At 61.9% G+C, this 81,354-nt stretch carries 76 protein-coding genes and 1 tRNA gene (1 of these 77 cut by a window edge); 35 read left to right on the plus strand and 42 right to left on the minus strand.

The features are described 5' to 3' along the window. The 4 genes from JQ597_RS11995 to JQ597_RS12010 all read right to left on the minus strand — a co-directional run. Positions 1–25, minus strand: partial view of a DUF3455 domain-containing protein gene (locus JQ597_RS11995; protein WP_212264366.1) — the beginning only. It extends 479 nt beyond the left edge of the window; the window shows 25 of its 504 coding nt (coding positions 1–25); the start codon lies at positions 23–25; the stop codon falls past the left edge of the window. 82 nt (positions 26–107) lie between these two features. Further along, positions 108–1,325 carry an NADP-dependent isocitrate dehydrogenase gene (locus JQ597_RS12000; protein WP_212264367.1) on the minus strand — a complete coding sequence of 406 codons (1,218 nt, stop codon included), beginning with the start codon at positions 1,323–1,325 and terminating at the stop codon, positions 108–110. A 121-nt stretch (positions 1,326–1,446) separates the two neighbouring features. Then, positions 1,447–2,049, minus strand: a complete 603-nt coding sequence (locus tag JQ597_RS12005) for a hypothetical protein (protein ID WP_212264368.1) — start codon at positions 2,047–2,049, stop codon at positions 1,447–1,449. Between the two features lie 48 nt (positions 2,050–2,097). Beyond that, a complete protein-coding gene (locus JQ597_RS12010) occupies positions 2,098–3,825 on the minus strand; it encodes an alpha/beta hydrolase family protein (protein ID WP_212264369.1) in 1,728 nt (575 codons plus the stop codon). Between the two features lie 311 nt (positions 3,826–4,136). Here JQ597_RS12010 and JQ597_RS12015 point away from each other — a divergent pair, with 311 nt between their 5' ends. Next, entirely contained in the window at positions 4,137–5,342 is a 1,206-nt protein-coding gene (locus JQ597_RS12015; protein WP_212264439.1) for a TrmJ/YjtD family RNA methyltransferase, read from the plus strand. A gap of 119 nt (positions 5,343–5,461) precedes the next feature. Continuing rightward, positions 5,462–6,733, plus strand: a complete 1,272-nt coding sequence (locus JQ597_RS12020; protein ID WP_212264370.1) for a tetratricopeptide repeat protein — start codon at positions 5,462–5,464, stop codon at positions 6,731–6,733. A gap of 75 nt (positions 6,734–6,808) precedes the next feature. Here JQ597_RS12020 and JQ597_RS12025 read toward each other — a convergent pair whose 3' ends face one another. After that, a complete protein-coding gene (locus JQ597_RS12025) occupies positions 6,809–8,746 on the minus strand; it encodes a sigma 54-interacting transcriptional regulator (RefSeq protein ID WP_212264371.1) in 1,938 nt (645 codons plus the stop codon). Positions 8,747–8,912: 166 nt separating this feature from the next. Here JQ597_RS12025 and JQ597_RS12030 point away from each other — a divergent pair, with 166 nt between their 5' ends. The 4 genes from JQ597_RS12030 (at position 8,913) to cynS (ending at position 12,762) form a co-directional block, all read left to right on the plus strand. Beyond that, entirely contained in the window at positions 8,913–10,301 is a 1,389-nt protein-coding gene (locus JQ597_RS12030) for a CmpA/NrtA family ABC transporter substrate-binding protein (protein WP_212264372.1), read from the plus strand. A 196-nt stretch (positions 10,302–10,497) separates the two neighbouring features. After that, the gene (gene ntrB, locus JQ597_RS12035; protein WP_212264373.1) at positions 10,498–11,337 is read left to right on the plus strand and encodes a nitrate ABC transporter permease; all 840 of its coding nucleotides are present in this window, start codon (positions 10,498–10,500) and stop codon (positions 11,335–11,337) included. A 4-nt stretch (positions 11,338–11,341) separates the two neighbouring features. After that, positions 11,342–12,253, plus strand: coding sequence for an ABC transporter ATP-binding protein (locus tag JQ597_RS12040; RefSeq protein WP_212264374.1), 912 nt, complete (start codon positions 11,342–11,344; stop codon positions 12,251–12,253). A 20-nt stretch (positions 12,254–12,273) separates the two neighbouring features. Next, positions 12,274–12,762, plus strand: coding sequence for a cyanase (gene cynS / locus JQ597_RS12045; RefSeq protein ID WP_212204518.1), 489 nt, complete (start codon positions 12,274–12,276; stop codon positions 12,760–12,762). Positions 12,763–12,908: 146 nt separating this feature from the next. Here cynS and JQ597_RS12050 read toward each other — a convergent pair whose 3' ends face one another. Then, on the minus strand, positions 12,909–13,727 hold the full coding sequence (locus JQ597_RS12050) for an isocitrate lyase/PEP mutase family protein (RefSeq protein WP_212264375.1): 819 nt from the start codon (positions 13,725–13,727) through the stop codon (positions 12,909–12,911). Positions 13,728–13,837: 110 nt separating this feature from the next. On the opposite strand from JQ597_RS12050, the gene JQ597_RS12055 reads away from it, so the two are divergent. Continuing rightward, entirely contained in the window at positions 13,838–14,755 is a 918-nt protein-coding gene (locus JQ597_RS12055) for a LysR family transcriptional regulator (RefSeq protein WP_212264376.1), read from the plus strand. A gap of 120 nt (positions 14,756–14,875) precedes the next feature. Here JQ597_RS12055 and JQ597_RS12060 read toward each other — a convergent pair whose 3' ends face one another. Beyond that, on the minus strand, positions 14,876–15,199 hold the full coding sequence (locus JQ597_RS12060; protein WP_212264377.1) for a DUF1476 domain-containing protein: 324 nt from the start codon (positions 15,197–15,199) through the stop codon (positions 14,876–14,878). A gap of 320 nt (positions 15,200–15,519) precedes the next feature. Here JQ597_RS12060 and purC point away from each other — a divergent pair, with 320 nt between their 5' ends. The 4 genes from purC to JQ597_RS12080 all read left to right on the plus strand — a co-directional run bounded on the left by purC (position 15,520) and on the right by JQ597_RS12080 (position 18,268). Beyond that, positions 15,520–16,287, plus strand: coding sequence for a phosphoribosylaminoimidazolesuccinocarboxamide synthase (purC, locus tag JQ597_RS12065; protein ID WP_171708996.1), 768 nt, complete (start codon positions 15,520–15,522; stop codon positions 16,285–16,287). A 9-nt stretch (positions 16,288–16,296) separates the two neighbouring features. Then, positions 16,297–16,536 (plus strand): phosphoribosylformylglycinamidine synthase subunit PurS, encoded by a 240-nt coding sequence (purS, locus tag JQ597_RS12070; protein WP_028349990.1) that lies wholly within the window; start codon positions 16,297–16,299, stop codon positions 16,534–16,536. Between the two features lie 9 nt (positions 16,537–16,545). Beyond that, complete coding sequence (gene purQ / locus JQ597_RS12075) at positions 16,546–17,247, plus strand: phosphoribosylformylglycinamidine synthase subunit PurQ (RefSeq protein ID WP_212264378.1); 702 nt, start codon at positions 16,546–16,548, stop codon at positions 17,245–17,247. A gap of 64 nt (positions 17,248–17,311) precedes the next feature. Beyond that, positions 17,312–18,268 carry a tripartite tricarboxylate transporter substrate-binding protein gene (locus JQ597_RS12080; RefSeq protein ID WP_212264440.1) on the plus strand — a complete coding sequence of 319 codons (957 nt, stop codon included), beginning with the start codon at positions 17,312–17,314 and terminating at the stop codon, positions 18,266–18,268. A 7-nt stretch (positions 18,269–18,275) separates the two neighbouring features. Here the strand turns inward: JQ597_RS12080 and JQ597_RS12085 are convergent, their stop codons facing one another. Further along, on the minus strand, positions 18,276–18,809 hold the full coding sequence (locus JQ597_RS12085; protein WP_212264379.1) for a nitroreductase family protein: 534 nt from the start codon (positions 18,807–18,809) through the stop codon (positions 18,276–18,278). A gap of 178 nt (positions 18,810–18,987) precedes the next feature. Between JQ597_RS12085 and JQ597_RS12090 the strand changes: the two genes are divergently transcribed. Continuing rightward, on the plus strand, positions 18,988–20,589 hold the full coding sequence (locus JQ597_RS12090; protein WP_212264380.1) for an ABC transporter substrate-binding protein: 1,602 nt from the start codon (positions 18,988–18,990) through the stop codon (positions 20,587–20,589). A 48-nt stretch (positions 20,590–20,637) separates the two neighbouring features. On the opposite strand, the gene JQ597_RS12095 is transcribed toward JQ597_RS12090, so the two are convergent. Together JQ597_RS12095 and JQ597_RS12100 are read right to left on the minus strand one after the other, a co-directional pair. After that, positions 20,638–21,570: a DMT family transporter gene (locus JQ597_RS12095; RefSeq protein WP_212264381.1), complete on the minus strand. Its 933-nt coding sequence runs from the start codon at positions 21,568–21,570 to the stop codon at positions 20,638–20,640. Next, positions 21,560–22,048, minus strand: a complete 489-nt coding sequence (locus JQ597_RS12100; RefSeq protein ID WP_212264382.1) for a PaaI family thioesterase — start codon at positions 22,046–22,048, stop codon at positions 21,560–21,562. Before JQ597_RS12100 ends, JQ597_RS12095 begins: the two co-directional genes overlap by 11 nt. 159 nt (positions 22,049–22,207) lie before the next feature. Here JQ597_RS12100 and purL point away from each other — a divergent pair, with 159 nt between their 5' ends. Continuing rightward, positions 22,208–24,415, plus strand: a complete 2,208-nt coding sequence (gene purL / locus JQ597_RS12105) for a phosphoribosylformylglycinamidine synthase subunit PurL (protein WP_212264383.1) — start codon at positions 22,208–22,210, stop codon at positions 24,413–24,415. A 19-nt stretch (positions 24,416–24,434) separates the two neighbouring features. Here purL and JQ597_RS12110 read toward each other — a convergent pair whose 3' ends face one another. Continuing rightward, complete coding sequence (locus JQ597_RS12110; protein ID WP_212264441.1) at positions 24,435–25,616, minus strand: acyltransferase family protein; 1,182 nt, start codon at positions 25,614–25,616, stop codon at positions 24,435–24,437. Between the two features lie 225 nt (positions 25,617–25,841). Then, positions 25,842–26,201 carry a DUF427 domain-containing protein gene (locus JQ597_RS12115; protein ID WP_212264384.1) on the minus strand — a complete coding sequence of 120 codons (360 nt, stop codon included), beginning with the start codon at positions 26,199–26,201 and terminating at the stop codon, positions 25,842–25,844. A 184-nt stretch (positions 26,202–26,385) separates the two neighbouring features. Between JQ597_RS12115 and JQ597_RS12120 the strand changes: the two genes are divergently transcribed. Both JQ597_RS12120 and JQ597_RS12125 read left to right on the plus strand, forming a co-directional pair. Continuing rightward, positions 26,386–26,622 (plus strand): BolA family protein, encoded by a 237-nt coding sequence (locus JQ597_RS12120; protein WP_057838868.1) that lies wholly within the window; start codon positions 26,386–26,388, stop codon positions 26,620–26,622. A gap of 21 nt (positions 26,623–26,643) precedes the next feature. Beyond that, complete coding sequence (locus JQ597_RS12125; RefSeq protein WP_212264385.1) at positions 26,644–27,822, plus strand: low temperature requirement protein A; 1,179 nt, start codon at positions 26,644–26,646, stop codon at positions 27,820–27,822. A 48-nt stretch (positions 27,823–27,870) separates the two neighbouring features. Here the strand turns inward: JQ597_RS12125 and JQ597_RS12130 are convergent, their stop codons facing one another. After that, complete coding sequence (locus JQ597_RS12130) at positions 27,871–28,068, minus strand: hypothetical protein (protein ID WP_212264386.1); 198 nt, start codon at positions 28,066–28,068, stop codon at positions 27,871–27,873. Between the two features lie 281 nt (positions 28,069–28,349). Here JQ597_RS12130 and JQ597_RS12135 point away from each other — a divergent pair, with 281 nt between their 5' ends. Beyond that, entirely contained in the window at positions 28,350–28,649 is a 300-nt protein-coding gene (locus JQ597_RS12135; RefSeq protein WP_212264387.1) for a hypothetical protein, read from the plus strand. Positions 28,650–28,656: 7 nt separating this feature from the next. Here JQ597_RS12135 and egtD read toward each other — a convergent pair whose 3' ends face one another. Together egtD and egtB are read right to left on the minus strand one after the other, a co-directional pair. Further along, positions 28,657–29,628 carry an L-histidine N(alpha)-methyltransferase gene (gene egtD / locus JQ597_RS12140; protein ID WP_212264388.1) on the minus strand — a complete coding sequence of 324 codons (972 nt, stop codon included), beginning with the start codon at positions 29,626–29,628 and terminating at the stop codon, positions 28,657–28,659. A 102-nt stretch (positions 29,629–29,730) separates the two neighbouring features. Further along, positions 29,731–30,981: an ergothioneine biosynthesis protein EgtB gene (gene egtB, locus JQ597_RS12145; RefSeq protein WP_212264389.1), complete on the minus strand. Its 1,251-nt coding sequence runs from the start codon at positions 30,979–30,981 to the stop codon at positions 29,731–29,733. A gap of 302 nt (positions 30,982–31,283) precedes the next feature. Between egtB and grxD the strand changes: the two genes are divergently transcribed. Genes grxD through JQ597_RS12165 form a run of 4 tightly spaced genes read left to right on the plus strand, consistent with a single transcriptional unit; the run spans position 31,284 to position 34,778 of the window. Beyond that, positions 31,284–31,622, plus strand: coding sequence for a Grx4 family monothiol glutaredoxin (grxD, locus tag JQ597_RS12150; RefSeq protein WP_212264390.1), 339 nt, complete (start codon positions 31,284–31,286; stop codon positions 31,620–31,622). Then, positions 31,619–32,170: an O-acetyl-ADP-ribose deacetylase gene (locus JQ597_RS12155; RefSeq protein ID WP_212264442.1), complete on the plus strand. Its 552-nt coding sequence runs from the start codon at positions 31,619–31,621 to the stop codon at positions 32,168–32,170. Before grxD ends, JQ597_RS12155 begins: the two co-directional genes overlap by 4 nt. A gap of 48 nt (positions 32,171–32,218) precedes the next feature. After that, positions 32,219–33,502 carry a serine hydrolase domain-containing protein gene (locus JQ597_RS12160; RefSeq protein ID WP_212264391.1) on the plus strand — a complete coding sequence of 428 codons (1,284 nt, stop codon included), beginning with the start codon at positions 32,219–32,221 and terminating at the stop codon, positions 33,500–33,502. Then, positions 33,483–34,778, plus strand: a complete 1,296-nt coding sequence (locus JQ597_RS12165) for a serine hydrolase domain-containing protein (protein WP_212264392.1) — start codon at positions 33,483–33,485, stop codon at positions 34,776–34,778. Before JQ597_RS12160 ends, JQ597_RS12165 begins: the two co-directional genes overlap by 20 nt. 3 nt (positions 34,779–34,781) lie before the next feature. Here the strand turns inward: JQ597_RS12165 and JQ597_RS12170 are convergent, their stop codons facing one another. From JQ597_RS12170 to JQ597_RS12215, 10 genes are all read right to left on the minus strand, one after another. Beyond that, positions 34,782–35,852 (minus strand): threonine aldolase family protein, encoded by a 1,071-nt coding sequence (locus JQ597_RS12170; RefSeq protein ID WP_212264393.1) that lies wholly within the window; start codon positions 35,850–35,852, stop codon positions 34,782–34,784. A 44-nt stretch (positions 35,853–35,896) separates the two neighbouring features. Continuing rightward, positions 35,897–37,042: an alpha-hydroxy acid oxidase gene (locus JQ597_RS12175; protein WP_212264394.1), complete on the minus strand. Its 1,146-nt coding sequence runs from the start codon at positions 37,040–37,042 to the stop codon at positions 35,897–35,899. Positions 37,043–37,117: 75 nt separating this feature from the next. After that, a complete protein-coding gene (rpsD, locus tag JQ597_RS12180; protein WP_192734154.1) occupies positions 37,118–37,735 on the minus strand; it encodes a 30S ribosomal protein S4 in 618 nt (205 codons plus the stop codon). 297 nt (positions 37,736–38,032) lie between these two features. Continuing rightward, positions 38,033–38,812 (minus strand): acyltransferase, encoded by a 780-nt coding sequence (locus JQ597_RS12185; RefSeq protein ID WP_212264395.1) that lies wholly within the window; start codon positions 38,810–38,812, stop codon positions 38,033–38,035. A 229-nt stretch (positions 38,813–39,041) separates the two neighbouring features. Further along, positions 39,042–39,428, minus strand: a complete 387-nt coding sequence (locus tag JQ597_RS12190; RefSeq protein WP_192734152.1) for a cupin domain-containing protein — start codon at positions 39,426–39,428, stop codon at positions 39,042–39,044. Between the two features lie 129 nt (positions 39,429–39,557). Continuing rightward, entirely contained in the window at positions 39,558–40,337 is a 780-nt protein-coding gene (locus tag JQ597_RS12195; protein WP_212264396.1) for an HpcH/HpaI aldolase family protein, read from the minus strand. Between the two features lie 913 nt (positions 40,338–41,250). Beyond that, a complete protein-coding gene (locus JQ597_RS12200) occupies positions 41,251–41,604 on the minus strand; it encodes an NIPSNAP family protein (protein WP_212264397.1) in 354 nt (117 codons plus the stop codon). Positions 41,605–41,704: 100 nt separating this feature from the next. Next, complete coding sequence (locus JQ597_RS12205) at positions 41,705–42,616, minus strand: DMT family transporter (protein ID WP_212264398.1); 912 nt, start codon at positions 42,614–42,616, stop codon at positions 41,705–41,707. A 172-nt stretch (positions 42,617–42,788) separates the two neighbouring features. Then, positions 42,789–43,847 (minus strand): phosphotransferase family protein, encoded by a 1,059-nt coding sequence (locus JQ597_RS12210; RefSeq protein ID WP_212264399.1) that lies wholly within the window; start codon positions 43,845–43,847, stop codon positions 42,789–42,791. 161 nt (positions 43,848–44,008) lie between these two features. Continuing rightward, complete coding sequence (locus JQ597_RS12215; RefSeq protein ID WP_212264400.1) at positions 44,009–45,241, minus strand: acyl-CoA dehydrogenase family protein; 1,233 nt, start codon at positions 45,239–45,241, stop codon at positions 44,009–44,011. Positions 45,242–45,422: 181 nt separating this feature from the next. Here JQ597_RS12215 and JQ597_RS12220 point away from each other — a divergent pair, with 181 nt between their 5' ends. Continuing rightward, positions 45,423–46,115 (plus strand): TetR/AcrR family transcriptional regulator, encoded by a 693-nt coding sequence (locus tag JQ597_RS12220; protein WP_212264401.1) that lies wholly within the window; start codon positions 45,423–45,425, stop codon positions 46,113–46,115. 152 nt (positions 46,116–46,267) lie between these two features. Next, complete coding sequence (locus JQ597_RS12225; RefSeq protein WP_212264402.1) at positions 46,268–47,059, plus strand: hypothetical protein; 792 nt, start codon at positions 46,268–46,270, stop codon at positions 47,057–47,059. Between the two features lie 10 nt (positions 47,060–47,069). Here JQ597_RS12225 and JQ597_RS12230 read toward each other — a convergent pair whose 3' ends face one another. From JQ597_RS12230 to JQ597_RS12240, 3 genes are all read right to left on the minus strand, one after another. Then, entirely contained in the window at positions 47,070–47,465 is a 396-nt protein-coding gene (locus JQ597_RS12230) for a RidA family protein (protein ID WP_212264403.1), read from the minus strand. A gap of 92 nt (positions 47,466–47,557) precedes the next feature. Beyond that, positions 47,558–48,784, minus strand: coding sequence for a CaiB/BaiF CoA transferase family protein (locus JQ597_RS12235; RefSeq protein ID WP_212264404.1), 1,227 nt, complete (start codon positions 48,782–48,784; stop codon positions 47,558–47,560). A gap of 146 nt (positions 48,785–48,930) precedes the next feature. After that, on the minus strand, positions 48,931–49,662 hold the full coding sequence (locus tag JQ597_RS12240) for an NUDIX hydrolase (protein ID WP_212264405.1): 732 nt from the start codon (positions 49,660–49,662) through the stop codon (positions 48,931–48,933). 128 nt (positions 49,663–49,790) lie between these two features. On the opposite strand from JQ597_RS12240, the gene JQ597_RS12245 reads away from it, so the two are divergent. Both JQ597_RS12245 and JQ597_RS12250 read left to right on the plus strand, forming a co-directional pair. Next, a complete protein-coding gene (locus tag JQ597_RS12245) occupies positions 49,791–50,831 on the plus strand; it encodes an SPFH domain-containing protein (RefSeq protein WP_212264406.1) in 1,041 nt (346 codons plus the stop codon). After that, positions 50,815–51,750, plus strand: a complete 936-nt coding sequence (locus JQ597_RS12250; protein ID WP_212264407.1) for a diacylglycerol kinase catalytic domain-containing protein — start codon at positions 50,815–50,817, stop codon at positions 51,748–51,750. The genes JQ597_RS12245 and JQ597_RS12250 overlap by 17 nt, the downstream gene beginning before the upstream one ends. Before the next feature lie 41 nt (positions 51,751–51,791). On the opposite strand, the gene JQ597_RS12255 is transcribed toward JQ597_RS12250, so the two are convergent. The 4 genes from JQ597_RS12255 to JQ597_RS12270 all read right to left on the minus strand — a co-directional run bounded on the left by JQ597_RS12255 (position 51,792) and on the right by JQ597_RS12270 (position 57,036). Continuing rightward, positions 51,792–53,780 carry an aconitase family protein gene (locus JQ597_RS12255; protein ID WP_212264408.1) on the minus strand — a complete coding sequence of 663 codons (1,989 nt, stop codon included), beginning with the start codon at positions 53,778–53,780 and terminating at the stop codon, positions 51,792–51,794. Positions 53,781–53,790: 10 nt separating this feature from the next. Next, the gene (locus JQ597_RS12260) at positions 53,791–54,786 is read right to left on the minus strand and encodes a Bug family tripartite tricarboxylate transporter substrate binding protein (protein ID WP_212264409.1); all 996 of its coding nucleotides are present in this window, start codon (positions 54,784–54,786) and stop codon (positions 53,791–53,793) included. 79 nt (positions 54,787–54,865) lie between these two features. Further along, positions 54,866–56,083: a CaiB/BaiF CoA transferase family protein gene (locus JQ597_RS12265; protein WP_249147726.1), complete on the minus strand. Its 1,218-nt coding sequence runs from the start codon at positions 56,081–56,083 to the stop codon at positions 54,866–54,868. Beyond that, on the minus strand, positions 56,080–57,036 hold the full coding sequence (locus JQ597_RS12270; RefSeq protein ID WP_212264410.1) for a hydroxymethylglutaryl-CoA lyase: 957 nt from the start codon (positions 57,034–57,036) through the stop codon (positions 56,080–56,082). The genes JQ597_RS12265 and JQ597_RS12270 overlap by 4 nt, the downstream gene beginning before the upstream one ends. A 119-nt stretch (positions 57,037–57,155) precedes the next feature. Here JQ597_RS12270 and JQ597_RS12275 point away from each other — a divergent pair, with 119 nt between their 5' ends. The 4 genes from JQ597_RS12275 to JQ597_RS12290 all read left to right on the plus strand — a co-directional run bounded on the left by JQ597_RS12275 (position 57,156) and on the right by JQ597_RS12290 (position 62,809). Continuing rightward, the gene (locus tag JQ597_RS12275; protein ID WP_212264411.1) at positions 57,156–58,139 is read left to right on the plus strand and encodes a LysR family transcriptional regulator; all 984 of its coding nucleotides are present in this window, start codon (positions 57,156–57,158) and stop codon (positions 58,137–58,139) included. A 149-nt stretch (positions 58,140–58,288) separates the two neighbouring features. Beyond that, positions 58,289–58,510, plus strand: coding sequence for a hypothetical protein (locus tag JQ597_RS12280; RefSeq protein ID WP_212264412.1), 222 nt, complete (start codon positions 58,289–58,291; stop codon positions 58,508–58,510). 558 nt (positions 58,511–59,068) lie between these two features. Continuing rightward, positions 59,069–61,405, plus strand: a complete 2,337-nt coding sequence (locus tag JQ597_RS12285) for a TonB-dependent siderophore receptor (protein ID WP_349628812.1) — start codon at positions 59,069–59,071, stop codon at positions 61,403–61,405. A gap of 204 nt (positions 61,406–61,609) precedes the next feature. Beyond that, positions 61,610–62,809, plus strand: a complete 1,200-nt coding sequence (locus tag JQ597_RS12290; RefSeq protein WP_212264413.1) for a PepSY-associated TM helix domain-containing protein — start codon at positions 61,610–61,612, stop codon at positions 62,807–62,809. A gap of 50 nt (positions 62,810–62,859) precedes the next feature. Here JQ597_RS12290 and JQ597_RS12295 read toward each other — a convergent pair whose 3' ends face one another. From JQ597_RS12295 to JQ597_RS12330, 8 genes are all read right to left on the minus strand, one after another. Then, the gene (locus tag JQ597_RS12295) at positions 62,860–64,053 is read right to left on the minus strand and encodes a M20/M25/M40 family metallo-hydrolase (protein WP_212264414.1); all 1,194 of its coding nucleotides are present in this window, start codon (positions 64,051–64,053) and stop codon (positions 62,860–62,862) included. A 117-nt stretch (positions 64,054–64,170) separates the two neighbouring features. Then, a complete protein-coding gene (locus tag JQ597_RS12300; RefSeq protein WP_212264415.1) occupies positions 64,171–65,163 on the minus strand; it encodes a lysozyme family protein in 993 nt (330 codons plus the stop codon). Positions 65,164–65,178: 15 nt separating this feature from the next. Beyond that, positions 65,179–66,291, minus strand: coding sequence for a DUF2272 domain-containing protein (locus JQ597_RS12305; RefSeq protein WP_212264416.1), 1,113 nt, complete (start codon positions 66,289–66,291; stop codon positions 65,179–65,181). A gap of 122 nt (positions 66,292–66,413) precedes the next feature. Further along, positions 66,414–66,791 (minus strand): YbaN family protein, encoded by a 378-nt coding sequence (locus tag JQ597_RS12310; RefSeq protein ID WP_212264417.1) that lies wholly within the window; start codon positions 66,789–66,791, stop codon positions 66,414–66,416. Between the two features lie 115 nt (positions 66,792–66,906). Continuing rightward, positions 66,907–66,980, minus strand: a tRNA-Gly gene (locus JQ597_RS12315). A gap of 391 nt (positions 66,981–67,371) precedes the next feature. Further along, complete coding sequence (locus JQ597_RS12320; protein ID WP_212264418.1) at positions 67,372–67,737, minus strand: SH3 domain-containing protein; 366 nt, start codon at positions 67,735–67,737, stop codon at positions 67,372–67,374. Between the two features lie 136 nt (positions 67,738–67,873). Continuing rightward, complete coding sequence (locus JQ597_RS12325) at positions 67,874–68,095, minus strand: hypothetical protein (protein ID WP_212264419.1); 222 nt, start codon at positions 68,093–68,095, stop codon at positions 67,874–67,876. A 30-nt stretch (positions 68,096–68,125) separates the two neighbouring features. Continuing rightward, positions 68,126–68,326 (minus strand): hypothetical protein, encoded by a 201-nt coding sequence (locus JQ597_RS12330; RefSeq protein ID WP_249119398.1) that lies wholly within the window; start codon positions 68,324–68,326, stop codon positions 68,126–68,128. 234 nt (positions 68,327–68,560) lie between these two features. Here JQ597_RS12330 and JQ597_RS12335 point away from each other — a divergent pair, with 234 nt between their 5' ends. Beyond that, positions 68,561–68,956 carry a YciI family protein gene (locus JQ597_RS12335; RefSeq protein ID WP_212264420.1) on the plus strand — a complete coding sequence of 132 codons (396 nt, stop codon included), beginning with the start codon at positions 68,561–68,563 and terminating at the stop codon, positions 68,954–68,956. A 138-nt stretch (positions 68,957–69,094) separates the two neighbouring features. Here the strand turns inward: JQ597_RS12335 and JQ597_RS37610 are convergent, their stop codons facing one another. Next, on the minus strand, positions 69,095–69,367 hold the full coding sequence (locus JQ597_RS37610; protein WP_249147728.1) for a hypothetical protein: 273 nt from the start codon (positions 69,365–69,367) through the stop codon (positions 69,095–69,097). 116 nt (positions 69,368–69,483) lie between these two features. On the opposite strand from JQ597_RS37610, the gene JQ597_RS12345 reads away from it, so the two are divergent. From JQ597_RS12345 to JQ597_RS12370, 6 genes are all read left to right on the plus strand, one after another. Next, positions 69,484–69,741: a hypothetical protein gene (locus tag JQ597_RS12345; RefSeq protein WP_212264422.1), complete on the plus strand. Its 258-nt coding sequence runs from the start codon at positions 69,484–69,486 to the stop codon at positions 69,739–69,741. Beyond that, complete coding sequence (locus tag JQ597_RS12350) at positions 69,738–70,325, plus strand: glycosyltransferase (protein ID WP_212264423.1); 588 nt, start codon at positions 69,738–69,740, stop codon at positions 70,323–70,325. The genes JQ597_RS12345 and JQ597_RS12350 overlap by 4 nt, the downstream gene beginning before the upstream one ends. Positions 70,326–71,308: 983 nt before the next feature. Then, a complete protein-coding gene (locus JQ597_RS12355; protein WP_212264424.1) occupies positions 71,309–72,994 on the plus strand; it encodes a TolC family outer membrane protein in 1,686 nt (561 codons plus the stop codon). Positions 72,995–73,302: 308 nt separating this feature from the next. Next, entirely contained in the window at positions 73,303–75,459 is a 2,157-nt protein-coding gene (locus JQ597_RS12360; protein ID WP_249147765.1) for a type I secretion system permease/ATPase, read from the plus strand. Next, positions 75,446–76,696: an HlyD family type I secretion periplasmic adaptor subunit gene (locus tag JQ597_RS12365; protein WP_212264425.1), complete on the plus strand. Its 1,251-nt coding sequence runs from the start codon at positions 75,446–75,448 to the stop codon at positions 76,694–76,696. Before JQ597_RS12360 ends, JQ597_RS12365 begins: the two co-directional genes overlap by 14 nt. Before the next feature lie 325 nt (positions 76,697–77,021). Then, complete coding sequence (locus JQ597_RS12370) at positions 77,022–77,924, plus strand: transglutaminase-like cysteine peptidase (protein WP_349628814.1); 903 nt, start codon at positions 77,022–77,024, stop codon at positions 77,922–77,924. Positions 77,925–77,976: 52 nt separating this feature from the next. Here the strand turns inward: JQ597_RS12370 and JQ597_RS38265 are convergent, their stop codons facing one another. Further along, positions 77,977–81,333 carry a beta strand repeat-containing protein gene (locus tag JQ597_RS38265; protein ID WP_212264427.1) on the minus strand — a complete coding sequence of 1,119 codons (3,357 nt, stop codon included), beginning with the start codon at positions 81,331–81,333 and terminating at the stop codon, positions 77,977–77,979. Positions 81,334–81,354: the final 21 nt, after the last annotated feature.

The raw sequence follows: 81,354 nt of genomic DNA on the forward strand, positions 1-81,354 counted from the left end.
TCGCGGCAATCCGAAGAGGAGGCATGGCGATACTCCGAACTCGTCATGGCGAGAAGCGGAAGCTTCGCTCGCCATGACGTTAATAGTCTTGCCGATGACGAGGCGGCTTACTTCGCTGCCATCGCCTTGGTGAGGTTCTCCGCGACCTTGTCGAGGAAGCCTGTCGTGGAGAGCCAGCGCTGGTCGGCGCCGACCAGGAGCGCAAGGTCCTTGGTCATGTAGCCGGCCTCGACGGTATCGACGCAAACCTTCTCCAGCGTGTTGGCAAACTTCGCCAGTTCCTCGTTGTTGTCGAGCTTGGCGCGGTGCGACAGGCCGCGGGTCCAGGCGAAGATCGAGGCGATCGAGTTGGTCGAGGTTTCCTTGCCCTTCTGGTGCTCGCGGTAGTGCCGCGTCACCGTGCCATGCGCGGCCTCGGCTTCCACGGTGTCGCCGTCCGGCGTCATCAGCACCGAGGTCATCAGGCCGAGCGAGCCATAACCCTGCGCCACCGTGTCGGACTGCACGTCGCCGTCGTAGTTCTTGCAGGCCCAGACATAGCCGCCGGACCACTTCATCGCCGCCGCCACCATGTCGTCGATCAGGCGGTGTTCATAGGTGATCTTCTTCGCTTCGAACTTGGCCTTGAATTCCTTGTCGTAGATGTCCTGGAAGATGTCCTTGAACCGCCCGTCATAGGTTTTCAGGATGGTGTTCTTGGTCGAGAGATAGACCGAATAGCTCTTGGCGAGGCCCTGGTTGAACGAGGCGCGGGCGAAATCGGCGATCGAGTCGTCGAGATTGTACATCGCAAGCGCAATGCCGGCGCCCGGCGACTTGTAGACTTCGCGCTCGATCACCTGGCCGTCGTCGCCGACGAATTTCATCGTCAGCGTGCCCTTGCCGGGGAACTTGAAATCAGTGGCGCGGTACTGGTCGCCGAAGGCGTGACGGCCGATGATGATCGGCTTGGTCCAGCCGGGCACCAGGCGCGGCACGTTCTTGCAGATGATGGGTTCGCGGAACACCACGCCGCCGAGGATGTTGCGGATGGTGCCGTTGGGCGACTTCCACATTTCCTTGAGGCCGAATTCCTTCACCCGGGCCTCGTCCGGGGTGATGGTGGCGCATTTGACGCCGACGCCGACCTTCTTGATGGCGTTGGCGGCGTCGATCGTGACCTGGTCATTGGTCTTGTCGCGGTATTCCATCCCAAGGTCGAAATACATCAGGTTCACGTCAAGGAACGGGTTGATCAGCTTGTCCTTGATGTACTGCCAGATGATCCGGGTCATCTCGTCGCCATCGAGTTCGACGACGGGGTTGGTCACCTTGATTTTTGCCATGACGGAGGGGGCCTTTTTTGGAAAACCGCGCGTTTAGCGGCGGATGGGATGGTGGTGCCGTCGCTATAGCATCCGAAAACGCGGGCTGGAAGGCGATTGGCGGTGCGGATATGGCTGGTTTTCAGGCGAGCCCGAAACGCCGTTCCAGCCAGCTTCGCGCCTTGCCGGGTGGCATGGCGCGGATCACGGCGGCGGCGCCGCGGTTCTGCCGGTGATGGATCTCGGCGATGTGCAGATAGAGCCGGGCGGCACGCCAGCTGCGGTCCGGATGGCAAAGCTCCAGAATTCTGCGCCACACCGCATTGGCATGGCTGGGATGCTCCGCGAAGCAGGCGCCCCAGAGAATCTCAAGCGCGTACGCCTTCGATGCGTGGGGCTCAATTCGAGAGGCCAGATCAAGGCACTTTTTGAGTTCGCGCTCGGCAAAGACAAGCCGTCCCTGTTTGAACGGCCATGCCATCACGGCCACCGTGCCATAGGCGTCATGGCATGATTGCGCTTCACGCGCGGCTTCTTCCAGGATCGACAAGGCCGCGCCCGGGTCCGCATATTCCGCAACCGAGGCGAGAGCCTGAACGCGATACCACGCATCGGGGCAGCCGCGCGCCGCCTGCAGCGCCTTGGCGGTGTCGGTCGGCGCCAACTGTCCCGCCTGCTGACGTCCGATCAGGGACGCATGTGAAGGCCTGGGCGTATGCGGACGGCGCTGTTGCTGCGAAGACATGAAGCTTTGTCGCGGTGCGCGCGGACGCGGTTCGCAGCAAGATTTCCCTCAGAACGCTGCCTGCGTCGCTGTTCCCGCCACCACATACCAGGTCACGAACAGGCCGCAGATCAGGGCGCCGGGCAGGCTGGAGCCGGTCCGCCGCCAGGTGAAGGTCGCGACCACGGCGCAGATCGCCAGTAGCGGCACGAACTGGATGGCGACGATGGTCGACAGCGGCACGAAGCCGGGATCTGGCAGCGGGTTGAACAGCTTTCCGGTCAACCAAAGCGTGCCGTATTGTAATACCAGCAGCACGATGAAGCCCAGCGTCAGCGCCAGGATGTTGGTGAGGTAAAGCCCGGCACGCCCCGCCGCCATGGTCGAGAAATTCCGGTGCAGCACATGCAGCGCCACCACGAAGAAGGCCGTGAACGGCACCAGGTAGATCAGGAAAATCATCGCTTGCTTGGCGCTCATCAGCTTCAGCGCCACGATCCAGAACCGGAAGTCGATCTTGAAGGCGAGGTCGCCCAGCCACAGCGCTGCATAGCCGATCGCGACCGTGGCGACCGCGATCACCACGGACTGGCCGATAATACCGGCCCGGCTGGCCCGCTTGGGCGCGAACGGCATCAGGGCCAGCGTGATCAGGGCATTGATGACGGCCCAGACCATGATCTGGTTGGTAATCCCCTGCGGCAGCCAGGCCGACGGTTTTACAAAAGTGCCCGCCAGCGCAAAGGCCGGGTAGTAGGTCAGCGCCGGGATGAACGCCGACAGGATGAAGGCCGCGGTCCAGCGCCGGCCGACCGCAGCCGAATGCGCCGGCATAGTGCCATCGGCGATCTCGGGCAGCCGCAGGCGGGAATACATCCTGGCTTCCAGCAGGGCATCAAAGGCCCCGATCAGGAGGGCGACGAAGCCGAGCAGGGCGATCAGCGTGCCAAGCTCCTTGCGGAACCAGATCTGGTCATCGGCCGGCAGCGGCGTGCCGCCCTTCAGGGTTTTGGCGAACCAGTCGAGGCTGTAGCCGATGGCTTCATGGGAGATGTGCTCGGCCGGGTGGGTGATGGCGGGGGTGTAGAGCACCCGCGCGGTTCCCTGGGCGATGTCGCCATAAACCTTGCCGGGCTCGACCGGCCCTTGGGTACCGAACATGGCCCACAATTTGGGGCTCTGGGTGACGTCCCGGGCCAGATCGACGCCCCACATCAGGGTCGAAAATTCCTCGTATTGGGCGAACACCAAAGCGGTGTTGCGCGGCCAGGTCGGGGTGCCGTCGGCGGCGAACGGCTTGCCGGTCGACGACCCCTCCAGCACCATTGACTTGTAGTCGTTGGGCATGGCTGTCGCCGCCGCCAGCACGGTCCAGCCACCCATCGAATGACCCTCGAGGCCGATATTGGTCTTGTCGACGAACTCGAGGCCGCGCAGATAGGCCAGTCCGTCCGGACCACCAAAACCGTTGGCGAAGGCGGGCGGGTCGCTATAGCCGTGGCCGGTCTGGTCGAGGGCGAGGACGACATAGCCGCGGCGGGCGAACTCGATGGCAAAGCCGTCCTGGGTCTCGCGCGAATTGATGTAGCCGTGGACCGCCAGAATCCCCGGCGCCGGAATCTGCGGCGTGGCATTCGCGGGGATGTAGAGCAGGGCACTCATGGTGTTGCCCTTGGCGCCCTTGAACCTGACGTCCTGGATCCGGATGCCGCCGGACGTCTGGGTCAAATGGGCCAGCAGTCCGCCGGCCAGAATGAGGAGGAAACCGACAATCGCCAACGACCATCTGCCGCGCATGGACGTCTCCTCTTTTGGCCTCAGCCGTTGAACCGGCCGCCTGTTTGTTTGCAGCTTCGCTTTGAGTGTGATTGTTAGCCTATCCGAAAGCCGTGCGCGTACAAGCCGCGAGCGATCAAGCCCAATTCAGGCTTTGACCGAACTTTCGGAAACGCTACTAAGCCCGTTATCTGGCTTGAGAATTCTGGCCGCTGTTGTGGCCGGTCATCGAGACATGGAATGAGGTTTTGAATCAGGTGCTTCGCATCCTGATTCAAAACCTTCAGAAGTTGAATCAGCTTCCGAACTTGAATCAGAAAGCGACGCGAGAAATGTCCGGGTCTGGGACCGATAAAACCAAGTCTGGTTTGGACTTAGCTGGACCTGTTGTGATCCTTGTCGAACCACAGCTCGGCGAGAATATCGGCATGGCCGCGCGAGCGATGGGCAACTTCGCTCTTTCCCGTTTAAGAATCGTGAATCCGCGCGACGGCTGGCCGAACGTGGCGGCGCAACGCGCGGCGGCGGGTGCCGACCAGATTCTGGAGAGCGCCGAATTGTTCGACACGGTCGAGCAGGCGGTCGCGGATCTGACGCTGTTGTTTGCGACCACCGCCCGCGCGCACGACCAGGCCAAGCCGGTGGTGGCACCTGCCAATGCCGCGGCTGAGATCGTGGCCCATGTCGCCGACCGAGGCGGGGTCGGCATCATGTTCGGCCGGGAGCGCTACGGTCTCCAGAACGAGGAGGTCGCGCTCGCCAACCGGATCATCACCTTCCCGGTCAACCCTGGTTTCGCCTCCCTCAACCTGGCGCAGGCGGTGCTCTTGATCGGCTATGAGTGGTTCAAGCTTTCGACCGGCGGCGCGCTCCCGTTCGCGATGCCCGAAAGGTCCGAGCCGGCCTCCCAGCATCAGATGCAGGCCTTCTTCGACAACCTCGTCCGGGAGCTCGACAAGGTCGAGTTCTTGCGCCCGGCCGAGAAGCGGGACACCATGCTGGTCAACCTGCGCAACATCTTCACCCGGATGGACCCGACCAAGCAGGACATGCACACCCTCCACGGGGTTGTCATGGCGATCGCCGAGGGGCGCAAGGGTCCGGCCAAGGGCGGCGTGCTCGACGGCGAGCAGGCGACGAGGTTGCGCGCCCTGCTGGCTGAGCATGGCCAGGCGGCTTCGCCGTCGGAGAGCGGCGGAACCGTCCGTGGCCTGGCCCGATTGCTGCGCCGCAATCCGACCGACGCCGAGCGCATGCTGTGGCAGGCGCTGACCCGCGACCGCCGCTTCGCCGGCCAATTCAAACGCCAGACTCCGATCGGCCGCCACATCCCCGACTTCGTCACCTTCGTGCACCGGGTCGCGATCGAACTGGTCAACTCGTCCGAGTCGGAGGCGATCGTCGCCGACCGTGCCGCGCGGCGGAGCTGGCTGGAGGCGCGCGACTACCGGGTGGTCGAGATGCGGGTGGCGGACGTGGAGAGGGACCTTGACGCCGAGTTGGGGCGGCTGGAGGGCGCGATCTCCAGTTCGACTTGACCGTTGTCGTTGCCGGGACCGCGCGCATACACGCGAGCAGGGTACGAAACAACCGAAGGCTGTGACAACGATGCGCTCGATTGCTATTGTCCCCGGCGTGAATTCCGCCTGGGGGCATGATGCCGAAGAGTAAATACCGCGCGCTGGTCGGCGCGGCGACAATTTTGATGACGCTGATCGGTGCGTCGCATGTGTCAATTTCGAGTGTCCGCGCGGAATTGCCCCCGGCGGCGAAGTGCAACGGCGGTGCTGTCAGCCTGGACGATCGCATTGCGGCTTGCACGGCCGTGATCGAAGCGGCGACGGCCATGATGCCACACGTGATCGTTGCACACTTTCAGCGCGCCCGGCTTTATCTCGAGAAGGGAGAGGCGGACCGGGGGATCGCCGACTACAGTCGGATACTCGAACACGATCCGAACAATATGCGTGCCCGTCTTGGCAGAGCATCTGCCTACAGCGGGAAGCGCGACCTGGACGCAGCGTTCGCCGATTACGCGAAGGCCGTCGAACTCAATCCAAAAGATGTTTACGTCTATCTGGGACGGGCTAGCGCCTATCTGGCCAAGGGAGACATTGACGGCGCGATCGCCGACTATGGCCGCGTCCTTCAGCTTCATCCCGAAAATTTCACCGCATTTGTCAACCGTGCCTACGCCTACACTCTCAAGGACGAGCCGGACCGCGCCACGGCTGACTGCAATCGTGCGATCGCGATCAGCCCGGAGCACCACATCGGTCGATACTGCCGCGGCCAGGCTCACATGGCCAAGGGCAACATTGACCTTGCATTGGCCGAATTCAATCAGGCCATTCAGCTCAATCCAAGGGATACCCGGTCCTATGCTTTCCGTGCCAACGTCCTTGGTGCCCGAGGGGACCTCGAACAGGCGCTGAACAGTATCAAGCAGGCAATCGAACTTGCCCCGAACGATTTCCGTCCCCATCGCTGGAAAGGGTTCATCCACTTTCAGGCCGGGATGTTGTCGGAAGCCTTCGATGATCTCGGCCGAGCGTACGAGCTCAATCAGAAGGATCCCTATACGCAGCTGTGGCTCGATCTCGTGCGGCAGAAGAGTGGCCAACCGAGCCAGCTTAATGAGATCGCCAGGCAGCTTGACATGTCGCGATGGCCGGCTCCGATCGTCCGCCTATTTCTGGGCGAGATGGAGCCGGAGGCCGTGCTCGCGGCCGCGGACGATGCCAACGCTCGGAAAAAAAGAGAACAGGTCTGTGAAGTAAATTTCTACTCGGGCGAATTGGCACTGCTGCGAGGCGCAAGAGAAGAGGCCAAGCGGCTTTTCCAGTTCGCCGCCGCTGAATGCCCCAAAGACTTTATTGAGTGGCAAGCCGCCAACGCTGAGCTCAAAGCAATCGGGACGGCCCCGTGATTCCCGCGATCCAGATCGCCTCTAGCTGGCGCCGCCAAGCCGGAGGACTATCTCGCGAGCTTCAAGATCAGGAAGTCATCGTAAACGCCGTGGACTTGTAGCGCGCGGGGCCGAAATCCCGAGCGCCTTCATGCGCGACGCCAGCGTGGTCGGCTTGAGGTCGATCAGCTCGGCGGCGCCGCCGGCGCCGAACACCTTGCCGTTGCAGGCGGCAAGGGCGGCCAGGATGTTGGCGCGCTCGTGATCGCGCATCTCGGCTGACGTCATGACGGCCGGCCGCACGTCGCTCTTCTGGCGGCTGGCGCTGGCCGGCGAATGCGCGCCAACCGAATCCGGCAGGTCGATCCGCAGCCGTCCATTCTGCGACAAGATCGCCGCGCGCTCGATCACGTTCTGCAGTTCGCGGACATTGCCGGGCCAGTCGTAACGCTGCAGCCGCCGCGCATCACCTTCCGACAGCCGCAAATCGGACTTCAGCTCGTTGCTCTCGCTCATCAGGAAATGCTGGGCCAGCAGCGGAATGTCCTCGCGGCGGTCGCGCAGCGGCACGGACTCCACCGGAAACACGTTGAGCCGGAAATACAAATCCTCGCGAAAGCGGCCGCGCTGCACTTCCTGCTTCAGGTTCCGGTTGGTGGCGGCGATCACGCGCACATCGACGGTGCGGGTGCGCTCCTCGCCGACGCGCTCGAAATTTCCCTCCTGCAGCACGCGCAGCAGCTTGCCCTGCAGCTCCAGCGGGATTTCGCCGACCTCGTCAAGAAACAGCGTGCCGCCATCGGCGAGTTCGAACCTTCCGATGCGGTCGCGCACCGCGCCGGTGAAGGCGCCTTTGACGTGCCCGAAGAATTCACTCTCGAACAGTTCGCGCGGGATCGCCGCGCAATTGACGCGGATCAGCGGCCGGTCGCGGCGGTTGCTGGCTTCATGAATGGCGCGCGCGATCAATTCCTTGCCGGTGCCGGACTCGCCAGTGATCATCACGGCGGCCGTGGTCGGCGCGACCAGTTTGACCTGGCGCAGCGTCTTCTGGATCGCCTCGCTCTGGCCGATGATGCCGCGCGGATTGGTCTCGATCCGGATCTCTTCCTGCAGATAGGCGTTTTCCAGTTCCAGCCGCTCGCGCAAGCGGTCGACTTCGGCAAGCGCGGCGTGCAGTTTTTCGTCGGCCTCGCGGCGGTGGCTGACGTCGCGAAACACGATCACGGCGCCGACGACCGTGCCGCGGTCGCGGATCGGCGTCGAGGTGTACTCGACCCATACCGGAGAACCGTTCTTGCGCCAGAACACCTCGCCATCGACGTTGTGGATCGCGCCGTCGCGAAACGCCGCATAGATCGGACAATCCTCATCGGGGTAATGACTGCCGTCATGGTGGCTGTGGTGGACGATCGGATGAATCGCCTTGCCGACCAGTTCCTCGGCAGTCCACCCCAGCATCCTTTCTGCGGCCGGATTGACGAAGGTGGTCTTGCCTTCGGCGTTGACGCCGTAGATGCCTTCGCCGGCGGCGCGCAGGATCAACTGGTTCTCGCGCTCGATGTCCTGGAACACGCGCTCGACGCGCTGCCAGGCGGCGAGCCCGCCGCGCATATGGTCCTCGGCGGTGGCATCGACATAGCGGCGGCGGCGCTGTTCGAGATCGCTCATCGTGAGCAGGATCAGCGCGCGTCCATCATGCGGCAGCATCGATCCCGTATATTCCAGCCGCAGCTTCTGGCTGGTGGCGTGACGCGGCGTCAGTGTGTTGGTCCAGTAGGCACCCTTGTCGAGCACCGCCTGGCTGAACACGATCAGCGCAGGCACTTGCCCGGCATGCAGCGCGCTGAATTTGGTTTCCCGCAGCAGCGTGCGGTCGTAGCCGAGCAGGGTGCAGGCGGCGGGATTGGCATCGATGATTTCGTCGGTGTCGGGGTCGAGCAGCAACGTCGGCTCGACCAGATAGTCGAAGGTGAGGGTGCGCAGATCGATGTCGCGCGCCGTTGCGGCATGCAAATGCGGCGTCGAGTCCATTCCCAAAACTCCGAGAATTCGTAATTTAGCTACGAGTTTTCGTGTATCACGATTTTTCGTAATCGACAACAAACCAGCTAAATCACTGCATTAATTCGGCAAACGCGGTCGGATCGGGCTGGCACACTCCTTGCGTAATTGACCCCAGCGTCACGCAGGAGGTTTCATGTCCACGTTCGACAATCCGTTCGATCCCGCCCGCCGACTCCATGCCCAGGGTTGCTGCTGCGGCAGGCACGTTAGCGATGCCGAACATGATGCCGACGCGCAGCTCGCGCTGCAGCCGGCGGTGGCGGCTTCCGAAGAGGCCCGCTTTGAGAACGTGGTCGCATCCGCCGTGATGCGCGCGATGTTTCCGCAGGATGTGGCGCGCCGCGCTTTCCTGAAATCGGTGGGAGCGGCGACTGCGGCCGCCGCGCTGTCGCAATTCTTCCCGCTCAAAACCGCGACCGAGGCCTTCGCGCAAGGCGGACCGCTGGAAAAGAAGGACCTCAAGGTCGGCTTCATTCCGATCACCTGCGCGACGCCGATCATCATGGCGGCGCCGATGGGGTTTTACTCCAAGAACGGCCTCAACGTCGAAGTCATCAAGACCGCCGGCTGGGCCGTCATTCGCGACAAGACCATCAACAAGGAATACGACGCAGCCCACATGCTGTCGCCGATGCCGCTCGCGATCACGATGGGCGTCGGCTCCAATCCGTTGCCCTATACGATGCCGGCGGTCGAGAACATCAACGGCCAGGCCATCACGCTCGCGGTCAAGCACAAGGACAGACGCGATCCGAAGACCTGGAAGGGTTTTAAATTCGCCGTTCCGTTCGACTACTCCATGCACAACTATCTGCTGCGCTATTATCTCGCCGAGCACGGCATCGATCCGGATGCCGACGTGCAGATCCGCGCGGTGCCGCCGCCGGAAATGGTTGCCAACCTGCGCGCCGACAATATCGACGGCTTCCTCGGCCCCGATCCGATGAACCAGCGGGCGGTCTATGACGGCGTCGGCTTCATCCACATCCTGACCAAGGATATCTGGGAGGGGCATCCCTGCTGCGCCTTTGCCGCATCGAAGGAATTCATCACCTCGATGCCGAACACCTACAGCGCGCTGCTCAAATCGATCATCGAAGCCACTGCGTTTGCGCACAAGGCCGAGAACCGCAAGCAGATCGCGGAGGCCATCGCGCCCGCGAATTATTTGAACCAGCCGCAGATCGTGCTGGAGCAGATTCTCACCGGCACGTTTGCCGATGGCCTTGGCAATGTCGTGACCCAGCCGAACCGCGTCGATTTCGATCCGTTCCCCTGGCAGTCCTTTGCGATCTGGATCATGACGCAGATGAAGCGTTGGGGGCAGCTCAAGGGCGACGTCGACTATGCCGGCATCGCGGCGCAAGTCTATCTCGCCACCGACGCCACCAGGCTGATGAAAGAGGCAGGACTGACGCCGCCGACCACCACCACCAAGAGTTTTTCGGTGATGGGCAAGACCTTCGATCCGGCCAAGCCCGAGGATTACCTCGCCAGCTTCAAGATCAGGAAGGCTTCGTGATGATGGCGGGAGCGCAACTACGTTTGCCGCTGTCGTCCCGGCGAAGGCCGGGACCCCAGCGCGAGCGCAAATTGCGCTCGTCGCGGCGCCGTGTCGCCTCGATTGCGCATGATGTCAGCGACCTTCTTTCATTATCACCGCCGCGGAGTATGGGTCCCGGCCTTCGCCGGGACGACGTGTTGAGAGATTTCGCCCGATGACATCATCTCTTCGTTTCCGCGCGGCGATCGTGTCGATCGTGCTGTTCGCCGCGTTCCTCGGCATCTGGCACATTTCGACGCGCGGCACCGGCACCGTCGCCAACATGACGCCGGAATACGCCAAGCTGATGGGGCTGACCGCGACCGCCGGCAAGTCGGCGATGCCGGGACCGCTCGATGTCGGCGCGAAGCTGTGGGAACACCTGAAGAGCCCGTTCTACGATAACGGGCCGAACGACAAGGGGCTCGGAATCCAGCTCGGCTATTCCATCGCCCGCGTCGCCCTCGGCTATTTCCTGGCTGTGATCGTCGCGATACCGCTCGGCTTCCTGATCGGCATGTCGCCGCTGTTCAGCAAGGCGCTCGACCCGTTCATCCAGGTGCTGAAGCCGATCTCGCCGCTGGCCTGGATGCCGCTCGCGCTCTACACCATCAAGGATTCCAGCATTTCCGCGATCTTCGTGATCTTCATTTGCTCGGTATGGCCGATGCTGCTCAACACCAGCTTTGGCGTCGCCGCCGTGCGCAAGGAATGGATCAACGTCGCCCGCACGCTCGAAGTCGGCACCGTCAGGCGCGCCTTCACGGTGATCTTGCCGGCGGCGGCGCCGACCATTCTCACGGGCATGCGGATCTCGATCGGCATCGCCTGGCTCGTGATCGTCGCGGCCGAAATGTTGGTCGGCGGCACCGGCATCGGCTACTTCGTCTGGAACGAGTGGAACAACCTTTCGATCACCAATGTCATCATCGCGATCCTGCTGATCGGCATCGTCGGCATGCTGCTCGACCAGATCCTTGCGCGGTTCACGCGCATGGTCACGTTCCCGGAGTAGAGCGATGACCGACAAGTTCATCTCGATCGAGGGCATCGCGCGGCGTTATCCCGGCGCTGATGGCGGCCAGATCAGCGTGTTCGAGGATCTCTGGCTGTCGATGTCGCGCGGCGAATTCGGCTGCGTGATCGGCCATTCCGGTTGCGGCAAGACCACCGTGCTGAACATCCTCGCCGGCCTCGATGAGCCCAGCGAGGGCGCCGTCATTGTCGACGGGCAGGCGATCGAAGGCACCAGCCTCGACCGCGCCGTGATCTTCCAGAGCCACGCGCTGCTGCCGTGGCGCACGGTGCTCGGCAATGTCTCTTATGCCGTCACCTCGAAATGGCGCAACTGGGACCGCGCCAAGGTGAAGGCGCATGCGCAGAAGTTCATCGATCTGGTCGGGTTGACCGGCTCCGAGCACAAGCGCCCGTCGGAATTGTCTGGCGGCATGAAGCAGCGCGTCGGTATCGCACGCGCGCTTTCGATCACCCCGAAGATCATGCTGATGGACGAGCCGTTTTCGGCGCTCGATGCGCTGACGCGCGGCACGCTGCAGGACGAGGTGCGCCGCATCTGCCTTGAGACCGGGCAGACCGCGTTCATGATCACGCATGACGTGGATGAAGCGATCTATCTCGCCGATAAGATTTTCCTGATGACCAACGGCCCCGGCGCGGTGCTCGCCGAGATCGTGGAAAATCCGCTGCCAAAGGACCGCGGCCGCATCGATCTGCACCGCCATCCCTATTACTACGCGCTGCGCAATCACATCGTCGATTTCCTGGTCAGCCGCAGCAAGACCTTTGCGGCCACGGTAACCAACCACGATCCGCGCAACGTGCCGATCGTGCGGCCGGGCCTGAGCGAGCCGACCATCGTCGCGTCGCCGAAAATGATCGAGACCAGCCCGGCTCAGACGATCGCCCGTTAACATTCACCAGGAGACGAGACATGAAACGCGAAGACCTCACCGAAAAGCTGCTCGACATCAAGCGCGAGAAGGGTTGGAGCTGGAAGCACATCTGCGAACAGATCGGCGGCTATTCCGAAGTGCTGATCGTCGGCGCCATCCTCGGCCAGATGAAGCTGACAAAACCGCAGGCGGCGAACGCCGGCGAACTGTTCGGGCTGTCGAAGTCGGAAGTAGCGATGCTGAACGAAGTGCCGATGCGCGGCACCGGCACGCCGATGCCGCCGACCGATCCCCTGATCTATCGCTTCTACGAAATGGTGCTGGTCAACGGCCCGGCGTGGAAGGCGCTGATCGAGGAGGAGTTCGGTGACGGCATCATGTCGGCGATCGACTTCGACATGGCGATGGAGCGCGTCGCCAATCCGAAGGGCGACCGCGTCAAGATCACGATGTCCGGAAAATTCCTGCCCTACAAATATTATGGCGCCACGGGGAATGTGCCGGAGTATGGCTTCAAGGAAGGCTGAACCAGCCCTGACCGTCATTGCGAGCCAACGGGTCGCGCGAATGCGCGCCCGATGACAGGCTCCGCGAAGCAATCCATATCGCCACGCGAAGAGAGAATGGATTGCTTCGCCGCTTACGCTCCTCGCAATGACGGCGGAGTTCACCCTCACGCCGCAGCGAACGCAGCCCTGACTTCCTTCACTGGCGCCATCTCGCGCACATAGGTGAATGCGCCCTGGTCTTTCATTTCGCGGGCGCATTTGAGGAAGGCGGCGAGCGCAACGCGCGCCATCGCGCCGCCGACGCTGATGCGCTTGACGCCGGCGGCGGCAATCTGCGGCACGGTCAATGTCGGATCGGCAAAACCCATCACCAGGTTGAAGGGTTTTCCGACCGACGATACGACCGTGCGGATGGTGTCGATGTCGTGCACGCCAGGCGAATAGAGCACGTCAGCGCCGGCGGCTTCGAACGCCTGCAGCCGCTTGATGGTGTCGTCGAGATCATTATGGCCATACAGCAGGTTCTCGGCCCGCGCGGTCAGCGTGAACGGAAACGGTAGCGCGCGGGCCGCTTCGACCGCCGCATGCACCCGCTCGACCGCGAGCGCGAAATCGTAAATCGGCCGTCTGGGATCGCCGGTTGAATCCTCGATCGAGCCGCCGACCACGCCGGCTTCGGCCGCGCGCGCGATGGCTTTGGCGGCGGTCTTCGGGTCATCCGCGCCGCAATTCTCCAGATCGGCATTGACGGGCAGGTCGGTCGCGTCAGCAATGGCGCGGCAATTCTCGATAATGGCATCGAGGCTGACGGTGGCGCTGCCGAGCGTGTTGGCAAGCCCGAGGCTGGTGGTCGCGAGCGCCTCGAAACCCATCGCCGTAAGCAGCTTGGCAGTGCCGGCGTCCCATGGATTGGGGATGATGAAGGCGCCGGGCCGCGCGTGCAGGGCGCGGAACAGTTCGGCTTTTTCCATCTGGCTGCGCATCGGTCGTTTCCCTCAATTGGTTGCTTCGCGGTCAAACATAGGAGGCTTCCGTCCATCAGCCTAATTTGTTATTTATCTTCATATCATCAGCTTTTTGCATGGATTGGAAAATGGACAGCGACGCGCTCAGCACCTTCCTGACGGTTCACCGCCGCGGTGGAATCTCGAGCGCCGCCAAGGCGCTGCACCGTTCGCAGCCGGCGATATCCCGGCGCATCGCGCTCCTGGAGCAGGAACTCGGCATGCCCTTGTTCGAGCGGATCGCTGGACGGACGATGCTGAGCGATGCGGGGCGGGTGATGGTGCCGTACGCAGAGCGTGCGGTCGCCGCCGCGCAGGATGCGGAGAATGCGGTGCGCGCACTGGCGCGGCCGGATTCGGGACCGGTCGCACTCGCCGTGGTCGGCACGCTGGCGGGCGGCAGGCTATCGGCCATCTTGAAGCGTTTTGCGACCGAGCATCCCGGCGTTGATTTGTCCCTGCGAACCGCGACCAGTGCCGAGATCAGCGGCCTCATCCGCCGCGGCGAGGCGACGATCGGCTTGCGCTTTGATCGCGACGGTTCGCGCGATCTCGACTGCGAATTGCTGTTCGCCGAGCCGCTCCAGGTCGTTTGCGCGACCGATCACCCGCGTGCCGGCCGCCGCGTCGCAAGACTTGCCGACCTGCGCGGCGAACGATGGATCGCATTTCCCGAAGCGCCGGGACGCCGCGAGATCGCCGCGTCGCATATCCTCGCGCTATTCCAGACTCGCGGATTGGGCGACGTCGCCTGGACGCCGGTCGATAGCCTGACCGCCCAGAAGCGCCTGATCGAGGCCGGTTTCGGCATCGCGCTGCTATCGCAAATCAACGCCGCCGAGGAGCTCGAATCCTCGGCGCTTTCGACTATCCGTGTCGGTGACCTCGATGCCAGCCACGACATCGTGACAGTGACGCGCCGCGGCGGCTTTCTCAGCGCGGCCTCGCGGCGGCTCTTGGAGATTATTCGGGCGGCATACGGCGGGGTGAAAGCGTCGAAGCGATAATTCAAGCCGTCATTCCGGGATGGTCCGTTAGGACCAGACCCGAAATCTCGAGATTCCCCGATGCGCAATTGCGCATCTGAGGGGCGGTGCTTTCGCACCGCCCGGGGAATGACGCCAGCTTTACGTTCCCGCCTTCACCTGGGCGACGGCGGTCGCCATCAGCTCGTCCATCTTGGCGCGGAGTTCCTGCTCGGTGAGGGCAACGCCCTTGGCCTTGATATCGGCCATCACCTTGCGAAGCACGTCGGAATCGCCGGCTTCCTCGAAATCGGCGGCGACCACCTCCTTGGCGTAGGCAGTGGCGGCGTCGCCGGTAATTCCGAGCTTTTCTGCGACCCAGGTTCCAAGCAGCCGGTTGCGGCGCGCCTCGGCCTTGAACTTCTGATCCGCATCGAGAGCGAATTTCTTCTCGAAACCTTCTTCGCGCTTGTCGAAAGTGCTCATATTTGAGTTCCAATCCCTGCCAGATGCACGCGGGGGCCGCGTTGTGGCGGCCCCGTCGCCTACCTAGATAGAGGGGGCGAATCGGCAAAACAACGGGCCGTTAAGCCGCAGTCTACAGGTATAAGTTGGGCCCAATTGGGCCGTGTCGATTGTGCTGGATAGGCCAATCGGATAGGTTGCCAACAGGCTTGGTTCTTGTTCTGTTTCCAGATGGTTAAGATCAGGTTCCTGGCCTTCACGGCAGCTCCGTCGTGGTCGTAAACCCTTGTCATCCGGAGCACACCAAATTCATGGATTTCAACAAAACACGGTACATCCCTATGAGCCGTCGACGCCGCATTTATGAAGGCAAGGCCAAGGTCCTGTATGAAGGTCCGGAGCCGGGAACCCTGATCCAGCACTTCAAGGACGATGCGACCGCGTTCAATGCCAAGAAACACCAGGTGATCGAGGGCAAGGGTGTCCTCAACAACCGGATTTCGGAGTACCTGTTTCAGCACCTCAACGACATCGGGGTGCCGACCCATTTCATCCGCCGCCTCAACATGCGCGAGCAGCTGATTCGCGAGGTCGAGATCGTGCCGCTGGAGGTGGTGGTGCGGAACGTGGCGGCGGGATCGCTGTCGCAGCGCCTCGGCATCGAGGAAGGCACCCAGCTGCCGCGCTCGATCATCGAGTTTTATTACAAGAACGACCAGCTCAACGACCCGATGGTCTCCGAGGAGCACATCACCGCATTCGGCTGGGCGACGCCGCAGGAAATCGACGACATCATGGCGCTCGCCATCCGCGTCAACGACTTCCTGACCGGGCTGTTTCTGGGCATCGGCATCCGTCTGGTCGATTTCAAGATGGAATGCGGCCGCCTGTTCGAGAACGAAATGATGCGGATCATCGTGGCCGACGAGATCTCGCCCGACTCATGCCGGCTGTGGGACATCAAGTCGAACGAGAAGCTCGACAAGGATCGCTTCCGCAGGGATCTCGGTGGTCTCCTGGAGGCCTATACCGAGGTCGCGAAGCGTCTGGGCATCCTGATGGAGAACGAGCGTCCGGCCGGCACAGGCCCGGTGCTGGTGAAGAGCTGAGGCAATCCTGTGAAAGCACGTGTTACCGTTACCTTGAAGTCCGGCATTCTCGATCCGCAGGGCAAGGCCATCGAAGGCGCGCTGAAATCGCTCGGCGTCGACGGTGTCGCCAGCGTCCGTCAGGGCAAGGTGTTCGACATCGAACTGTCTGGCTCGGACAAGGCCAAGGCCGAGGCGGCGTTGAAAGACGCCGCCGACAAGCTGCTGGCGAACACCGTGATCGAGAATTATCGGGTCGAACTGCTCTAGGCGCCAGCAATGAAATCAGCCGTTCTTGTCTTCCCTGGCATCAATCGCGAGCGCGATATGGCGCGGGCGCTCAAACTCGCATCGGGCAATGAGGCCGCGATGGTCTGGCATGCCGAGACCGCGCTGCCCAAGGGCACCGATCTCGTGGTGGTGCCCGGCGGATTTTCCTATGGCGACTATCTGCGCTGCGGCGCCATTGCGGCGCGTGCACCTGTAATGGACGCGGTGCGGGATTTTGCGGCGGGTGGCGGCCTCGTGCTCGGCGTCTGCAACGGTTTTCAGATTCTCTGCGAAGCCGGCCTTCTGCCGGGCGTGCTGATGCGCAATTCGCGGCTGAAATTCATCTGCAAGGATGTGCACCTGCGCGTCGAACGCTCGGATACGCCATTCACGCGCGGCTACAATGCCGGCCAGGTCATCCGGGTGCCGGTGGCGCATGGCGAGGGCAATTACGAGGCCGATGAAGAGACGGTTAAACGCCTCGAAGGCGAGGGGCGGGTGCTGTACCGTTATTGCTCCGCAGATGGCGTGGTGGACGAAAGCTCCAACATCAACGGCGCCGCGCAGTCGATCGCCGGCATCGTCAGCGAGCGCGGCAATGTGCTCGGCATGATGCCGCATCCGGAAAACCACGTCGAAGACATCATGGGCTGCACCGACGGTCGCGGCCTATTCGCCGGCCTCGTGGCGCACCTGGAAAAAGCCGCGTGATTGCCGATAGCGTTTTCAAGCGAAGCGGGAACCGGTTCGCGTGAAGAAAACGCGTCACAATAAAATGACGAAGTGGCTGCTGGCGGTCATTGCGTCGCTGTCTTTCGTCACGAGCGCCCACGCGCAGGATTATCCAAAACGTCCCGTCACGATGATCGTGCCGTTCGCGGCCGGCGGCACTTCGGACGTGATCGCGCGCGTGGTTGCCGAAGAGATGGCCAAGCCACTCGGACAGCCGATCGTGATCGAGAACATCGTGGGCGCCGGCGGCTCGATCGCGCTGGCGCGGGCGGCGCGCGCTGAAGCCGATGGTTACACCATCGCGATCGGCAATGCCGGCACCAGCGCAGCGACCTATACGATCTATCCGAAACTGTCGTTCACGCCGGACTCCTTCGTGCCGATTGCGATGGTGGCGAAGACCTTCGGCATCGTCGCGTTGCGCAAGGATTTTCCGGCCAAGAATCTTCAGGAGTTTATCGCCTACGCGAAGAAAAATCCCGGCAAGATCAATCTCGGACATGCCGGCGTCGGCTCGTCGAATTTCCTGATCTGCAAGAGCTTTGCGCAGGCCGCCGGCATCGATGTCACGCTGGTCGGCTATCGTGGCGCGGCGCCCGCGCTGACGGACGCGATCGGCGGCCAGATCGACGGCGTCTGCGATGCCGCAGCCTCCGTGTCGCAGGCGATCGACGACAAGCTCGTCAAGGCAATGGTGGTTGGCTCGACGGTGCGGCTCGCGACCTTGCCGGAACTGCCGACGTCCGCGGAATCGGGTCTCCCCGAATTCGAGGCGCAGGGCTGGAACGGTCTGTTCGCCCCAAAAGGCACGGCGCCGGCGATCATCGCGAAATTGAATGCCGCGGCGAAGAGCGCGGTGGAGAGCGATGCCGTCAAGAAGCGCTTTCACGATCTCTCGACCGTTGCCCCCGATGCGGATGAGCACGCGCCGGAAGTGCTGCAGCAGCTGGTGACGCGCGACGTTGAGAAATACCGCAAGCTGCTGGAAGAGAAGAAGTAGCGCGCCACTACGACACCCATACGATAGGCGGCTTGTCGTGGACTACCGCTTCCGGAATCGCCACGGGATAACCGAGGCATAACACCGCAACCGGCGCCAGCGTGGCCGGAATTCCCAGCTCCTTCCTTACCTCTGGCGTGCTGAGCCAGAGCATCGGCGAGCCGACCCAGCACGTTCCCAATCCGCGCGCATGCGCTGACAACATCAGGTTCTGACCGGCGCGGCAACAATCTCCTACCGGTCCGGAAATGATGACGACGACCGGCGCGTCCCAGAAGATCTTGAAGCCGGGTCTTTCGATCCAGTCCCAGCCGGGTTCGTTGGGATGATGGTCTCTCGCATAGTCCATCGCGCGCGCGCCACAGGCCGCGATGCGCTCGACGCCCTGCACGACATTGAACGCCCAGGGGACCTGACCGCGAAAAGGCGGCGGCGCCTGTGCGGCATCCTCAATCACGCTTTCGATCAGCTCGGGCTCGACTGGTTTGGGATCATAGGAGCGCACCGACCGGCGCCCGTGGATCGCTGCAATGACGTCCATCTCGCTCTCCCCGGTCTCGATATTTCCGCGGAGCATACGCGAATTCTGAGGCGCAATCTGCGGGCACGGGCTTCCAGCCATTTCGCCGCGAACGTGTCCGGCTGGCCTGAAATTTGCTCCTGCATCCTCTGGCTACCCGCTGAACGCGGACTTTCCGATCGTCGGACGGAGGAATGTCATGCTCATCAAGCTTTCCCGTACCTTTGCGCTTGCGGCCGTTTTGCTGTCGTACCAACCGGCGATGGCCGAAACTGCGCTGCGCATCGCGATGACGGCGTCCGATATCCCGACCGCAACGGGAATGCCAAATAATGGCTTCGAAGGCATGCGCTTTATGGGCTATCCGATCTTTGAAGGGCTGGTGCTGTGGGATTTGACCAGAACCGACCGGTTGGCGACCCTGCGGCCCGGGCTCGCGGAGAAATGGGAGCAGGACCCAGCCGATAACAAGACGTGGATCTTCCATCTGCGCCGCGGCGTGAAATTCCACGACGGCACCGATTTCAATGCGGATGCCGTGGTCTGGAACCTTGATCGCTATTTCAACAATAGCAGCCCACAATTTGAGCCGCCAAGCTCGGCAATTTCGCGCGCCCGCGTCCCTATCATGGGAAGCTACAAGAAGGTCGATGACGACACCGTCGCCATCACCACGACCAAGCCAGCGTCGTACTTTCCCTATATGGCGGTGTACCTTCTGTTCACGTCGCCTACGTCGTTCGAGAAGGCCGGCCGGGAGTGGGCCAAGGTCGCGACGTTGCCCGCTGCAGGCACCGGTCCATTCCGCATCACCAAGGTCGTGCCACGGCAGGAAGCCAATCTCGCCCGCTGGGATAAATACTGGGACCCCAGCCGGATGGCGAAGGTCGACAACGTCGTGCTGATGCCGATCCCCGAAGCGAATTCGCGGCTGGCTGCGTTGCGCGCCGGCCAGGTCGACTGGATCGAAGTGCCGCCGCCCGATGGTCTCGCCTCACTGAAATCGGCGGGCTTCACCATCACGACCGGCTCATATCCGCATGTCTGGCCCTGGTTCTACAACATCGGCGCGACCAATAGCCCTTTCAAGGACGTCAGGGTTCGCCAGGCTCTAAACTATTGCATCGATCGTGAAGGGCTGGTGTCGCTTCTCAATGGGACCGCGGAGCCGTCGGTAGGCTGGCTCAAGGCCAGCGATCCCGATTTCGGAAGCCCGGTCAACCGCTACAAGTTCGACGCGGCCAAAGGCAAAGCCCTACTTGCCGAAGCGGGATACACACCGGCGAAACCGTTATCGTTCAAGGCGCTGATCTCGAATTCCGGTTCGGGCCAAATGTTGCCTTTGCCGATGAACGAATTCCTGCAGCAGAACCTCAAAGAAAATTGCGGGGTGAATGTGGAAGTCGGCGTGATCGAATGGCAGGTTCTGTTGACGGCGGCCCGCGCCACACCCGATCATGCAAGCCTGCAAGGGGCGATGGTGCTCAACATCAGCTCGCCATCGTCAGATGCCGGTGTCATGGCGCGTTACTTTGCGGCGGCCAATTTTTCGCCGAACGGATTCAATTTTGAGCAATGGAAGGACGATGATTTCGAGGATGCGCTCAAGACGATTTCCGAGGCGATTGATCCGAAAGCCATCTCGGCCGCCTATCGCAAGGCGCACGAACGCATCGTCGATAATCCTCCCTGGCTTTTCATCGTCCACGATCTTAACCCGCGTGCGATGAGCCCGAAGGTCAAGGGTTTCGTCTCGCCGCAGTCGTGGTTCGTCGATCTCACCCTGGTCAATTTGCAGTAGAGAAGCGTCCGGATTCATTGCCCGCGCCAACGTGCCGAGCGCAGCCTTCTACCGGCCGCGCAACCGGTCGATCCACTTGCCATAGCGATCGCCGGGAATGGTCATCGCGGCGACGCCGGCCATGACCAGTACCAGTCCAAGCGCCAGATTCGCCGGCACGGATTCGCCGAGCAGCAGCACCGAGAGACCGACGCCGATCGGTATGCGCAGATAACCTTGCGCGTTGGTGGTGAGCGTGCCGAGCCGGCTCAGGCACATATAAAACAGCATCAGCCCGAACGCGCTCGAGAAGATGCCCATCGCGACGGTGGCCGCCAGGGCTTCCGCCGTCGGCTGCAAGGTCCAGGGGTGATCGACGATCAGCGATGCCGGCAGCAGCACGAAGCCGCCGAACAGCAGTGAGCCCGCCGCCACCACCATCGGATCGTAGTCGGTCAGCCGCAGCCCGAAGATGGTGGCGCAGGCAAAGGAGAGGGTGGCGACAAGGATGACGATTTCGGCGAACACGTCCTTGCTGAGACCGCCGAGCGCGTCGAGCCCGATGATCGCGGCCGTTCCGGCGAGGCCCAATATGGCGCCAACCAGCTTCAACAGCGTCGCCGGCTCGTGCCGCGTGATGCCCCAGGTGATCAGGAAGGCAAAAATAGGCGTCGTCGAGGCCAGCACCACGGCGCTGGATGCCGGCACATATTGTTGCGCCCAGGTGATCATCAAAAACGGGATGGTCGAGTTGATGCTCTGCTGGAAGGCGAACAGCTTCCAGGCCTTGGCATCGATCGGGAGACGCAATCCGCGCGCGTACAGGATGACGAGAAGGAATGCGGCCGCGATCAGCGAACGGGCCGAGATGAAGGTGATCGGCGGGATCGAGCCGAGGCCGATCTTGGTCAGCGGATAGGTCGAACTCCAGCAGCACGCCAGCGCCAGCAGCAAGGCATAATCGCGCCAGCTGTGCTTCCCCGGGGGAATGCTAGGTGGCAACGGCGCCTGCGTCCGTCCGCGGCTTCCGCTTCACCCGCTTGATGGTGCCGGAAAAGGTGAACAGCGACCGCTCGCCCGATTTCAGCACCCCGCGCAGGAATATCAGGGAGCCGCCGGCGCGGGTGATCTCACCCTCGCATTCGACCAGTTCGCCTTCGTGTGCCGCATCGAGGAACTCGCAGCCAAATGCGACCGTCACGCCCGACCCCTGCAGCACCGGCGAGGCCAGGGCGAACAGGCAGTAATCCGCAAAGGTCATGAAGCAGCCGCCATGGACGTTGCGCTGGTCGTTGAGGTGTTTTTTCTCGACGCGGAAGGCGCAGCGGACCCGGCCGTCTTCCTCCACCCGGTGCCAGAACGGCCCGCTATTGGTCTCGAAATTGTCACGGGTCCAGGTGCGCCAGCCGGCGAATTCGCCCTCGGTTTCAACGTACAGGTCGGGACGTTTGACGAAGGGGGTCGTGGAGAGGTCATTCACGAAATGGGGCCTTCCTTTGCAGGTTTAAGCCCTTAAATCCGATCCAGGCGTGATGTGCAAACGCCGATCCCGGCTGGCCTGCCGTAAAGCTCTGGACAGGGCGGAAATGCGTCCTAAAAGGCCTTTTCGCAGCCCCCCGATCTTCCTATTAAGGGACCCATGAACGAGCCCCAGATCACCCCCGAACTCGTCGCCAGCCATGGTCTCAAGCCGGACGAGTATGAGCGCATCCTCAAGCTGATCGGCCGGGTGCCGAGTTTCACCGAACTCGGGATTTTTTCCGCGATGTGGAACGAGCACTGCTCGTACAAATCCTCGCGCATCCATCTGCGCGGACTGCCGACCAAGGCGCCCTGGGTGATCCAGGGCCCCGGCGAGAACGCCGGGGTGATCGACATCGGTGACGGCCAGGCGGTCGTGTTCAAGATGGAGAGCCACAACCACCCGAGCTATATCGAGCCCTATCAGGGCGCGACCACCGGTGTCGGCGGCATTTTGCGTGACGTGTTCACGATGGGCGCGCGCCCGATTGCGTGCCTCAATGCGCTCTCCTTTGGCGCGCCGGAGCATCCCAAAACCCGCCATCTGGTGTCGGGCGTGGTCGCCGGCGTCGGCGGTTACGGCAATTCGTTCGGCGTGCCGACGGTTGGCGGGCAGGTGCGTTTCCACACCCGCTATGACGGCAACATTCTGGTCAACGCGATGGCCGTCGGCCTCGCCGACACCGACAAGATCTTCTACGCGGCGGCCTCCGGCGTGAACATGCCGATCGTCTATTTGGGATCCAAGACCGGCCGCGACGGCATTCACGGCGCGTCGATGGCATCGGCCGAATTCGATGATGATTCCGCCGAGAAGCGCCCGACCGTGCAGGTCGGCGATCCCTTCGCGGAAAAGCTCCTGCTGGAAGCCTGCCTCGAGATCATGGAAGCCGATTGCGTGATCGCGATCCAGGACATGGGCGCGGCCGGGCTGACCTGTTCGGCTGTCGAGATGGGCGCCAAGGGCGATCTCGGCGTCGATCTCAATCTCGACGCGGTGCCGACGCGCGAAACCGGCATGAGCGCCTATGAGATGATGCTCTCGGAAAGCCAGGAGCGCATGCTCATGGTGCTGAAGCCCGAGAAGGAACAAGAGGCCGAGGCGATCTTCCGCAAGTGGGGGCTCGATTTTGCCGTCGTCGGCTACACCACGCCGAGCAAACGCTTCGTGGTGAAGCATGGCGGTGACGTCATGGCCGATTTGCCGATCAAGGAATTGGGAGACGAGGCGCCGCTGTACGACCGGCCGCATGTCGCATCCGCATTGTTGCCGGTGGTGCGCGCGCAGGACGTCAAGCCGCCGATCGGCATTTCGGCCGCGCTGGAAAAGCTGGTAGCGACGCCCGAGCTGTGCTCGCGGCGCTGGGTCTGGGAGCAGTACGACCACGTCATCCTCGGCAATACGGTGCAGCGCCCGGGTGGCGACGCCGCCGTCGTGCGGGTGGAGGACGGACCAAAGGGGCTTGCGCTCACGGTCGACGTAACGCCGCGTTATTGCGAGGCTGATCCGTTCGAAGGCGGCAAGCAGGCGGTGGCCGAGGCCTGGCGCAACATCACGGCGGTCGGCGGACGGCCGCTCGCGATCACCGACAATCTGAATTTTGGCAATCCGGAACGGCCCGAGATCATGGGTCAGTTCGTCGGCTGCCTGAAGGGTATTGCGGAAGCCTGTCGTTCGCTCGACTTCCCCGTCGTGTCCGGCAACGTCTCGCTCTACAACGAGACCAACGGCCGCGGCATTCTGCCGACGCCCTCGATCGGTGGCGTTGGGCTGCTCGACGATTTCACCAAGTCCGCGACGCTCGCCTTCAAGGCGGCAGGCGAGGCGATCCTCTTGATCGGTGACACGCAGGGCTGGCTCGGACAGTCCGTCTATCTGCGCGATGTCTGTGGCCGCGAAGAGGGCGCGCCGCCGCCGGTGGACCTCGCCGCCGAAAAGCGCAATGGCGACGTGGTGCGCGGCATGATCCACGCCGGCACCGCAACCGCGGTGCATGATGTTTCCGACGGCGGACTCCTGATCGCGCTCGCGGAGATGGCGATTGCGAGTGGCATCGGCGCGCAATTGCTGGCGGCACCGGCCTCGATCGTGCCGCACGGCTACTGGTTCGGCGAAGACCAGGCACGCTACATCGTGACGGTGCCGGCGGCCGATGCCGGACTGGTGCTGGCGAAGATGAAGGGCGCCGGGGTGCCCTGCGCGCGGATCGGCACCACCGGTGGTGATGCAATTGCGGTGGCCGGTGAAGCACCGGTCGCGGTAACGTCGCTCAATACGGCGTTCGAAAGCTGGCTCCCGGCCTATATGAGCGGCAAGGCGTCCTGATCTTACGGGCTACTGGCCCTCACAGCACCCGCTTCGCACCCGGAATCTGCCGTAGCGCGCGCGTCAGCGCCCAGCTGAACGCGACCGTCAATACGAAGCCGATGGGGGCTTTCACGGTCGCAGGCATATTGAAATCGAAGAGCCAATACTGCAGCCACAGCGCGATCGGATAGTGCACCAAAAACATGCCGTAGGCGTCGCCCTGCATCGGATCGAGGACGCTCTTGCCGGAGTGGGCGAACCGCAGGAAATAGGCCAGGATCAGGAACAGGATGGCCACACTGAAGACGGTGAAGCAGACAGCATAGGCCCCTTCATACCAGTCGGGTAGGTCTGCTGGATTCCCCAGGTTTTCGCGCTTGATGGAGATCAGCACCCACATGAGGTAATACGGAACGATCGCTAGGATCATCCAATCCCAGCTGACCTTCGCCATCCGGCCGTCAGCCGCGAGCAGCCCGCGATCCATCATCGCAACGCCGATGCCGGCGCCGAAAAAGAAGTAGGTTGCGTAGAGCATCACGCGCCCGTGCTGGACGGAAAACGGTCCGAACTCGAACCAGCTGCCTGCTCCGTAGTAAATCCGCCCGGGAATGTAGAACGCAGCGGTGACGGCAAGCATGACCGCGAAGAACACCGCGGGCCGACGGCGACCGTGCAGCGAGAGGCGATTGATCGGATCGAGAAGGTTGGGTGACAGCCGATACAGCAGGCAAGCAACCAGGTCGAAGCCGAGCAAGACCCAAAGGAACCAGATCGGTCCGCTCGGCCAGGGTCCGACGGTGACGGTTTTCCACCAGAATGAAGCGAAGCTGACCTCGGGATGCTGACGCAGGGAAATGGCGTAATAGGCGATCGGAATGACGGTCAGCGCGCAGATCGCGAATGGCAGGGCAAGCCGAAACAGGCGATCCTGCAAATAATTCAGCGGTCCCTTTCGCGCAATGCCGGACCATGCGAACAAGCCAGACAGGAAAAAGAACATCGCCATGAAGAAACTGTCGGTGGCGAGCACGATCATGTCGAAGCCGAAGAATGACTTCGGGTCGGTGTGACCGTAGTAAGTATACGGGATGACGGCGTGGTGCAGCAGCACCACCAGCGTCAGGAAGGTGCGGGCGCGATCAAGCGAAAGGTTTCGCGTTTTGGTTTTTGGCACCGCTTGGGCGTCGGCGTGTCCCGCGGCGGTAATCGATGTCATGCGCGCCTCCCCAGCCAGGCTATTTGTCCGGAATGTTGCAGCCGGGAACCCGATCAGCAAGGCCAATCATCAAACCCCGCAGCGAGGCATCGTCGTTCACTCGATGAGAATGTCGCGAGCTCGCGGCTGAACAGGATCTGGAATTTCGTTACGCGGCAAAAAGCGCCAAGTGCGGCTTCGCGCCAGATGATCCAGCCTCCGCGCCTTGGCCGGCGGATCAGGCCCTCAGACGACTTCCTCGATCTTGACCTTGTCCGGATAGAACGCCAGATGGCCGGCGATCTCTGCCATCGCCGGGAACGGCGTCTCATAGGTCCAGATCGAGTTCTCCAGTGTCTTGCCGTCGGCGTTGATGCTGAAATAATTCGCGTCCCCCTTATAGGGACAATGCGTGGTCCGCTCGGTGCGGGCCAACAGCGCCATATTGACGTCGCTGCGCGGCACATATTGCACCGCCGGATAGCGCGCCTCCTTGAGAGTGAGGGCCTGGGTGGTGTCGGCGATGACCACGCCGCCGGCCGAAACCCGGACGCGCTTGGGATTGGCCGCAATCGTGATCGGATGGTCGGGACCGGGAAGTTTCATGCTTCTTTGCCTCTTTTTGGGTCAGCCGGATGTGACCGGACGCCTCAACCTGAATGGTTTAAAAGGTTTGAACCCGGGATATAGTGCCGGGCAGGATGACCTAGAAGGGCGTACGCGCTAGGTTTGGCCGTCACGGTCGCGAGAGCTGGCCGTGATTCGCAACATCTGACGGAGACATGCTGGAATGCCGATGGACGCCCACGATATCGAATCGATGATCAAGGCAGCCATACCCGATGCCGAGGTGACGATCCGCGATCTGGCCGGTGACGGCGACCACTACGCCGCGACTGTGATTTCTGAGTCCTTCCGCGGCAAGTCGAGGGTCCAGCAACACCAGATCGTCTACCAGTCGCTCAAGGGGCAGATGGGCGGCGTGCTGCACGCGCTGGCGCTGCAAACCGGGGTGCCCGAAGGCTGACCGAACCTCGGAGGCGCGCCGATGGCGGCGGATGCACACGGCGCGCTGTTTCGACCGATCGTGCCGCACCAGCACAGCCGGGTGACCTACGCCGAGCTGTTCTTCGATCTCGTCTTCGTCTTTGCGGTCACACAGATCTCGCACAGCCTGCTCGGCCATTTCACGCCATTGGGCGCGCTGCAGGTCACGATGCTGTTCCTCGCGGTCTGGTGGGTGTGGGTCTACACCTCCTGGATCACCAACTGGCTCAATCCCGAAAAGACCCCGGTCCGGCTGCTGCTGTTTGCGCTGACGCTCGGCGGGCTCGTGCTCTCGACCTCGATCCCGAAGGCGTTTGACGACCGCGGGCTGTGGTTCGCGTTGGCCTATGCCGCGATGCAGGTCGGCAAGACCGTGTTCCTGTGGGTCGCGACGCCACCGTCGCGTCCCCTGGCGCGGATGAATGCGATCCGCATCACGTCGTGGCTGGCGTTGTCGGCGGTGTTCTGGATCGCGGGTGGCTTTGCGAAGGGCGAAACCCGGCTGGTGCTGTGGGGGATCGCGCTCGTCATCGAATATCTGTCGCCGGCGGTGCGGTTCTGGATACCCCGGTACGGCGCGTCTTCGGTCGCCGATTGGGTGATCGAGGGCGGCCACATGGCCGAACGCTGCGCGGGGTTCATCATCATCGCGCTCGGCGAATCCATCATCGTGACGGGTGTTACTTTTGCCGAGCTGACCTGGACGACCGAAAACGTCACCGCCTTCGTGTCAGCCTTTGTCGGCACCCTGGCGATGTGGTGGATCTACTTCAACAAGGGCGCCGAAGCCGGATCCGAGCAGATCTCAAAATCGAGCGAACCGGGGCGGCTGGCGCGGCTCGCCTACACTTACCTGCACATGCCGATCGTGGCCGGGATTATCGTCACGGCAGTGGCCGACGAACTCGTGCTGAAGCACCCGGGCGGTCATTCCGATCTCAGGACGGTCCTGAGCGCGACCGGCGGACCGCTGCTGTTCCTGATCGGGACGATCCTGTTCAAGCACAGTTTTCGCGGCTTTCTGCAGCTCTCGCACGGTGTCGGTATTATCGTGCTGTGCGGGCTGGCCTGGTTCGCGCACGACCTGTCGCCGCTATGGCTCTCGTTGCTCACGACCGCGATCATGGTGGTGGTCGCGGTGTGGGAATCAATCTCGCTCAGGTCCGACACGCCGGAGTAACGGCGTGTGCCGGTCGCGTGACCGGCACACAATCGCGAACTGCAAGCACTACTTCTGGGCGACGAGGTTCTTCAGGACGAGGTCGGACAACTGGACCACAAGGGCACGAAGCCTGACATTTTCCTCGATCAGCGACGCCAGCGCGGCGCTCACGTCGGAATCGGGTCCCTCGTCTTCATCGTCGAGCGCCGATGAAGGTCCGAAGCGGTGCTTCTGGTTCCCGGACGTCGGATACGCATTCCCCATAACTAGATCCCCTGGCACGAACTCACCCCAGCCAAGTCGTATGCGCAGGATTGGCTGAGTCGGCGTCAAAATTTGGACATTTCGAAGGGGAAACGACAGCGCTGCTGCAGCGAATTGCTGGCGTAGATTGCCGAAATTGCAAATTTGTTAAGCATTTGCTTTCATACGGATTACGAAGGTGCAGGTAGCGCGGCGGCGCGGACACCTTTTTTGCAAGTTAAATCTGACCAGCGCGGTCAACTCAGTTCCCACGGCATGCCCGTGGCCGAGAACGCGCGCCGATGAAACAAAGCGAAGCACGTGCCCTGATACTCCAGCAGTGGGATGACTGGATACTGACGCACGCGATCGATCCTGGCGGACCCACCGGCAAGGACTCGCTGCGATTCTTCTACGAGCTGCAGGACGACGGGTCGCCGCTGTTGGATTTCCAATCTCGCGGGCAGGACAAATGGCGCATCATTCACGGCTGGCTGCTCGGCGCCGGGCGATTGTCCGATCATTGGATGATGCCTTCGCCACGGATCATACCCACGCGCAAGCCGCGGTCGGCTCGCGGCAAGTCCGGGGCGAAAACGTGAAGCGGCCTCAGCTTGAAGCCGCCAGCGCGTGAACCGAGAACATCCCGCCCTTGTCGGTCCAGGATTCCCGCACCTTCCAGCCCGCCCCGCGCGCCAGTGCGGTGAAACGCTCGAAGCTGTATTTGTAGCTATTCTCGGTATGGATGCTCTCGCCGGGACGGAACGAGAAACTGTGCCCGAGCACGCGCACGTTCTGCGCCTTGCGGCTGATCAGGTGCATTTCGATGCGATGGCGGTCGCGATTGTAGATCGAGCGGTGGGTGAAGGCGGAGAGGTCGAAATTGCCGCCGAGCTCGCGGTTGATGCGCACCAGCACATTGAGATTGAAGCGCGCGGTGACTCCCGCTGAATCATTGTAAGCGTCGTAAAGCACGCGCTCATCTTTTTCGAGATCGACGCCGATGATCATCTGCGCGCCATCGCCGAGGATTTCGCGGGCGGTGCGCAGGAAGGCGCTGGCTTCATGCGGCTCGAAATTGCCGAGCGTCGATCCCGGAAAGAAGCCGAGCTTCGGCATATTGGCGATCTCGGCCGGCAGCGCAAACGGTGCAGTGAAATCGGCGGCCACCGGATAGACGTTGAGACCGGGGAAGTCCGTGCGCAGGGCATCGGCCTGCGCCTTGAGAAAGTCGCCGGATATATCAACCGGGACGTAGGCGCCGAAGTCGCTGCGTTCCAGCAGCAGGCGCGCCTTCGTGGTGGCGCCGGCGCCGAATTCCACCAGCGCCGCCCCCTTCGCGATGATCGCGGCAATCGCATCGCCGCGGTCGCGCAGAATGCCCAGTTCGGTACGGGTCGGATAATATTCCGGCAGCACCGTGATCTGTTCGAACAGCTCCGAACCCGTGACGTCGTAGAAATATTTCGGCGACAGCCGTTTCGGATGCTGTGCGAGGTTGCCGATCACGTCTTCCGCAAATGCGGAAGTCTGTTCGTCGAACTCGTGCGTTTGGGCCAAAGCGGGGGCGTGCACATTCATGATACTCTCCTGAACGCGCTTCCCGGCGCGCTTGATCATCGGTTGGGCATGATCTGGTTTCGAAAGGCGTTACGCGCCATTCCGGATCATGCTTGAGAAAAGTCAGGCGTAGTCTGCAAGGCGCAATCCCGTGAATTGCCAGCGGTGGTGCGGATAAAAGAAGTTGCGATAGGTGATACGGCTGTGTGCGGCCGGAGTTGCAAGCGAGGAGCCGCGCAGCACCAGCTGGTTGACCATGAACTTGCCGTTATATTCGCCGAGCGCGCCTTCGATGGCGCGATACCCGGGGTAGGGTGAGTAGGAACTGCGGGTCCACTGCCAGACGATGCCGAACGCATCGTTCAACAGGCCGCCACGTGCCGCGACTTCCCATTCCATCTCGGTCGGCAGATGCTTTCCGCTCCAGCGCGCGAACGCATCCGCCTCGTAATAACTGACATGGCTGACCGGAGCGGACGGATCGATCGGCTGCAATCCGCCGAGCGTCATGATCCGCCATTCGCCGTCGACCTGGCGCCAATGGCCGGGCGCCTGCCATTGCTCGTTGTTCACGGCGGCAAAACCGTCCATCAGCCATAGCGTCGCCGTTGCGTAGCCGCCGTCCTTCATGAAGGCGAGCCACTCGGCGTTGGTGACGAGGCTGCGGGCGAGTTTCACGGGGCCGACCAGCGCGCGGTGGGCGGGCTTCTCATTGTCGAAATGAAAACTGTCGTCGCTATGCCCGACGGTATGGATGCCTTCGTTGAGGGCGATCCATTCGTCATCGCCCCGTGTCGGGGCAGGGAAGCGCCACGCCGCGTCATAGGCCGGCGGGATCGGGTTCTGGGCGAAGGCGTGCAGGATGTCGGTCAGCATCAATTCCTGATGCTGCTGCTCGTGGTTGAGACCGACTTCGACCAGCGGTACCAGTCCGGTAAGGACGTCCTCGCGCGCGGTCTGGAAGAATTTGACGACGGCGGCATCGACATGGCGCCGATAGGCGGTGACTTCATCGGCGCTCGGCCGCGTGAGGTGACCGCGCTGGTGGCGGGCATGGCGGGGGCCGGCACTGACATAATAGGAGTTGAACAGGAAGGCGTAGTCGGGGTGAAAAACCCGATAGCCCTCGCAATGCTCGCCGAGCAGGAATTGCTCGAAAAACCAGGTGGTATGAGCGCGGTGCCACTTTGCCGGGCTGGCGTCCGGCATCGACTGGATCAGCTGATCCTCGGGGGACAGGGGTGCGGCCCGGCGCTCGGTCTCGTCCCGGACAGCGAGATAGGCGTCGACCAGCCGCTGGGCGAGGGTGCCGGAATCGGAGAAGAGTGACGGGGTGGGGGTGGCTAACGCGGCCGCGGTTACTGATTTCGTCACTGGTGGCTCCGGTTCGGGAGAGAACGTTTCTCTGGCAGACAGGTTCCTGACGGACAGTCCGTCCTAGATAGGGGTTCCCATCCGGGAAAAAAGCCTCCCGGCGCCATGATATTGATGCCATCAGACTATGAGCCGACCGGCCTTTTGGGCCCCCGCGTCAAGGCCGCGCATGCCAGCTCCTCGCCATTTTACTTTGGATGCACAACGGTTTGGGCTACATATATAGGCAGGATCGGGTTAAATCGGACGAGCCGGCCCGCAAGGCTTAGCCGCAGGGGACCGTGCCCCAAAAGGAAGCGAATATGAGCATCGAGCAATTCATCGACAACGAAGTGAAGTCGAACGACGTCGTGCTGTTCATGAAGGGAACACCGCAGTTTCCCCAGTGCGGTTTTTCGGGGCAGGTGGTCCAGATCCTCGATCACGTGGGCGTCGGCTACAAGGGCCTGAATGTTCTGGAGTCCGCCGATCTGCGCGACGGCATCAAAACCTACTCCAACTGGCCGACCATTCCGCAACTCTACGTCAAGGGCGAGTTCGTTGGCGGCTGCGACATCGTCCGCGAGATGTTCCAGGCCGGTGAACTGCAGCAGCTGCTGGCCGACAAAGGCGTTACCGTCAACACGGCGGCTTCAGCCTGAGTTCGACCGCGCGCCAGATCGGCAAGGCGCGGCTGGAAGTCATCGTTGCCGACATCACCAGCTTGCGCGTTGACGCCATCGTCAACGCCGCGAATTCGTCACTGCTCGGCGGGGGCGGCGTCGATGGGGCGATCCATCGGGCGGCTGGACCTGAGCTGTTGGCCGAGTGTCGCACCCTGAATGGTTGCGCGACTGGCGATGCCAAAATCACCCGCGGCTACCGGCTGAAAGCCCAACATGTGATCCACACAGTTGGACCGGTTTGGAACGGCGGTAACCTTGGCGAAGACGATTTGCTCGCCTCGTGTTATCGCCGCTCGATCGAACTTTGCCGGAAGCACGGTCTTGCCTCCGTGGCTTTTCCGGCGATTTCAACCGGCATCTATCGCTTCCCCGCCGAACGCGCGGCCGGGATCGCGGTCGCAACCGTGGTCGATGCGCTGGCCACGGCACCCGAAATGACCAGTATGATTTTTTGCTGCTTCTCCGAGGATAGCGCCCGCCTGCATGAATCGGCGCTGGCCGCCTTCGGGAGCCCTTGTGCCTGATGACAGGCGACCGCTACACTCCCCGGGCGAATTCCGGGGAGGGGTCCAATGAATTCACGTCAAGTGCTGTGCGCGTTCGTTGGTGGCGCGCTGATGCTGGGGGCGCCGCCGCTCGCCCGCGCTCAAGGCACCTTCGACATGCCTGCGGGAGCACGTTTCAATGAAGCAAAACTCGCCAAGATCAGCGAGTTCTTCGCGAACGAGGTCGCAACCGGCAAGATCGCCGGCGCGAATGTGCTGATCCAGCAGCGCGGCAAGCCGGTCTATCATCAGACCTTCGGCGTGCAGGACGTGGTCTCCAAGACGCCGATATCAGACAAGACCATCTTCCGCCTGTCATCGCTGACCAAAGCGATCACATCAGTCGTGGCGATGCAGCTGATCCAGGACGGCAAGATCAAGCTCGACGATCCCGTCTCGAAATACATTCCGTCCTTCGCATACATGAAGGTCGGGGTGGAGAAAAAGGCCGAGGACGGCAACAGGACGCTCGAACTGGTGCCGATGACCCGGCCCATTACCATTCTCGACCTGTTGCGTCACACCTCCGGCATCACCTATGGCTTCTATGGCGACAGTCTGGTGCGCAAGGCTTACAAGGAGGCCAACATCTATGCGGGCGAATTCGACCTCGCCGAGTTCGCCGAACGAATCGCCAAGCTGCCGCTGCACAACCAGCCGGGCGCGCTCTGGCAATACGGCCATTCCACCGACATCCTGGGACGGATCATGGAGATCGTGTCCGGAAAATCCTTGCTCGAGATCGAGAAGGAAAAGCTGCTCGATCCGCTCGGCATGACCGACACCGGCTTCTTCGTCACCGAACCGGAGAGGTTGCAACGGCTCGCCCAGCCGGTGCCGAACGACAGTGATTTCCGTGTCGGCCGCCAGTACCGGACCGAGGTTCGCCAGAAATGGGAATCCGCCAGCGGCGGCATGGTCTCGACCATGTCGGACTTTTCGCGCTTTGCGCAAATGCTGCTCAACGGCGGGACGTTCGAGGGCAAGACCTATCTCAGCCCGAAGACGTTCGAATTGATGGCATCGGACCATACCGGCAAGAGCTCCGGCGTCGAGCGGGACTATTTCTATTTTCCCGGTGACGGCTTCGGCATGGGGCTTGGGTTTGCCGTGCGCACCGATCCCGGCAACGCCAAGCCTCCGCCGCCGGGATCGCTGGGCGAATTGAAATGGGACGGCGCCTCGGGTTGCTACATGGTGATCGACCGCAAGCAGGAAATGCTTTTCGTATTGCTGGAACAGACTCCCACCGAACGGCAGCGCGTTCAGCGCACCCTCAAGCAGTTGGTTTATGAAGCGATGGAGAATTGACGGCGTGAGGCTCCGCGGTCTTTTCGTCGCGGCGCTGGCCGCATTCGTCGTCCTGGTCTCGTCGCATGTCGTGCGTGCCAGCGAGCCTGCGCCGGGCGCGGGAAGCTTTTCGCGCGAAGGCCTGACGCGCGTCGGCGACTATATCCGCAACGAAATCGCGACCGGCAAGATTCCCGGTGCGATCCTGCTGATCCAGCAGCACGGCAAGCCGGTCTATTTCGAGAGCTTCGGCGTCCGCGACGTTGCGACCAAACTGCCGATGACCGCGGATACCATCTTCCGCCTCTATTCGATGTCGAAGCCGATCACCTCGGTGGCGGCGATGATGCTGGTCGAGGACGGAAAATTAAAACTCGACGATCCCGTCTCGAAATACATCCCGGCCTTTGCGACGACAAAAGTCGGTGTCGAGAAGCGCGCCGACGATGGTACGCTGACGCTGGTCGAGGAGCCGCTCGAACGGCCCATTACGATCACCGATTTGCTGCGCCATACCTCCGGCCTGCCTTACGGTTACATGGGAGGAGGTCTCGTACGCGCCCGCTATGCCGAGGCTGGTCTCATCCGCCGCAACCTGACCAATGCCGAGTTTGCCGAGCAAGTCGCAAAACTGCCTTTGGTCGAGCAGCCAGGCACGCGATGGGACTACGGCTATTCCACCGACGTACTGGGTCGCGTGATCGAGGTGGCGTCGGGAAAATCCCTGCTTGAATTCGAAAGGGAACGCTTGCTCGGCCCACTCGGGATGAACGAGACGGCGTTCGTCGTCGCCGATCCGGCGATGCGGCCACGCATTGCCGAGCCGATGCCGACCGATCGCGCGATCAGCCCGGTCACCAACGTTCGGGATCCGATGGAGCCGAGGAGGATGGAGTCCGGCGGCGGCGGCATGGTGGGTACCCTCGGCGACTACGCACGCTTCGCGCAGATGCTGCTGAATGGCGGCACTTTCGAAGGCCGTCGTTACCTCAGGCCCGAGACGATCGCGCTCATGACGTCCGACCACATCGGTGCCGAAACCAAAATCGCGCGCGACTATGCTTACTACCCCGGCGAAACGAGCGGCTTCGGGCTTGGCTTTGCAGTACGCACGTCGGTGCCGCCGAACACGTCATGGCCGCTGGGCGAGTACCGTTGGGACGGCGTCGCGGGCACGTTCTTCTTCATCGATCCCAAGGACGATATGTTCGCGATCTTCATGGTGCAGACGCCATCGCAGCGCGGACGTATTCAGCTTGCATTGAAGACGCTGATCTATCAAGCGTTGGGGAGATGAGCGTTAGGCCCCGCGCACGATCTCGCGCACGAAACCGACCGTCTCCTCGATCATCGCGGCCGTCACATCGAGATGGGTGCAGGCGCGGATCCTGCCGTCCATCATCGCCAGCAGCACGCCGCGCTTGCGCAGAGCCTCGATCATCTTGTCACCCGGGATGCCGGCGCCATCCGGCTTGAAGAACACGAGGTTGGTTTCCGGCTGCTGCACCTCGACGCCATTGATCTGCGACAGCCCGCGCGCCAGCGCCCGCGCGTTGGCGTGATCGTCGGCGAGGCGGTCGACGTGATGGTCGAGCGCGTAGACGCAGGCCGCCGCGCAAATGCCGGCCTGCCGCATCGAGCCGCCGAGCCGCTGCTTCCAGCGCCAGACATTGTCGATGAAATCGCGCGAGCCGGCGATGGCGCCGCCGACCGGCGCGCCGAGGCCTTTGGAGAAATCGATCCAGGCCGAATCCCAGCCCGCAGCCATGTCGCGCGCGGAAATGCCTGACGCGACGCAGGCGTTCAAGAGCCGCGCACCGTCCATATGGGTGACGAGCCCGTTGGCCCTGGCGATTTCGACGACCTCATCCAGCGCGGCCTTCTTCCAAATCGTGCCGCCGCCGATATTGGCGGTCTGTTCGACGCTGACGACGGTTTGCGGCGGCTGGTAGCGCGAGCGTGGGTGAAGCGCGGCCCGAAACGTCTCCGGCGAGAATTGCCCGTCGTCGCCCGGCAGTGGCGTGATCTGGAAACCGCCGAGGGCGGCATGCGCACCACCTTCGCGGGCGATGATGTGCGCGCTGACATGCGCCAGGATCTCGTCGCCCGGCCGGCACCAGGACAAGGTCGCCGCGACGTTGCACATGGTGCCCGACGGCATGAACACGGCCGCCTCCTTGCCGAGCAGGTCGGCGACGCGTTCGCAGAGCAGATTGACGGTCGGATCGTCGCCGATCTGTTCGTCACCAACCTCGGCCCGCGCCATTGCCTCGCGCATCGCCGGCGTGGGGCGGGTCTGGGTATCCGACAGCAGATTGATACGGACCGGCGCTGCCTTGGGATCGCGCGGAGGAGGGGTGTAATAGGTCATTGGCTGGCTCTCGGTAGTTGCAAGACGGCGAGGAGAGGAGGGAATTATCTGAAGCGCAGATTTTCGCGTGACAACTGGTCGATCGATCTACACCCCATCAGCTTCATGTCGCGCTCGATCTCGGCCCGCATCAGGCCGAGCGCACGCTCAACGCCGGCCTGGCCGGCTGCCGCGAGAGGATAAAGATAGAAGCGGCCGACGCCAACAGCTTTGGCCCCCAGCGACAATGCTTTCAGGACATGGGTGCCACGCTGGATTCCGCCGTCCATGATGACGTCGATCCGGTCGCCGACGGCATCGACGATTTCAGCCAGTTGATCGAACGCCGCCCGCGAACCGTCGAGCTGCCGGCCGCCATGGTTGGACAGGATGATTCCGGTGCAGCCGATCTCGACGGCGCGTTTGGCATCGGCCACCGACATGATGCCTTTCAGGCAGAATTGTCCGTTCCATAGCTTCACCATTTCGGCGACGTCGTCCCAGGTCATGGAAGGGTCGAGCATTTCGGTGAAGTAGCGTCCGATCGACATGGCGCCGCCGCTCATATCGACGTGCTCGTCGAGCTGAGGCAGTTTGAAGCCCTCATGGGTGAGATAGTTGATGCCCCACATCGGCTTGATTGCGAACTGGGCCATGCCGGCAAGCGTCAGGCGGAAGGGAATCGAGAATCCGGTACGCAAATCGCGTTCGCGGTTGCCGCCGGTGATGCTGTCCACCGTCAGCATCATGACGTTGACGCCGGCTTGCTTCGCCCGCTGCATCATGGCGCGGTTGAGGCCGCGATCGCGGTGAAAATAGAACTGATAGACCTGCGGCGTATCGTGCGCCTTGCGTAATTCCTCGAGGCTGACCGTGCCGAGCGAGGATACCCCGAACATCGTGCCGTACTTCGCGGCTGCTGCGGCCACCGCGCGCTCGCCGGTATGGTGGAACAGGCGCTGCAGCGCGGTCGGGGAGCAATAGACCGGCATCGCCAGTTTCTGGCCCATGACGGTCACCGACATGTCGATGGCCTCCACGCCGCGCAGGACGTTGGGGACCAGATCGCAGCGCTCGAAGCTTTGGGTATTCCGGCGCAGCGTTGCCTCGTCGTCGGCGGCGCCGTCGATGTAATTGAAGATCGGGCCGGGCAAGCGCTGTTGCGCCAGCTTGCGGAAATCGTGGAAGTTGTGGCAGTCGCTCAGGCGCATGGGGCGTTCCCATTGGGGGCAGAAAAAAGGCCCCGGTTTTCCCGGGGCCTTTAATAACTCGAAAATGCGTTCCGATCAGCGCGAATAGAATTCGACGATCAGATGCGGCTCCATCTGCACCGCGAACGGCACGTCCGACAGTGCCGGGATGCGGGTGAACTTCGCCGTCATCTTGGAGTGATCGGCCTCGATGAAGTCGGGCACGTCGCGCTCGCCGAGCTGGACGGCTTCCAGCACCGGGGTGAGCTGCCTGGAGGATTCCTTGATCTCGACGACGTCGCCGGGCTTGACCTTGTAGCTCGAAATGTTGACGCGACGGCCGTTCACCTTGATGTGGCCGTGGTTGATGAACTGGCGCGCGGCGAACATGGTGGCGACGAACTTGGCGCGATACACCACGGTGTCGAGGCGGCGCTCGAGGAGGCCGATCAGGTTTTCACCGGTGTCGCCCTTCATCCGGCCGGCTTCGACATAGATGCCGTGGAACTGGCGCTCGGAAATGTTGGCGTAATAGCCCTTGAGCTTCTGCTTGGCGCGGAGCTGCACGCCGAAGTCGGACAGCTTGCCCTTGCGGCGCTGGCCGTGCTGGCCGGGGCCGTATTCACGGCGGTTCACGGGGCTCTTGGGGCGGCCCCAGATATTCTGGCCCATACGGCGATCGATCTTGTATTTCGCCTCACTGCGCTTAGTCATCGCGTCCTCTTGATAAGTTTGGGTTTTGAGGAGACGCGCCCTCCTGTGCGCCGGGAACTTCCCGGTGCCGACAGGTCCGCCTCGAAAGCTTCAAGGAGAACCACGGGTCGCGAAACGCAACGCGGGCCGAAAACGGCCCGCGAGCAAGCGGGTTATTAGGGAGAAAGCGCCGTTCTGTCAATGAGAAGGGCACGTCATTCCGGGGCGCGAAGCGAACCCGGAATCTCGAGATCCCCCTGGGGGTGCAATTGCACCCCTGAGGTTCGCTTCGCCCCCGGGATGACGGCCAAGAAGCCGTCAAGTCGCGACCGCCCGGACCGCTTTTGGCTCGGTTTGCTGCCGATTCGAGCGCAATTCGCCGGCGATTTCGGTGTTCAGCACCTGTTCCAGCCGATTCAGCACCTTGGCGATCAGGGCGGCATCGGTAATCCGGTGGTCCCAGCGCAGCACGACGTCGATCGTCTGGTCCGGTTTCTCGACCCCGTAGCTCAGGACGAACGGGCCCGGGCTCAGGGCGTGGAGCTGGCCGGCGCCATAGGCGGCCACGGACGTGACCCCGAAACTGCCGAAATAATTGGCGCGCTGGCGGCCGAAATTGAGCCCGATCGCCCAGAACAGCCGGCGCAGCGGCAGCGGCAGCCGGGTCGTGCGCAAGATTTTCCGGAACGCCGGCACCTGTTCGATCGGCGCCTCCTTGGCATGCCGGATCATCGCATCGACGTCCGCGAGCGACATTTCATCGGGGGCGGTGACCTTTTGCGGCAGCACGCAATCCTGGCCGTCTTCGACGCGCGCGATCGCCACCATCGCGACGCTGCGCGGCAGTTCGTAGAACGCAGGCGTTGGCCATTTGACGTAGAGCGTGCGCAGCACCGGTTGCTCCTTGGCGACCAGCGCGAACGCCTTGACGAAGATCGCCGCCCAGCCCGGCCGCACGGCGGCCTGCGCGCGGGCCTCCAGCAGCCCGCGGATATTGAGCGGCCGCGCCAGCGAGACAAACGGCACGCGGTTCGACGCATGCATGAGGTCAGCGATGAGACGGCGCGGCAATGTTATTTTTCGAACCGTTCCGCGCATGGCTCCGCTCAACTTCCCGCAATCAACAAATCAGAAAAACCGGCGGGCCCAACGACCCGCCAATCCCCTGATGTAGCACGAACCGGCCGGTTTGACGCCAGAGCCTTTCCGTTTCGATTGCATCGAAACGGGGTTCTGGGTCCTTATTTTTGACGCGTTTTCTTGACGCGAACCGGGTCCACCCACGGATCAAGTCCGAGGGCATGCTTCGCTGGAAAACGCTACAGCCTTATGGCGCCGGTTTGGCCAATGGTTCGCCCGCCTTGACGACGTAAACCCCAAGCACTTTGAAGGGCTTGTCGCCGGCCTTGGCGTCGTGAACGGCGCCTTCCGGGATCTGGTAGGATTCGCCGGCCTTGATCTTCACGGGCGGCTTGCCGTCGATGATGAGCTCAAGCTCGCCCTCGAGCACATAGCCGGTCTCGGCGCCGGGATGGGTGTGGCGGCCGGCCGCGCCGCCGGCAGGCACTTCCGCAATCGCGGTGACGGTGTTGTAGCCGGGCGGGAAATCGAGTTTTTGCAGCGGGGTGCGCTTGATGCCGCTTTGCTGGGCAATCGCGACCCCGGCGCCGGCGAAGGCAATGACGGTCAGTCCGAGCAGAATTTTCCTGATCATGATGTTTGTTCTCCCTGTCGGAAAAGACTAGCAGCGACACCGCGGTGGGCAAAGCGGGACGGGCAGCTAGACTCTTGTCTTGACGCGTTTTCTTCACGCGAACCGGTATCCACTTCGCTCGAAAACGCTCTATCGCTTGATTCCCTCAAAGCTCGCGGCGATGCCGCGTTGAAACAGCGACCAATCGAAGCCGAGCGCGAGCGCCACATACCCGCGCTCGATCATTTTATTGGCCTGTTCGGCGGATCGCGCGACGCCGCCGATCGGCACGCCGCTCTTGAGGATGCCTTCCTCGGCGCGCTGCATCAGCGCGACCACCTGGGGATCGTCGGGCAGGCCACGCTTGTTGATGGAGGTCGCAAGGTCGCCGGGGCCGATCACCGCAAGGTCGATGCCTGGCGTTGCCATGATCTCGTCGATGCGGTTGACCGCCTCGACATGTTCGATGGTGATAATGCAGATCATGTCATCGTCGGCGGTCGCCATGTAGTCCGGCATCGACACGCCCCAGCGGAACGGCGCGTGAAACGCGCCCCACAGCCGGTCGCCCTTCGGCGGATAGCGCACGCTGCGCACCGCCTTTTCGGCGTCCGCAGCGCGGCAGATCATCGGAAAATTGATGCCGAGCGCGCCGATGTCCATCGGCGCCTTCGCCAAATGCGGCTCGTTGGCCGCGATCCGCACCATCGGCACGCAGGGCGTGCCTGAAGTGGCCGTGATCATCGCATGCGCGGAGCCGAGATCGATCGGGCCGTGTTCGAGGTCGACGATGATCCAGTCGATCCCGGTGCGGGCCATGATCTGCACCGTCTGGATCGAGGGGATGGTCGCGATGGCGCCGAAGGTCGGGCGCTTCTCGCGCCATTGCTGACGGAGACGGTTGAGCGGCGTGAGGGAGGCGGAGGTCAATTGCAAAGCTCCGTTGGGCGGGCAGGGTGTATGCACGGCGATCAGAGTAACGGTGTAGCATCCTCTCGTCGTCCCGGCGAACGCCGGGACCCATACGCCGCGGCAGTCATTGTTTGCAGAAGGTCTCTAACGCCACCGCTCTCACCGATGGGCCGCGGCGTATGGGTCCCCCGATGCGCAATTGCGCATCTGAGCTCAAGGCCGGGACGACGGCAGTGTTTGTCATTGCACCATCATCCAAACGCAACTTCGCGATCTCGCGACGCAATGCGCCCGAGGTTTGCTGTAAACTTCCCGCCCTCCAATGAGAGGGCGCAGGGAAGACCGGGTGCGCGCTGCACCCGCGGTCTCGCGTGCGGTTTGCACAAAACAAAATGCACACGAGCATACAGGGCAGCGGAGAACACCCGGCCTTCCCTGCGCAATGGCTTTACGGCTTATGCCGTGATCTCCCCGGAGACGAGTTCTTGGTTGACTCCGTCGCTGCCGTTCAGCTCTCGCCTACCCGACAGCTTGACACCAGCAACGGGCGCCAGGACCACACGGTTTTGCCGTACGCTTATCCACGCCGTCGTCGAGGCGTAAACCAGCGTCCACCGCAACCCGCCCAACGCCCGTGACGACGGCCGACGCCCTTCTGAGTAGGACGGGATGGCCAAACACATACCTCTGATTTTCCTTCTGGTAAACAGAAATATTTGCTATTTCAGGGCTTGACACGATTTCCGAATATCGGAACTGATTTGCCCGTCGGGTTGTTTTGTCGCACCTGCTGCCGCACATCCGTCATTGCGAGCCACCGGGTCGCGCGAATGCGCGCCCGATGACAGGCTCCGCGAAGCAATCCATCGCGCTGCGCACGCGGAGAGATGCATTGCTTCGTCGCTTCGCTCCTCGCATTGACGGCGAAAACTTATGAAGCCTGCGACAGGCTTCGTTCTCGTGCCGGCGAATACTCCACCGGCACCAGCCAGCGATCCTCGATCTCTCCTACCATCAGTCCATGCTCCGCGTGCGTCACACGCTTGATTTCGGACCATTCGGCATCCGCCATGAAGGCGGACCATGCCGCAGTCTTGGTCGCCTCATCGGGCCATTCCAACAAATAGGCAAACTCGGTTCTGTCACCCTGTTTGGTTTCCCACATCGCGACGATACGAAAGCCGAATTTGGTGCGCATGATACGCGCCGCGTGATCGCGAAAACGGTTATGGAATGCGGCCTTGTTCCGTTCGAAGATTTCATAGATGCGAAGTTGCTGGATCATGCTCAGATCTCCCCTTGCGCCGGAGATATGATCGCGGGGTTGCCTGTCAACTGCCCGATCCACAGCATCCCGCGATCGGTTCCAGCAAACAACGGGACACTCACAGCCCGTCGGGCGGAATGCCTGACGTGCTGGCCGCCACCGGCCGGGCGCGGACCCGTTCGCGGTAGAACGCGTAGAGGCCGGACGAGACGATAATCGAGGCGCCAAGCAACATCATGGCATCAGGCTTGTCGCCGAACATGAAATAGCCAAGCAGCATGGCCCACAGCAGCGCCGAATAGCGGAACGGCGCTACCGCCGAGATATCGCCCGATCGCAGCGCCACGATCATGCATTGATAGCCGATCAGCACCAGCACCGCAGCCAGCGCCAGCATGCCCAGCGCGTGATTGGACGGCGGCGTCCAGCCGCCGAGCGGAAACAGGATGACCGCGCCGGCCGATGTCACCGTCACCGTCATCAACAGCGTGATGAAAAGCGAGGGGATTTGCGCGGGTATTTTCTTGGTGGAGAGGTCGCGCAGGGCGCAGAACGCCACCGAGACCAGCGCCAGCAGCGAAAACTGGTTGAAGCCGGCAATTCCCGGCCGCACGATGATGAGCATGCCGACAAAACCGGCTGCGATCGCCAGCCAGCGCCGCCAGCCGACCGGCTCGCGAAACACTAGCGCCGCGCCGAGCGTGATGGCGAGCGGCAAGGCCTGAAAGATCGCCGAAGTATTGGCCAGCGGCAGATGCGTGAGCGCCGCCATGAACGAGATCGTGCCTCCGACCTCGCCGACGACGCGCAGCGCGACCGGCTTGGTCGCGACCGCGCGCAAGGGGCGCAACGCGCGCTGATGGAATGCGAGCGCTGCGACCAGCACGATCGCGAACAGGCCACGCACCAGCATCACCTGGCCGAAATTGATTTCTGCCGACACCGCCTTGGTGATGGAGTCGTTGATCGTGAAGGCCGCCATGGCGGTGGCCATGATCAGGCTGCCGCGGATATTTGGGGAGAGAGCCAAGATGGATTCCAGCGAATCGTGGATCGTAGGGTGGGCAAAGCGACAGCGTGCCCACCATTAGCAACAACGATCTGGAGAGATGGTGGGCACGGCGCCAACGCGCCTTTGCCCACCCTACGGATGCAATGAATGAAACATGGCGCGATCCGGATGGACCGCGCCATGTTGCAAATTATTTCGCGCCGGCCTTCTGCGCGTATTCCCAGGAGGCCTGCGACAGCGGCACCGTGCGCTTCGCCGACTCGATGGCCTTGGCGTTGGCCGCGGTGCCGTCGCGGATCCGGCCCGCAATACCCTGCGTGATGCCCGCAAGGCGGAACAGATTGTAGGAGAAGTACCAGTTCAGGTCGGGGACCTCGGTACCGGTCACGTTGCAGTAGATCTGCGCGGCCTCTTCCATGCTCGGGATGTTCAGCGCCTTCAGATCGGCGTTGGCGAGGCCCGGCATGGTCCATTGCATCAACAGGTATGTGAAGTCGGCCATGGGATCGCCGAGCGTCGACAATTCCCAGTCCAGCACCGCCTGCACGCGCGGTTCGGTGGAATGGAAGATCATATTGTCGAGGCGGTAGTCGCCGTGGACGATCGAAACGCGCTTCTGCTCCGGCACGGTCTTCGGCAGCCATTCGGCGAGCTTTTCGAATTCCGGAATGTGCTGGGTTTCGGAGGCACGGTATTGCTTGGTCCAGCGATCGACCTGCCGCGCAAAGTAATTGCCGGGCTTGCCGAAATCGCCGAGGCCGATGGCCTGCGGATCAAACAGGTGCAGTTTTGCAAGCGTCTCGATCTTGCTGGTGAAGATCTTGTAGCGGTCTTCCGGCGTCTGGGTCGGCAGCGTGGGATCCCACAGCACCCGCCCCTCTTCCATCGACATGATATAGAAGGCCGAACCAATCACGCCGTCGTCGGTGCAGAGCGCATAGGCCTTTGCAACCGGAAAACCCTGCTTGCTCAGCGCGGCGATCACGCGGAATTCGCGATCCACCGCATGCGCCGACGGCAGCAATTTGCCGAACGGCCTGCGGCGCATCACATAGGATCGTTCCGGCGTATTGAGCCGGTAAGTCGGGTTGGACTGGCCGCCCTTGAACTGCAGGACGGTCAGTGGTCCCTGATAGCCTTCAACGTTTTCGCGCATCCACGCATCGAGGCGCTTTTCATCGATACGATGACGCTCCTCGACTTCCTTGGTGCCTGAAAACTCTTCGTCTTTCCTAACGCCGTCCGCCACGATGACGCTCCCTTACTTTATCATCCGTCATTCCGGGGCGATGCGCAGCATCGAACCCGGAATCTCGAGATTCCCCGGTGCGCAACTCCGCACCTGTGGTCTGGTCCTACGGACCATCCCGGAATGACGGCGGGGAGAACGCGCTCCCATTTTGTTACTGCTTAGTGCGACGTGTTTGCATACTTCCGAAGTTCAAGTCTGGCAATGGCGCGATTGTGCACCTCGTCCGGACCGTCAGCCAGGCGGAGCGTACGGATATGGGCATAATCCTTCGCCAGGCCGGCTTCGTCGGAGACACCGCCGCCGCCATAGGCCTGGATGGCATTGTCGATGATCTTCAACGCCATGTTGGGCGCGGTGACCTTGATCATTGCGATCTCGGCCTGCGCGGTCTTGTTGCCGACCTTGTCCATCATGTCGGCAGCCTTGAGGCACAGCAGGCGATTCATCTCGATGTCGGCGCGCGCTTCGCCGATACGCTGTTCCCACACCGAGTGCTCGATGATCTTCTTGCCGAACGCGGTGCGCGAGGCCAGCCGCTTCACCATCTTCTCAAGCGCTTCCTCGGCCTTGCCGATGGTGCGCATGCAGTGATGGATGCGGCCCGGACCAAGACGGCCCTGCGCGATCTCGAAGCCGCGACCCTCGCCGAGCAGGATGTTTTCCGCAGGGACCCGAACGTTTTCCAGCAGCACCTGGGCGTGGCCGTGCGGCGCATCGTCATAGCCGAACACCGGAAGCATTTTCTCCACCTTGATGCCGGGGGTATCGAGCGGAACCAGGATCTGCGACTGCGCCTGGTGTTTCGCCGCGTTCGGATCGGTCTTGCCCATCAGGATCGCGATCTTGCAGCGGGGGTCGCCGACGCCTGACGACCACCATTTGCGGCCGTTGATGACGTAGTGGTCGCCATCCTTTGCGATGCGCGTTTCGATGTTGGTCGCGTCCGACGACGCCACCGCGGGCTCGGTCATCAGGAAGGCGGAACGGATTTCACCGTCCATCAGCGGCCGCAGCCACTTCCGCTTTTGCTCCTTGGTGCCGTAGCGGATAAACACTTCCATGTTACCGGTATCCGGGGCGGAACAATTGAACACTTCCGAAGCCCAGGAGATGCGGCCCATCTCTTCCGACAGCAACGCATATTCGAGGTTGGTCAATCCCGCGCCGCGGAATTCGTCATCCTCATGCGCGTTCGGCGGCATGAACATGTTCCAAAGGCCTTCGGCCTTGGCCTTCTTCTTCAGATCCTCGAGGATCGGAATGACCTTCCAGCGCGGTCCCTCCGCATCCTGCTTGTCGTAGATCGGCACCGCGGGCCGAACATGCGTTTTCATGAACGAACGAACGCGGTTGAGCCATTCGGTCTGGCGTTCTGACATATTGAAGTCCATGGGACGCTCCCTTCTGAAGATATTTGCTGGCTTTTGAAACCTTTGGCGGCACTGTCTGCCCGCCCCTCGTGCGCCGCAAGAGATTTGCTGGCTTCGATGGAGGCGGATTGACATTTCCGGCCCTTCAAACGATAGTTTCATACACACGTTTGAAATGCAACTCCCCAACAGGGGACCAGATATGGCGTCCGATCATACCCGCTCCGCCATTCTCGCCGCCGCCGAACGGCTCTACGCCGATCGCGGTTTTGGCGATGTGACATTGCGCGACATTGTTGCCGAGGCGAACGTCAATCTCGCCGCGGTGAATTATCATTTCGGTTCCAAGGACGAGTTGATCGCGGAATTGTTCGTGACCCGCAGCCTTGCCACCAACCGCGAGCGGCTCAACGAACTGAAGGCGGCCGAAGAAGCCGGCGGCGGCCGCGCCTCGATCGAGGCCATCATGCATGCGCTGGTCGGCCCCACCTTGCGCGGCTGCCTCGGCCCTGACCGCGAAGGCTCGACCGCGGCGCGCTTCATGATCCGCGCCTCGATCGAGTCAGTGCCGCCGATCCGCCGCATCAAGAATCGCGAGGTCGATCATTTGCGGAAATTCGTCGCCGCAATGCGCCGCTCCCTGCCCGGCCGCGGCGATGCCGAGCTCTATTGGGGTCTGCATTTTGCACTCGCGATGTCGCACCACACGATCCGCGAAAAGGAGCGGCTCACAAAACTGTCGGAAGGCCAATGCGACCTCAACGACGTGAATGCGATCGTCGAACGCGTGGTCGCGGTGTCGGTGATGGCGCTGACGGGCGGCGAGCCCGCAAAGAAAGCGCCGGCCCGGTCCATGGCGCCGCCCTATGGCCGGCTGACCCGGCAGGACCTGTGAGCGGGCGCGCGTCCATTCGCGCTTCCTTATCCGCTTGAGGTGCGCAAACCGCATATCGTGAACCTGAGCATTTCAACGAGCCGCCGTGAACCAAATCTTCAGCTTGCCTGCACATGATCGCGTGCGACGCAGCGAAGTTTTCGGCGGCAAGCATGTTGGAAATCGCAGTAGGGATGATCGCCTTGTTGGCCGGCGCTTTGCTTGGCGGGGCCGTGGCCGTAACTGCGCGCCGGCGGTACCGGCGGGACGGCGACGTAAAGAAGCTGCTCGTTTCCCTTGTTGCAGCGATCGTTGCGCTCGTAACTGCCTTGCTGACCCATTTCGTCGTCTTGATTAATATTTACCTGCCGACAGGCGGCTTTTCCGGCGTCACGGGCGGCCGTGTGCTGCTCGTTTATTGCTCAAGCCTTCTGTCGGTGCCGGTCGGTATGGCCTGGGGATGGGTGCTGAGCTTCGTTGGCAGCCCGGCCGATGCGACAGGACAAGAAAGAGCGTCCGGTTTGGTCGTTCGCGGTTTGGCTTTCTCCCTTTTCGCCACAACCGCCCTGGCCATCGTCGCCCTCGCTGCAAGGCTCGCTGGGCATGGCCACGACAACACGATCGGTCCTCCCGGAATCGCGGCCGCTTTTGTGTTTCTCGGCCTCATGATGCTCTGGGCCGTCGGGATCACAACGAACTTCCGCAACATGAGCGCAGGACGAGCGGTGCAGCGGGTTGGCGCCGGATTCGCCAGCTCGGTGATGCTGGCATTGGGCATCTTCATTGCGGCCGTTGCGGTGGAAAGCCTGTTTCCGGGTTTGACGCGCCTCGTCGAAGCATGGAACGTCTTGATCTTCTTCTACCCCTTCTACCTGGGTGGATCGTTTGCGCTCGCAGCGGTTTTGTTTTTCTTCGGCGGCAGAATCTTCGCCAGAACATGGTCCCGGCTGTCGCTTGCCTGGTAAGACCGGCTGTTCACATCATCGCCACGCAGTCGATCTCGATGTCGAACGGCCCGGTCCATTCCGGGATGCAGACGAAGATGCGGGCCGGCGGGTCCTGTGGAAAGTAGCGCCGGTAGACCGAATTGACGGCCGCAAAGTGCCTGGCTGAGGTGCAGTAGATGTTGCACTTCATCACATTGTCCAGCGATGCGCCCGCGGCCTCCAGACAGCGTTTCATCTGCTCGAGAACCAGTTCGGTCTGGCGCTCGATCGGAACACTGAGGATTTCGCCGGTCTGGGGATCGAACGGCGGCAGGCCCGAGACAAAGATCATGTTGCCGGCGCGCGTGACCGGCGATGCCGGAGGCGCACCCCACCTCTCGAGAAAAGACGAGATCGGTTCGACGCGGAGGGCTTCTCGTTTCATGGCGGCACCTTCGATTGGCGGATCGACGGCGCAAGACTAACGTCCTCCGCCGCGATCATGCTTCGAAGTTGATCGAAATGTCGCTGTTTCGCCTACACGATCTTCTGCGCCTTCAGCGCCTCGACCTTGGCGTCGTCATAACCGATCGTCGCCAGCACTTCCCTGGTGTGCGCGCCGAGCAGCGGCGGCGCGCGATACTCCTTCACCGGCGTGCCAGAGAATGCGATGGCATTGCGGATCAGCGACAGTTCGGGCTCGAAGGGATGATCGACCTTGACCCGCATGCCGCGCGACTGGACGTGCGGATCCGAAAACACCTGCTCGAAATTGTTGATCGGACCGGAGGGCACGCCGGCCTTCTCCAACTCGTCCAGCCAGTACGCCACCGGCTTCTTCAGGAACAGTCCGGCGAAGATCGCCATGATCTCCTTGCCGTGCACGACGCGGTCGTTGTTCTTGAGGAATCTTGAATCGGTCGCAAGCTCGGGGGCGCCCAACACGGCGCAGGTGCGCGCGAACTGGCCGTCATTGCCGACCACCAGCATCAATTCGCCATCGGTGGCGCGGAACACGCCGGCCGGCATGCCGCCATTGCCCCAGGTGCCGCGCCGCGGCGGCGTCACGCCGTTGACGAGATAGATCTGCAACCAATGCGACAGCGAGGCGATCACGGTGTCGAACAGGCAGACGTCGACATGCTGCCCCTCCCCGCCATTGACCTTGCGGTGAAACAGCGCAGAGAGAATGCCGATCGAGGTGTTCATGCCGGTCATGTAGTCGACGATCGACGGGCCGACCTTCATCGGCCCCTCGCCGGGCTCGCCGTCGATATGACCGGTGACGCTCATCAAGCCGCCCATCGCCTGCAAAATCGCGTCGTAGCCGGCGCGCGGCGCGTAAGGCCCGGTCTGGCCGAAACCGGTCACCGAGCAATAGATGATGCCAGGATTGATCGCCTTGATCGATTCATAATCCAGCCGGTAGCGCTTGAGATCGCCGACCTTGTAATTCTCCATCATCACGTCGCAGGATTTTGCGAGCTCGCGGATGATGTCCTGGCCTTCCGGCGAGGCGATGTTGACGGTGACCGACTTCTTGTTGCGGTTGGCGCACAGATAGAACGAGTTGTTGTTGTTGGCCTTGCCTTCGGGGTCCTGCAGGTATGGCGGGCCGAAAGCGCGCGCATCGTCGCCGCCGCCGGGACGCTCGATCTTGATCACCTCGGCGCCGAGATCGCCCAGCATCTGCGCCGACAAGGGCCCCGCCAGCACCCGCGTCAGGTCGAGAATTTTGATGCCTTCGAGTGGCAGAGCCGACATGAAACTTCCTCCGAAACTTTTGATTTGGTGGCGCCGGAATGTCCCCCCGGCGCGCGATGCCCAGCCGATACACTATTTTGCGGCCATGAGCCCTGCATTCGCGGCATGCAGCCATCCGCCTGTGGCTTGTGGCGCGCCGAAACGCCTCAGCCCGGCGCGTTGAACGTCCGCGCAAAAAACACCGGGGATCTCGCCTTCTTCAGCCGGTAAAGCTGGGCCGGCCGGTTCGGCCCCTTGCGCATTTTGGCCACCGGCTCGATCAGGTCCGCCGCCAGCATCCGGGTGCGGAACGCGCTCTTTTCCAGCGGGCGGTCGAGCACGATCTCGTAGACCCGCTGCAGATCCGGCAGGGTGAATTCCGGCGGCATCAGATAGGCCGGCAGCGAGGTGTACTCGACCTTGCTGCGCAGGCGCTGGACCGCCGCCTCCAGAATATCGGCGTGGTCGAAGGCAAGCCTGATCCTTGGCTTGCCCGAACCGACGGCAAACCACCGCCCGTCGGCGGCGCCAGGGCCGCTCGCGGGCAAATCGGGCATCAGCGCGAAATAGGCGTGGGTCGCCGACCATCCGCGGGGATCTCGGCCCGAGCTTCCCCAGCTTCCCAATTGTTCGAGATAGGGACTGACCATGCCGGTCTTTTCCCTGAGCTTGCGGACCGCACAGGCTTCAAGGTCGCGGTCCTTCTCGATGTCGACGAAACCGCCCGGCAATGCCCAGGAATCCGGAAACGGCTCGCCCTCATTTGCCGGGCGCTGGACCAGCAGGACCTGGAGCGCATCGTCTCGGATGGCGAAGATGACGACGTCGACCGTCGTCAGCGGCCGCGGAAAATCCAGCGCCCCCGGGTTGCCCGACCTTGTTCCCCGTCCCTGTTCCATGCCCGCATCCGTGTCCCATGAACCTTTTTGCCGCCGGGCTTGACAATAGCATACTTAGTTGTACTGTCCAACTTACTTAGTTGCCCAGACACACTTACGAACGCGAACTAGAAGAAGGAGTACACGCCATGTTCGGCATCCGGTTCATCAAGGCACAGCCGACGACCTACCTGATGAAATACCGCGGCGGCGCCGTGACCCAGGAAGGCGCCGGCCTCTCGGGGTTCTATTACTCCCCGGTCACTTCGCTGGTCGCGGTGCCGATCGGCAGCCGCGACGCCGCCTTCATCTTCGAGCAGATCGCCCGCGACTTTCAGGCCGTCACCATCCAGGGCCACGTCACCTATCGCGTCAGTGATCCCAAGCGGGCGGCGGCCATGCTCAATTTCACGCTCAAGAAGGACGGCAAGAATTACGAGTCCGACGACCCCGAGAGACTGCCGCTGCGGATCCTCGGCACCGTCGAGGTGCTGGCGCAACAGGTGGTGAAGGACCTGACGCTGAAGGAAGCGCTGCAGGCCTCCGACCGGATCGCCGACATTATCGCGACAGGGCTCAAGAGCCGCGCCGACATCGCGTCGCTCGGGCTGGAAATCCTCGGCGTCTCGATCCGCGCGATCAAGCCGACGCCGGACACCGCCAGGGCGCTCGAAGCCGAGGCGCGCGAGGCGATTTTGCGAAACGCTGACGAGGCGATCTTCGCCCGACGCAATTTCGCGGTGGAACAGGAACGCGCGATTCGCGAGAGCGAACTCGACACTGAAATCGCCGTCGAGCAGAAGAAGCGCGCGATCCGCGAAACCCAGATGGACGCCGAGGCCAGCGTGGTCGCCAAGCAGAACGAGTTGCGCGAAGCCGGCATGGTCGCGGACATCACGCTGGAGGGAAAGCGCGGGGATTTCGTGGCGCTCAACGCGGAAAACACCAGGACACTCGCGGACGCCGAAGCTTACCGCGTCGGCGCGCTGATGAAGATCTTCGAGGGCGTCGATACCAGGGTGATCCAGGCGCTCGCCGCCGCGGGCATGCAGCCCGGCCAGTTGATCGCGCAGGCGTTCGGCGGGATCGCCGAAAAGGCCGAGCGGATCGGCCAGTTGAACGTCTCGCCGGAACTGCTCAACGCGCTGATGGAGAAGCCCAGGGAGACCACGCATGTCCGCCGCCAATGACCGCAAGGTGGTGCTGGTCACCCGCAAGACGCGGCTGGAAGATCTGATCGCGAAATACCTGACGGCCGCGCAAGCGAGATTCTATGTCGAGCATCTCGGCGCCGACTTCTCCGACTATCAGCGCGAGCACGACGTCTATCAGGCAGAGCGGCACCGCACCGTGCAGACGCTGGAGCAATGGGGCCGCTACCAGATCATCGACCGGAGTTTTCTGCCCAACTTCCTGTTCGGCCCCGCCGACATCGTGGTCGCGCTCGGCCAGGACGGCGTGGTCGCCAACACCATGAAATATCTCGACGGCCACCCGCTGATCGGCCTCAACCCGGACGCAAGGCGTTACGACGGCATCCTGCTGCCGTTCGTGCCGGACGATCTCCCTGCCCTGCTGCGCGAGGTCGCCACTGATAAGCGCGGCTTCAAGGCGGTGACCATGGCCAGGGCCACGCTGACCAACGGTCAGGTGCTCCATGCCGTCAACGAGCTTTTCATCGGCGCGCGCACGCACACATCGGCGGTCTATGAGATCGCGGCCGGCGATCACAAGGAGACGCAGTCGTCGAGCGGCCTGATCGTCGCCACCGGTCTCGGCTCGACGGCGTGGTTCAAGAGCATCGTCACCGGCTCGCTCGCCATCGCCGGCGCGTTCGGCGGCCAGACGGAGCCCGCGTCCTATCCGGCGCAAGCCTGGGATTCCCACGCATTGCGCTTCGCCGTGCGCGAACCGTTTCCGAGCCGCACCTCGCAGGTCCATCTGGTCTATGGCGAGCTGACAGGATCCGAGCGGCTCAGCGTCCGCTCCCTGATGCCGGAAAACGGCGTCATCTTCAGCGACGGCATCGAAGCCGACCGCCTGGAGTTCAATTCGGGGACCGAGGCGCAGATCACCGTGGCCGATCGGGTCGGCCGGCTCGTCGTGTGATGGGAAGCCCCGAAGGCCAAAGCCTTCCTGTGCAAAACGAATTATTTGCCGTCTGGGACCGTATCGCCTTCCCCTGCTTTCAGTGCACGCAACTGCCGAAAGCTCACGATGCGACCGGCAATCGCACTGGCCGCGACTGTCGACGGGCTCGCCAGCCAGACTTGCCCAGGCCCGGAGCGGCCTGGAAAATTGCGGTTGATCGCGCTTACCGTCACCTGGTCGGGGCGCTCGGAGACGCCGGGGCCGGCATTCACACAGGCACCACATCCGGGCTCGACCAGTTCGACACCCACGCGTTCGAACACGTCAAGCATTCCGCTCTCAACGCAGTAGTCCCGAACATCCTGGCTGCCGAACTGGAGAAAGAAACGTGTGCCGGGAGCGACCCGCATGCCGCGCCGCGCCGCCCATTCGAGCACGGCATGGTAATGTAAGAGATCCTCGCGCTTGCCGCCTGTGCATGAGCCGCCATAGGCGATATCGATCCCCACCGTCTCTGCCAGTTCCGATATGGCAACGCCGCGACCGGGATCGCCGGGCCTCGCCAGCATCGGCTCGAGGCTATCGCAATCGATTTCGATGAGGTGAGCCAGTTCGGCCCCTTCGTCGCTGCACATCCATGGCTCAAGCGGCAGATCGATGCCGCGGCGCTCCCTGACAAAGCGCTGCGTCTCCTCATCAGGCACGACGATTCCGCTGAAGCCGCCGATTTCCGCCACCATATTGGTCAGCGTCGCGCGCTCGTCGGTGGACAGGTTTGACAGCGCTTCGCCGCAATACTCGAACATTTGGCCGATCGCCCTTCCCTCGCGCACATAGGGCAAGCGCAAGAGGTGCAGGACGATATCTTTCGCCTCAACGCCGGCCGGAAGGCGGCCGCTCAGCCGCACACGGCATGTCCGCGGCACCTCGACACGCACCTCTCCCGTCAACCACGCGTTCGCCATTTCGGTCGTGCCGATGCCGAACGCCAAGGCGCCCAAGGCTCCGCAATGCGGCGTATGGGAATCCGTGCCGACGACCAACTGACCCGGCTTCACGTAACGCTCTGCCATGATCGAGTGGCTGATGCCTTCCGAACCGTCGCGGTCGGTAAGGTAGCCGTGCAGGCGCACCCCATACGTCTCGCAGAATTGCTGCTGCACCCTGGCCAATGCCTGCGCGGCTTCGAGCAGGCCGCGGGCGCGCCGCTCGGGCGCCATGCTCTGGTGGATGAAAGGCAAGTGATCACCGAAGCAGACGATGCTCGCACGATCATGCAGCGTGATCGGGTCGCCGCCCATTTCCCGCTCGAGAAAGCTGACGCACATCGGCGTTACGTATTCGTGCGCGTAGCGCCAGTCTGCCCGTGCGAAGACGGCGTCCCCGGGGCGAACCGCAGCCGAATTGCCGGCGATAGCGCGTGCGATGATCTTTTCGGCATAGGTCATCGGCCGCGATGCGGTGGTGCGCATGGCCGGCGACCATCCGTCTTTTCGCGCGCGCGCCAGCTTGAACAGCCCTCCGCGCCGAATGAGCTCGGCGGTGAGTTCGTCCTCTCCTTCGGTAAACTCGCTGACGGAAATGCTCTCGCCGCGGCGTATCCGTTCGATCAAGGCGAAATCGGTCGAGGTGTAGATGCCGAGATTACGGCAGTTCTGCCGGTAGATGCGCTCAAAACTTTCGGCGATCACCAGCCTGATGCCGGCGCACCATTCGGCATAGGGACTGGCCTCGCGCGACGAGCCCTTGCCGTAGCGGCGCCCGGCCACCGTCACGCCGAACCCGCCGGCCTTGACGCTGCCGGCAGACACCGGGAGGCGCTGACCGCATTTCAGACCGAGATAGGGATACTCCCCGAGCTTTTCGTCGTAATAATAGCAGATCGCGGCCGGGGTGATCTCGTCGGTCGACACGTCACTGCGCAGAGGCAGCGCCTCGGCCAGCGAGACGTCCGTCCCTTGCAACTGGCTTTCGACCACGTCGGCGTCTTCAGAGAGGAACAGGATGCGGCCGTCAAACCGGACCTGTCGAGCTGGTGCTGATGTCATAACGCATCTCTCATTCGGCAGTGATGCCGAGAGCGCGCACAAGTTCACCCCTCGCCTGATAGTCGACCTCGATCTGGCGCTTGAAAGCGTCCGGCGCGCCGCCAACGGCGATCATGCCCTGCTTGTCCAGCCAGCCGCGCATCGTCTCGGATGCAAGCACCTGGTTCACTTCCTTGTTCAGGGCATCAATCACCGGCTTTGGCGTGTTCTTCGGCAGCATGAGCCCGATGTAGCTGGTGATCTTGAAACTCGGAAAAGTCTCGCTGATCGACGGCACGTTGGGGAGCAGCGGGTCACGCCTCTCCGAGGTGACGCCCAGCACCTTGATCTTGCCTGCCGCCGCCAGCGGCTCGACCGCCGTGAACGCGCCGAACAGCATCGGTATCTGCCCGCCCAGGAGATCGTTCACGGCCACCGACGTTCCCTTGTAGGGAATGTGGGTCATGGTGAAGCCGCCGGCCTTCTGCAGCATCTCGCCGGCGTGGCGATGCGGCGTCGAGCTGCCAGGGCTGCCGAAACTCAAACTCTGCGACTTCTGCTTGCCCAGAGCGACCAGCTCGGCAACTGAATTGGCCGGCACGTTGTTGGCGACGGCAAGCAACAGCGGCGATGACGCGAGGTTGACGACCGGCTCCATCGCCTTCGAGAGGTCGAACTGGTTGCTGGTGGCGAGGTGCGGATCGATCGTCAGCATCGCATCCGTCACCATCAGGATCGTGTATCCGTCGGGCTCGGCGCGTGCGGCCGCCTGCGCCGCGATCATGCCGTTGGCGCCAGTCTTGTTCTCGATGACGACGGATACTTTGAGGTTCTCGCCGAGTTGCTTGCCTATGATCCGGGCCAGCGCGTCGGCCTGCCCGCCCGCGGAATAACCCACCAGGACTGTCATCGTTCGCGATGGATATGGCTGGGCCTTGGCAAACGGCATCATTGCAACCAAACCCATTGCGACGGCTGCCACACCGAGAATGCGAGCTTTCCCTCGAACCAGTTTGCCGGAAATCATACTCCGCCTCCTCCCTGACCGTGTTGCGTTGCGCGAAGGCGGGTTGACCGCTCTTGCCGTTCTTCTGTCTTGTTCACTGCTATGCGGGCACGCTCACAGCCGCGCTCAGAACGCGGGCCGAGCGCAGATCCGCAATCTCGCGTTCCGAATATCCGGCCGTCCGCAAAATTTCGTCGGTATGCTCACCGATGCGCGGCGGCTGGCGCTCGAGGCCGGGCCGTTCCTGCCCTTCGCCGAACTCGACCGGTAGCGCCGGGATTCCGACCAGCGGTCCCCCTCCGAGTCCAGATACGGCGGTCGCAAGCAATCCGCCATTGTCAAGCAGATGCGGATCGGTCGACAGTTCGTCGGGCCGGCCAACCCGCGAATAGGCCACCCGCGCCGCTTCGCATTTTGCCAGGATTTCGCCGAGCGGCATCCGCGCGATCCGCCGCTCCAACTCGGGCAGCATCCACTCGCGCGCTTCGCAACGGCTGGCGTTGCCTGCAAACCGGGGATCATCGCGCCAGTCGTCGAAGCCGAACGTTTCGCAGAAGCGCTGCCAGTGACCGTCCGAGGTGCAGCCGATGAAGACCTGACCGCCATCGGACGCGGTGAAAACATCATAGACACCCCAGGCATTCCTGCGTGCCGGCATCGGCGGCATCGGACCGCCGATGACCGCACTGCCGACGACGACGGCGCCAAGCATGAAGGTCGCGCTTTCAAACAGGGAGCTGGCGACCTTTTGCCCGACTCCCGTGACGTCGCGCTCGCGCAGCGCGGCCAGCGCAGCCACCACGCCAAATACGCCGCCGAGAATGTCGATCACGGGCGCGCCGGCGCGGAGTGGCCGGCCGGGCGGACCCGTCATGTAGGCGAGCCCGGACTGCATCTGCACGACTTCATCGAGCGCGCCGCGATTTTCGTACGGCCCTTTCAGGAAACCCTTCATCGAAAGGTAGACCAGATGTGGATTGACCTGGCGCAGGTCGTCCCAGCCGCATTTCAGCCGCTCGATGGTTCCCGGCCCGAAATTCTCCAGCACCACGTCAGCGTCCCTGACGAGCCGATGCACGATCGCCTGCCCCTCGGGCCGCTTCAGGTCGATCGCGATCGAGCGCTTGTTGCGATTATAGGTCGCGAAAAATCCGGCGGCAAAGCCCGGAAGGCGTCGCGTCGGATCGCCACCGGCAGGCTCAATCTTGATGACGTCGGCGCCGAGATCGGCAAACAGCACGCCCGCGCACGGCCCCATGATGGTGTGGCCGAAATCAAGCACCTTCAATCCCGCCAGGGGCCTCGACGCCGTCATCATGCAGCCCTTTTCCTGAATGCAGCCAGCGTTCCCGAACGCAGCGCGGCGCTCGGCAGGCGGTGTCCGACGATCCGCTCGGCGAGGCGCCCGGCCTCGATCAGCGCCTCGATGTCCAGGCCGGTGGCGATGCCCATCTCGTCACACAGCAGCGCTAGTTCCTCGGTGGCGATGTTGCCGGGCGCTCCGGGCTGGCCGGCGAACGGACAGCCGCCGAGTCCCGCCACCGCCGCATCGAACGCGGTCACACCGAGCCTCAGTCCTTCATAGGCGCATGCGATACCCTGCCCGCGCGTGTCATGCAGATGCAGAGCGATCCGCAAGTCCGGCCAGCGATCACGAACCGCGCCGACCGCAGCCGCGACCCGCCGGGGCGTCGCCCAGCCCATGGAATCCGCGAGCGCGACGTCCCGCACCTCAACATCGAATTCGCGTGCAACGGCAAGCCCGTCCGCCACCGTCTCCACGACCGCTGCGGGCGAGACGTCGCCGGCGAAATTACAGCCGAAGGCGGCCATGACGATGATCTTGGCGATCGGCACGCCGGCTTCCTGGTGCACCCGCACATATTTGCGCATGGCATCGAATTGTCCGGCGCGATCGCGGTTGAGATTCCTGATGGCGAAGGCTTCCGATGCGCTCAGCGAAATGAAACCGGCAAGGGTCAGCTTCCCCTTGAACGCGAGCGCGCGTCGCAATCCGCCCTCGTTGAACCACAGCGCCGAGTATTCGACGCCTTGCCGCGCAGTGAACCCCTCGACCACGGCCTCCGCGTCGGCCCAGCCCGGAACATGCTTGGCATTGACGAAGGAGGCGATCTGGATCCGGCGCAGGCCGCAATTGGAGAGCGCGTCGATCAGCGCGATCTTGTCCGCGGTCGCGATCGGGCCCGGCTCGATCTGAAAGCCTTCGCGCGGCCCCTCTTCGCTGATGACGACGCTGTTCGGCAGGTCCATGCGCCGCGGCTCCCCGGGGTGATCTTTTGTTGGTTGTGAGCTTGCCGCGTCCAGAGACATCTGACAAATATAATATCATGATCATTCTATTCTAATAATTAGATGGCGGAGCGATCACGGTGGCGTTGGGATTGCGGCAGATCAGATACTTCATCGCCATTGCCGACGCCGGCGTGCTGTCGAGGGCCGCGGAAACGCTCAACATTGCCCAGTCGGCGCTCAGCCATCACGTCGCCGCGCTCGAAAACGATCTCGGCGTAAAACTGCTCGAACGAAGGCCGCGCGGCATCGCGCTGACGGCGGCCGGACGCAGGCTCTACGAGCACGCCAGCGCTGTGTTGTCGGCGCTCGGCAAGGCGGAAGAGGATGTCCGGACCTTTAATGAGGCCGCGGCCGGTCCGGTCTACCTCGGCCTCAGCCATACCGGGATCTCCCTGGTCGCGCTCGATCTCATGAAGGCGGTCCGAACCAATGCTCCGGGCGTCTACCTGACAATCGTCGAAGCGCTGTCACCGGCGCTGACCGAGCGGGTGCTGTCGGGCACCGTCGATCTCGCGCTCGCCTACAATCCTCCCCGCGACGCCCGTCTGGATGTCGAGTTGCTGCTGGATGAAGATCTTTACCTCGTCGGACATCCGAGCCTGATCGGCCGATCGACCGGTCCGATCGCCTTCTCCGCGATTCCGCAACGAAGCGTACTCGGGTTGACGCCGATGCCGGCCTCGCGCGCCATCATCCAGACCCAGGTTCTACGCAATCAGGTCATTCCAAGCGAGACGCTCGAAGTCGATTCATTGCCGGCGCTGCGCATGGCGCTCGAGGCCGGCCTCGGCTGCGCCATTCTCTCCCGCGCCACCGTGCTCTCTGACCTTGCGGCGGAGAAATATCATGCGCGGCGCATCATCGATCCGCCGCTGACGCGCTCGCTTGGACTGATCGCGCTGGCGGACCGGCCGCAGACCAAGGCCTTCCTAGAGGTGCGCAAGACCGTGATCGAGGTCGTGCGCGCCGCCATCAGCGACAAGCGCTGGCCGGCAACGGAATACAGCCGGCGACGAAGCTCCCGTGCCGCCAAGGGGCGCAAAGCGGCAAAGCCACGGTGAAGCGGAAGGGCCGTCCGGGACCGGGTGGGCCGTCGGTGGCACGGGTTCCGCGCCCTTTTCGGGATTCTCCGTTCCTCCCCAATAGAACGAAACTTCGCCGACGACGTTGGTTTGTATGGGCACCGAGGCGCTTTTTTACGAGAACGCGAATGTCTGACTCACATCATTATTTCCTCGCTCACGCGCGCGAGGCGATCGGCAAGGCACGGCAGATGCCGCCCGGGCACGTCAAGAAGAGACAGCGCACGGTGGCGCGCGTCTATCACTTGCTCGCCAAGGAAGCCGCCTATGTACCCAACACTCACCACATCGACGATTTCAGACAAGCACGTGAACTCGAACGGTCGAACCGCAAGGAACTCAGCAACTGAAAACGGGTGCCCACATGCCGGAAACCAAAACCAGTCGGCAAATCTACGACGAGAGCATCAAAATTCGTCGGCAAGTCGATGACGGCCGACCGAGGCAATCTGAGGACGACATTCAGCGCGAGCAACTCGGACCGCGCGGGGTACCGGGACAGCCGGATCCCGCAATAATGGTCCCGCAGCGCAGGAAGAAGACCCCGTCGGATTTCGATCCCGGCCATACGGCGTGAGATCCACCGGCCCGACTGTGTCAGATCACGCTGCCGGGAATTGCGGGCGCCGAAGCGCCAATGATTGCGAAATCCGCTAGCGTTTTCCGGCGGATTGTCCCGCCGCCAGTTCCTGCGCCATCCCGACATGGTGTCGCAGCGCTGGAAGGGTCTTGCCCGCATGATTATTCTGCAACTGCCGCTTACAAATTCATCGCCGTGATGGATTTGCAGACATTGGCCTGAAGCCCGCCGGTTCTTAGAGAGATTCAATTCCAGCAAAGTTTTTTTTGTTCGCGGCGGCTGCTAGAGGCAGCCATCGCAAATGTTGTCTACATGGAAGTGAATCGAAGTGACTGTTAGCGCTGATTGCCGGCTCGTGGAGGACCATCGAAATCGAACCGAAAAGAGCTGTGCGCATCTGCTTATCGGCGCTGCATTCCTGCTGGCTGATTTCTCCGCTTCCACGACGGTCGCCAGCGCGCAATCGAGCGTTCCATTGCCGCCGGTGACGGTGGAATCGCCGACGCAAAGAAGCAAGCCCGCGCGCGCAACGGGGACATCCGCGCGGCGGACTCACGCTGCCGCAGCGCGCCAGCGAAATCGAAATGCTGCGCCTGCGGAGCCAACGCCGTCGGAGCGCGCCGCCGCTGCAGCAGCCGCGCAGTATGAAGCCAAGCTCGGCTATCGCGCGATGCCGAGCTCGACCACGCTGCGCACCGGCGCTTCCCCGCTCGACACCTCGCAATCAGTCAATATCGTACCCGAGCAGGTGATCAAGGATCAGCTGCCGCGCAATCTCGACGACGCACTCATCAATATCAGCGGCATCACCCAGACCAACACGCTCGCCGGCACCCAGGATGCCGTCATCAGGCGAGGCTTCGGCGACAACCGCGACGGCTCGATCATGCGCAACGGCATGCCGCTGGTTCAGGGCCGCAGCCTCAATCCCGCCGTCGAAAGCGTCGAGGTGCTGAAAGGACCGGCTTCGCTGCTGTACGGCATCATGGATCCCGGCGGCATCGTCAACACCATCAGCAAGCGTCCGGAACTCTACCAGCACGGCTCGATTTCGGTGCTGGGCTCGACCTTTGGTTCGAAACACGGCGCCGATGCGACCTTCGATATCACCGGCCCGATCGGCAAGGACGGTCTGGCCTATCGTTTCATCGCCTACGGCGTCAACGAGGACTACTGGCGCAATTTCGGCAATCGCCGCGAAACGCTGATCGCGCCGTCGCTGGCCTGGTATGGCGAAAACACCACGGTCCAGCTCAACTACGAGCACCGCGATTTCCTTTCTCCATTCGACCGCGGCACCGCGCTCGACTCCCGCACCAACAAGCCGCTTGCGATACCGGCGACACGCCGGCTCGACGAGCCTTACAACAACATGTGGGGGACGTCCGACCTGATGCAGGCCTCGATCGATCACCGGATCAACCAGGACTGGAAGCTGTACGCGGCCTACAGCTACAACACCGAAAGCTTCAGCGCCAATCAGCTACGCATCACCGCGGTCAATCCCGTCACCGGCATCATAACCCGCAGCAATGACGGCACCCGGGGTTCGCTCAGCAACGTCAGTTACGGCACGTCCTACCTGCAGGGCGGGTTCTGGCTCGGCGACATGCGCAACGACGTGCTGTTTGGTGGCGACGCCCAGTATCGCACGATTTACCGCAAGGACCTGATCCGGCAGGCCACCCCCAACGTGTTCAACATCTACAACCCGGTCTATGGCCTGCTGCAGCCGGGCACGACAGTTTCGGCCAGCGACAGCGACCAGACCGACAAGCTCGGCACAAGGGCGCTGTTTTTCCAGGACACGCTTCATTTGACCAACCGGCTCGCGCTGGTCGGCGGCATCCGATACATGGAATTCGAACAGCTGGCAGGGCGTGGACGCCCCTTCGTCGCGAACACCAATCTCAGCGGTGACAAGGTGCTGCCGCTCGGAGGCGCGATCCTCAAACTCACCGAAGAGATCTCCCTCTACGCGAGCTATACGCAGTCGCTGAAGCCGACTTCGACGATTGCGCCCCTCACCGGCGGTGTGGTGATCGGCTCCAACATCGCGCCCGAAGAAGGCATTTCGTGGGAGACCGGCGTCAAGTTCGACGTCAACAAGCGACTCTCCGGCACGCTGGCGCTTTATGACATCGACAAGAAGAACGTTCTGGTGTCGCAGCTCAACAGCGCCACCGGCGTGACCGAGTTTCGCACCGCCGGCAAGGTCCGGTCGCGCGGCGTCGAGCTAGACGTCACCGGAAAGCTGACCGACAGCTGGAGCATGATCGGCAGCTACGGCTATACCGACGCGCGGGTAACCGAGGACCCGGTCCTGACCGGCAAGGCGCTGCAGAACGTGGCGCTGAACACGGCCTCGCTCTATCTGGTCTACGACTTCGGCACGGCCCTGCCCGGCCGGCTCCGGGTCGGCGCCGGCGCGCATTATGTCGGCGACCGGCCCGGCGACGCAGCGAACACCTTCGTCCTGCCCTCCTATGTCGTCGCGGACGTGTTCGCGACTTACGAGACCAAATACCAGACCCTGCCCGTCATCTACCAACTCAACGTCAAGAACCTGTTCGACAACGTCTACTATCCCTCCGCGGTGAACAATCTGAACGTCGCCATGGGCGACGCGCGACGGGTATCGCTGTCGGCGACGGTGAAGTTCTGACAACAGGCGTTGCGTGTTCTACGGGCACGTGCGCGCAACATAGAATGATTACAAACTACGTATGTCCGCCCCGGGTAGCGGGGCGGACATCTCTTCGGTATTGTTCGGCAACGCTGTTTTGAACAGGCGGCGAATGCGACGAGCCCTGCCGATTCCGGCGCCAATCCCCGCGACATGTTTGTTCCATCCATGTTTTTTTCCGCCATGAGCACATACTCGATCAAGCCCGCGTTGTTGCAGGTCCATTCCGTCATTGGTCTTGCGATCTCGCTGGTGGTGGCCGTGGTCGGGATGTCAGGCGCGATGATGAGCTTCGAGGACGAGATCGGCGCCAGCCTCAATGCCGGCATCATGCGGGTCGAGGCCCGCTCCACGCCGATGCTGACGCCGGATGCGCTGGTGGCGCGGCTGCAGGCCGCCCAGGATTTAGGCAAGGTCTCGGCCGTGACGATGACGAGTGATCCGTCGGCGGCGGTGCGCATCCGCTTTGCCCGCAACGAAGGCGGCTCGCGGCCATCCTCGGTCTATGTCGATCCCTATGACGGCCGCCTGCTCGGCTCGCCGCGCGGCGAGGACTTTTTCGTCACGTTGCGCAAACTGCATCGCTGGCTGCTGTTGCCCGGCGACGGCAATGGCTACGGCCGGCCGATCAACGGCGCGGTCACGATCGGCCTGATCGTGCTCCTGATCTCCGGAATCGTGCTGCGATGGCCGCGCCGCGCCGGCAGCGTGAAAATATGGCTGAAGCCAAATCTGGCATTGCACGGCCGCGGCTTTCACCGCTCGCTGCACTCCGTCGTCGGCACCTGGGTGCTGGTGGCCTATCTGGTGATGGGGCTCAGTGGCCTCTGGTATTCGTTCGACTGGTTCAAGGACGGCGCCACCTGGCTGTTGTCGCGCCCCCCGGTCGCCGCAGCATCGATGCAAGCGAAGACGCAGCCGAAGATGCAGCCGAAATCGCCAAAGGGCACGGCCGCGACCGACACCGCCCCGATTGCGCTCGATCGCGTCTGGTCGACCTTCCTGCATGAACGGGACGGCCGCTTCACGACGGCCCTGCTGACGCTGCCGGCCGGTACGGGGACGGTCGTGCGGATCCGCGCCCGGGCGCCCGATGCCTCGCAGGATGCTGCGCGCGACGAATTCCGCATCGATGCCGTCACCGGCCGGCTGGTGTCGGCGGAGATCTACGCGGACAAATCGGCCGGCGAGAAAATCCTGGTAAGAATGTTCGATATCCACCGCGGCAGCATCTTCGGAGGATGGCCGGGCAAGCTCGTGTTCATGCTGGCCGCGGCCCTGATGCCGTTATTCGTGGTCACCGGCTTGTTGCTGTATCTTTCGCGCCGAAAGCATCGGCGTGCATCGCCGCCGGCGCTCGGGAGCCTGGTTCCAGGCGAATGAGGCGCCGCGCAGGCTTATGCACAGCTCGCCCGGATATTTTTGGCACACACTCACCGCATCGTCGCGAGCTGGACCGCCAGCGCGCACGCCTTGTCGTACTCGTCGAGATTGATCCACTCGTCGATCGTGTGCGGCTCGTTCTGACCCGCGCCGAAGGTCACCGTCGGAATGCCGTGGCGAACCATCCAGTTGGCATCCAGTCCGCCATTGGCGGCGCGGATGGCCGGCGTTGCGCCGATGCCGGACACGGCCTCGATCGCGCGCTTGACCACGGGCAGGCTCTCTTTCATGCGGAACGGATAATAGTCGGTCTCGGCCTTGAACTTGACGCGGCCTGATTTGCCGTCGCTGTTCTTCACGCTCTTTGCGGCTTTCTCGAACGCCGCCTTGTAGGCTTTCGTGATCTCCTTGAAGAACTTGCTGTCGTGGCTGCGGCTTTCGCCGCGCACATGCACATAATCGGTGACGACATTGGTGGCGTCGCCGGCCGGCCTTCCCTCGCCGCCGGTGACGGGGCCGACATTGCTGGTGCCCTGCAGCTTGCGCTTCACCACCTTGCCGAACCAGCCGCCGGCTTTCACGTCGGCGAGCGCCAGCGCCAGGATCATGGTCGAACTGATTCCGCGCTCGGGCGCGACGCCGGCGTGGGAGGCGCGGCCGAAAATCTCGACCTGCCAACGATCCGCACCGACGGCCCCGATCGTGACATTGGAGGCCGAGCCGCCGTCATAGTTGAAGGCCATGACCGGCGAGCCGAGTTCGTCGGTCTTGACGTGGCGCGCGCCATAGAGCCCGCTCTCCTCGCGCACGCAGAACAGCAGCGTGATCGGCGGATGATCGAGATTCTGCTTGGCAAGCTCGGCCGCCAGCGTGACGAGAACGCCGCAGCCGGCGCGGTTGTCGCCGCCGAGCGCGGTCTTCGCGTCATTGACGATTCTGCGCCCCGCCAGTTTTGGCTTGGCGCCAGCGCACAGCGGCACGGTGTCCATGTGGGTCATGAACATGATCCGCGGCTGGTTATGCATCGCGCCGCGGCCGGGCAGATCGACAATGAGATTGCCGGTCTCCGTCGGCACGGGAATGCGAGTGTTGGCATCGTCGAGGCGGATCGCGCTCGCCGGCACGCCACTTTCCTGCAGCGCCGCGCTGAGCTCGCGTCCGATCGCGGCCTCCTTTCCGGTCACGCCCTCGACAGCGAGGAAGCGCATGAGGCGGTCGGTGGCGGTTTTGACGTCGACTTGCATGGTGGGTTTCCTGATGAGGCGCTGCGGACCTCGTGAGCATCGTTCGGGACGGCCAGCTGCACAAGGCTACTTGGGATCAGGACTGGCATGCGGACGCCACTGTGCTCGTGGCGGCGGTCACGGTCCTTCAGCGAGACACCTGTTCAAATCCTGGGCGTACGCGGCGGTGACCTCTTTGTTCGGAGAGCCGGGGTTAAGGACCTTACGCGCATTGATCCAGTCGGCTTTGTTTGCAGAAAAGAAATCGGACAGCTTCCACCTCGTATAAAGGCCCTTCAAAAGCCCCTCGATCAGAAATCGGCGAGAATACTCCGGATTAAGGGCCTCATCCGGCTTATCATAAAGCAAACTTCCGGTCCCCAGAAGCTTGTCTGCCTTGCGATAGTTTTCCGGCAGAGTGAGCTGTGAATACCCTCTCCCATAGTATCGACGGCCGTTGCTGTGGGGCAGCGCGTAATTGGGTTTTGGCGGCCTGCCCCGAGCTCTGGCATATTTGGCAAGCACTCGAGCTATCGCAGCCTCCCGGCACTCCTCGTCCAAGCCACATCTCGGAGCCTCGCGAATAGGTGCAAGGCGGCCATGCGTCTCTCGATAAGCGGTCGCGATGATGTAAGCGAGCTGCCGCTTGTCCTCGTTGCCAACTCTTTCCCAATGATCGAACAAAAAATTGATGGTTCTGATGTGCTGGTCCTTCAGCTTGCGCTTCCCAAGGTCTATCAGAACACCATCCCTTTTTTCGTAATCCGTGATCTGAGCGCAGCTCTTGAAAAACGCCGCGCGATCGGGCCTGAAAGTCTGAGCCGAGGCGTGGCTGGCGATGACCAAGGCGATCGCTGCCAATATGAGTGGCATAGTTCTGTTATTGCGTGTTCTTTGGATCGACGGGGTTGACGCCCAAATCAGAAATGCTTGCGAAAGAAAAATCGAGCTAACCGCAAGGTAAATCATCGCCGCTACGGCCGACTGAACGAGCGGCAGTCCATTAGCAACGGCCCCCGTGAAACTTTTGAAGAACTTACGTGGGCAAAGGGTATTTCCCGCGGTTGGTCGAGAAAGTGCCCAGCAGTCAAAAGCTATCGGTCGATCAACCCGGATTAAGTGCCACTTCATGAAATCAACTGCCGGCTAGGATCGAGCCTGAAGAAGCACAAACCATTCTTGCTTGTTCAGATTGCAATTGGGCGCATAACTACCCCTCTTGTCTGGATTGTACGCCTCACATTCTGGGGTGCCTTGACTTGAAGATAGAAAATACTGTTCCGTGAGATTAAGAGTTTTTCGCGTTACCGAATTTTGTACGTTTCCTCCAATGACAACGACTTTCTTCGCTGCATTGTTAATGTCTACGACAATGTCGCAATGAGTTCGCTTGATGACGGGCGTTCTGTTTGTAAGCTCTCGGAAAACAGATCTGAAGAGTGATTTTTCCGGCTGCACATACGGGTCTTCTGTTTTTGCTACATGCCTGTGATAACAATAGAGATCACCGACACGTGGCTTGGTAATCGTGGGATCGCACGCACGATAGTAATTTCTTCCTGATCCCACCCCGACATCCTTGAGCGACTGCTGTACCGCCTCTCGGATGTATGTAACGTGCCCCGCTGTGGCTGTGAATCCTGATACCTCAGCCATTTTCATCACATGCGATATGAACACAGCGGACCATGGCACATCGCTCAGGCTCGCTCGCACCAGACTTTGAGCAATCGCCGCTTTCACACGGTCGGCGTTAGGTACTCTTGAAAAGTCTACCCCGTTTTGAATGGCATCCAACAGAACACTCAACTTAATTTCAGAACGAGGAAGCCTGGCGGGAGGCGTTGGGTCCAATGCTCCGCGATAATACCAGACCGACAGTCGCTCATGCGCTGCGGCCAATGTGTTGGTGCCTGACACGGACTCCCAGTGAGACAGTACCTGCCGCCAAGGAAGCTGTTCGAGTTCAATGGTCCGGTCGATCTCCTGATCGCTCTCAGTCTCTGCATGACCAAAAAACTCCATACGACCGGTATGATCAACGCGGTTACCAACAAACGTCTCATGCTGCTTGATGGCGACATCTCTGATTTTGCGCGCGAACTCCGAATGTGTTTGCGTTGGATGATAGGAGATCGGTTGTCGCGACCGGCACTTGGTCGACAAATCATCTAGTTGCTTGTCTGTCACACCTTGAGCAAGCGCTGCGGGTGCAACAAGACAAAAAACCACGCCAAGTAGCAACATTCGCAAATTCATGAAATGATTCCCTAATAGCAAAAAACAACAGATACAAGCTGCGGCTGTACCCGGGAGTCAAGGGTACCGGACCGTGAACCGCGAGCGGGCGGGACTATATCTTGAGGCAGCAGGATCCGGCGCTAGATGGAGGTGTCCAGATCGGCCACCGCCGGACGCGAGACGACGTAGGCGGCGCAAGCCAAAAAACCCGCCGCCACGGCCAGGGCGAGCGGCACTGACGGCGCGAAAGTGTAACAGAAGACAGCGAACCCGAACGCCATCCCCGCGCAAGCCATGATCTTGGCGGTGCGCGGGATAGCTCCGGCGGCGCGCCAATCGCGCAACGGCTTGCCCAGTGTCGGATGCTCGAGCAGCCAGGCCTCGAAACGCGGCGAGGAGCGCGCGAAACACGCCGCCGCCACGATCAGAAAAACCGCCCCCGGCATCAGCGGCATCACAAGGCCGATCACGCCGAGCGCGACCATCACCCAGCCCAGGCAAAAATAGATGATGCGCATCAGACCTGCCGCCGCCTGGCTCTCTGTTCAAGCAAGGATTGCTCGTCAGCTAAGGGGTGATCGCTCCCGGCTGACGCCATGCCTGGTATCGGTTTCTTCACGGCGGGAAATGAAATGGAGCGGGTGAAGGGAATCGAACCCTCGTATTCAGCTTGGAAGGCTGCTGCTCTACCATTGAGCTACACCCGCGTTGGGCGATCAACTAACACGCCATGCGGGCGGCCTCAACCACCCAGGAACCCGCAGGGAAACCGCCGGGAAACCGCCAAACGACGCCCGGCCGCCCGGCAAACTGGCTCGGTTCCGGCCAAAATCCGTGCCGGTCCGCCCCTTAACAGCGACAGATTCGCTGCCTATACTCTTATTTCCACAAACAACGAAAGGAGGTGATCCAGTGTCTCTTACCAAGCGCTGTCACCTCGCTGGGATCGCCCGCTAGGCTCTCGCACTTAGAGGCCTGGCAACGGGGCGCTCTCAGCCCTGGACCAGCGAGTTCAAGAGTTGGGGCGCGGCGGGAGGAATCCCGCCGCGCCTTTTTGGTTGTGGGCGCGGAATTGTGGCAACTCGCGACCAGAGCAATTCATCTGCACACAAGGAATTTTCGAAACACCCAACCGATCGGCCGGGAAGCGGCATTCGAAATATAGGCCCATTGTTTTCCGTCTTCGGTTGTCTGGTCCGAAATCCGAATGCGCTCGCCATTGGCGATCTTGCCGACGATTTTTCCGTTCGGCGATGTCCGGATGTTGAGGGGCGTGCCGGTCGGATCGGCGACGATGCACGTATTGCGATGCTGATCCGCTCCGCTCGACTGCAACTCCTGCCGTGTGCCGGAAAGTGCTTTTTCATCATTGCCGATGGTGCCGCCAGCATTGCCGGATTGCGCAAGGGCCGCCGCGACGCAGCCGGCGCTCACGAACGTGCCAAGCAAGACGATCTTCAGCACGGCACGTCTGGCGCTACGGCGAACGCTGCCCCCATCTCTTCCTCCATCGCTGGCGGCATTGTTCCGCAAGCCCGGGACGAGAGCAATAGGGCCGGGCTGTTCGATTCAGAGGTTCAGAAGCTTTTGAGCCGACGGCTCACGCCATCCGGCGCTGCCGGATTCTTTCCCATACCGAGGCCAATGCGATCGCCATGCCGGTGATCCAGGGAAGTACGGCGCCGTATTCCTTGACGCTGAGCAGCAGCGCCAGAATGCTCGTCACCAGCGTGAGCATCTTCGCCATTCCGCCCTGCCCGAACAGCGACACCAGAAACGGCAGGAACAGGATGAAGAGCGCGCCCAGGGTGACGTCGGCCATTGGGGGTGGTCTCGCTAACGCGAAGGCCGGTCAGAAGCCGCAGAGATTGACCGATCGCGGACGCGCGCCGCGGCGGCTTTCGACAATGTTCTCGCCGCCATTGGTGGCCGAACTGCCGTAATAGCGGTGATGGCCGGAGACATCGTGCCAATCGCCGGGCTGCGTCGATGCGGGCGACGCCGAATGGGACCGGGTGGCGTCACTGATGATCGAGGCTGGCTTGCGTTGCATGACCGTCTCCGTGGATGATGCGCAGTTGCTGCGTTCTATTCATCAGTCGTTAACCTGCCGCCGCGCGTTCAAGCACCGCGCCCCTATATCGTGTTTCCGGAATGTTTCGTGACCTGCCTCACCCGGCGATCGTCCGACACTTTGCTGAAACGGAATTGTCGAGACAGGCTTTTGCCAAACGTCCGCGCAGGTTCACGCACTTCGCTCGAAAACGCTTTAGCCAAGGAGATATCGATGCTTTACGCCATTCTGGCCTACCACGTGGAAGCCGAGGTGATGTCCTGGACGCCGGCGGAGGACGCCGCCCTGATGACCGAGTTGCTTGGGGTTCATGACCGGCTCAACGAACAGAAATTGTTGGGGCCGTCGGCGCGGCTGGGGGCGACGGGCAAGGCCCGCACCTTGCGAGGACCGGGCGCCGGGGTCGTGATCGACGGGCCGTTTGCCGAAACCAAGGAGCAGTTGCTGGGACTTTATGTCGTGGACTGCGCCGATGCCGACGCCGCGATCGCGGTGGCCCGCGACCTGCGCAAGGTCAATCCGACCGCGGTCTACGAGATCCGCCCGATCGCCCTCTATATTCCCGGCAAGCCGTTCCCGACCACGGAGGCGCCTGATGGTATCGCCTAGGGCTACGACGCTCAGGGCTGGAGTTTTGGCGGTCCGGTCAACCGGCGAATCACATCGCTGGCAAGCCTTACAACGCCGGAAATCACTGCCCCGATCAGCTCCAGAACGGCGCTCACGAACTCAAGCAGGCCGAGGAAATCAAACGACGGCACCGGATATCGGGTTCTCGTGATTTGCAACGATGGCGCCTACTTCCTTAGGCATCGTCTCTCCGTCGTCACCCATCTGACGTCCATCGGTGTTGACGTGACGGTCATTGCCGGCGGCAATCAAATTGCCGAAAACCGCATTCAGCGCTGGAAATACATTCACGTACCCATCGAGCGCTTCAAATTCGATCCGCTCGGCGATGCGGCGCTGATGATCCGGACCGCGCGAACGATCCGCTCGTTCAAGCCGCACGCCGTGCATCTTGTCACGCTCAAGCCCGCCATTTTTCCGGATTTGTGTCGATCGCCTCGCGTTTCCTCCACGCTTTTCCGAAACGAATTCTGATTACCATTCCCCGTTTGGGCCGGATGATGTCCTTGCCGAAAGCGCCCGGCCAACGGCGCTACCCGGTCGCAAGCGCGCTGACGCTCTTTGCGTTTCGCATGTTGGCACGACCGGATTGCGTGCATTTCACTTTCGAAACCAAGCACGATTGCGATTTTTGGGCAGAGCGTGGCATCGCCAACGACAAGAATTCTTCGCTCATCGACGGCGCCGAGCCCGATCTGTTTTATCCGCTGGAGACGCCGCGAACCGGTCCCCGACAAAAATTCTGTTCGCTTCCCGGCTTTTGAAGTCGATAGGCCTGAGTGCGTTTCTGATGGCGGCGCGCGACCTGGCTCATCGTCCCGACGTGGAGTTCATCGTTGCCGGGCTCCCGGACGATCATGATCCCGACGCGATTCCGCACAGCGATCTCGAACAGATGAAGGAGATCCGCTTTCTCGGTCACGTCAGGGACATGCCTGACCTGCTGCGGCAATGCGACGTCGTCTGCTTGCCAACAAGGTATGGCGAGGGCATTCCCCGTATCCTGATCGAGGCCGCCGCAACCGGTCTGGCATCGATCGTATCCAGCCATCCCGGTTGCCGGGAGGCGGTTGAAGATGGCGTTACGGGACAGATCCTGTCGGCGACAACGGACGCCGAGACGAGACCTATCTGGTGCAATCGTCAGGTACCTCGAAAGCCCCGGCCTTCTGGCCGCGCACAAACAGGCCGCCTCCCGGCATTTCCAATCACGGGAGTTCAATCAGGCGGCGATTGCCGATCGATTCACCAAACTGCTGGGCGTGCCTCCGGCACCATCCGCGAAATGATCGAGTGCGTCCCGTTCTGCAATTCCCGGCGGTACGCGGGCCGTGGACAACTACCGTAAGCGTGGGGTGACCACCCCGCATCCCAACGGGATCGCCCACCACGGAGGCTGACAGGCGGTCTCGCACCGTGGTTTTGAGCAGGGAGAAAGGAGCCCACCAGCGAGGAGCTCGTTCGAACTGGCCTCAAGCGGGCCTAATCGTGCCATCGGCGATTTACACCGAGGAGTTTATTCATTTGATTCAATGGCTTGAGTAGAGGATGAAGCCCGTGGCCCGCCTACGCCCTCCGGGCTTCGGCGAGGCAGCCTTCGCCAAGGGCGGCCAGAGTCCGTCTTCGCTTTCGCTGCGCTCAAGCTACGCCGGACACGCATCGACCAGACGGTCTAGCGCGGCTGCGCCACGCGTAGCCCGTCAGGGCGAAGCGTGGTGGGGGAAGAAGTAGTAACATATACGAACAAAATCAAGACATTATGGAAAAGTGCGGGCCTTTTCGACCCTTTGAAAGTCTTAGAGGATTTTCAGCGACGCCCGCACCGCGGCTCGGCCGAGATTCCTCCACCCGGTGTCGTGGCCGTCGTATCGCTGATCTCACGAAAAAGCCCCGCTATTCCCGGCGGGCAAGTGGGGTTAGCGTTTTAAAAAACGCGGGGCAATATTGCCGGATTTTCCCGAATCTTCATCAGGAGAACTACTGGCAAGGTCAAAGATTTCCTCGGCAGCGTCATGGCCTTCCGGAAACGGGGCTCGTGTTTCCAGGGCGAACATATCAGGGCACACAAGCGGGAGCGTGTTTAGCTATTCTTTGGACTTTGCAAGAAGGATGGCATCCATCGCAACGGACCATGCAACGGGTCTAATGCTCACGTTCAAATGGCGTGGGATTGAGCCTCACATCCGCCCCCGGTTCCGACTCTTCCCGCCCAATGTTGCAAAAATATCATAGGTGACTACCACTCCTTTTGTTAGGCTGAGATCAGAATTTAAGCTTTTCGACGTTATTTTAGACGCAAGTTTATTGTTTTGGCTAACGGGGATGGGGCAAATGAAATCCGCATATTTGGCGATCGCGGGCCTCATTTTGGCTGGCGGCCCCTTGGCAGCTGAGCCGTATTCAATAAATGATGCGCTGAAACAAGCCGTCCAAACCAATCCCGGCGTGGGCGAGGCGTCAGCAAATCGGCGCGCAACCGAATCCGAGCTTCGGCAGACCCAAAGCACCCTGCTGCCGCAAGTGCGGATCGAAGCTCGCTACGGTCCGGAAAAATTCGACCAGAGCAATCCGGTTGTAAGTTCAAGCGCATTGCCCGTTCCGATCGCCGGAAATGGAGCGTGGCGGAATGGCTCGCAGGAATCAGTGGTCGTCCGGCAAGTCCTTTTCGATGGCTTTGCTTCTATCCACGACATCTGGCGCCAATCTGCCCGAGTCAACGCTGCAGCGTTTCGCGTACGCGAGCGGACAGAGTTGATCGCTCTGGACGCTGCCGAGGCGTATGTCGATGTCGTGCGGTACCTGCGGTTGGTGGGCCTTGGCGAGCAGAACGTTGCCAGCCACGAGAAGATCTTCTCGAACGTGAATACGCGGTTCTCGGGCGGGCGGGCCGGCGAAGGCGACCTCGAGCAGGCCCGGGAGCGCGTCGAAAATGCGCGCGCCACTCTCGCTGAGCTTCGCAGGAGTCTGGAAGAAGCGCGGGCAAAATACCGCAAGGTTGTTGGGCTTGAGCCCTTCAATTTGAGATTCCCCGGCCCCCTCGCCGGATTGCCAAGCACCAAGGATGAAGCCTTGGCGGTGACTACCCGTTTCAATCCGACCATTCTGGCCGCGCAAGCGGATGTTACCGCCGCAAAGCATGCGTACCGAGTGACGGACGGCGCCTTCGTTCCAAATTTCGCCCTCGAAGGCCGCGCAACTCACAACGATAATACGTATCCCTATTTGGGCGCTACCCACGATAGTTATAGCGGCAAAGTAGTGATGTCCTGGGACATCTTCCGGGGCGGCCAAGATGTCTGGCGCCGCTCGGAAATGGCCGAGCGCCACACCGAGTCCACGATGCGCCATGCGCGGTTGCAGCGCGACGCGCTCGAGTCGATCGACAAGGCATGGGCGGCGCGGACGATTACTGCAACCAGGGTCGCCGCCCTGGTCCGGCAGCTGCAGGCCGACCGGAAGACGATTGCCGCGTTCGACAAGGAATACGAGCTTGGTCAGCGCTCGCTGATTGATCTCTTGAACGCACAGAACCAGTACTTCAATGCGGCTGTATCGCTCACCTCCTCGCGTGGCGTTATCGTTTTCGCCGACTACCAGCTGCTCGCGGCAATGGGAACGCTTCTGGAATACCTCAAGGCCCCGCCTCCCGTGGATGCTGCTCCGCTCGACATCGGACCGGGCGGACTGGTTCCCTACAAATTTCCTACGCTGCGAGTGACGCTGCCGCAGACGGGGTCGGAACCTCTCCGCGTATCTAATGCTCCTGTCGGTGCTCAGGTTGGCGTGACCTCCTATGCAGCAGTTGACCCCCAAGATGGCTTCAAGGATCGCTGGCCCCGTGGGACGTCTGCAGCTAGAATGATCGGCGCAATGGAATGGTTCGCCGAAAAACGAGGCCACAAGCCGGAGGGGTCGGTTGCTTTCGTGAACCCGAATGGCCCCAACGCCATGGCGTACGCCGGCGCCGAAAAGGGCAAGCCTCATTGGCTGCTGACAGCCTTCGCTCCCGAAAAGTGAGCGTTGCAGACTTGCAAGTGCGGGCCGCAATAACGGCCAGTGCATCATAGTTAATGGGGCCCGATTAACTGTTTGTCAGGATATTCGCGCCTCGCGAATGATTCGGTTCGCAGACTGCTGTAACGTGACAGTTTCTGGCCGCGCTCGATATTTCGCTGGTCTGGTTCGTTTTCGATCAGAGGCTTTAGATTTTGTTGTTTCGGACGCCCAAGTCGGCCAAAGGCTGGCCATCCAATGATGAGCCGGAAGCGACGGTCGTTGCTTCGACCAACGCAGACACGCTCCGAAGCGATCCCCTCGCCGCCTCCCTGACCTATCTGGCTGCCCACCACGGTCGCGCAGTAAGCCGTGAGGCACTGCTCGGGGGGCTTCCAATACTTGATGGTCGACTTTCCGTTGCCTTGTATGACCGGGCAGCCAGGCGTGCCGGCCTGGAAACTGAGGCGGTCAAGCGCGCCATTCTCGACATTCCTGCAATGGTTCTTCCCGCCGTTCTGATCATGAAAGACGGGACTGCGCTGATCCTCCTCGGGATCGACGCGAAAAACCAAAGCGTTAAGGTTCTCGATCCGGCGTTGGATCGGAGCAATCCTCGGATTGCGGGCGTTAGTTCGCTGATCGCAAACTACACCGGTTATGCGTTTCTTGTCAGGGCGGCAGCTGAAGCTGACGCACGCGCAGTCGCTGCGGGAGACCTCCCGCGGACCCATTGGTTCTGGTCAGTCGTCAAGCTGTACTGGCGCAGCTACGGCCACATCGCGCTGGCTGCCTTTCTGGTCAACATGCTCGCGCTTGCCACGCCATTGTTCACGATGAGCGTCTACGATCGGGTCATCCCTAACGGCGCGATCCCTTCGCTCATCGCGCTATCGATCGGGCTTGGCCTCGCGATAGTTTTCGACTTTGTACTTCGTGCCGTGCGAAGCCGCATGATCGACGTGACAGGCAAGACCGTAGATGTCGTGCTCGCTGCGAATATTTTTGAACACGTGATGGCCATCAAGCTGGCACAACGTCCCGGCTCGGTCGGTATCGTTGCCAATCAGCTCCGCGACTTCGACTCAGTGCGCGAGTTCTTCACTTCGGGCAGTGTGGTATCTGTAACCGATTTGATTTTCGCACTCCTCTTTATCGGTGTGCTGTTCATCGTCGCGGGACCGTTAGCCTGGATTCCGCTCATCATGTTACCAATCATGATCGCATTGGGCCTGACGATGCAGCGTCCGCTTGACCGCGCAATGAAACGACTGCAGGCGGAATCCTCTGCGCGCCACGGCGTTCTCGTCGAATCGCTTTCCGGCCTGGAAACGGTCCGCGCGACCGGTGCCGAAGCCCGGATGCAGACGGCCTGGGAGCGGTCGGTCGCCGCCACGGCACGGTCGGGCGAGGATGTTCATTTCTGGGCATCGCTCACCTTAACGAGCGCAAACGCTGCACAGCAAATAACCAGCCTTCTGTTGGTGGTTGTCGGTGTTTTTCTTATCCTCGATGGCAAGCTGACCGTTGGCGCCCTCGTCGCGGCCAATATGCTGGCCGGCCGCGTCCTGTCCCCGATCGCCGGCATTGCCTCGGTAATAACGCGCGGGACCCAAACCTTCGCGGCGCTCAAAGCGATCGACCGCATCATGTCGCTGGAGCGCGAACGGTCTCCGCAGCGGGCCTACGTTGCCAGGAAAGTCAGCGAAGGCCGCATCAATTTCGAGAACGTCTCCTTCGCCTATCCAAACGCTCCTGGCAAAGCGCTGGATAAGGTCTCGTTCAAGATCGAGGCCGGCGAACGGATCGGCATTATTGGACGTGTCGGATCGGGAAAAACGACAGTCGGGCGCCTTTTGCTCGGTTTCTACGAAGCTCAGGAGGGACGAATTCTCGTCGATGGCGTCGATTCGCGTCAATACGACCCTTCGGATCTTCGCTCCGGCATCGGATTTGCGATGCAGGATACCGACCTGTTCTTTGGAAAATTGCGCGATAATATTGCTTTGGGCAGGCCCGAGGCGAGCGATGAAGAAGTCCTCGCGGCAGCGCGACTGTCGGGGGTAGAAAATTTCATCGCCGGCCATCCGATGGGCTACGATATGCCCATTTCGGAAGGTGGTCGCAGTCTGTCTGGCGGACAAAAGCAGGCTATCGGACTGGCGCGCGTACTGATCCGAAAGCCGCGCGTTCTGTTCCTGGACGAGCCAACAGCGCATTTCGATATCAGGAGCGAAGCCGAATTCCTGGAGCGACTGAAAGCAATGCGCGGAGAGCAGATGACCATCATCATCTCCACTCACCGCCTCTCGCTTCTCGGAATGGTTGATCGTCTGTTGTTGTTCGATAACGGCCGCCTGGTGGCGGATGGGCCACGTGACAAAGTTTTGGCCATCCTCAAAGGTCAGCCGACGGCGCCTGCAGGCGACGGCAACCCGCAGCCCACTCAAAGGGCAACCTTGGTACAAAAGCCCAATGCCTCCATCTGACTTTGCCTTTGCCAACGACGTCCGCGCCGCGGCTGCTCTGCGCACGCCGCAGACGTCCCGCATGCTCCTGTTCACCTTTCTCGCCTTGCTGACGACCTTTCTGGTCTGGGCCCATTTTGCCGTTCTGGATGAGGTCAAGCGCGGCAATGGACGGGTCGTGCCCTCGCGCCAGACTCAGGTGGTCCAGACTCTCGAAGGTGGTATCGTAGGCGATATCCTGGTGCAGGAAGGGGCGATCGTACAACAGGGACAATCCCTGATGCGTATCGACGACACCAAATTCGCGTCGGAGTTCGGCGAAATCAGAGAGCGGCGCGCAGCCATGGCTGCTCGCGTGGCGCGCCTCGAAGCGGAAGCACGAGGACGAACCGAAGTCACGTTCCCTGATCAGCTTGATCAAGTAGTACCCGCTGCCGTCGCGACAGAGGCGAGCGTCTTCAAAATGCGCGCACAAAAGCTGGCGCAGGATGTTGATGTGTTGAATCAGCAGGTAACTCGTCTCAGCGGCTCCCTCAAATTGCTCGATCGGGAACTCACCCTCACGCGCCGATTATACGAACAGAAGGTCGTGCCTGAGATCGAAATGCTGCGGCTTGACCGTCAGGCGACTGAAATGCGGGGGCAGCTTGCCGAGTCACAATCGAAGATCGCCTTTGCAGTAACCTCATTTCGATCACAAGCCGACGAGGATCTCGCCAAGTCAAAGGGCGATTTGGCCGTCCTTGATGAGAACATCAAATCGGCGCAGGACCGCGTGCGGCGTACAGACCTCAAGGCTCCAGTGCACGGCATCGTTAACAAATTGAACGTCACCACCCTTGGCGCGGTGGTGCAACCCGGCGCCAACGTGATGGATATCATTCCGCTGGACGATTCCTTGCTGGTCGAGGGCCGGATTCGGCCGCAGGATATTGCGTTCATTCGCCCCAACCAGGACGCGGTGGTCAAGATTTCTGCCTATGATTCTTCCGTTTACGGCTCGCTCAAAGGCAAGGTTGAGCGCATAAGCGCTGACACCATCGTCGACGACAAGGCCGAGAAATCGGAGCGTCAGGAAACATTTTACCGCGTGATGGTCCGCACCGAAAAGAACCATCTCGGAACTGCCAAGAATTCCCTGCCGATCATTCCCGGCATGATAGCGACGGTCGAAGTCCTCACCGGCGAGAAATCGGTTCTGGATTATCTGCTCAAGCCGGCACGTACCTTGCGCGACGACGCCCTGCGCGAACGTTGAGCGAGGGCGGTTTGCTTAACGGATCGTTGCCTTCGATTGTTCAATTTTGAACGATCGCACAAACCGGTGATTGACCGGTTTTTCGACATTACTCTCCAAGCGCCCCCATATTTAACTTCACATAAGAAGCGAAGGCGCAGGCTGCGTCCCGATAACAGATTGGGGCGGAAGATCGACGCAAAGACGTTGACTGACGTTCCGGACAGGGGACGTCATGATACCGCACTTAAATTTGCGGAAGCTTCGCTCGTCCGTATTGATTGCTGCGCTTACTGTGGCGGCCATCGTTTGCGCAGCCTCCCCTTCATTCTCAGCGGATGAACCGTTGGTTGTCGACACAACCAGCGATTTCATGACCGGCTCCGACCGGCCGCCCGCGACTTTCTTCAGCATCAACGCCGTACTGGCGAAGCTCGATCGTCAGCGCGGCCGCGGACCTGATGCCGTTCGCCTTGCCTCGCTCCCTCCTTCGCATACCGCGACGGATGCACCGCTCGCGGTAAAGGAAGTGCCGACCGTCGGCCTGGAGCCATTCGGGCTGTTCACGTTCCGCGCGCCTGACGGCCTTCTTTGGCGCAAGTGGCGGGGCGTCGAAGCCGCCATGGCAAAGGAACAGGCTGTCCTGGATCAATGCCGTAACGATGCCGGAAATTGTCCTGCCAACGCTGCTCAGTTCCAACGGTTGATCGGCGCGGTCAGTTCAAAGTCCGGACGCGACAAACTTGAAGAAGCCAATCACGGCGTCAACGCGGCGATCCGCTATGTCAGCGATTATTCCCAGCATGGCGAAGCTGATCGCTGGAGCACCCCACTTGCGACGTTTGCGACCGGGAGAGGCGACTGCGAGGATTATGCGATTGCCAAATATGTTGCACTGACCGCGGCGGGATTTTCGCAGAACGACCTCCAGCTCGTGCTGGTTCGCGACCGCGCCGTCCGTCAGGATCATGCCGTGCTGGCCGCTCGTCTCGACGGCCGTTGGCTGATCCTGGACAACCGGCTTTCCGCATTGATTGAAGACTCCGACGCCTCGAGCTTTACGCCGCTGTTCGCCATTAATCAGCATGGCGTGCATCTGTTCGCCGCGCCTTATGCGAAGCGCGGGATTCCGGATGGGCAGGTGGAAGCCGCACCGGCGGCCTCGGCTGGCGCAGGGACGCCCGACTGGACGGGTTTCGAGCCGGACAGCGAAAATATGTCGGGCGGCGGCCTGATGCTCTTGATGTGATCAAAGAAAAGGGGCGCATCCGCGCCCCTTCCGAATAGACCCAGTTCAGCCTTCAGCTGGTGAACTGAATGTTGTTCGCCGCCAAAGTTGCTGCATTGTCGAGAACGGCGAGAGTAACCGCGACGCTCGCCGCTCCACTGCCGTCCGCATCGTACAACAACTCATGTGTCGCGGTGTTGAAGTGGAGGCGTTCACTGCCGGAACTGAAGGTATTCGTCGCGTCCGCCGAGAATATGCCAGTAGCGTCACCGCTGGTCGGCAATCCACCGCCGAACCCGGCGGAAGAAATCTCGAAGACATCGCCCTGTCCGGCCGTGAAATCAACGATGTGGTCGATTCCTTCCAAAGATGAATCGTAGTGGAAGCGATCGGCTCCTCCGCCACCGGTCAGATAATCGGCACCTGATCCGCCCGTCAAAATATTGGCATTGGTATCGCCGATGAGCGCGTCCCCGAAACTGGAGCCGATCAGGTTCTCGATGTTGATGAGAATATCGCCGCTTGCATCTCCAAGCGACGTTTGCGCTCCAACGGTGTTGAGGTTGACTGTTACCCCTGCGGACGAGCCCGAATAGCTGGCGATGTCTCCACCGCTGCCATGCGTCCCACCGTTGAGGGTGTCGGCACCTGCCCCACCGATCAGGATGTCATCACCGCCGCCACCGTTCAAGGTATCGTTCCCACCGAGACCAATCAGGGCATTGGCATTTGCGTCGCCGGTGATCGTATCGGCAAAACCGGAGCCGATAACTTTCTCAAAATTGCTGAGCTTGTCACTACTGGCATCACCCGTCGATGTCTGTGCTGTGCCGACCAGGGTGAGGTCGACAGTCACGCCCGCCGACGAGTTCTGGTAGCTGACCGTGTCCCCGCCGCCGACGCTGTGAGTCCCGCCGTCCAGAGTGTCGGCGCCGAGTCCGCCGATGACAGTATCGTTGCCACCCAAGCCATTGACGATCTCGCCGGCATTTCCGGAAACCAGAAGGTCATGCGAGGCCGTTCCATTTATCGTTGTACTGAGCGGTGTGGTCGTAACCGCTATCGTACCGGTTGAGGTGTCGCCGTCTGCATCGGTTGCGGTGACGTTAAAGCTGAGCGGCTTGGCCTCGCCACTCGTGAACTTCAGATAGCCGACACTTTCGACGGCGAATTCCGCGCCCGACGAATAGATCACCTCGGTTCGATTGTACCCGTTTACGGTAAAGACCGAAATCTGATCGCCGTCTGCTGCGCTTATGATGTAGCCACCACCAGGGGCCGCTGCCCCCAAGGGCACAAGGACACCGTTCTTGTAGATCTGTGTGATGGTATCCTGCCCATCGTTGCTAAAGTCGGTGTCGGAATTGGCATCATAGGCGCGCAACAGGATCTGCGACGTACCGGACGTGTCGACCGTAAAGCTGAACCCGTTAACATCATAATGGGCCAGCGTCGAAGTTATACTGTTGTTTCCGCCACCGTCTACCGTCGCACCTGTGGCAAAGTCAAACCTGAGAAGTTCACCGCTACCGACGGTAGTGCCGCCGGCACCGAAGCTTGTGGTGCTGCCACTGTTGGTTCCGTTCACACGAGGGTGTGGCGAAGCAGCCGCGGAAATCACGATATCGTCGTTCAACGCTCCTTCGATCACCTTGAAATTCTGTGACGACGGGTCCGAGAAATTCGACGGCGTAATGCTGCCGCCGGAACCATCGTCCAGAGGACGGAAGAATCGCACGGTATAAACATCCTGGTTCTGATCGACCGTGCTGGGCGACAGGGTTACCGTGAAGACGGTAGTGCCGCCGTTCCCGAGCGCGTCGGCGCCTATCTTTCCCGTCAAGACACCGGTGGCAAATCCAAACAGGTGAATATCCTGTCCGCCGGATTTCACGGTGACCGCGCCGGTCGTCTGCAACAGCGCGTTATTCGTACCGGTAAAGACCAGGCTTCCACCATCGGCACCGATGCTCTGGTGGAAATTCAGAGCTCCGCTGCCGATCGAATTGGCCCCGTTCTCGATCACCATCGATTGCGCGGCAAAATTGACGGGCGCGTCGTCGTCGAACGTGACGTTGAGCGTACCAACGCCATTGTTGCTGGCGCTGTCCGTCACACGATACTGGAGTGCAAGCAACGCATCGTTTTCGTTGGCCCCGGTGGCTTGCATGATGGGAAGCTTCAGGTTGAGGGTATAGGCTCCTGTTGACGGGGTGACGTCGACTGTGAACAGGACCGATCCCAACCGCGCACCTGAGGTAATCGTCGCGGTGAGCGTATTTCCCGACCACCCATAGCTGACGTTTTCCTGGCCGACTGTTCCAGTCCCGCCATTCAGGTTGGCAAAGCCAAAGGTGAGCCCCCCACTGCCTCCCGAGCCGGTCAACGTTCCGCTGAGGTGGGCGGCATTGGTGGTTGTATTGTCGTTCGTTCCGCCCGCGAGACCGTGCGCAAGTCCTTCATCGTCAACTACCGCGGCGAGCGTATTTCCGACCGGCGAGTAAGCGACGGGAACCGTGGTCGTCCCGGTGGTCTGCAGTTGCTCGTATTCCGTGCCACCGCTGAACACCGAGGCGATCGAATTGCCGATCGAGACCTGGTTCGTGATTTCCGCATCGGTGTAAGACCTGGTCGCAGAGCCGCTGGTCGCACCCGCCACAATGGTGACTTGCTCACCATTGGCCAGCGCGAACACCAGGTTGGTGTCGGGGTCAATGGCACCAGGCGAACCCGTCAATGTCACGGTATAGGTAATCGAACCGCCGCTTTCCGATATAGTCGTGGCGGACGTTGTCAGCGTCGCCGTCACCGGATCGCTGTCGTCGGTGATGGACACCGTGGCGGTATCGGTGGTGTTCAGCGCCTCGTAATTGCCGCCGGTGGTGCCCTGGATCGCGACCGGGTAGCTCTGCGGATCGATGTACGGATCGTCGCCGTTGTGCACCACCGCGAACGCGGTCGAGGTCCCTGCCGACTGGCCGACCGGGATGGTGATCGTCGCGCCGTTGTCCAGCGTGATCACCAGCGCCGAACCCGTCACCGGGTTCGACACCGTCGCATTGATCGTCGCCGTCGCCGTGCCTTCGACCACCGACACGTCGGACAGCGTAATCGTGGTCACGTCCGCATCGTCGGTGACCGACACCGTGGCGGTATCGGTGGTGTTCAGCGCCTCGTAATTGCCGCCGGTGGTGCCCTGGATCGCGACCGGGTAGCTCTGCGGATCGATGTACGGATCGTCGCCGTTGTGCACCACCGCGAACGCGGTCGAGGTCCCTGCCGACTGGCCGACCGGGATGGTGATCGTCGCGCCGTTGTCCAGCGTGATCACCAGCGCCGAACCCGTCACCGGGTTCGACACCGTCGCATTGATCGTCGCCGTCGCCGTGCCTTCGACCACCGACACGTCGGACAGCGTAATCGTGGTCACGTCCGCATCGTCGGTGACCGA

This window comes from Bradyrhizobium sp. AUGA SZCCT0177 (assembly GCF_018130125.1).
Taxonomy (GTDB): Bacteria; Pseudomonadota; Alphaproteobacteria; order Rhizobiales; family Xanthobacteraceae; genus Bradyrhizobium.

Bases quoted from the DNA above. Each gene is read 5' to 3' on its own strand.
- JQ597_RS12200 (WP_212264397.1), bottom strand. From the start codon at position 41,604: ATGATCCAGCAACTTCGCATCTATGAAATCTTCGAACGGAACAAGGCC.
- JQ597_RS12110 (WP_212264441.1), bottom strand. From the start codon at position 25,616: ATGACATCGATTACCGCCGCGGGACACGCCGACGCCCAAGCGGTGCCA.
- JQ597_RS12270 (WP_212264410.1), bottom strand. From the start codon at position 57,036: ATGGACCTGCCGAACAGCGTCGTCATCAGCGAAGAGGGGCCGCGCGAA.
- JQ597_RS12020 (WP_212264370.1), top strand. From the start codon at position 5,462: ATGCCGAAGAGTAAATACCGCGCGCTGGTCGGCGCGGCGACAATTTTG.
- JQ597_RS12090 (WP_212264380.1), top strand. From the start codon at position 18,988: ATGCTCATCAAGCTTTCCCGTACCTTTGCGCTTGCGGCCGTTTTGCTG.
- cynS (WP_212204518.1), top strand. From the start codon at position 12,274: ATGAAACGCGAAGACCTCACCGAAAAGCTGCTCGACATCAAGCGCGAG.
- JQ597_RS12260 (WP_212264409.1), bottom strand. From the start codon at position 54,786: ATGATTTCCGGCAAACTGGTTCGAGGGAAAGCTCGCATTCTCGGTGTG.
- JQ597_RS12085 (WP_212264379.1), bottom strand. From the start codon at position 18,809: ATGGACGTCATTGCAGCGATCCACGGGCGCCGGTCGGTGCGCTCCTAT.
- egtD (WP_212264388.1), bottom strand. From the start codon at position 29,628: ATGAATGTGCACGCCCCCGCTTTGGCCCAAACGCACGAGTTCGACGAA.
- JQ597_RS12030 (WP_212264372.1), top strand. From the start codon at position 8,913: ATGTCCACGTTCGACAATCCGTTCGATCCCGCCCGCCGACTCCATGCC.
- purQ (WP_212264378.1), top strand. From the start codon at position 16,546: ATGAAATCAGCCGTTCTTGTCTTCCCTGGCATCAATCGCGAGCGCGAT.
- JQ597_RS12190 (WP_192734152.1), bottom strand. From the start codon at position 39,428: ATGATCAGGAAAATTCTGCTCGGACTGACCGTCATTGCCTTCGCCGGC.
- JQ597_RS12080 (WP_212264440.1), top strand. From the start codon at position 17,312: ATGACGAAGTGGCTGCTGGCGGTCATTGCGTCGCTGTCTTTCGTCACG.
- JQ597_RS12355 (WP_212264424.1), top strand. From the start codon at position 71,309: ATGAAATCCGCATATTTGGCGATCGCGGGCCTCATTTTGGCTGGCGGC.
- JQ597_RS12160 (WP_212264391.1), top strand. From the start codon at position 32,219: ATGAATTCACGTCAAGTGCTGTGCGCGTTCGTTGGTGGCGCGCTGATG.
- JQ597_RS12325 (WP_212264419.1), bottom strand. From the start codon at position 68,095: ATGGCCGACGTCACCCTGGGCGCGCTCTTCATCCTGTTCCTGCCGTTT.
- JQ597_RS12040 (WP_212264374.1), top strand. From the start codon at position 11,342: ATGACCGACAAGTTCATCTCGATCGAGGGCATCGCGCGGCGTTATCCC.
- JQ597_RS12365 (WP_212264425.1), top strand. From the start codon at position 75,446: ATGCCTCCATCTGACTTTGCCTTTGCCAACGACGTCCGCGCCGCGGCT.
- JQ597_RS12250 (WP_212264407.1), top strand. From the start codon at position 50,815: ATGTCCGCCGCCAATGACCGCAAGGTGGTGCTGGTCACCCGCAAGACG.
- JQ597_RS12225 (WP_212264402.1), top strand. From the start codon at position 46,268: ATGTTGGAAATCGCAGTAGGGATGATCGCCTTGTTGGCCGGCGCTTTG.
- JQ597_RS12170 (WP_212264393.1), bottom strand. From the start codon at position 35,852: ATGACCTATTACACCCCTCCTCCGCGCGATCCCAAGGCAGCGCCGGTC.
- JQ597_RS12010 (WP_212264369.1), bottom strand. From the start codon at position 3,825: ATGCGCGGCAGATGGTCGTTGGCGATTGTCGGTTTCCTCCTCATTCTG.
- purL (WP_212264383.1), top strand. From the start codon at position 22,208: ATGAACGAGCCCCAGATCACCCCCGAACTCGTCGCCAGCCATGGTCTC.
- JQ597_RS12060 (WP_212264377.1), bottom strand. From the start codon at position 15,199: ATGAGCACTTTCGACAAGCGCGAAGAAGGTTTCGAGAAGAAATTCGCT.
- JQ597_RS12280 (WP_212264412.1), top strand. From the start codon at position 58,289: ATGTCTGACTCACATCATTATTTCCTCGCTCACGCGCGCGAGGCGATC.
- JQ597_RS12255 (WP_212264408.1), bottom strand. From the start codon at position 53,780: ATGACATCAGCACCAGCTCGACAGGTCCGGTTTGACGGCCGCATCCTG.
- JQ597_RS12335 (WP_212264420.1), top strand. From the start codon at position 68,561: ATGCTTTACGCCATTCTGGCCTACCACGTGGAAGCCGAGGTGATGTCC.
- JQ597_RS12015 (WP_212264439.1), top strand. From the start codon at position 4,137: ATGTCCGGGTCTGGGACCGATAAAACCAAGTCTGGTTTGGACTTAGCT.
- JQ597_RS12055 (WP_212264376.1), top strand. From the start codon at position 13,838: ATGGACAGCGACGCGCTCAGCACCTTCCTGACGGTTCACCGCCGCGGT.
- JQ597_RS12115 (WP_212264384.1), bottom strand. From the start codon at position 26,201: ATGAAACTTCCCGGTCCCGACCATCCGATCACGATTGCGGCCAATCCC.
- JQ597_RS12330 (WP_249119398.1), bottom strand. From the start codon at position 68,326: ATGCAACGCAAGCCAGCCTCGATCATCAGTGACGCCACCCGGTCCCAT.
- JQ597_RS12245 (WP_212264406.1), top strand. From the start codon at position 49,791: ATGTTCGGCATCCGGTTCATCAAGGCACAGCCGACGACCTACCTGATG.
- JQ597_RS12310 (WP_212264417.1), bottom strand. From the start codon at position 66,791: ATGCGCATCATCTATTTTTGCCTGGGCTGGGTGATGGTCGCGCTCGGC.
- JQ597_RS12235 (WP_212264404.1), bottom strand. From the start codon at position 48,784: ATGTCGGCTCTGCCACTCGAAGGCATCAAAATTCTCGACCTGACGCGG.
- JQ597_RS12220 (WP_212264401.1), top strand. From the start codon at position 45,423: ATGGCGTCCGATCATACCCGCTCCGCCATTCTCGCCGCCGCCGAACGG.
- JQ597_RS12185 (WP_212264395.1), bottom strand. From the start codon at position 38,812: ATGCGCGGAACGGTTCGAAAAATAACATTGCCGCGCCGTCTCATCGCT.
- JQ597_RS12125 (WP_212264385.1), top strand. From the start codon at position 26,644: ATGGCGGCGGATGCACACGGCGCGCTGTTTCGACCGATCGTGCCGCAC.
- JQ597_RS12000 (WP_212264367.1), bottom strand. From the start codon at position 1,325: ATGGCAAAAATCAAGGTGACCAACCCCGTCGTCGAACTCGATGGCGAC.
- JQ597_RS12050 (WP_212264375.1), bottom strand. From the start codon at position 13,727: ATGCGCAGCCAGATGGAAAAAGCCGAACTGTTCCGCGCCCTGCACGCG.
- JQ597_RS37610 (WP_249147728.1), bottom strand. From the start codon at position 69,367: ATGCACGGCGTGCGGCTTGAACGAGCGGATCGTTCGCGCGGTCCGGAT.
- rpsD (WP_192734154.1), bottom strand. From the start codon at position 37,735: ATGACTAAGCGCAGTGAGGCGAAATACAAGATCGATCGCCGTATGGGC.
- JQ597_RS12175 (WP_212264394.1), bottom strand. From the start codon at position 37,042: ATGCGCCTGAGCGACTGCCACAACTTCCACGATTTCCGCAAGCTGGCG.
- JQ597_RS12165 (WP_212264392.1), top strand. From the start codon at position 33,483: ATGAAGCGATGGAGAATTGACGGCGTGAGGCTCCGCGGTCTTTTCGTC.
- JQ597_RS12025 (WP_212264371.1), bottom strand. From the start codon at position 8,746: ATGGACTCGACGCCGCATTTGCATGCCGCAACGGCGCGCGACATCGAT.
- JQ597_RS12215 (WP_212264400.1), bottom strand. From the start codon at position 45,241: ATGGACTTCAATATGTCAGAACGCCAGACCGAATGGCTCAACCGCGTT.
- JQ597_RS12240 (WP_212264405.1), bottom strand. From the start codon at position 49,662: ATGGAACAGGGACGGGGAACAAGGTCGGGCAACCCGGGGGCGCTGGAT.
- JQ597_RS12295 (WP_212264414.1), bottom strand. From the start codon at position 64,053: ATGCAAGTCGACGTCAAAACCGCCACCGACCGCCTCATGCGCTTCCTC.
- JQ597_RS12005 (WP_212264368.1), bottom strand. From the start codon at position 2,049: ATGTCTTCGCAGCAACAGCGCCGTCCGCATACGCCCAGGCCTTCACAT.
- purC (WP_171708996.1), top strand. From the start codon at position 15,520: ATGAGCCGTCGACGCCGCATTTATGAAGGCAAGGCCAAGGTCCTGTAT.
- JQ597_RS12130 (WP_212264386.1), bottom strand. From the start codon at position 28,068: ATGGGGAATGCGTATCCGACGTCCGGGAACCAGAAGCACCGCTTCGGA.
- ntrB (WP_212264373.1), top strand. From the start codon at position 10,498: ATGACATCATCTCTTCGTTTCCGCGCGGCGATCGTGTCGATCGTGCTG.
- JQ597_RS12305 (WP_212264416.1), bottom strand. From the start codon at position 66,291: ATGAATTTGCGAATGTTGCTACTTGGCGTGGTTTTTTGTCTTGTTGCA.
- JQ597_RS12135 (WP_212264387.1), top strand. From the start codon at position 28,350: ATGAAACAAAGCGAAGCACGTGCCCTGATACTCCAGCAGTGGGATGAC.
- JQ597_RS12300 (WP_212264415.1), bottom strand. From the start codon at position 65,163: ATGAAGTGGCACTTAATCCGGGTTGATCGACCGATAGCTTTTGACTGC.
- JQ597_RS12265 (WP_249147726.1), bottom strand. From the start codon at position 56,083: ATGATGACGGCGTCGAGGCCCCTGGCGGGATTGAAGGTGCTTGATTTC.
- grxD (WP_212264390.1), top strand. From the start codon at position 31,284: ATGAGCATCGAGCAATTCATCGACAACGAAGTGAAGTCGAACGACGTC.
- JQ597_RS12290 (WP_212264413.1), top strand. From the start codon at position 61,610: ATGAGCACATACTCGATCAAGCCCGCGTTGTTGCAGGTCCATTCCGTC.
- JQ597_RS12230 (WP_212264403.1), bottom strand. From the start codon at position 47,465: ATGAAACGAGAAGCCCTCCGCGTCGAACCGATCTCGTCTTTTCTCGAG.
- JQ597_RS12120 (WP_057838868.1), top strand. From the start codon at position 26,386: ATGCCGATGGACGCCCACGATATCGAATCGATGATCAAGGCAGCCATA.